This window comes from Altererythrobacter epoxidivorans (assembly GCF_001281485.1).
GTDB lineage: Bacteria > Pseudomonadota > Alphaproteobacteria > Sphingomonadales > Sphingomonadaceae > Erythrobacter > Erythrobacter epoxidivorans.
The window spans coordinates 2,077,501-2,191,661 of the sequence record NZ_CP012669.1 but is presented as its reverse complement, the minus strand read 5'-3'; the positions used below and the strand labels follow the sequence as shown (position 1 = coordinate 2,191,661).

The 114,161-nt window shown below is 61.2% G+C and carries 98 protein-coding genes and 2 tRNA genes (2 of these 100 only partly in view); 53 read left to right on the top strand and 47 right to left on the bottom strand.

The features are described 5' to 3' along the window. The 4 genes in view from AMC99_RS10840 to AMC99_RS10825 are tightly spaced (at most 18 nt apart) and all read right to left on the bottom strand, a layout consistent with a single transcriptional unit that may run on beyond the window. Nucleotides 1-566, bottom strand: partial view of a phytoene desaturase family protein gene (locus AMC99_RS10840; protein ID WP_061926452.1) — the start only. It extends 1,036 nt beyond the left edge of the window; the window shows 566 of its 1,602 coding nt (coding positions 1-566); the start codon lies at nt 564-566; its stop codon lies off the left edge, out of view. Next, on the bottom strand, nt 563-1,735 hold the full coding sequence (locus AMC99_RS10835; RefSeq protein WP_061926450.1) for an aromatic ring-hydroxylating oxygenase subunit alpha: 1,173 nt from the start codon (nt 1,733-1,735) through the stop codon (nt 563-565). Before AMC99_RS10835 ends, AMC99_RS10840 begins: the two co-directional genes overlap by 4 nt. 18 nt (nt 1,736-1,753) lie before the next feature. Next, complete coding sequence (locus AMC99_RS10830) at nt 1,754-3,082, bottom strand: amino acid permease (RefSeq protein WP_338021442.1); 1,329 nt, start codon at nt 3,080-3,082, stop codon at nt 1,754-1,756. A gap of 3 nt (nt 3,083-3,085) precedes the next feature. Further along, the gene (locus AMC99_RS10825) at nt 3,086-3,766 is read right to left on the bottom strand and encodes a queuosine precursor transporter (RefSeq protein WP_061926448.1); all 681 of its coding nucleotides are present in this window, start codon (nt 3,764-3,766) and stop codon (nt 3,086-3,088) included. 142 nt (nt 3,767-3,908) lie between these two features. On the opposite strand from AMC99_RS10825, the gene AMC99_RS10820 reads away from it, so the two are divergent. The 3 genes from AMC99_RS10820 (at nt 3,909) to AMC99_RS10810 (ending at nt 9,862) form a co-directional block, all read left to right on the top strand. After that, the gene (locus tag AMC99_RS10820; protein WP_061926446.1) at nt 3,909-5,216 is read left to right on the top strand and encodes a NupC/NupG family nucleoside CNT transporter; all 1,308 of its coding nucleotides are present in this window, start codon (nt 3,909-3,911) and stop codon (nt 5,214-5,216) included. A 13-nt stretch (nt 5,217-5,229) separates the two neighbouring features. Then, nucleotides 5,230-6,171, top strand: coding sequence for an isopenicillin N synthase family dioxygenase (locus tag AMC99_RS10815; RefSeq protein WP_061926444.1), 942 nt, complete (start codon nt 5,230-5,232; stop codon nt 6,169-6,171). Nucleotides 6,172-6,424: 253 nt separating this feature from the next. Next, the gene (locus tag AMC99_RS10810; protein ID WP_061926443.1) at nt 6,425-9,862 is read left to right on the top strand and encodes a TonB-dependent receptor; all 3,438 of its coding nucleotides are present in this window, start codon (nt 6,425-6,427) and stop codon (nt 9,860-9,862) included. A 75-nt stretch (nt 9,863-9,937) separates the two neighbouring features. Here AMC99_RS10810 and AMC99_RS10805 read toward each other — a convergent pair whose 3' ends face one another. Beyond that, nucleotides 9,938-12,739, bottom strand: coding sequence for an ATP-binding protein (locus AMC99_RS10805; RefSeq protein ID WP_061926441.1), 2,802 nt, complete (start codon nt 12,737-12,739; stop codon nt 9,938-9,940). A 66-nt stretch (nt 12,740-12,805) separates the two neighbouring features. Here AMC99_RS10805 and AMC99_RS10800 point away from each other — a divergent pair, with 66 nt between their 5' ends. Together AMC99_RS10800 and AMC99_RS10795 are read left to right on the top strand one after the other, a co-directional pair. Then, nucleotides 12,806-13,543 (top strand): energy transducer TonB, encoded by a 738-nt coding sequence (locus AMC99_RS10800; protein WP_061926439.1) that lies wholly within the window; start codon nt 12,806-12,808, stop codon nt 13,541-13,543. 47 nt (nt 13,544-13,590) lie between these two features. Further along, nucleotides 13,591-14,625, top strand: coding sequence for a mannose-1-phosphate guanylyltransferase (locus AMC99_RS10795; RefSeq protein ID WP_061926437.1), 1,035 nt, complete (start codon nt 13,591-13,593; stop codon nt 14,623-14,625). A 4-nt stretch (nt 14,626-14,629) separates the two neighbouring features. Here the strand turns inward: AMC99_RS10795 and AMC99_RS10790 are convergent, their stop codons facing one another. From AMC99_RS10790 to AMC99_RS10770, 5 genes are all read right to left on the bottom strand, one after another. Continuing rightward, entirely contained in the window at nt 14,630-17,188 is a 2,559-nt protein-coding gene (locus tag AMC99_RS10790) for an HWE histidine kinase domain-containing protein (protein ID WP_061926435.1), read from the bottom strand. Further along, nucleotides 17,188-17,679 carry a biliverdin-producing heme oxygenase gene (locus AMC99_RS10785; RefSeq protein ID WP_061926433.1) on the bottom strand — a complete coding sequence of 164 codons (492 nt, stop codon included), beginning with the start codon at nt 17,677-17,679 and terminating at the stop codon, nt 17,188-17,190. Before AMC99_RS10785 ends, AMC99_RS10790 begins: the two co-directional genes overlap by 1 nt. A gap of 263 nt (nt 17,680-17,942) precedes the next feature. Continuing rightward, a complete protein-coding gene (locus tag AMC99_RS10780; protein WP_061926431.1) occupies nt 17,943-18,245 on the bottom strand; it encodes a polyhydroxyalkanoic acid system family protein in 303 nt (100 codons plus the stop codon). Then, nucleotides 18,242-18,994, bottom strand: coding sequence for a hypothetical protein (locus AMC99_RS10775; RefSeq protein ID WP_061926429.1), 753 nt, complete (start codon nt 18,992-18,994; stop codon nt 18,242-18,244). The genes AMC99_RS10780 and AMC99_RS10775 overlap by 4 nt, the downstream gene beginning before the upstream one ends. Continuing rightward, a complete protein-coding gene (locus AMC99_RS10770; protein ID WP_061926427.1) occupies nt 18,994-20,214 on the bottom strand; it encodes a toxic anion resistance protein in 1,221 nt (406 codons plus the stop codon). The genes AMC99_RS10775 and AMC99_RS10770 overlap by 1 nt, the downstream gene beginning before the upstream one ends. A gap of 177 nt (nt 20,215-20,391) precedes the next feature. Here AMC99_RS10770 and AMC99_RS10765 point away from each other — a divergent pair, with 177 nt between their 5' ends. Continuing rightward, a complete protein-coding gene (locus tag AMC99_RS10765) occupies nt 20,392-21,942 on the top strand; it encodes a TIGR00341 family protein (RefSeq protein WP_061926426.1) in 1,551 nt (516 codons plus the stop codon). Nucleotides 21,943-21,951: 9 nt separating this feature from the next. Here AMC99_RS10765 and AMC99_RS10760 read toward each other — a convergent pair whose 3' ends face one another. Beyond that, nucleotides 21,952-23,706, bottom strand: coding sequence for a fatty acyl-AMP ligase (locus AMC99_RS10760; RefSeq protein ID WP_061926424.1), 1,755 nt, complete (start codon nt 23,704-23,706; stop codon nt 21,952-21,954). 172 nt (nt 23,707-23,878) lie between these two features. Here AMC99_RS10760 and AMC99_RS10755 point away from each other — a divergent pair, with 172 nt between their 5' ends. From AMC99_RS10755 to AMC99_RS10740, 4 genes are read left to right on the top strand one after another with little or no spacing between them, the layout of a single operon-like run. After that, on the top strand, nt 23,879-24,412 hold the full coding sequence (locus AMC99_RS10755; RefSeq protein ID WP_232301392.1) for a regulatory protein RecX: 534 nt from the start codon (nt 23,879-23,881) through the stop codon (nt 24,410-24,412). 17 nt (nt 24,413-24,429) lie between these two features. Next, the gene (locus AMC99_RS10750) at nt 24,430-24,921 is read left to right on the top strand and encodes a DUF192 domain-containing protein (protein WP_061927944.1); all 492 of its coding nucleotides are present in this window, start codon (nt 24,430-24,432) and stop codon (nt 24,919-24,921) included. Between the two features lie 50 nt (nt 24,922-24,971). Next, on the top strand, nt 24,972-25,370 hold the full coding sequence (locus tag AMC99_RS10745) for an NADH:ubiquinone oxidoreductase subunit NDUFA12 (RefSeq protein WP_061926420.1): 399 nt from the start codon (nt 24,972-24,974) through the stop codon (nt 25,368-25,370). Between the two features lie 2 nt (nt 25,371-25,372). Continuing rightward, nucleotides 25,373-25,873, top strand: coding sequence for a DUF2155 domain-containing protein (locus AMC99_RS10740; protein ID WP_061927942.1), 501 nt, complete (start codon nt 25,373-25,375; stop codon nt 25,871-25,873). On the opposite strand, the gene aat is transcribed toward AMC99_RS10740, so the two are convergent. Continuing rightward, a complete protein-coding gene (gene aat, locus AMC99_RS10735; RefSeq protein ID WP_061927940.1) occupies nt 25,822-26,517 on the bottom strand; it encodes a leucyl/phenylalanyl-tRNA--protein transferase in 696 nt (231 codons plus the stop codon). The genes AMC99_RS10740 and aat overlap by 52 nt on opposite strands. A gap of 108 nt (nt 26,518-26,625) precedes the next feature. Between aat and AMC99_RS10730 the strand changes: the two genes are divergently transcribed. The 4 genes from AMC99_RS10730 to AMC99_RS14170 all read left to right on the top strand — a co-directional run bounded on the left by AMC99_RS10730 (nt 26,626) and on the right by AMC99_RS14170 (nt 28,882). Further along, nucleotides 26,626-26,701: transfer RNA gene (locus tag AMC99_RS10730), tRNA-Trp, on the top strand. Between the two features lie 39 nt (nt 26,702-26,740). Continuing rightward, the gene (locus AMC99_RS10725; protein ID WP_061926418.1) at nt 26,741-27,442 is read left to right on the top strand and encodes an FkbM family methyltransferase; all 702 of its coding nucleotides are present in this window, start codon (nt 26,741-26,743) and stop codon (nt 27,440-27,442) included. Between the two features lie 65 nt (nt 27,443-27,507). Continuing rightward, nucleotides 27,508-28,674 (top strand): glycosyltransferase family 87 protein, encoded by a 1,167-nt coding sequence (locus tag AMC99_RS10720; protein ID WP_061926416.1) that lies wholly within the window; start codon nt 27,508-27,510, stop codon nt 28,672-28,674. A gap of 58 nt (nt 28,675-28,732) precedes the next feature. Further along, nucleotides 28,733-28,882: a hypothetical protein gene (locus tag AMC99_RS14170; RefSeq protein ID WP_198143520.1), complete on the top strand. Its 150-nt coding sequence runs from the start codon at nt 28,733-28,735 to the stop codon at nt 28,880-28,882. Between the two features lie 91 nt (nt 28,883-28,973). Here the strand turns inward: AMC99_RS14170 and AMC99_RS10715 are convergent, their stop codons facing one another. After that, nucleotides 28,974-30,497, bottom strand: coding sequence for an alanine/glycine:cation symporter family protein (locus AMC99_RS10715; protein WP_061926414.1), 1,524 nt, complete (start codon nt 30,495-30,497; stop codon nt 28,974-28,976). A gap of 289 nt (nt 30,498-30,786) precedes the next feature. Between AMC99_RS10715 and secE the strand changes: the two genes are divergently transcribed. Both secE and nusG read left to right on the top strand, forming a co-directional pair. Further along, entirely contained in the window at nt 30,787-30,996 is a 210-nt protein-coding gene (gene secE / locus AMC99_RS10710) for a preprotein translocase subunit SecE (protein ID WP_061926412.1), read from the top strand. Between the two features lie 67 nt (nt 30,997-31,063). Further along, entirely contained in the window at nt 31,064-31,600 is a 537-nt protein-coding gene (gene nusG, locus AMC99_RS10705; RefSeq protein ID WP_061926410.1) for a transcription termination/antitermination protein NusG, read from the top strand. Between the two features lie 201 nt (nt 31,601-31,801). On the opposite strand, the gene AMC99_RS10700 is transcribed toward nusG, so the two are convergent. The 5 genes from AMC99_RS10700 to AMC99_RS10680 are packed head-to-tail and all read right to left on the bottom strand — an operon-like array spanning nt 31,802 to nt 36,408. After that, entirely contained in the window at nt 31,802-32,851 is a 1,050-nt protein-coding gene (locus tag AMC99_RS10700) for an MBOAT family O-acyltransferase (protein ID WP_061926408.1), read from the bottom strand. Continuing rightward, nucleotides 32,848-33,894, bottom strand: a complete 1,047-nt coding sequence (locus tag AMC99_RS10695) for an SGNH/GDSL hydrolase family protein (protein WP_061926406.1) — start codon at nt 33,892-33,894, stop codon at nt 32,848-32,850. Before AMC99_RS10695 ends, AMC99_RS10700 begins: the two co-directional genes overlap by 4 nt. Continuing rightward, complete coding sequence (locus AMC99_RS10690; RefSeq protein ID WP_061926404.1) at nt 33,891-35,330, bottom strand: AMP-binding protein; 1,440 nt, start codon at nt 35,328-35,330, stop codon at nt 33,891-33,893. Before AMC99_RS10690 ends, AMC99_RS10695 begins: the two co-directional genes overlap by 4 nt. Nucleotides 35,331-35,332: 2 nt before the next feature. Further along, nucleotides 35,333-35,587, bottom strand: a complete 255-nt coding sequence (locus AMC99_RS14165) for a hypothetical protein (RefSeq protein ID WP_061926402.1) — start codon at nt 35,585-35,587, stop codon at nt 35,333-35,335. Then, a complete protein-coding gene (locus AMC99_RS10680) occupies nt 35,584-36,408 on the bottom strand; it encodes a sulfotransferase family protein (RefSeq protein WP_061926400.1) in 825 nt (274 codons plus the stop codon). The genes AMC99_RS14165 and AMC99_RS10680 overlap by 4 nt, the downstream gene beginning before the upstream one ends. Nucleotides 36,409-36,691: 283 nt before the next feature. On the opposite strand from AMC99_RS10680, the gene AMC99_RS10675 reads away from it, so the two are divergent. Next, on the top strand, nt 36,692-37,105 hold the full coding sequence (locus AMC99_RS10675; protein WP_157058307.1) for a DUF2946 family protein: 414 nt from the start codon (nt 36,692-36,694) through the stop codon (nt 37,103-37,105). An 85-nt stretch (nt 37,106-37,190) separates the two neighbouring features. Beyond that, the gene (locus AMC99_RS10670) at nt 37,191-39,305 is read left to right on the top strand and encodes a TonB-dependent receptor (protein WP_061926395.1); all 2,115 of its coding nucleotides are present in this window, start codon (nt 37,191-37,193) and stop codon (nt 39,303-39,305) included. A 105-nt stretch (nt 39,306-39,410) separates the two neighbouring features. On the opposite strand, the gene AMC99_RS10665 is transcribed toward AMC99_RS10670, so the two are convergent. Further along, nucleotides 39,411-40,169, bottom strand: a complete 759-nt coding sequence (locus tag AMC99_RS10665; RefSeq protein ID WP_061926393.1) for a tetratricopeptide repeat protein — start codon at nt 40,167-40,169, stop codon at nt 39,411-39,413. Nucleotides 40,170-40,599: 430 nt separating this feature from the next. Here AMC99_RS10665 and rplK point away from each other — a divergent pair, with 430 nt between their 5' ends. Further along, nucleotides 40,600-41,031, top strand: coding sequence for a 50S ribosomal protein L11 (gene rplK, locus AMC99_RS10660; protein WP_061926391.1), 432 nt, complete (start codon nt 40,600-40,602; stop codon nt 41,029-41,031). 4 nt (nt 41,032-41,035) lie between these two features. Further along, on the top strand, nt 41,036-41,728 hold the full coding sequence (gene rplA, locus AMC99_RS10655; RefSeq protein WP_061926389.1) for a 50S ribosomal protein L1: 693 nt from the start codon (nt 41,036-41,038) through the stop codon (nt 41,726-41,728). 98 nt (nt 41,729-41,826) lie between these two features. Here the strand turns inward: rplA and AMC99_RS10650 are convergent, their stop codons facing one another. The 4 genes from AMC99_RS10650 to AMC99_RS10635 all read right to left on the bottom strand — a co-directional run bounded on the left by AMC99_RS10650 (nt 41,827) and on the right by AMC99_RS10635 (nt 46,082). Next, the gene (locus tag AMC99_RS10650) at nt 41,827-42,684 is read right to left on the bottom strand and encodes a GNAT family N-acetyltransferase (RefSeq protein WP_232301390.1); all 858 of its coding nucleotides are present in this window, start codon (nt 42,682-42,684) and stop codon (nt 41,827-41,829) included. Between the two features lie 53 nt (nt 42,685-42,737). Further along, nucleotides 42,738-43,712 carry a polysaccharide deacetylase family protein gene (locus AMC99_RS10645; RefSeq protein ID WP_061926385.1) on the bottom strand — a complete coding sequence of 325 codons (975 nt, stop codon included), beginning with the start codon at nt 43,710-43,712 and terminating at the stop codon, nt 42,738-42,740. Nucleotides 43,713-43,782: 70 nt separating this feature from the next. Then, nucleotides 43,783-44,541 carry a competence/damage-inducible protein A gene (locus AMC99_RS10640; RefSeq protein WP_061926383.1) on the bottom strand — a complete coding sequence of 253 codons (759 nt, stop codon included), beginning with the start codon at nt 44,539-44,541 and terminating at the stop codon, nt 43,783-43,785. Between the two features lie 32 nt (nt 44,542-44,573). Then, a complete protein-coding gene (locus tag AMC99_RS10635; protein WP_061926381.1) occupies nt 44,574-46,082 on the bottom strand; it encodes a flavin-containing monooxygenase in 1,509 nt (502 codons plus the stop codon). A gap of 271 nt (nt 46,083-46,353) precedes the next feature. Between AMC99_RS10635 and AMC99_RS10630 the strand changes: the two genes are divergently transcribed. Then, nucleotides 46,354-48,984, top strand: a complete 2,631-nt coding sequence (locus AMC99_RS10630) for a TonB-dependent receptor (RefSeq protein ID WP_061926379.1) — start codon at nt 46,354-46,356, stop codon at nt 48,982-48,984. 117 nt (nt 48,985-49,101) lie between these two features. Here the strand turns inward: AMC99_RS10630 and AMC99_RS10625 are convergent, their stop codons facing one another. Next, on the bottom strand, nt 49,102-50,265 hold the full coding sequence (locus tag AMC99_RS10625) for an acyl-CoA dehydrogenase family protein (RefSeq protein ID WP_061926377.1): 1,164 nt from the start codon (nt 50,263-50,265) through the stop codon (nt 49,102-49,104). 48 nt (nt 50,266-50,313) lie between these two features. After that, entirely contained in the window at nt 50,314-51,075 is a 762-nt protein-coding gene (locus AMC99_RS10620) for a crotonase/enoyl-CoA hydratase family protein (RefSeq protein WP_061926375.1), read from the bottom strand. Nucleotides 51,076-51,193: 118 nt separating this feature from the next. On the opposite strand from AMC99_RS10620, the gene AMC99_RS10615 reads away from it, so the two are divergent. The 5 genes from AMC99_RS10615 (at nt 51,194) to AMC99_RS10595 (ending at nt 56,667) form a co-directional block, all read left to right on the top strand. Then, the gene (locus AMC99_RS10615) at nt 51,194-52,456 is read left to right on the top strand and encodes an acetyl-CoA C-acetyltransferase (RefSeq protein WP_061926374.1); all 1,263 of its coding nucleotides are present in this window, start codon (nt 51,194-51,196) and stop codon (nt 52,454-52,456) included. A gap of 5 nt (nt 52,457-52,461) precedes the next feature. Further along, nucleotides 52,462-53,997 carry an acetyl-CoA acetyltransferase gene (locus tag AMC99_RS10610; RefSeq protein WP_061926372.1) on the top strand — a complete coding sequence of 512 codons (1,536 nt, stop codon included), beginning with the start codon at nt 52,462-52,464 and terminating at the stop codon, nt 53,995-53,997. 108 nt (nt 53,998-54,105) lie between these two features. Beyond that, nucleotides 54,106-55,209, top strand: coding sequence for a 4-hydroxyphenylpyruvate dioxygenase (hppD, locus tag AMC99_RS10605; RefSeq protein WP_061926370.1), 1,104 nt, complete (start codon nt 54,106-54,108; stop codon nt 55,207-55,209). Then, nucleotides 55,206-55,781: a VOC family protein gene (locus AMC99_RS10600; RefSeq protein ID WP_061926368.1), complete on the top strand. Its 576-nt coding sequence runs from the start codon at nt 55,206-55,208 to the stop codon at nt 55,779-55,781. The genes hppD and AMC99_RS10600 overlap by 4 nt, the downstream gene beginning before the upstream one ends. A gap of 88 nt (nt 55,782-55,869) precedes the next feature. Beyond that, complete coding sequence (locus AMC99_RS10595) at nt 55,870-56,667, top strand: type I phosphomannose isomerase catalytic subunit (protein WP_198143519.1); 798 nt, start codon at nt 55,870-55,872, stop codon at nt 56,665-56,667. Between the two features lie 21 nt (nt 56,668-56,688). Here the strand turns inward: AMC99_RS10595 and AMC99_RS10590 are convergent, their stop codons facing one another. Together AMC99_RS10590 and AMC99_RS10585 are read right to left on the bottom strand one after the other, a co-directional pair. After that, a complete protein-coding gene (locus AMC99_RS10590) occupies nt 56,689-57,669 on the bottom strand; it encodes a copper resistance protein B (protein ID WP_061926366.1) in 981 nt (326 codons plus the stop codon). After that, nucleotides 57,666-59,435 carry a copper resistance system multicopper oxidase gene (locus AMC99_RS10585; protein ID WP_232301389.1) on the bottom strand — a complete coding sequence of 590 codons (1,770 nt, stop codon included), beginning with the start codon at nt 59,433-59,435 and terminating at the stop codon, nt 57,666-57,668. Before AMC99_RS10585 ends, AMC99_RS10590 begins: the two co-directional genes overlap by 4 nt. A gap of 76 nt (nt 59,436-59,511) precedes the next feature. On the opposite strand from AMC99_RS10585, the gene AMC99_RS10580 reads away from it, so the two are divergent. The 8 genes from AMC99_RS10580 (at nt 59,512) to AMC99_RS10545 (ending at nt 73,430) form a co-directional block, all read left to right on the top strand. Beyond that, complete coding sequence (locus AMC99_RS10580; protein WP_061926363.1) at nt 59,512-59,790, top strand: metal-sensitive transcriptional regulator; 279 nt, start codon at nt 59,512-59,514, stop codon at nt 59,788-59,790. After that, complete coding sequence (locus AMC99_RS10575; RefSeq protein WP_061926361.1) at nt 59,787-60,554, top strand: MauE/DoxX family redox-associated membrane protein; 768 nt, start codon at nt 59,787-59,789, stop codon at nt 60,552-60,554. The genes AMC99_RS10580 and AMC99_RS10575 overlap by 4 nt, the downstream gene beginning before the upstream one ends. A gap of 43 nt (nt 60,555-60,597) precedes the next feature. Beyond that, on the top strand, nt 60,598-61,161 hold the full coding sequence (locus tag AMC99_RS10570) for a DUF305 domain-containing protein (RefSeq protein WP_061926359.1): 564 nt from the start codon (nt 60,598-60,600) through the stop codon (nt 61,159-61,161). A gap of 359 nt (nt 61,162-61,520) precedes the next feature. Beyond that, entirely contained in the window at nt 61,521-61,778 is a 258-nt protein-coding gene (locus AMC99_RS10565) for a helix-turn-helix transcriptional regulator (protein WP_061926357.1), read from the top strand. Further along, a complete protein-coding gene (locus AMC99_RS10560) occupies nt 61,778-63,046 on the top strand; it encodes a type II toxin-antitoxin system HipA family toxin (protein ID WP_061926355.1) in 1,269 nt (422 codons plus the stop codon). The genes AMC99_RS10565 and AMC99_RS10560 overlap by 1 nt, the downstream gene beginning before the upstream one ends. Before the next feature lie 182 nt (nt 63,047-63,228). Next, nucleotides 63,229-65,031 carry a DUF262 domain-containing protein gene (locus AMC99_RS10555; RefSeq protein WP_047822156.1) on the top strand — a complete coding sequence of 601 codons (1,803 nt, stop codon included), beginning with the start codon at nt 63,229-63,231 and terminating at the stop codon, nt 65,029-65,031. 9 nt (nt 65,032-65,040) lie between these two features. Further along, on the top strand, nt 65,041-67,908 hold the full coding sequence (locus AMC99_RS10550; RefSeq protein ID WP_047822153.1) for a class I SAM-dependent DNA methyltransferase: 2,868 nt from the start codon (nt 65,041-65,043) through the stop codon (nt 67,906-67,908). Further along, the gene (locus tag AMC99_RS10545) at nt 67,908-73,430 is read left to right on the top strand and encodes a DUF3320 domain-containing protein (RefSeq protein WP_083440146.1); all 5,523 of its coding nucleotides are present in this window, start codon (nt 67,908-67,910) and stop codon (nt 73,428-73,430) included. The genes AMC99_RS10550 and AMC99_RS10545 overlap by 1 nt, the downstream gene beginning before the upstream one ends. Before the next feature lie 373 nt (nt 73,431-73,803). Here the strand turns inward: AMC99_RS10545 and AMC99_RS14010 are convergent, their stop codons facing one another. Then, nucleotides 73,804-74,067 carry a hypothetical protein gene (locus AMC99_RS14010; RefSeq protein WP_157058305.1) on the bottom strand — a complete coding sequence of 88 codons (264 nt, stop codon included), beginning with the start codon at nt 74,065-74,067 and terminating at the stop codon, nt 73,804-73,806. Nucleotides 74,068-74,124: 57 nt separating this feature from the next. Between AMC99_RS14010 and mobF the strand changes: the two genes are divergently transcribed. The 3 genes from mobF (at nt 74,125) to AMC99_RS13895 (ending at nt 78,700) form a co-directional block, all read left to right on the top strand. Continuing rightward, the gene (mobF, locus tag AMC99_RS10535; protein ID WP_061926351.1) at nt 74,125-77,064 is read left to right on the top strand and encodes a MobF family relaxase; all 2,940 of its coding nucleotides are present in this window, start codon (nt 74,125-74,127) and stop codon (nt 77,062-77,064) included. 239 nt (nt 77,065-77,303) lie between these two features. Next, entirely contained in the window at nt 77,304-78,209 is a 906-nt protein-coding gene (locus AMC99_RS10530) for an alpha/beta fold hydrolase (RefSeq protein ID WP_038283498.1), read from the top strand. Continuing rightward, complete coding sequence (locus AMC99_RS13895; protein ID WP_083440145.1) at nt 78,206-78,700, top strand: hotdog fold thioesterase; 495 nt, start codon at nt 78,206-78,208, stop codon at nt 78,698-78,700. The genes AMC99_RS10530 and AMC99_RS13895 overlap by 4 nt, the downstream gene beginning before the upstream one ends. Here the strand turns inward: AMC99_RS13895 and AMC99_RS10525 are convergent. The 3 genes from AMC99_RS10525 to AMC99_RS10515 all read right to left on the bottom strand — a co-directional run bounded on the left by AMC99_RS10525 (nt 78,630) and on the right by AMC99_RS10515 (nt 82,796). Continuing rightward, nucleotides 78,630-80,090, bottom strand: coding sequence for an efflux transporter outer membrane subunit (locus AMC99_RS10525; RefSeq protein ID WP_083440144.1), 1,461 nt, complete (start codon nt 80,088-80,090; stop codon nt 78,630-78,632). The genes AMC99_RS13895 and AMC99_RS10525 overlap by 71 nt on opposite strands. A gap of 10 nt (nt 80,091-80,100) precedes the next feature. Then, nucleotides 80,101-81,564, bottom strand: a complete 1,464-nt coding sequence (locus AMC99_RS10520) for an MDR family MFS transporter (protein WP_224199356.1) — start codon at nt 81,562-81,564, stop codon at nt 80,101-80,103. Between the two features lie 104 nt (nt 81,565-81,668). Further along, on the bottom strand, nt 81,669-82,796 hold the full coding sequence (locus tag AMC99_RS10515; RefSeq protein WP_061926347.1) for an HlyD family secretion protein: 1,128 nt from the start codon (nt 82,794-82,796) through the stop codon (nt 81,669-81,671). 125 nt (nt 82,797-82,921) lie between these two features. Here AMC99_RS10515 and AMC99_RS10510 point away from each other — a divergent pair, with 125 nt between their 5' ends. Together AMC99_RS10510 and AMC99_RS10505 are read left to right on the top strand one after the other, a co-directional pair. Next, on the top strand, nt 82,922-83,413 hold the full coding sequence (locus AMC99_RS10510) for a MarR family winged helix-turn-helix transcriptional regulator (RefSeq protein ID WP_066581776.1): 492 nt from the start codon (nt 82,922-82,924) through the stop codon (nt 83,411-83,413). A 4-nt stretch (nt 83,414-83,417) separates the two neighbouring features. Continuing rightward, nucleotides 83,418-85,004 carry an ABC1 kinase family protein gene (locus AMC99_RS10505; protein ID WP_061926343.1) on the top strand — a complete coding sequence of 529 codons (1,587 nt, stop codon included), beginning with the start codon at nt 83,418-83,420 and terminating at the stop codon, nt 85,002-85,004. A 242-nt stretch (nt 85,005-85,246) separates the two neighbouring features. Here the strand turns inward: AMC99_RS10505 and AMC99_RS10500 are convergent, their stop codons facing one another. Both AMC99_RS10500 and AMC99_RS10495 read right to left on the bottom strand, forming a co-directional pair. Next, entirely contained in the window at nt 85,247-86,395 is a 1,149-nt protein-coding gene (locus AMC99_RS10500) for a tyrosine-type recombinase/integrase (protein WP_061926341.1), read from the bottom strand. Between the two features lie 166 nt (nt 86,396-86,561). Then, nucleotides 86,562-86,653: transfer RNA gene (locus AMC99_RS10495), tRNA-Ser, on the bottom strand. A 236-nt stretch (nt 86,654-86,889) separates the two neighbouring features. On the opposite strand from AMC99_RS10495, the gene AMC99_RS10490 reads away from it, so the two are divergent. The 4 genes from AMC99_RS10490 (at nt 86,890) to AMC99_RS10475 (ending at nt 90,746) form a co-directional block, all read left to right on the top strand. Then, on the top strand, nt 86,890-87,681 hold the full coding sequence (locus AMC99_RS10490; protein ID WP_061926339.1) for a DUF1134 domain-containing protein: 792 nt from the start codon (nt 86,890-86,892) through the stop codon (nt 87,679-87,681). Between the two features lie 103 nt (nt 87,682-87,784). After that, entirely contained in the window at nt 87,785-88,960 is a 1,176-nt protein-coding gene (locus tag AMC99_RS10485) for an amino acid aminotransferase (protein ID WP_061926337.1), read from the top strand. A 10-nt stretch (nt 88,961-88,970) separates the two neighbouring features. Then, nucleotides 88,971-89,513 carry a GNAT family N-acetyltransferase gene (locus AMC99_RS10480; protein WP_061926335.1) on the top strand — a complete coding sequence of 181 codons (543 nt, stop codon included), beginning with the start codon at nt 88,971-88,973 and terminating at the stop codon, nt 89,511-89,513. Nucleotides 89,514-89,843: 330 nt separating this feature from the next. Next, nucleotides 89,844-90,746, top strand: a complete 903-nt coding sequence (locus AMC99_RS10475) for an OmpA family protein (RefSeq protein ID WP_061926333.1) — start codon at nt 89,844-89,846, stop codon at nt 90,744-90,746. A gap of 71 nt (nt 90,747-90,817) precedes the next feature. Here the strand turns inward: AMC99_RS10475 and AMC99_RS10470 are convergent, their stop codons facing one another. From AMC99_RS10470 to AMC99_RS10435, 8 genes are all read right to left on the bottom strand, one after another. Then, nucleotides 90,818-92,953 (bottom strand): hypothetical protein, encoded by a 2,136-nt coding sequence (locus AMC99_RS10470; RefSeq protein ID WP_061926331.1) that lies wholly within the window; start codon nt 92,951-92,953, stop codon nt 90,818-90,820. Nucleotides 92,954-93,080: 127 nt separating this feature from the next. Further along, nucleotides 93,081-93,698 carry a riboflavin synthase gene (locus AMC99_RS10465; RefSeq protein WP_061926329.1) on the bottom strand — a complete coding sequence of 206 codons (618 nt, stop codon included), beginning with the start codon at nt 93,696-93,698 and terminating at the stop codon, nt 93,081-93,083. Further along, nucleotides 93,699-94,655, bottom strand: coding sequence for a bifunctional diaminohydroxyphosphoribosylaminopyrimidine deaminase/5-amino-6-(5-phosphoribosylamino)uracil reductase RibD (gene ribD, locus AMC99_RS10460; RefSeq protein ID WP_083440230.1), 957 nt, complete (start codon nt 94,653-94,655; stop codon nt 93,699-93,701). A gap of 10 nt (nt 94,656-94,665) precedes the next feature. Continuing rightward, entirely contained in the window at nt 94,666-95,109 is a 444-nt protein-coding gene (locus AMC99_RS10455; RefSeq protein WP_061927936.1) for a hypothetical protein, read from the bottom strand. Between the two features lie 65 nt (nt 95,110-95,174). Then, the gene (locus AMC99_RS10450) at nt 95,175-95,729 is read right to left on the bottom strand and encodes a DUF4402 domain-containing protein (RefSeq protein WP_061926324.1); all 555 of its coding nucleotides are present in this window, start codon (nt 95,727-95,729) and stop codon (nt 95,175-95,177) included. Between the two features lie 54 nt (nt 95,730-95,783). Then, the gene (locus AMC99_RS10445; protein WP_061927934.1) at nt 95,784-96,506 is read right to left on the bottom strand and encodes a M48 family metallopeptidase; all 723 of its coding nucleotides are present in this window, start codon (nt 96,504-96,506) and stop codon (nt 95,784-95,786) included. Beyond that, a complete protein-coding gene (locus tag AMC99_RS10440) occupies nt 96,503-96,943 on the bottom strand; it encodes a YcgN family cysteine cluster protein (RefSeq protein WP_061926322.1) in 441 nt (146 codons plus the stop codon). The genes AMC99_RS10445 and AMC99_RS10440 overlap by 4 nt, the downstream gene beginning before the upstream one ends. Then, the gene (locus tag AMC99_RS10435) at nt 96,931-97,554 is read right to left on the bottom strand and encodes an SCO family protein (protein ID WP_232301386.1); all 624 of its coding nucleotides are present in this window, start codon (nt 97,552-97,554) and stop codon (nt 96,931-96,933) included. Before AMC99_RS10435 ends, AMC99_RS10440 begins: the two co-directional genes overlap by 13 nt. Nucleotides 97,555-97,624: 70 nt before the next feature. On the opposite strand from AMC99_RS10435, the gene AMC99_RS10430 reads away from it, so the two are divergent. Genes AMC99_RS10430 through ssb form a run of 5 tightly spaced genes read left to right on the top strand, consistent with a single transcriptional unit; the run spans nt 97,625 to nt 101,618 of the window. Then, nucleotides 97,625-98,245, top strand: coding sequence for an ankyrin repeat domain-containing protein (locus AMC99_RS10430; RefSeq protein ID WP_061926320.1), 621 nt, complete (start codon nt 97,625-97,627; stop codon nt 98,243-98,245). A 2-nt stretch (nt 98,246-98,247) separates the two neighbouring features. Continuing rightward, on the top strand, nt 98,248-98,919 hold the full coding sequence (locus tag AMC99_RS10425; protein ID WP_061926318.1) for a COQ9 family protein: 672 nt from the start codon (nt 98,248-98,250) through the stop codon (nt 98,917-98,919). Between the two features lie 60 nt (nt 98,920-98,979). Further along, the gene (locus AMC99_RS10420) at nt 98,980-99,231 is read left to right on the top strand and encodes a FeoA family protein (protein WP_061926316.1); all 252 of its coding nucleotides are present in this window, start codon (nt 98,980-98,982) and stop codon (nt 99,229-99,231) included. After that, nucleotides 99,228-101,084 (top strand): ferrous iron transporter B, encoded by a 1,857-nt coding sequence (feoB, locus tag AMC99_RS10415; RefSeq protein ID WP_061926314.1) that lies wholly within the window; start codon nt 99,228-99,230, stop codon nt 101,082-101,084. The genes AMC99_RS10420 and feoB overlap by 4 nt, the downstream gene beginning before the upstream one ends. 15 nt (nt 101,085-101,099) lie before the next feature. Further along, nucleotides 101,100-101,618, top strand: coding sequence for a single-stranded DNA-binding protein (gene ssb, locus AMC99_RS10410; protein WP_061926312.1), 519 nt, complete (start codon nt 101,100-101,102; stop codon nt 101,616-101,618). A 53-nt stretch (nt 101,619-101,671) separates the two neighbouring features. Here ssb and AMC99_RS10405 read toward each other — a convergent pair whose 3' ends face one another. Further along, nucleotides 101,672-102,211, bottom strand: coding sequence for a YceD family protein (locus AMC99_RS10405; RefSeq protein WP_061926310.1), 540 nt, complete (start codon nt 102,209-102,211; stop codon nt 101,672-101,674). Further along, nucleotides 102,208-102,723 (bottom strand): ubiquinol-cytochrome C chaperone family protein, encoded by a 516-nt coding sequence (locus AMC99_RS10400; RefSeq protein ID WP_061926308.1) that lies wholly within the window; start codon nt 102,721-102,723, stop codon nt 102,208-102,210. Before AMC99_RS10400 ends, AMC99_RS10405 begins: the two co-directional genes overlap by 4 nt. Before the next feature lie 224 nt (nt 102,724-102,947). Here AMC99_RS10400 and AMC99_RS10395 point away from each other — a divergent pair, with 224 nt between their 5' ends. The 4 genes from AMC99_RS10395 (at nt 102,948) to AMC99_RS10380 (ending at nt 105,732) form a co-directional block, all read left to right on the top strand. Beyond that, nucleotides 102,948-103,370 carry an outer membrane protein assembly factor BamE gene (locus tag AMC99_RS10395; RefSeq protein WP_232301385.1) on the top strand — a complete coding sequence of 141 codons (423 nt, stop codon included), beginning with the start codon at nt 102,948-102,950 and terminating at the stop codon, nt 103,368-103,370. Nucleotides 103,371-103,441: 71 nt separating this feature from the next. Next, nucleotides 103,442-104,014, top strand: a complete 573-nt coding sequence (gene hslV / locus AMC99_RS10390; protein WP_061926303.1) for an ATP-dependent protease subunit HslV — start codon at nt 103,442-103,444, stop codon at nt 104,012-104,014. 15 nt (nt 104,015-104,029) lie between these two features. After that, nucleotides 104,030-105,331 carry an ATP-dependent protease ATPase subunit HslU gene (hslU, locus tag AMC99_RS10385; RefSeq protein ID WP_061926301.1) on the top strand — a complete coding sequence of 434 codons (1,302 nt, stop codon included), beginning with the start codon at nt 104,030-104,032 and terminating at the stop codon, nt 105,329-105,331. Further along, a complete protein-coding gene (locus tag AMC99_RS10380; protein ID WP_061926299.1) occupies nt 105,328-105,732 on the top strand; it encodes an ACT domain-containing protein in 405 nt (134 codons plus the stop codon). The genes hslU and AMC99_RS10380 overlap by 4 nt, the downstream gene beginning before the upstream one ends. Here AMC99_RS10380 and AMC99_RS10375 read toward each other — a convergent pair. After that, nucleotides 105,723-107,216, bottom strand: a complete 1,494-nt coding sequence (locus AMC99_RS10375; RefSeq protein WP_061926297.1) for a SulP family inorganic anion transporter — start codon at nt 107,214-107,216, stop codon at nt 105,723-105,725. The two genes, AMC99_RS10380 and AMC99_RS10375, sit on opposite strands and share 10 nt — an antisense overlap. Nucleotides 107,217-107,433: 217 nt before the next feature. Here AMC99_RS10375 and AMC99_RS10370 point away from each other — a divergent pair, with 217 nt between their 5' ends. Continuing rightward, nucleotides 107,434-110,289: a M16 family metallopeptidase gene (locus tag AMC99_RS10370; RefSeq protein ID WP_061926295.1), complete on the top strand. Its 2,856-nt coding sequence runs from the start codon at nt 107,434-107,436 to the stop codon at nt 110,287-110,289. 21 nt (nt 110,290-110,310) lie between these two features. On the opposite strand, the gene AMC99_RS10365 is transcribed toward AMC99_RS10370, so the two are convergent. The 3 genes from AMC99_RS10365 to AMC99_RS10355 all read right to left on the bottom strand — a co-directional run. Continuing rightward, on the bottom strand, nt 110,311-112,140 hold the full coding sequence (locus AMC99_RS10365; protein ID WP_061926293.1) for an ABCB family ABC transporter ATP-binding protein/permease: 1,830 nt from the start codon (nt 112,138-112,140) through the stop codon (nt 110,311-110,313). A gap of 48 nt (nt 112,141-112,188) precedes the next feature. After that, on the bottom strand, nt 112,189-113,142 hold the full coding sequence (locus tag AMC99_RS10360) for a retroviral-like aspartic protease family protein (RefSeq protein ID WP_061926291.1): 954 nt from the start codon (nt 113,140-113,142) through the stop codon (nt 112,189-112,191). 124 nt (nt 113,143-113,266) lie between these two features. Then, nucleotides 113,267-114,161, bottom strand: the 3' portion of a protein-coding gene (locus AMC99_RS10355; RefSeq protein WP_232301383.1) for a lipopolysaccharide biosynthesis protein. The gene runs 497 nt beyond the window's last position; only the last 895 of its 1,392 coding nucleotides appear in the window; the start codon falls outside the window, past its right edge — the gene reads right to left on this strand; its stop codon occupies nt 113,267-113,269.

Below are 114,161 nucleotides of genomic sequence, written 5' to 3'. Positions count from 1 at the left end.
TGGCCGAGGAAGCTGGTGGCAGACTTGGTGAAGAGGTCGAGGATGTCGCGCTTCGCCTCCAGGCTCAGCTTGGCCATGCCCCAGCCTTGCGATGCGCCCGCCAGCAGCGTGCGCAGGCCCTCGCCGACATTGGGTGGTGACTTAAGCGCAAGATCGCGCAGAACCTCCGCGACGCCTTCCAGCGCGTCGTAATAGGCCGGCAGCGCTTCGGCATCGGCGTTCGAGAACTTGCGGAACTCAGCCTGAGTGCGCTCGAGTCCGCCACCTAGCTTGAGGTACCCGCCATCTTCCTGCGGCAGGAAATTGGAAATCGGGCGTTCGATCACGCGATAGCCATGATCATGCAGCCGCATATCGCGAATGACCTTGGGCTGCAGCAGGCTGACCGTGTAGCTCGCCACCGAGTTGCGGAATCCGGGATGGAATTCCTCGGTCACAGCAGCGCCGCCCACGACATCGCGCCGCTCGACTATGCGGACTTTGAGGCCTGCCTGCGCGAGGTAGAAGGCGCAGACGAGCCCGTTGTGTCCTGCGCCGATGATCACGGCGTCGTATTGCTTGGTCATTTACGGCTCCAGCCGGAAGGGGGTTGGTGTTCGAGGCGGGCCTCGGGAATGATTTCACGCATCCGCTTGCAGAAATGCTTGAGACAGACTTCCGTGTCGCTCAATGGCCCCATCGAGAAGCTGCGCGAACCCATGCCTTCCTGCACACGGGTGATCAGCACGGTGTCCTCGGCATTGACCTGACGGTTGATCCGCCAGTTGAGATAGCGCGCGGCGCGCATCTCGCGGCGGTCATCGGGCAGGACGTAGCTGATCTCTCGGATGATGCAGCTGGTCGGGCCGGTCGGTAGCCACTGCATGAAGTCGACCTGATCGGGATAGATGTCGAAGGCGACATTGGGCCACAACTTGAAGTAGAGCCAGTGGCGCTGGCTTGCCTCGGGCAGGTGCGGCACGGAAGGCAGCAATTTCTGGTACATCCGTTCGGACCAGTTGGCGCTTTCACGGTCCACCATGTCGCCCCACATGCGGTCGACGTTGGCCTCGGCTTCGACGCCGTAGCTCTTGCCGAACAGGCGGGTGAGGCCGGGATGCGCGACGGGGATGTGTAGCCCGTCGGAGTAATTGTCGCCGACGTTCTTCCAGTTCACCTCGCGCGGGCGCAGCGTGACACGGCCCAGCGCGCCGAGTTCCTCGAAGCGATAGGGTTCGATCATGGCTTCATAGGGCGCCATCATCTGCGCCACCGAAGGTCCACCATCGTCCTCCAGCCTGACGAAGATGAAGCCGCGCCATCTCTCCATGTCGACCGGGACGAGCCCAGCGCGATCCTTGTCGAGCGTCGGGTAACTGGCGCTGTCGGGCACGCCCGTCAGCCGACCGTCGAGGTCGTAGGTCCAGGCGTGATAGGGGCAAACCAGCTTCTTCGCGCAGCCGACCGCGCCGTCGACCAGCCGCGATCCGCGATGGCGGCAGACATTGGTGAAGGCGCGCAGTACGTCGTCCTTGCCGCGCACCACGATTACGCTTTCGCCGCAATAATCGAGCGTGTGCCAGTCGCCTAGGGCGGGAATGTCGCTTTCGTGGCAGACGACCTGCCAGCTCGGGCGAAAGACGCGATCCAGTTCGAGGCGGTGGAATTCCTCGTCGTGATAGGTCCAGGCGGGCAGGCTCCACCCGTCGAGCGTGTCGGAGGCGCCATCGTTTGCCGGTTCGATCTTCGTTGCCATGACGTGTGTTTAGCAGTGCTATTCCGCGCTGGCGACCGGACCGCGCGATGCCTTTTGCCTCGCCCACCAATAGAGCGGATATCCGGCCAGCATCAGCACCAGGCTCCAACCGCTGGCCTCGATCCCTGCACCCCACAAAGTCCATACCGCATAGATGGCGCCGACGAGGGCAAAGGGGCGAACGATCTTCAGACGCCAGGCGGCAAGTGCGACCACCAGATAAAGCCACAGCGCGGCGCTGGTGGACAGCAGCAACACGAATTCGAAAATGCCCTGCATGCTCCGGCTGGCGTTGAGCGCCAGGCAGACGGTTGCAATCAGGCTCGATGCGATCAGCGCCCTCACCGGAGTGCCGCGACTGTCTGTCCTTCCATACCATGCGGGCAGGGTCCCGCGCTCCGCCATGGCGCGGGGAAGTTCTCCCTGCATCAGCACCCATCCGTTGAGCGCGCCGACGCAGCTGATGATGGCGAACAGGGAAACCAGCGCTGCCGGACCGGCGGCCCAGAATTCCTCCACGAACAAGGCCAGCGGCGCAGGTGATTGCGCGACGATGTCCTGCGGCAGCATCAGGGCGACGGCAGAACAGACGAGGAGGTAGAGCAAGCCTGTAAGAGCGGTACCCCACATGGTCGCGCGCGGGACATTGACGTCCGGGTTTTCGACGCGGGCTGCGGCCACGCTCGCACATTCGAAGCCGAGCAGGGCAAACAGGGTGAAGGCGGCTGCGGCGCGCAGGTCTACCCCGTTAAGCTCTGCCATTTCGAAGGCCCGGACTTCGCCCCTTCCGTCACCAAGGACGATGGCGGCGATCACGACGATGGCTATCAACGGTATGACCTTGAGCAGGACGGTCACGATCTGGAAATTGCCAGCCGCCCGCACGCCGCGCAGGTTTATCAGCGTCATCGCCCAAAGCAGGACGATCGCGCTCAGCGCCGGCATGAATGCCGTTTCGCCGATCGCGGGCACAAAGGCGGAGGTATAGCTGACGGCGGCGACCGCGATAGAGACATTGGCGGTCCAGACCGACACCCAATAGGCCCAGTTGACAAAGAAAGCTGGGAGGTCGCCGAAAGCTGCCGTGACGAAGCCTGCCGGGTCGCGTGCTTCCGGCTTCGCCTTGGTCAGGGCCGCGAATACCCAAGCCAGCACCAGCGTGCCGGCGGTGACCACAACCCATGCAAGAACCGCGTTCCAGCCATAGGGGGCAAGGCTGGCCGGAAGCAGGAACACGCCCGAACCGATCATGTTGCCCATCACCAGCGCGATGGCGCCGATCAGCCCGAGCTTGCGCTTGTCCGCGCCGGCGATGCCCCTTGGGCCTGCGGTTTCAGGCCCAGCCAATTCTCAGTCGCCGTCCAGCTTCTTCGCGAGGGCGACGCCGCCGGTAATGAGGAAGGGCACCAGTACGATGCTGAGAACGACCTTGGCCAATACCTGGCCGATCATCAGGTTGGTGATGTCGAATTCGCCATAGAAGGCGAGGGTGATGAAGATCACCGAATCGATGGCCTGGCTGATGGCAGAGGCGATGGCACCGCGCACCATCAGTCCCAGCGTATTGGCTTCTCCGCTGCCGCGCAGCTTCGAAAAGATCCAGACATTGAGCAGCAGCGAGGTGATGTAGGCGGCAGGGCCGGCCATCCACACGCGCCATGTCGAACGATGCACCTGTTCGAAGGCGGCAAGGTCATCGGGACGGAAATCGATCATCTCGACAGAGGCCGGCAGGCCCAGCACCAACTGCATCAGCAATGCCGAAATGCCCAGCGGGATGAAGCCCCACCACACGATCGTATTGGCGGTTTTCTGCCCGTAAAGCTGCGCTACCGTGCTCGAGATCACGACCAGGACGAGGTAGGGAAAAATGCCCGCCTCGACCGAAAGTTCGGTCGGCACGAGCTGGACCTGCTTGAACGCGAGGACTCCTGCGAGCACCGTCATGCCGCCATAAAGCATCAGGTAAACGAACAGGCCGCGCGGGGTGGCTGCTGCGGCGAGTGCGTTCGAATTGCCGGGTTCGGTCATGCGGAATTTCGTCCTTGAAGGCTGAATGAGCTGTGCACGGACATGCAGCCCGATCTCCATGAAAATTGACTAACGGGATTGTGCGCGCAAGAGAACGGATAATTTCATCCGCAACTTGTCTGCCTTTGGGCGAAAGGGTCCCATGCCGCCAATCCTTATCAACATCGCCGGTATCGCGGTGATCCTGCTGATCGCCTTCCTCCTTTCGACCGGCAAGAGGCGGATCAAGCTTCGCATCGTGGGTGCGGCATTCCTGTTGCAGGCGCTGATGGCGTTCCTCGTCCTGGCGACAAGCTGGGGCAGGGCGGTGATCCAGGGAATGTCGAATGGCGTGGCGGCACTCCTTTCATATGCCGATGCAGGGACCGCGTTCCTGTTTGGTGCCGACAACCCGCTGCAGAACACGTTTGCGCTCGGTGCGCTGCCGGTAATCGTGTTCTTCGCCTCGCTCGTCTCGATCCTCTATTATCTCGGCATCATGCAACGCGTGGTCCGCTGGGTCGGCGGGGCGATCGCCTTCGTCACTGGCATCAGCAAGGTCGAAAGCCTAGGTGCGGCGGCCAATATCTTCGTCGGCCAGTCGGAAAGCCCACTGGTCGTCAGGCCATATCTCGCTGCGCTCGCGCCCAGCCGCCTGTTCACGCTGATGAGCGTTGGCATGGCCGGTGTCGCAGGCACGATCCTCGCGGCTTATGCCGGGCTGCTCGGCAATGAATACCTGCCCTTCCTGCTTGCTGCTGCCTTCATGTCGGCACCGGGCGGCATCCTGATGGCAAAGATCATCATGCCAGACGAGGAAGAGGATAACCCGGCAGCGGAAGGCGAGATTGCCTTGCCCAGGGCGCGCATCAGCGGCGACGGGCCGGCCGCGCTCACCGAAGGCGACCGCCCGCACGAAGTCGAGGTTGCCGAAACCTTCGAGGAAGGGACCAAGCCTGCCAACGTGATCGAAGCTGCGGCTCAGGGCGCACAGACCGGCGTGAAGCTGGCCGTTGCAGTCGGCGCCATGGTGCTCGCTTTCGTAGCGCTCGTCGCGCTTGCCAACGGTTTGCTTGGCTGGGCGGGCGGCTTGTTCGGCTATGCCGATCTCAGCTTCCAGCAGATGCTCGGCTGGGTTTTTGCCCCGGTCATGTTCCTGATCGGCATTCCGTGGGAGGAAGCAGGCGCAGCCGGCGGCCTGTTCGGAACCAAGATCGTGCTCAACGAATTCGTCGCTTTCATCGAACTGGGCGCGCTCGAAACGCTGACCGATCGCAGCCGTGCCATCGTTACCTTTGCGCTGTGCGGTTTCGCCAATTTCTCCTCCATCGCGATCCAGATGGCGGTCACCGGCGGGCTTGCGCCAAATCAAAGACCTGTGATCGCAAAGCTCGGTATCCGCGCGCTCGCTGCCGGCAGCCTCGCCAATTTGATGAGCGCGGCTCTGGCGGGACTCTTCCTACCGTATTAAGGGCGCACCCATTATGACCGACTCATCAAACGATATCGCGGTGGTCTCACTCGACCAGCCGCTCGAAAACATTGCCGACGATCTTGGCCGCAGCTTCTCCGAATATGGCTTTGCCGTCATTCGTGACCACGGCATCCCGCAGGAACTGATCGACCGGGCTGAAGCCAAGTCGAAGGAATTCTTCGCCCTGCCGACCGAAGCCAAGATGAAGTACAAGATCGAAGGCGGCGGCGGTGCCCGGGGCTACACGCCTTTCGGCGTCGAAAAGGCCAAGGATGCAGAGATCTTCGACCTCAAGGAGTTCTGGCACATCGGGCGTTCGCTGCCCGCAGGGCACGAGCTTGCCGAATTCATGGCGCCGAACATCTGGCCGGAAGAAGTCGACGGTTTCCGCGATACTTTCAGCGAACTGTATTCGGCGTTCGAGACCGCTGGCGGGCGCGTGCTCGAAGCGATCGCGATCCACCTTGGCCGCGACCCGAAATTCTTCGTCCCGACAGTCGAGGACGGCAATTCGGTTATGCGACTGTTGCACTATCCGCCCCTGCCCGAAGATGCGCCCGACGGTGCAATCCGCGCTGCGGCGCATGGTGACATCAACACCATTACCCTGCTGCTTGGCGCTGAAGAGGCCGGCCTCGAACTGCTTACCAAGGAAGGCACCTGGAAGGCTGTCGACGTGCCGGAAGGCGCGCTGGTCATCAATGTCGGCGACATGCTCGACCGCCTGACCAATTCGAAGCTGCGTTCGACCACACACCGCGTGGTCAACCCGAAGGGCGAGGCCGTGCGCCGCGCGCGTTTCTCGATGCCGTTCTTCCTCCATTTCCGCCCGGACTACGTCATCGAGACGCTTCCCGAGTGTATTGAGGAAGGCCACGAGTCGGAGGCTCCGGCCCCGATTTCGAGCCACGAATTCCTTCTCCAGCGCCTACGGGAAATCAATCTCGCCTGATTGGCGGCGATCGGCGCCCGCTCGGGCGGATTCGCCAATCTATGTTGCAGTGCGGCAACACCCCTTTGAAACCCTACGGAATCCGAGGGTTTGAGGGGGGTGTCGCCCGCTCGCAACGGGGGCGTTGCGGAATTACCGCCGATCCTTTCACAGAATTGACACAAAACGGTCTTTTTAGCGCAGCGATGGCCCTTTATCGGGCCGCCATCGCAAGTTTTCTCCCGCGCAAAATCCATTCAGGGGCTAACCAACCATGAAACTCAAGTATCTCTTGGCTGCCAGCGTCGTTTCGCTGTCGGCGGCTGCGACTTTCGTAGCGCCCGCCGCGGCGCAGCAGATTACCTCGGGCGTTTCCGGCCAGGTAACCGACGAAGCCGGTGCACCGATCTCCGGCGCGACCGTTACCGTCACCGACACCCGTACCGGCGCGACCCGCACGGTCACCGCCAGCAACGACGGCCAGTTCCGCATCGACACGCTGACCTCGGGCGGCCCCTACACCGTGACCGCTTCGGCTCCGGGCTTTGAAGGCCAGAGCATCGAAGACCAGTTCATCAGCGTCCAGGGCACCACTCAGTACACCTTCGCGCTCAGCTCGGCTGCAGTCGGCAGCGAAAACGTCATCGTCGTCAGCGCATCGCGCGTGAACGTGACGCAGCTGGCCGTCGGTCCGGGCAGCGGCTTCAGCGAAGTGGTTCTCGAAACCGCTCCTTCGTTCGACCGCGACGTTCGCGACATCATCCGTATCGACCCGCGCGTAACGCTCGACCCCGACACCAGCTCGGGCCAGAACCGCATTTCGTGCCTTGGTGGTAACGACCGTTCGAACGCATTCACCGTCGACGCCATCAGCCAGGGCGACCTTTACGGCCTGAACGGCAACGGCTTCGCATCGCGCAGCTCGACCCCGATCCCGTATGCGGCGATCCGTGAAACCTCGGTTGAATTCGCTCCGTTCGATGTCGAATACGGCCAGTTCACCGGCTGTGCGATCAACGTGATCACCCGCTCGGGCAGCAATGAATTCCACGGCAGCGCCTTCTACGAATATTCGGACGACGGCCTTCGCGGTGGCGACGTTGCAGACGTTCGCACCACTCCGGTCGAGCCGCAGAAGAACTGGGGCGCATCGCTCGGTGGCCCGATCATCAAGGACCGCCTGTTCTTCTTCGGCGCATACTCGCACCAGGAAAGCGGCGAAGCATTCGACTTCGGCCCGCAGGGTGGCGGTTTCGCCAACGAAACGCCCGGCATCACCGTTGCCGACTTCGAGCGTTTCTCGAGCATCCTGTCGACCAAGTACGGCATCGAAACCGGCCCGCTGGTTTACAACCTTCCGTACGAAAACGACCGTTACTTCGGTCGCCTCGACTTCCAGATCAACGACGATCACCGCCTCGAAGCGACCTACCAGCGTCTCGACGAAAGCACTGTGAAGCGTGACGGTATCTTCACGTCGATCACTTCGCCGACGCTGACCGGTCTCAACAACTTCTACAATTCGGGCACCAAGTCGGAATACTACTCGGCTCGCCTGTACTCGGATTGGTCGGACCAGTTCTCGACCGAACTGCGTTACGCTCACTCGCAGATCGACGATATTCAGGATCCCGTCGGTGGCGGTGAAGCACAGTCGGGCAACCCGATCCCGCAGATCAACGTCGGTATCGAGCAGAACGGCATCCGTGGTTCGTTCCAGGCTGGCCCGGGCACCTTCCGCATGGCCAACCAGCTGAACACGACGGTCGATTACGCAACCGCGATCGCCCGCATCAAGGCAGGCGACCACACCTTCAAGATCGGCACGACGTGGAACCAGGTTGAAATCTTCAACCTCTTCGTTCCGGGTTCGAGCGGCACGCTCAACTTCGCTTCGCTCGACGATCTCGAAGCAGGCATCCTGACCAACGGCAGCAGCACCTCGGGCTTCTTCGGCAGCAACCTGGTGAACAACCGTGTCGTTGGCGCTGTCGGCGCAGCTTCGGCAACCGGCGACGTGAACGACGCAGCTGCTCAGTTCAAGCGCACCACCTGGAGCTTCTTCGCCCAGGACGACTGGCAGATGACCGACCGCCTCAGCGCGATCATCGGCGTCCGTGTCGACATGTACGACGGCGATCGTCCGGGCTTCAACCCGCTGTTCGCAGACCGTTACAACGAGCGTTCGAACTCGATCAGCTTCAGCAACCTTCCGGTGTCGTTCCTGCCGCGCGCAGCCTTCACCTACGAAGCTGACGATTTCGGTCCGTTCAGCCGTCCGACCGTTCGCCTCGGCGCCGGCATCTTCTCGGGCGGTGACCCGCTGGTCTGGTTCGGCAACGCCTTCCAGAACAACGGCATCACCTACGCAGAAGGTCGCCTGAACTCGTCGACCTGTTCGGGTCTCTCTTCGCCGTACAACGTCCTTCAGGGCGGTACCTTCACCGGCGTTCCTGACTGTGTCTTCCAGGCCGGTCAGAACATCGCCGCACAGGGTCGCGGCGACACGCAGTCGATCGATCCGGACATCAAGACGCCGAGCGTCGTGCGTTTCAACGCCGGCTTCGAAAGCGGTCTTGACCTGGCAAGCAGCGGCTTCTTCAGCGACTGGAACCTGAAGACCGACTTCATCTACAGCCATTTCCGTGATCCGTTCACCGTTGCCGACCTGTCGCAGGTCATCGACTATCGTGAAGGCCTCAACGGCTACACCATCGATGGTCGTCCGATCTACGCAGCGATCGACCCGACGAACGCCGGTTGTACCGCTGTATTCCAGGGCAACAATCCGGGCCCGATCTTCTCGAACGTGAACGACCCGTGCTTTGCCACGAGCCGTGACGACGAGCTGGTCCTGACCAATGCTGGCAGCTTCAACAGCTGGACGGCTTCGTTCCTTCTGTCGAAGAGCGCATATCGCGGCATCTTCACCGAAGGCGGCCGGATCGACTTCTCGCTGGGCTATGCTTACACCGATGCCCAGGACCGTCGTGCGATGACCAGCTCGACTGCAGGTTCGAACTACGACCGTACGCTCGCATTCGACCTTCAGAACCCTGCTGCTGCGGACTCGATCTACTCGAACACCCACAACATCACGGCTCGCGTGTCGCTGGCGGAAGAATTCTTCGCCGATCACAAGACGCGTCTGACGGCAACCTTCACCGCACGTTCGGGCCGTCACTACGGTCTGGCCTTCGCCGGTGGCGGTGTGTTCAACGACTCGTCGTCGGGTTCGGACAACGCTGTTGTCTACCTCCCGACCGGTGTCAGCGACCCGAACATCTCGCCGCTGTCCGACATGGGTGCGGTTCAGGACCTGGCCGATTTCGCAGCCGGTCTCGACTGTGCGAAGGACTACATCGGACAGAGCATCGCTCGTAACACCTGTGAAAACGACTGGTACTACGACCTCGATCTCAAGCTGTCGCAGGACCTGCCCGGACCGGGTAGCTTCTTCGGCCTCGACGACTCGATCCAGGTCTACGGCATGATCGACAACTTCCTGAACTTGCTCGACAAGGACTGGAACGTGCTTCGTTCGCGCCAGTATGCCGGTCAGCAGCCGGTTGCCGACATCGACGGTGTCGACAGCGAAGGCCGCTACATCATCACCGACTTCATCGGTGAAGAGAACTTCGAAGCCGACAACCAGCTGTACATCCCCGCTTCGGTGTGGCGCATCAAGCTGGGCGTGAGCTACAAGTTCTAATCCAAGCGGATTTGACGAAAATGAGCGGCGGGGCCTTCGGGCTCCGCCGTTTCTTTTTGTGCAGGCGGGATTTTCTCAGGCAGCCTCGAGCAGGTCGCGGGCCAGTTCTTCCCTGACTTCGGGATCGACCTCGCTGCGCAGGGCACGCTCGAACGCCGCGGCGCATTCGCCCAGCCTGTCTTCGCCAAACATCCCTGCGGTTCCGGCCAGCTTGTGGACCAGCCGTGCCAGATCCTCACCATCGACACCGGTCAGGCTGCCGCTGCGCAGCGCCTGCGCGACGGCATCGATCGCTTCGCGGCGGCGTTCCTGCCATGTCGCGAGGATCTTGTCCGAATGCCTGCGCGGCACGGCACGCGGCAGATCGTCAGGTAAAACTGTGGCCGCTGACCTGTCGTCCTCCACGATTGTCGTGGGCAACCAGCGCTGCAAAGTTGCAACCAGTTCCGCGAACACCAGCGGCTTTGCCAGGTGCCCCTGCATCCCAGAATCCCGCGCTGCTGCAATGTCTTCCGGGAAGGCGTTTGCCGTGAGCGCTATTATGGGAAGGGTCGCAGGGCCGATGCCTTCCGCGCGAATGGCGCGCGTCGCGGAGTACCCGTCGCAATCGGGCATCTGAACATCCATCAGCACTAGGGCAAAGGGTTCGCCCCTCGCATGGGCGTCCAGCACCATCGAAATGGCCGCATTGCCGTCATGCGCGACATTCACCTGCTGATCGCACCGCTCGAGCATTTCGGTAACCAGCAGACGGTTCACGTCGTGGTCCTCGACCAATAGAATCCGGGCCTTTTCCGGCAAGTCCGTGCTCTCCGGTTCTCCCTTTGGCACGCTGTCGATGGCGGGTGCGGCCGTTTCGACCAGCGGGAGGCAGATGGTGAATTCCGTGCCGATCCCTTCCCTCGATGTCACTCCAAGGCTTCCGCCGAGCAATTCCGCGAGCTGTCGGCTGATCGAAAGGCCAAGCCCCGTCCCGCCGTATTTCCGGTCAGTGTTGCTGTCGCCCTGTTCGAACGGGGTGAAAATATCCTCCAGCCGGTCTTCCGGGATGCCGATGCCGGTGTCCCGGACCGAAATTTCGAGCCGCCCGTCGCCGGTCTCTATGGAAACCTGGATCGAACCCTGCATGGTGAACTTGATCGCATTGCCGATCAGGTTGAGCACGATCTGGCGCAGGCGAAGCGCATCGGTGACGCTCCAGCATTCGTCCGAACCGGCGTCTACTTCGAGCTCAAGTCCCTTGCCCTCGGCAGCAGCCATTTGCAGCGCCACGCACTCATCGATCAACCGGACGATATCGACTGGCGACTGCTCGATCACGATCTGGCCTGCCTCGATCTTCGACAAGTCGAGAATGTCGTTGAGCAGCAGCATCATCGAACGGCCCGACTGCACGATCAGCTCGGCATGCCGCCTCTGCTTTCCCTCCAGCGGCTCCTGCAGGAGCAGTTCGGCAAATCCGAGCACGCCGTTCATGGGCGTGCGTATCTCGTGGCTCATATTGGCGAGGAATTGCGATTTTGCATGCGCGGCGTCTTCCGCGTGCCTGCGGGCCCGAACAAGCTGCAGTTCCAGCTCGACCCGGGCAGTCACATCGCGGGCCGATACCACGATACCCTCGGCTTCGCCGGTCGCGGGTGCGCGCGCGATGGCGCAATCGGCCTCGATATAGACCGGTTTTCCATGCGGATCGTCGAGCAGGCGGCGATAGGTGAAGCGTTGCTTTTCCGCTTCACCGGACAGCAGCCTCTCTTCCGCTTCGCTTATCCTGTCGATGGCATCGGGATGCGCGCGATCGCTCGCACGCGTTCCCCGAAACGCCGCGGCCGGTTCGCCCAGCACCTCGCCGACTGACGGAGACGCATAGGTGCAGACCCCGTCGAGATCGAACCGCAGAACGGCGTCGGTGATGTTGTCTGCGAGCAGGGCAAGTTCGCGGCGGCTCTGTTCGATCTCCTGTATGAGGCGATTGCGCCCCGACAGGATTGCCGCGACCGGAAGTCCCATCAGGAAGGCTGCGGCAATGAAGCCTTGCAGCACGACGATTTCCGCGCTGTCGGAATGCTGGATCAGGTTGATCGGTCCTAGCTCCAGCGAAGTGAAGACCGTCGCGATGCTCGCGACCTTGGTCACCGAAAAAGCAGTCCCCAACGCGCCGAGCCGGAACGCATGGGAAAGCACGACCAGGCCGGTCAGGAACAGCAAGGGAAATTCGGTCTGCGCAAAAACCGCTACCGTCATGGTCGTGCCGGCAATGGTCAGGATCGACCATTCGATCGCCTCGCGGCGGGAGGGCCAGCGTCGTCGCCGCCAAGAATCGACGATGATGAGTGACGCGGGCGCGATTATGATCATGCCGAGGCCGTCGGTGACCGCCCATTTCAGCCACAAGACTAGGGAGGCGGGGCCATCGCCGCCAAGAATTGCCATTGCGAGGGTGGCCGAGGCGAAGGGGGCGGCAATCGCAGCCGCGCCCACGAAGCGCGACAACTGGCCGATATCCTCCATGTCAGGCCGCATCCCGCAGAAGCGTCGCGACAGGTGAACCGCGATCAGGATCTCGGCAAGGTTGCAGGCGGCAAGGCCGATAGCGTGCCAGGCATCGTCGCCTGCAAAAACGTTCGCAAGGACATTCCCGGCAAACAGCGATCCCAGGAACAGCCACTCGCGGGCGAGGCGCACCCTGAGCATGAACACCACCGCCAGTGCATTGGGTATCCATACCGCAGCGATGCGACCGTCCCCGCGGGTGAGCTCAATGCTGGCAAAGGCGACGATCCCGAACGCCAATGCAGCGGCCAAACCGATCGATACCTCCCGCTGCAATCCTGGACCTGCAATGGCGGCACGGGTATCCGGCAAGTTTATGCTGTTCATCCTGAATCCCTTCCGACAAGGTTATAGAGAGCCGGCAAGGTTTGCGGGCGGCAGCTGGAGCGCAGGGTGAATTCGGACAAACAGTCAGTTGCCTCAACGGGCTTCGTCAACCGCAAGCGCAAGCCTCGTGTCGGGACGATCTTGCTGATCGTCGCGCTGCATATTCTCGGGCTCTACGGCTTGGCCAAGGCATTCGCGCCGGACATGACCGCCACGGTCGAACGCACCGTCGTGAGCGCATTCACCGTCACGGTCACGGCTCCCGAAGAAGAAACGCCGGTGACCGAGCCCGAACCGGACGAGGGAGCACAGGGCGATCCGGGGCTGAAGGCTACGCCCAAGCCTGTGACCGCACCAACCTCGCCGATCAAGACCAGGGAAACCCCGGCTCCCCGTGCCTCTTCGACCGGGGCGGCCAATACTTCAGGCGCAAGGGACCAAGGGGATGGCACCGGGGCAGACGGTTCGGGACTGGGCACAGGCAGCGGCCGCGACGGTGGCGGCACGGGCGGCGTCGCTGCGACCAAGCCGCAGCATGTTTCGGGCAGGATCAACAACGCGCGCGATTATCCGGTACCGCCCGGTGGCCGGGACGCGCGGCGAGGTACGGAGGTGATCGTGCGGGTGATCGTCGGGGTCAACGGGCGGGCATCGAACTGCTCCGTTTACAAACCGAGTCCCGATCCGGAGGCCGATCGTATCACCTGCCAGCTGGTCGTTGACCGGTTGGGCTTCAAACCGGCGCAAGATGCACAAGGCAATCCGGTTGCAGCACCATTCTACTGGCGGCAACGCTGGTTCTGAGGGGACGTAACCTCGTGGCAAGGCCTTGAGTTTAAGGAGGGAGCGTCATGAACACTATGCGCATTCATCCGGTCATCCTCTGCGGGGGCAGCGGCACGCGTCTCTGGCCGAAAAGCCGCAAGGCCCGTCCCAAGCCCTTCATTCCGCTGATCGGCGACAAGACGCTGTTCCAGGCGGCACTTTCGCGGGTGAAGGGTGACGAATTTGCGCCAGCGACGATCGTCGCTGGGCCGCAGCACGTCGATCTCATTGAAGCCCAGGCGCGTGGACATGATCTGCAGATCGTTGTCGAGCCTTGCGCGCGCAACACCGCACCGGCCATTGCGCTTGCGGCGGCCAGGCTCGATCCCGGCGACGTCATGCTGGTGTGTCCGAGCGATCATTTCATCGCCGACGAAGATGCCTTTCGCGATGCCGCACGCGCTGCCTTCCAGCTAGCCCGCGAGGACAAGCTGGTCGCTTTCGGGATTACCGCGGATCGACCGGAAACAGGATATGGTTACATCCGCCGGGGCAAGCCGCTGTCGGGTGGCTATTCGGTCGCGGAATTCGTCGAGAAGCCCGATGCCGGGCGAGCGATGCAATTCCTCGCCAGTGGCGAGTACGCATGGAATGGCGGCATCTTCGTTTTTCGTGCCTGCGCGGTATTGAGCGAGTTGCGACGCCAACGGCCGGACATGGCCGAACTGGTTGCAGCGGCCGTTGCAAACGGTTCGGAAAGCGGCACCCTGTTCCATCCCGATGCCGAAAGCTTTGCCGGGATCGCCGGTGAATCGATCGACTATGCGGTAATGGAAGGCGCGAAGGACGCCGCCGTCGTGCCTGTGTCGATGGGCTGGTCGGACATCGGCAGCTGGGCCGCCTTGCACGATGCGCTGGAAACCGACGAAGATGGAAACAGTGTGGAAGGGCCCGCACAATTGCTAGATTGTGAGAATGTCCTGTCGATCAGCGACGGACCTCGCATCTCCGCTGTCGGAGTAAAAGACCTGTGCATTGTCGTCGATGGCGACGAAGTCCTGGTGACTTCGCGCGATGGTGCGCAACTGGTCGGGAAACTGGACGGCGCGGCCAATCAGTAAGCGGTCAGCCCCGGCCGCCGATAACCTTCTCGATTTCCGCCTTGCCATAGGGCTTGATGATCACGCCCTTGTTCGAATCGTGGCTCGTGTCGAGCGTCTGCTCGCCGTAACCGGTCGCTAGGACGTGCGGGATGTTCAATTCGCGCAGTTTTTCCTGAACCGGTTCGCTGGTCTCTGCGCCGAGGTTGAAGTCCACGATGGCAAAATCCGGACGGTGCTTCTCGATCTCGTCCAGTGCCGCTGCGACGCTCGCCGCCACCTCGACATTGGGGACCCCGAGCTGTTTCAGGCATTCCTGTGTGTCGAGCGCGATGATTATCGAATCCTCGACGATCAGCACACGCTGGGGGAGCGAACCGGTCGGGGTGGGAGCCGAAACCTGGCGGGTCTCGCCATTGAGTGCCTTCTCGCCGACCATTTGTTCGTCCATGTCGAACACATATTGTGCCGGGACGAGGAAATCCGCCTGCAGGCCATCGGGCTCGTAGCGGACCGTCGCCTCACCCTTCAGGTCGAACGGGATCGAACGTTCAATGATGGTCGATCCGAATCCGCGGCGGGTCGGTTCCTTGACCTCGGGTCCGCCAATTTCGCGCCATTCTATGTGCAGGTCGCCTTCGTGGTCGCGGCGAAGATTGACCTGCAAGTGCCCGCGACGATCGCACAGGCTGCCGTATTTTGCCGAATTCGTGACCAGCTCGTGCATCACCAGCGCCAACACCGTGTAGGCCTCCGGCGCGATCAACACGTCTTCGCCCTGGATCAGCAGGCGCTCCGCCTTCTCCTGGAGATAGGCTTCTACTTCGGCCTCGATCAATGCGCTTAGCGGGGCCGGCGACCAGTTCTGGCGGGTGATATTGTCATGTGCGCTCGCCAGTGCGCTGATGCGCCCGCCGATGATCTGGCTGTAGTCCTCTATGTTGGCGGCATCGTGCTGAGATTGCGCGACGAGGCTGCGGATCAGATTGAGGATATTGCGGACGCGGTGGTTGAGCTCTGCGATCAACAGCTCTTGCTGTTCCTGCGCCCGGCTGCGATCGCGAACCGCGGCGTCGGTCAGGCGCAAGACCACCTCGATCAGCGTGTTGCGCAGGCTTTCCGCGATTTGCAGTTCGTCCGGCGTCCAGGGTGAACTCCGGCCGCTGACGGTCTCTTCCCATTGGGCAAAGCTCTTGCGCGGCGAAAGGCGGATTCCGTTTTCGGTTTCCTCAACCACCTTTTCCGGATTGCCTGCCCAGCGAACAGTCTGCGCTTCTTCCTTGCGCCACAGGACGAGGTAGTCGCGCGGACTGCGAGAGATCGGCACGATCAACGCCCCTGCCGCCCGTTCGACGAAGGGTTTCGCCGATTTGAGCTGGTCGGCCAGCGCGCTGGTGGCGATGACCTTGCTCGTCGGGGCGCCGTTCAAGGCGGGGATGAGAGCCTTGAATTCTTCTGCATCGGGCGCCGAGCCCTGGCTGCGATAGGTGCCGTCAAGATAGATCGACATGCCGTCATGTACGATCACGTCCTTCAGGATGCTGACAAGCTGAGGCAGGCTGTCGGCAAGCGAATTGCCTCCGGCGAGCTGCATCATCAGCTGGTCGTGCATCCGCCGCCCGCGTTCGAGCAGGCCCTCTTTCGCCGATTGCAGGCTCCGTTCGAGGGTAAGCGAGAAAAGCTGCGAGAAAAGCTCTGCCACGGTGCGAAGCGGGAAGGGCAGGACCCGTGCGGAATAATGGTGGCACGCGAACAGGCCCCAGAGCTTGCCGCCGATGACGATCGAAATCGACAGGGATGCGCCTACGCCCATGTTCTGCAGATATTCGATGTGGATCGGCGACACTGCGCGGAGCATGCTCATGCTCAGGTCGACGGGTTCTCCGAGTACAGATTCCTGCGGCTCGATCGGCACAGGTGCAGCGTTGATGTCGCTGATGATGCGGAACCGGTTGCGCAGGTAAAGCTCGCGCGCCTGTTCGGGAATATCGGTGCGCGGATAACGCAGTCCGTGAAAGCTTTCGAGGTGTTCTTCCCTCGCTTCGGACACGACCTCGCCGCTGCCATCGGGATGGAATTTGTAGACCATGACCCGGTCGAAGCCGAGCAGGTCCTTGATCAGGCCGGCGGCACGGTCACACAGCGCATCGACGTTGTCGATCCGGTCGAGCGTGCGGATGAGCGGCCGGAGATGGTCGAGGTGGTGGCTCGAATCCTGTTCCTGGTGCCGTTCGAATTCAATGATCACCAGCGGCCCCGCCTGGTGGACGGCGAGGTCGAACAGGGCTCCGTCGCGGAGCAGGCGCGAGGCGAACATGCGCTCGACCTGGTCGATTTCCTGCAGGCGCCTTACTGTATCGCGCAACCTTTCGACAGCTGGCTGGATGAAGACGTCGGACAGCGGAGCACCGGGCTCGACCGCCGCACCTGTGCCGAGGATTTCGGCTACGTTGGCGGAGGCATGGGCGATGTTCCAGTCGCCATTGACGGCGATCATGGCGCCGAAGGGCTGGATATAGCCAAGCTGGTGGATCGGCTCGCGATCGCACTCAGTCAGATCATATTTTCTGGGACCCAGCGACATCACACCTGCTCGCAGACGAAAGTTTCGGCGACCGCGATGAAGTGGTCGAACACGCTCATAGCCGCTGTTTCGGCGGCAGCAAGCCTTGCACGCTCGCAAGGACTATCGAGTATCGGCCGGATCCGTTTCCAGAAGTCCGTCATCCTGTCATCCGACAGGAAATCCGCTGGCCATTCACCAGCGCTGGCAGCGCTGACTTCGCGAAGGATCGCCTTGTTTCCAAGCGATGATCCGGCAATTGCCCAGGCAAGGCCGATCTGGTCTGCCCCTGCCGGAAGCTCGAAATTCAGCCGTGCCTCGATCGGGCGGCAGCCAAGCGTCGCAAGGTCCCGTTCTATGAGACCGGATTGCGGCGGTGGCCCCATATCGCCCGCACCATTTTCGTCGATCCATCGTTCGATCGGCTGACGGGCAGCGTGCTGGATCTGGAGAAAACTCCGGTATCCTTCGCGAGAGGACCAATCCGCGTTACGCATGATCGCGTCCAGCATGTCATGCCTCTCGCGCGTGGACGCACGAAGAGATAGCCGCAAGCTCTCGACATGGCATTCAACGGCGATTCTGTTTGCTCCCGATCACTCTCACCTCCGGAACCGGAGGGCCCCCATAGGGTCTAAAATTACCAATTGTGACGATGGTTCCACAAAGATCGAACGCCATTGCCTCCCCAGTCGAAATCGCCTTCGACTGAGGGGCATTTGCAACAACATATGTTAAAAGTAAAGGTCGGCTGCAGCCACTTTACGCTGCGTTTTCAGCTCTTTGTTAGCATCTTCTGGCCGCTCGACCGGATCGCTCCCTCGATCATAGGGCGGACGAAGGAGAGTGCCGGTGGCAGCGCGATCTGGAAGACGAGTTCGCTGTCGAAAACCTCGATGTCGCCGGTGATCGACTGGCCCATTGCATTGACGCTCAATCGCATGAGGTCATCGCCCTGCCACTCGGTATCGACGCTCGCCATTCCGCCTGGAATATGATCGGCGATTTCGTGGCTGCGTTCTTTGAGGCGGCGACGGACCTCGTCCTTGCCGAGGTCATGGGGAAGGGCGATCCTCATCGGGTGTGGTTCTCCAGCTCTTCCGCGGTGCCGAAGCGGTAATCGAGATAGCGGCTTTTCACGGCAAGATCGTCGAGCGCGCCTTCCGCCAGACGCCGGGTTACGCGGTCAACCTCGCCGCTGATCTTTCCGAGGCTTTCGGTCAACCTCTCGTCGGCGGTCTTTCCCGCGTGCTTCTCGCCGCGCAGGTGCGCCGGGATACGGCGGTAATTTTCGATCGTTTCGGGGATGTATTCGCCTACCAGTTCGCGGACTTCGTTCACCGCGGGATTGTTCGCATCGATGGTTTCGAGCTGCAGGCCAAGCGCATCGAGCTGGACGCCCAGCTGGTCCACGACCTGGACCGCTGGCGCGGGCAGGGCCGGTCGTTGCATCTCGAGCCACAGCTCGGTGCGGCCGACCATCTGCCGTGCATCACCCTTCTTGAGGTCTTCGCGCTTCGGCACTTTCATCTTCGGGTATTTGGAAAAGACCCCGACGGCGACGATGGCCGCCAGCACGGTAAGCATCACGCCGGCAAAGCCGATGCCGTCGATGATCAGGCCGGCGACGACAGCCGTCGCCCAGATTGCACCAAACGCGACGAGGATGCGCGTCACCTTCTTCTTCCAGTGGCTGGCCTTCAGATCGGCCGAGCCGCGCCCGATGGATTTCCCGACCCGGCGATGAGTTCCGCCTTCCCGTTGAACTTGGAGGGACCGTCCTGCAGCCTCGATAATCTGTTGCGATGCGGGGGTCGTGTCGCTCATCAGCGATCCAGTGCCAGCAGCGAAGGTTCGGAAGCGATCTTGGCCTGGGCCTGCGCCTGTCCTTCGGCACGGGCGATATAGCCTTTCGACTTCTCGACCTCGCTCGACAGTACATCGACCGTCTGTTTCATGCTCTGGAGCGCACGGACCTTGAAGTTGTCGACCTCGTCCATCGTATCATAGATATTCTGGAAAGCGCGCTGCAGCGTCTCGAGCGGGATGGTGCTCGATGCGGCCTGCTCGTGGATCTGGCCGGTCTGTTGGCGCAGCATGGTGCTGGTCGAATCGATGATGTTCGATGTCGTCTCGTTGAGCGAGGTGATCTGCTTCAGCACCAGGCGCTGGTTCGTCATCGCCTGCGCCACCGTTACCGCGGTGCGCAGGGCACCGACCGTGGTGGTGCTGGCGCGGTCGACACCCTTCACCAGTTCGACATTGTTCTTCTTGACCAGGTCGAGCGCGAGATAGCCCTGCACGCTGACCGCCATCTGGGTGAGCAGGTCCTGCGTTCGCTGGCGGACGTAGAACAGCGCGCTTTCACGCAGCGCCTTGGCCTTTGCCGGATCGCTGGCATCGAGTTCGTCAGCCTTGTCTTCGAGCCGCTGGTCGAGCGTCTTGGCGATGTGGATCATCTGTTCCAGCTCGCCCATGGCTTCCCACAGCTTCTGGCGCTCGACGTCGATCGCGGCATTGTCTTCGTGCAGTTCACGCTTGCCCGAAGCGAGGCGGTCGAGGATCGCCTGGATGTGCCCCTGTGCGCTGGTGTAGCTGTCGAAATAGCGCTGCAGCTTGTTGCCGAAGGGGATGATGCCGAACAGCTTGCGACCGCGCACCTTGCCCTTACGGCCGGGATCGAGGTCTTCGACCGTGCGGCGAAGTTCGGCGAGGTCGGCACCGACGCTGTTGTCGCTGTCCATCGCGCGGACGGGGCGGTCGAGGAAGCGGTTGGACATCGCGGCAGCGGCGCGGATCTGTTCCTGCCCCATGCGCGTGATCTGGTCGACCTTCTCGCCGAATTCGGGCGAATTGGCGTCTTGCGCAACGAGGTCGGCAACGAAGCCGTCCACCTTCTCGTCGAGCTTGCTGCGCTTTTCCGCATCGACCGGGACCAGGCCCGATGCCTTTTCCGGGGCAACCGTGGGCACGGGATCGGGCGGGGTCAGATCGAAATCGGTCGCCGTTTTCGTCGCCGTCTGGTTCGCATTTGCTTCGGTGCTCATAGCTGCCCTTCGTACTTCTGTTCCGTGGCGGTCTCCGCCTGACAATACTGTATTAGTATGCTAAGACAGGGACTTCAAGAAATTGTGACGAATATCGCGTGATGCGTCCATGCTTTCGTTTGGCGCGCGGGCGCTCTATCACCATGCGACACGGGTAATTTTTCGGTGGGACGACAATTGGCAGACAGCATCGACAGCAAGGCTGACGACACCAGCAATCCGGTGGCGGCAACGCTTTTCAATATCAGGACATGGTGGCGGACCGAGGTGATCGGGACCGTCGACCAGCAGGCGGTGATCGAAAAGCGCCGCGAAGATGCGCTGTTGTCCGAACGCTACCTGTTCATGACCGCCATGTCGGGTGGCATCGCGATCCTCGGCCTGCTGCTTTCCTCGCCTGCCGTCGTCATCGGCGCCATGTTGCTGTCGCCTCTGATGGGGCCGATCATCGGGTTGGGTTTCGCGCTCGCGATCGGTGACTACAACTGGCTCAGGAAATCGGCGCGCAGCCTCGCATGGGGCACCGCGATGGCGGTTTTCCTTTGCGCCCTTGTCGTATTCCTCTCGCCGATCCAGACGGTGACGCCCGAGATCGCCGCCCGGACGCGGCCCAACCTGTTCGACCTGCTGGTCGCCTTCTTCTCCGCGCTAGCCGGTGCCTATGCCATGATCCGTGGACGCGAAGGCACTATCGTCGGCGTGGCCATCGCTACCGCATTGATGCCGCCGCTCGCCGTGGTCGGCTTCGGCCTTGCCACACTCAACTGGACGGTCTTTTCCGGCGCGCTGCTGCTCTATGTCACCAACCTGCTGACGATCGCGCTGACGGCATGGGGGATGGTGCGGCTCTACGGCTTCCGTTCGACGCTGACTGAACGGCAAAGCCAATTCCAGAACTTCGTGGTTATTGCCGTCTTCATCGCTCTCGCAGTGCCGCTGGCGCTCTCCCTGCGCCAGATCGGCTGGGAATATAGCGCGCAGCGCGTCGTGAAAAGCGAGCTGCAGGATGCCTTCGATGCCAAGTCCCGCGTGAGCCAGGTCGACATCAACTTCGCTGCGCGCCCGATCACGATCGACGCAACCGTGTTGACGCCGGAACTACGGCTGGATGCAGAAGAACAGGTGAAGCAGGCACTGTCGCGCAGGCTCGACCGGGATATCCAGCTGGTCCTGACGCAGTATCAGGTCGGAACCAGCGCTACCGCCGCCGAACGCGCCCAGATCGCTGCTGCGCGGGCCAAGGAAGAGGCCGCCGCCCAGCGCCGCGCCGAAGACCTCGCAAACCGGCTTGCGCTCGTGGCTGGTGTGAAGGATGCCGATGTGACGATCGACCGCTTGCGCCGCCGCGCCGTGGTGCGGGCCAAGGTGCTGGATGGTGCCAGCCTGACCGCCTATCGCACGCTGGAAGAGCGGATTGCCGCGACAGAGCCCGACTGGGTCATCGAAGTGATCCCGCCGCTCCGACCGCTGCCGCCGATTGCCTTCGAACGCAAGCAGTCCGAAGAGGAAGACGGCAGCACGATGAGAACCACTGCTGCAGGCACACGTGACCTGCAAACCCTGGTCTGGGCGGCCGAGCGCACCGGCATGCCTGTCGTGGTTTCAGGCCCGCGTGAGCTGGTCGATATCGTCCGCCGGGATCTGGAAGCCGAAGGTGTCAGCGCGACCGACGGTACGATCACCCAGAATGGGATCGTGGTATCGCCGCGCTGGAACGACCTCGACTGATATTGGGGATCAGGCCGCTTCGAGCAGATCGATCGGCTTGATTTCACCCGCCAGATACTGCCGCTTCGCCTTGGCGCGGCTCAGCTTGCCCGAGCTGGTGCGCGGCAGCGTGCGCGGCGGAACCAGTTCGACCACGCAGCTCATGCCGGTAACCGAACGCACCTTGTCGGCGATCTGGTCGCGCAGGCGCACCCGCTCTTCGGGATCGGAAACGCGGCAATGCACCAGTACGGCGGGAGCTTCTTCGCCGTTCTCGGTTTCGACCGAGAAGGCAGCGATATCGCCGTGGTTGAAACCGGGAAGCTGCTCCACGGCCCACTCGATGTCCTGCGGCCAGTGGTTCTTGCCGTTGATGATGATCATGTCCTTCGCCCGGCCGACGATGAACAGGTAGCCATCGGCCATGTAACCCATGTCGCCGGTGTCGAGCCAGACGTCGCCGTTCTCCTTGGCGACGAGGCATTCCTCGGTCGCTTCCTCGTTGCGGAAGTAAGAGTGCATGACGCTTTCACCGCGGCACCAGACCTTGCCGATCTGATGATCGCCCTTGGCCTGGCCGTTTTCACCGCGGATCTCGATTTCCATGCCGGGCAGCGCCTTGCCGCAATTGACGATGGCGCGATAGCGGGCCGGTCGCGACAGGTCGCGGGGGGTGCCCGACAGGCGCTCTTCCTCGACCAGTTCGACGCGGATACCCTCTCCCGGAGGCATGACGGTGACCGCCAGCGTCGCTTCGGCAAGGCCGTAGCTGGGAGTGAAAGCCTGCGCCTTGAAGCCTGCTTCGGCAAAGGCGTTGACGAAGCTCTGCATGACGTCGGGACGGATCATGTCCGCGCCATTGCCGGCGGTGCGCCAGCGCGACAGGTCGAAGCGGTCGCCGACATGGCTCTGGCTCGAGATGCGGCGGGCGCAGATGTCGTAACCGAAGGTCGGCGAATAGGAGAGCGTGTTGCCCTGGTTGCGGCTGATGAGGTCGAGCCATGCCAGCGGACGGCGGGCGAAATGCTCGGTCTTGATGTAGTCGCAGCTTGCCTGGTTGGCGATCGGCGACAGGAAGCAGCCGACCAGTCCCATGTCGTGATACCATGGCAGCCAGCTGACGACGCGGTCGTTCTCGCCCAGGTCGGTCGCGGTCGCATGGCCGAACAGGTTGTGCAGCAGCGCGCGGTGCGTGACGGCAACGCCGGTCGGGAAACGGGTCGAACCGGAAGAATACTGGAGATAGCAGATGTCGTCGGGGTTCGCCTGAGGCAGGTCGCATTCGGGTGCTTCGCGCTGGGCGAAATCTTCCCAAGCCTCTCCCGCGCAGCCCTGCTTGTCGGCAGCGGCCTTCGCCATCTCGGCAATCTCGCCAGGATAGATCAGCATCTTCGGGTCAGAGCTTTGCAGCTGGACCGAAAGCTGGTCGATATAGCTTTCCTTGCCCCCGAAAGTAGTCGGCAGCGGCAGCGGAACCGGCCATGCACCGACATAGGTGCAGGCGCAGAACAGCGCTGCGAAATCGGGTCCGGTTTCCGCGATCAGTGCGATCCGGTCGCCCTTGCCGATACCGGCAGCGACCATGCGGCGCGCCATCGTCAGGGCGTCTTCGCGCATCTCGGAGAAGGGATAAACCCGCTCCAAAGTCCCGCGCATATCGTGAAAATTGAGGCCCTTTTCGCTTCTGGCAGCGTAATCGATGGCCTCGTTGAACGTCGCGAAGTCAGCCCTGCGGCGTGGCAGGGGGCAGTCGTTCGGCGTCGGCGTCAGTGCGGCGTCGGTCATAATTCTTAAGCGATACCCGTGAGTTGCGATGCGTATTGCTGCACCTTCTCATCCCCCAAAAAACAGGAAAGAAGCTCCCCGCATGCGTTCGATCTTTCCCATTCGATAAGGAGTGTGGCACCATTATGGCAGAATGGTTTCAGATGAAACAGCCCCCCGGCGTCGAAAACGTATGCCGAAGCCGCTCGACGAGACGCGGCTGAAGGACCTTGCGCTGGCCTATGTCGCCCGTTTTGCGACCACCGGGGCCAAGCTGGAAGCCTATCTCGCGCGTAAATTGCGCGAGCGCGGATCGGTGGAGGGTGAGCCTGTTCCCGATGTGCGCCGCATCGTCGAACGCATGATCGAACTGCGATACGTGGACGACGAAGTCTATGCCAAGGCGAAGGCAGGCAGCCTGCTGCGGAAGGGATATGGCGGACGGCGCGTCGAGCAGGCGTTGCGGGAGGCAGGGGTCGATGAGGACCTGCGCGAAGAAATGCGTCCAGCCGAGTCATCTGCGCGGCAGGCCGCCTATGCGCTTGCCAGCCGCCGCCGCTTCGGACCGTTCGCGACAGAATTGCCCGAGCGGGATAAACGCGAAAAGCAGATTGCGGCAATGATCCGCGCAGGCCATGGGTTCGACACTGCGCGGCAGATCATCGAGGCGGAAACGGTCGAGGCTGTCGAGCAATGGGTCGAAGAGGCAGAGGACGAATACGAATGAAAACATGGATGTGCGCCATGGCAGCAGCAGCAATGCTGGCAGCCTGTTCGCCGCAGGGGCAATCGGCATCGAGCCCTGCCCCGGTAGCAGGCACGCAGGCGGCGATTCCTGACCGTCATCCCCTGTCCCGCCTCCCGCTAACCATGCTGACCGTCGAAAGCGGCAAGAAAACGCATCGGTTCGTGGTCGAAGTCGCCAACACGCCCGAGGCTCAGGCCCGCGGACTGATGTTCCGCACCGAGCTTGGCGATGACGAAGGGATGGTCTTTCCTTCCGAACCGATCGCGGCGCGCAGTTTCTGGATGCGCAACACGCCGATCCCGCTCGACATCATCTTCGTCGGGGTCGACGGGCGGATCAGCAATATCGAAGCCAACACGGTCCCCTATTCGCTCGATCCGGTATCTTCCGTCGGCCTCGCGAGCGCGGTCCTCGAACTGCGCGGCGGACGGGCGGCAGAGCTCGGCATCGCGGCGGGCGACAAAGTGACATGGGATGCGGTCGAATAGCACCTGTTGATGCTTGGCGAGGCAATTCAAATCCGCTAGGCGCGCTGGCCATGGGAATCCTTTCGAAAATCTTCACCTGGTGGGATGGCGCGACCATCGGCACGATGCTGTGGAGTTCGCGTAATGGCGAACACGTCGGCACCGATGCGCAGGGCAACAAGTATTATCGCTCGAAGAAGCGGGTAGAAGGCAAGCGCGAACGTCGCTGGGTCATCTACGAAGGTGCCAATGACGCAAGCCGCGTTCCTTCGGAATGGCACGGCTGGCTGCACGGTGCAGGCGATGACGTACCCGAAAGCAATCTGCCCCCGGCCAGGATCTGGGAAGCGGACTACACGCCCAACGCAACCGGCACCGCGACAGCCTATCGCCCGCAGGGCGCGCTCGAAATGGGCGGCAAACGTGCGGCTGCGGTCGGCGATTACGAGGCATGGAGCCCGGAAGGCTGAGCATGCGTCGCGCCAGGATCGCGGCGGCCCTGCCACTGTTGGCGTGCGGCGCACTCGTGCTGTCCGCATGTTCGGACGATCCGCCTGCGCCCAAGCCGGTCGAAACCGAAGTCCCCGATGAGCTGAAGGGTTCTGCGCCGGTCGCGGCCGACCTCACCGATTCCGCTTCCGCAACGCAGATGGAAGAACGCGTTGCGACGATCGGGCTGCTGAACAAGCGCAACAACCTTTCGCAGGACTTCGAGATGAAGCCGGGCGATGCTCGCCGTGTTGGCGATGTAGTGATTCGCCTTTCGGCCTGCGAGAAGACCGCGCCATGGGAAATGCCGCAGGAAGTCGGCGCCTTCGTTCAGGTTTCGGTGAAAGATCGCGGATCGAACGATTTCCGCCGCATCTTTTCGGGATGGCTGTTCAAGAATTCGCCGAGCCTGAATGTCGTCGAACACCCCATCTATGATGTCTGGGTGAAAGACTGCGCGATGACTTTCCCGGGCGAGGAATAGGCAGAGCCTTCCTCAAGTACCTGGGCCATCGCCTGCGCCAGCGTCATCGTCGTTTCGCCTTCGGCACCAGCCAGCAATTCGAGATATTTCGCCTGAGGCAACTCGGTCGCGCCCATCGAGGCGAGGTGATCGGTCATAAACTGGCAGTCGAGCAGCACGTAGCCGGCGCGTTTCATCAGCGCGACGAGCCATGCCAGCGCAACCTTGCTCGAATCGGTGCGGCGGCTGAACATGCTTTCCCCGCAGAACACCATGTCGAAACTGACACCGTAAAGCCCGCCGACCAGCTCTTCGCCGTCCCAGCACTCGATTGAGTGTGCGTGCCCGGCCTCGTGCAGGTGTGAATAGCTTTCGTGGATACGCTCGCTGATCCAGCTTTCGGGATGCCCGGGTCGCGGCGCGGCGCATGCGCGCATGACATCTCCAAAAGCAGTGTCGAGCGTTATGCGGAACCGGTCCTTGCGTACTACCTTGGCGAGGCTGCGCGACATGCGGAAACCATCGAGCGGCAGGATCGCACGTTCGCGTGGCTCGACCCAGAAAATCTCCGGATCGTCGCGGCTGTCGGACATGGGGAAGATCCCGCTGCGATAGGCGAGCAGGAGGACTTCGACAGGAATTGCGGGCAGGCGGGGCGAATGCATCGCGCCTTCCATAGCAGGCGGAAGAGGGAAATCGCCACGAGAGATGCGCAAAGCGATTATCGCATGTTGCCTTGCCGCGATCTTGCCTATAGAGGGCGGCGGCGCTGCAGGGGTGTAGCTCAGCTGGTAGAGCATCGGTCTCCAAAACCGAGGGCCACGGGTTCGAATCCTGTCACCCCTGCCATTTTTTTGTTCTTGGTCGCAGCCACAAAAAATTTCGCGCATGTCGCTTTCTTTCAGCAGCCTTGCACGCCGCGTGTCCGGCAGGATTGCCGCATGGCGCGCCAATGACGCCGAAACGCGGCGCCTGTGGCAGGAACGCGAATTGCGCGGCCGGTCATCCGAAGCGGATTTCGAGGGCGAACTGGCGCTGCTCGACCGCAATTCGATCTGCATCGACCTCGGCGCCAATGTCGGTGACGTGACAGAGCGCCTGGCGGCTGTCGCGGGCCATGTACATGCTTTCGAACCGGACCCCTGGGCGTTCGATCAACTCGAACGACGGGCACGGTCGTGGGACAATGTCACCCTGCATCGCAAGGCGATGGGCGCTGCGGCTGGAACGGCTACATTCTTCCGCGATCCGAAATTCGACGAGGCACCCGGCATGCGCTCGCAAGGCACGTCGGCCTTCCACTCGATCCTGTGGCGGGGGAAGGGCGAACCCTTGGAAGTGGAAGTTGTCGGTATCGAGGCCTTCCTGAGCAGCCTCGATCGCGACGTCGCGCTGATAAAGATGGATATCGAGGGCGGCGAAGTCGCAATTCTGGAGGCACTGCTGGGCAGCCCGTCGGCGGAACGCATAGGCGCGATCTTTGCCGAAACCCACGAATGCCAGATCCGCGAACTGCGGCGGACGATTGCCGATTTGCGCCGGCGAGCCACGCAGATCGCTGCGCCGCGTCTTTACCTCGACTGGCACTGAGCCGCGTTAACCCGCGCAAAGAAAGCCGATTCACACGCGAATCACATGCTGCTAAGCGTCGCGGCATGGGGGAAAAGCTCGATTTCATTCGCCAGGCCGACTGGCTCGGCAAGGAGCGGGTCCGCTCCTACAGCCTGATCCTGCTGCTCGGATCGCTGGCAATGATGGTCAACAGTTTCATCAAGGCGATGGGCGAGGGGGGCAGCGATTTCCTGGCTTTTTGGAGCGCGGGCAAGGTTGCCCTCGCCGGCCGGTTTGCCGACGTGTTCGACCCCGAATTGTTGAAGCCGGTGCAGGAAGCGACCGGTTTTGATGGCGTTTTCGCTTTCGTCAATCCGCCGCCGTTCCTGTTCGCGGTCATGCCTGTCGGCGGCCTGCCTTACCCGCTGGCGTGGATCGCCTGGGTGGCGGGAACCTTCGCGATATGGGCTGCCGTGTGCTGGAAGATTTGGCCGAAATACTGGCCGCTGATCCTCGCCTATCCCGGTGCGCTGATCGCTGCCGGCCATGCTCAGAACGGGTTGCTTACAGGCGCGCTGCTGGTCGGCGGCGTTGCATTCGCGCAGCGGAGGCCATGGCTGGGCGGGGTATTGATCGGGGCACTGGTGATCAAGCCGCACCTGGCGCTGCTGATGCCATTCTGGCTCGCCGCTGGCCGGCAATGGGGTGCCTTTTTCGCTGCCGGAGTGTCGTCGGTGGGCCTGCTATTGGTATCATGGCTCGCCTTCGGGACCGAGACGATGCTCGCCTATACCGAAAGCTGGGCGGTCAGCGCGCAGATCATGCAGAACGACGATCCCGGCTTCTACCTGCGGATGGCGACGCTGTACGGGCAGTTGAGGATTTACGCGGGGCACGAGGTCGCTCTTGCCGTCAACGCCGTGCTCGCGCTGGCGATGATCGTGATGGTGTGGCGGTCGTGGTCGCGCTTTGGCGGAGACATGGCTGCAACAGGTGCGTTGGCTGTGGCAGCGACCCCGCTCGCCTCGCCCTACCTGTTCAATTACGACCTGCCGTTCCTGATCCTGCCGACGCTTTGGCTCGCCATGGAAGCGCGGCGGAGCGGTTTCAGGCCGTGGGACAAATTGTTGCTGCTGGCGCTTTACGTCTCTCCTTTCGCGACGCGCGCCGCCTCCCTTCCGTTGGCGCTGAACCTGATGCCTGCTTTCAGCGCGCTCATGGTGTGGATGATCTGGCAGCGCGGGCGGAAGAATCCTGCGGGAACCACTTAGGCAGGTCGTTCATTATCAGCGGTGGACGGAGGGCACTTTTGGCGTTGGAGAATTAGCGATGTCGAGCCTGTCCTACCGCAGTAGCCGCCCCGATGGTTGGGTCCAGCCACGCCCCCATGTCGACGCCAGCCTGCGTCGCATGAAGCACGGGCCGATCCAGCCGATGGAGCAGCCGGGATTTTTCGCGAGGCTTCTGGGCGGTCGCTGAACGAACGCACTGACCGACAGATAGAACAAGGGCCGGAGCGCTGATGCGACCCGGCCCTTTCTATTGTCCGCAGTGGAAGTGCGCGAGGTAATCAGTACTCCTCGGGCTCTTCCGGCGTATCTTCGAAGTGGTCCTTGCCTGCGGTGCGGTCACCCTTGGCAAGTTTGAAGACGACGCCCGAAAGAAGGGCCAGCGCCAGCAGGTTGGGCAGGGCCATTGCAGCGTTGGAAATGTCGCCAAGGCGCCAAACAAGTTCCGAAGGCTGCGCAGCGCCGAGGAAGATCACCACGCACCACAACACGCGCCATGCCATGTGCAGCTTCTTCTCGCCCGAACGGTTGGAGCCCTTCATCCGGTCGTAGAGGAAGGTGATCGCCCGCTCGCCGTAATAGGACCACGTCAGCAGCGTGGTGAAGACGAACAGGATCAGCGCGATCGAAGCGACCAGCGTACCGATCGGCACACCGCCCAGCATCATCGGAAAAGCCGCGGCAAAGGCACCGCTGGTCATCTCGAAGCCGACCTTGTCGGACTGCCAGGCGTGCAGCACCGCTTCACCGCCGGCGGTGAAGTCGCCGCGCACGGTGAGGATCACGAGCGCCGTCATGGTGCAGATCACGATGGTGTCGATGAAGGTGCCGAGCATGGCCATGCGGCCCTGTTGTTCGGGATCGTTGGTCTGCGCCACCGCGTGGGCGATGGCGGTCGAACCCTGGCCTGCTTCGTTCGAGAACAGCCCGCGCGCGACACCGGCACGGATCGCGATGATCATGGCCGCGCCGACGAAGCCGCCGCTCGCTGCCTGCGGGTTGAACGCCCCGTGGAAGATCAGCGCGAAGGTTTCACCGAGGTCCCCGAAGTTCAGGATCAGCGCGATCACCGCCATGACGATGTAGGCCGCTGCCATGAAGGGCACGACCTTTTCCGCGACGTTACCGATCGACTTGATGCCACCGATGATGACGATGAAAACCAGCGCCGCAGTGATCAGCCCGCCGAGCCATTCGGGCATGCCGAACAGTTCGTTCATGCCGTCGGCCATTGCATTGGCCTGGATCGAGTTCCCCGTGACCAGCGCCGAGAACAACGTGCCGAGACAGAAGACCACGGCGAGCCATGTCCATTTCTTGCCAAGGCCCATCATGATGTAGGTCATCGGGCCGCCGCGCAGCACGCCGTCGCTGGTACGCTCGCGATAACGGATCGCCAGCGAACCTTCGGCAAAGGCCAGCGCCATGCCGAACAATGCCGTGATCCACATCCAGAAGATGGCGCCGGGTCCGCCGAGCGCAATGGCGGTGGCGACACCGGCCAGATTGCCCGTGCCGACCTGCCCGGACAGCGCGGTCGAAAGCGCCGCGAAGGGCGAAATCTCGCCTTCACCGGTGCTCTTGCGGCCAGCGAACAGGCCCTTGATGGCGGTGCCCAGTTTGACGATCGGATAGAATTTCAGGCCGACCATGATCCACAGGCCCATGCCCAGGAGGAAGATGGTCATGGGGGGGAAAGGGATGACCTCTTGGCCGTTCCAGGTTCCCACCCAGATGAAATCGGAAAGGTTGGTGACCGGTTCGATCATCCGTTCGCCAAGGCTTGGCGGTGTGGCATTTGCCATCGTTGGTATTCCCCTCAAACGTCCCGTATTTAGTAAAGCGGGCAAGCTAGAGAGGAGGATGCCGCATGGCCAGCGCAAAAGTTTCAACAGCAACCGGGTTGCAATGACCGGGCCCCGAAGGCTGGCGTGACGCTTGCTTTTGCCTCGGCCACGATTTAAACGCTGCGGCGTCTTCCGACATTGGAATCAGTGGCAGCCCCTCCCGGACCTTGTTCGGGGCGGCGCGGAGCCCTACCTGAAAGCCGGTGCCGCGAGGCGAAAGTAATTTTGAAGGACGAGAGTTCAGGCAATGGCCGAAGAAAAGAAGCGCAAGACGAGCCCGGCGGAATTCGTCAACCAGGTCCGTGCGGAAGCCGGCAAGGTGGTGTGGCCGACGCGCGAGGAAACCGTGCGTACGGCGATCTTCGTTTTCATCATGATGATCATCCTCTCGCTCTTCTTCCTGGGCGTCGATTCGATCTTCAATGCCCTGGTGAACTGGCTGCTTACGCTGGCCTGATCGCCGCAAAACCCGAATTTTCCGGCGCCGCAGGGCGCAAGAGACCTACAGGACACAAGGACAATCCATGGCTCGCTGGTACATCATCCACGCTTATTCCGGCTTCGAGAACAAGGTGCGCGACGCGATCATCTCCGAGGCTGAACGCCTGGGCCTGTCGGAAGCGGTAGAGGACGTTCAGGTCCCGACCGAGACCATCACCGAGGTCAAGCGCGGCAAGAAGGTCCAGGTCGAACGCAAGTTCATGCCGGGCTACGTCCTCGCAAAGCTCAAGATGACCGACGACGTGTACCACCTCGTGAAGAACACGCCCAAGGTCACCGGCTTCCTTGGCTCGGGCAACAAGCCGCAGCCGATCAGCGAAAAGGAAGCGGCGCGTTACTTCGGCGGTGTCGAAGAAGCGAAGGCTGCGCCCAAGCGCGACATTCATGTCGATTATGAAATCGGCGACCAGGTCAAGGTGCTCGACGGTCCCTTCGCCAGCTTCAACGGCGTGGTGGAAGAGCTCGATTTCGACAAGGCCAAGGTCAAGGTTTCGGTTTCGATCTTCGGTCGTGCGACCCCGGTCGAACTCGACTTCGAACAGGTCGAACTGGTCAAGTAACCTTCAGGCTTAGTGTGCACGAAAGTGCGCCCGGTCACGGCCTTGCGATCGCATCACGAACGGGCGGCGAAAGCTGCCCGTTTCCTTTGCGCGCTCAATATTCGGCGTAGGGAATTTCGACGTCGCCCGGCGAGACATAGCCCAAGAGGACGAGGCCAATGACCAGCCACATGGCGATCAGGAGGTATTCGCGCGAGTTCTTCATGCCAGCCAGCTATAGTTTGCGACGTAGGAAAGGCCGATTACCGCGGCCCATGTGACGATCCGTTCGAGCGTCTTGCCCAGATCGCTCTCGATCTTCTTGGGCCAGAAGGCGAGCAGCGACCCGTGGGCGAAGCCCCAGAGCAAGTAGCCAGCCGAAAGATTGTGCCACAGGCCCATGAAGACGAAGGCGGCAATCGTGGCGTAGCGGGCATTCATCCCGCGCATGTTCAGCGGCAGGAAGATATACTGCATGACGAAATTCGCCATCGAACGGTGCCAGCGCTGCCAGAAATCGCGGATATTGGTCGCCTGCCAGGGACGGTCGAAGTTGTAGGGCAGCGTCCGCCCGAACAGGCGCGAGCTGTATTCCGCGATCAGACTCTGGCCATAGAAGCCGGTGAACAGCACCAAGAAGAACAGCGGTGCGCCTTCGAAGCCGAGATCGACCGTGCGCGGCGATCCGCTGATCTCGCGCGCGACCTTCATCAGGAACGGATTGATCAGCACGACCGTCACGATGCCGGTCAGCAGGAAGCGGAAGTTCTGAGCGGTCAGGATCGGGCGCTCATCGGCTTCGGCCTGCTTGCGCAGTTCCATCCCGGAAAACACAGGACCCACGATCAGCGCGGGCAAGTAATAGGCGGCAGCCCAGATCCACTTCAGTTCGCTGCGCTCGAAACCCGATCGCAGGGCCAGCAATTGCTTTGCGGTCATGAAGATGCGGATCGTCGAGAACGATATTGCCAGCGTCTCGACAGAGATCAGCAGGATATCGGGATGCAGTTCCACGAACAGCAGGTTCAGCAGCAGGATGTAGGGCAGGTATTGCCTGAGGTCGCTGGTGCGGTCCTTCTTCTCCAGCCACAGCACCAGCAGGCTGGCCTCTGCAGCGGTGAAGGCAATCCAGAGCAGCGAGATCGGCGCATAGAGCGCCAGGAAAGCAATGCCGAACAGCGACAGGATCAGCGCCGGACGGCGTTGCCCGGCAAGCCCGAACACAAGCCATGCGGCGACCAGAAACAGCAGGTGCGTAAGCGGATTGATCACTTGATGCGCCCCTTCAGTTCGCCGGCCATGTACTCGGTGATGATCTGCGCACCTTCGAAATTGAGGTGGATCGGATCGCGGTAGATTTCCTCGATCCGCCCCTGCTGCTCAGGCGTCAGGCGCGAACGAATGTCGATTACTTCCCCGCCCAGGGCCTTGCCGAAGTCGGCGAAATCCTGCGCGTCGGCAGCGCTCCGGCCCATGCTCGGATATCCGACCATCACGACCTCGCTACCCGCAGCCCTGATATCGGCGAGCAGCTTGCGGTTCTGGTCGATCTCGAAAACGCGGCTGTCGGAGAACACATCTGCCGCCTTGCGCTGTTCGATATCGTGTTGCCATTCCTGCCGCTTGGCAGCGTCCATCACTTCGCCCGGATTATCGCCTTTCTTGAGAGGAAGGGTGCCGTAGGGCCAGTTGCCGGCAAGCTGGAACTTGGCCTCTGTGCGGCAGGCTTCCTTGGGTTCGGCCATGCGCGGAATGCTGAGCGTGGCGGTGATGCGTTCCACCTGGCGGTCGACCCACATGGCGGGGATCGTGCGGAAACCTTTTTCAGCCCAATGCGGCAGCCACGATCCCGTCGGGCTCGATCTGGCGTCCTTTTGCAGCGCGACGAGCTTGTCCCAGTCCTGGTAGGCGACGGTCGCACGCGGATGGATCGGGTGGCCGGCCGGCTGCTGCCAGTGTTCGGCCAGCACGACCATCGGCTGGTAAACCACCAGCTTCGGAGCGCCGCGATTCTCGATATATTCGTCCACGATCATGCGCAGCGTCACGATGTTCGCCTGAACCACGGCCAACTTTTCGACGGTTACGCCGCCTTCGGGCGCGATCAGTTGCTGCAGATAGGCCTGGTCGATCGAGGCCCCGGTCTGGCTATTGCCGATGACGAGAATGTCCGCGGCAGGCAGGTCGGCATTGGCAACCTCGTGGCTGCAATGGAATGCGACGTTGAGATCGTATGTTTGTTCTTCGGCACCAACCCAGATCATCGCCGCGGCGGTGCCCGCCGCAAGAAGCGGCGCGATCAGGAACTTGATCATAGCTGTTCCTTGATCGCTTTCCGGTCGATCTTGCCGTTGTCGTTGGTCGGCAGCTGGGAAAAATGCAGGAATTGCTTCGGCATCATGTAGGATGGCAGCGTGCTCGACAGGCCGGAGAAATCCGCCTCGCTATTGCCCTGGAACGCGATGACGATCACCGGATTCGCTGCATCGCCCATGACCACGGCTGCTGCCGCGTCGACCCCGGCGACTTTCTTGCAGATGCTTTCGATTTCGCCGAGTTCGACCCGGTGGCCGCGGATTTTTACCTGGCTGTCCATCCGGCCGACATAGTCGATGTTGCAGTCGCTGATACGAACGAGGTCGCCGGTGCGATAGAACCGCGTTCCGTCATCCGAGCTTACGAAGGGATCTTTGTCGATTGCGGGCTGGTACCCGTCGAAGACCTGCGGACCACCCAGCAGCAGTTCGCCGTCGCGCCCCGGCTCGACCGGGACAACTTCGCCGTTCGCGAGGAGCGCGACCCTGTTGTCACCGAACGGTGCGCCGAGCGAAACCGCACCCATCGCGTAATCGCTTTCGGACAGCTTGTGGGCGGTAAAGGCGATGGTGGCTTCCGTCGGACCGTATAGGTTCCAGATCTCGCCGCCGTCCTCGACCAGTGCAGACATGGCCTCGGCATATCCGCCGGGAAGCGCCTCGCCGCAGAACATCGCTTTCTTCACGCGCGCATCGGTCGGCATGGCAGCCTGACCGCGCGAGGCAGCAATCGCGAGAAGGGGGACGGAGAACCAGATATCGATGGCGTTCGATGCGATGAAGCGGTGGGGCATCATCAAATCCATGTCCTTGGCCGGAACCAGCGTTCCGCCCGACATCATGCTGACGAAGATGTCATGCATCGAAAGATCGAAGCTGAGATCGAAGAATTGCGTCGCCCGCCAGTGATCCTCGATCCCGACGGTTTCGATGATGTTGGTGACGTAATGCGACAGGTTCGAATGGACGATCGGAACGCCCTTGGGTTCGCCCGTGCTGCCCGAAGTGAACAGCTGGTACACGACATCGCCATCGGCTGGCTGGGCAGGTTTCCTGTCGGCACCATCGACCATCAGGTCGATCGGCCGCGACGGAATGTCGAACTGCGCAGCGATGTCGGCATGTGCCGGATCGAACAGGCACTCGACCGCGCCGGAACGGTCGATGATCTTCTTCAGACGCTCGACCGGGAAAGTGGGATTGCAGGGCACGAACGTCCTGCCGAAGCGAAAGCAGGCAAGCACCGCGACATAGGCTTCGAATGACCGGTTGGCGACGATCGCCACCGGGCCGTCTGCGTCGGATGCCCCGGCGATAGCTGCGGTCAGTTCGCGCAGCCGCGCATAGCTCATCGGCTGCGACCAGGCCGAATCGAATGCGGCGCGGTCACCTTCGGTTTCGAGCCGCTGCTCGATCGCATCCCACAGGCGCGTCACGTTCAGAGCACCTCGTTGAGGAAAGCGTGCATCGTCGGCACGGAGGTGAAGTGGAATGCATCGTCGTCGGCGAGGTCGACCTGGTACTTCTGCGCAACCGCGGTGAAGACCGCGATGAAGGCCAGCGAATCCCATTCAGCCGGTTCACCCATCTGGGAATCGGGCAGGACCGGGCTCGACAGGCTGCCGGTGCCGCTGACTTCGCAAAGCGTGGTGTCGATCAGGGATACGAGTTCTTCGACGCTGACGTGTTTCATATCATCATTCCGATCATTTCTTGCGCCTCGCGGGCGTAGGTTTTCTCATCATCGGTCCATTCAGCCATCGGGCCGATCTGGTATCCGGTTGATTTGCGGTTCTTGTGGTTCTCTGCGCCGGCAATGGCGGCGGGAATTCCTGCGGCATCGATGCCGAAGTGCCGGGCGATCCGGGCGAGGTAGGCCTCGGGACCGGCTTTCAATTCTTCGAATGGCAGCACGAGGACGCGCGCGCCGAAAGCGCTGCGAGCCTTCAGCAGCAGGTCGTTGGTTTCGCGCCACAGCCAGATATTGCGCTTGATGGCGGACCAGTCGTTCCACGCGGCGTCTTCCGGCGTCCCCTTGGCAGGGCGGATCCGGCCCATCTCGATGAAGCGTTCGCGCGGGGACAACTGCTTGCCCGGGTCGGGCCAGCCGACCGGAAGCAGGTCTTCGCCGCTCATTGCGGTCGATGACCGGACGAAGGGCTCCAGCTCGCGAATGATCGCGACCATGCGCATTTCGGGATGCGCCTTCAGCAGGGCATCGGCGATTGTAGGGTTGTAATAGGCGACATCGACCAGCGTTTCGCATCCGGCCTGGGCCATTTTTTCGGCAATGACGGTCGGGCTGCGTTTGGCGCTGACGACGCGTTCGGCGGCTTCCGCGCTCAGATATGCCTGGCGGTTTTCGAGGTTCACCAAGGGGAGGAGTGGTTCGCTATCCTTGTCGGAACCGCGATAGCCCTCGTGACAGGCGGCCACGCCAGAAAGGCTGTCGAGCGCACGTGCGAGAAACGTCGTCGCGGTTCTGCCGGTACTTGCGATCACGTGAAACGACACTTCGAACTCCAGCTTCCGAAGTCATGCGGTGCTTGCCCGGTCGCATTGTCCTGCCGATCGCGTCGTCGCCCGGTAAAAGGCTAACGACAAGAATCAGAGTTAATGCGTATCCCGGTCCAGCATGCATACCCCCTGGTTGATGCCCGAGTTTCCTAGGAAAGATTGGTTAACAAATTCCCACCGGAGCGGGTGCGACGGTGCAATTTTGCCATGAACGGGAAGGCGTTGGGCCGTTGCGGTGCGAATTTGATCTATTCGGCTTTTCCCGCTGCCGCTTTCGGCTATGAGGCGCGCAGTGGACGGATGGCGCAACCTTACCCGGGACAACAGGCTCGCGATGCTGCTGGCACTCGTGCTGATGCTGGGCGTGCGCGCAATCGTTCCGCAAGGGTATATGCCCGATAGCGATGCCGGAGCGGCCACCCTCTCGGTGAAGGTCTGCAATGCGACCGGCGCCGACCTGCGGATCAAAATCCCGCTGAAGGACAGTGAAACGCGGCAATCTGACGATGCGTCGGGCGAACGGCATTGCGACTTTGCCTCGCTGGCCCAGGCCGCTCTCGGCACGGATGCTGGCATCTGGGTTCCCGAACCGCCGGTCTTCACCGTAAATCCGGATGCCGCAGTCGACGCACCGGCAATTGCGCCTATCGAGCGCTTGCGGCCGCCCTTGCGCGCGCCGCCTCTCACTGCCTGACAAGCCACCCTTAATTTATCCGTCGCCTGGCGTGGTGTGACCCGAGTGTCCGCCCGCGCAGCGACACTTGTCAGCGGAATTTCCCATGTCTTTCGAATTGAAGTTCAAGGCAGCCCTTCTTGCAGGCTGCACCATTGCAATGTCATCCACCGTCTCTGCGCAGGAGACGGGCACAACGGACCGTGCCGACGCGGTCCTGACCGATACCATCGTGGTCAGTGCCACCCGATACCGTAGCGAGCAGGTCGACAGGCTCGACCCGCCAGCAGAGATCGCGCTGCCTGCCGATGCTGCTGCGATTGCCGCTCGTGCACCGGGCGGCGCGCTGGTCGGCAACGGCCCGATTTCCGGCCAGCTATCATATCGCGGCCTTTCGGGAGAGCGCGTGGTCGGCAAGGTCAACGGTCAGCGCTTTGCCAGCGGCGGTCCCAATGCGATGGACCCGCCGATGCACTATGCTCCATCGGTCCTGCTCGAACGGATCGAGCTCGCCCGCGGGGTCGCGCCCGTATCGGAAGGGCCGGGGCTCGCCGGTGCGATCAATGCCGTGCTGGTCGAAACGGGCTTTGGCAAGGGCAGCGATTTCGAGGCGCATGGCCATGTCGCGGCCCAGTACCGCAGCGTAGACGACAGCTATGCCGCAGGCGGCACTATCGGCATCGCCAATGAGCGCTGGCGATTGGGCGTGATCGCCAGCCGCGAAGAGGGCGATGACTACGAGATCCCGGGCGCCCGTGCGGGGGGCACAGGCTACGAGCGGACGCAATATGGCTTGCATGCAGGGTTTCGCACCGGTCCGGGCGAATTGTTCGTCGAATATCGCCGCAACGAAACCGACCCGACGGGCAATCCGCCCTTCGCGATGGACATCATCTATTTCAACACCGATTTCGTGCAGGGCGGCTTTCGCGGAGAGATCGCCGACGATCTCGGCCTGGAAGTGCGGCTGGGACAGGTCTCGGTCCGTCACCTGATGGACAACCAGACGCTGCGCAATCCTCCCGCGCCCAATGCCCGGGCGACCTTCGCCGATGCGGACACCATGACGGGCGAGGTCAAGCTGCGGATCGGCCAGGATAACCGCAACCTCACGATCGGCGGCGATCTCGAATTTACCGACAAGCAGGTGCGGATCACCAATCCCGCCAATGCAGCCTTCTTCCTCGATGCGCAGCCGGGGCTGGTGTCGGAGCGGCTGGGTGCCTTTGCCGAGTGGCGCGGCGGCATAGGGGTTGCCGAGTTCCAGATCGGCGCGAGGGTCGACCGCTACGACCAGTCTGCCGGCATTCCGCAACTCGGCGCAGCGGTGCCGATGGGGCCACGCGGTCTCGCCAATGCCTTCATCGCCAGCGACCGCAGCCTTTCCGACACGGTGGCCGATGTCGTCGTTCGCGCCTGGATGCCGATGGGCGCGCTGACGCCGCGACTGACCTTGGCCCGCAAGACCCGCGTACCGAGCCTGCTCGAACGCTTCGCATGGCTTCCGACCGAGGCGAGCTATGGTCTTGCCGACGGCAATATCTACGTCGGCAACCGGGACCTGCGCCCGGAGACTGCATGGATCGCCGAGTTGGGCGTCGATTACGAGAGCGATGCGGTCATGCTGCGCCCCACGATATTCTATCGCCGCGTCGACGATTACATCCAGGGGACGCCGTTCGATGCGACTGTCGGCGTGGTCGATAGCCCGGTCGAGATGGTGGCGGCGATGAACGGCGATCCGACCCCGCTGATGTTCCGCAATACCGATGCCGAGCTTTACGGAGTGGACCTCGATTTCCGGCTACGACCGGTCGGCAGGATCGAGATCGCCGGTACGGCAAGCTGGGTGCGTGCGAAGCGGCGCGACGTGGACGACAACCTCTACCGCGTGGCTCCGCCCAACCTGACGGTTTCGGCTGCGTGGCGCGGCGACCGCCTGACCTTCGGCACCGAACTGACCGCAGTGGCGAAGCAGGACAAGGTTTCGGCCACCAATGGCGAGTTGCCGAGCGATGGTTATGCCGTTGTCGGACTGTTCGGCCAGTATGCGCTTGGCCACAATCTTGCGCTGGGGGCAGGGGTCGAGAACCTGTTCGACACTTGGTACCAGCCGCACCTTGCCGGGGTGAACCGTGTCGGCGCTTCCGACGTAGCTTTGGGAGAAAAGCTGCCCGGCGCGGGCCGCGGGGTATGGGTCAGGCTGACAGCCGGGTTCTAGCTTGCATCCGCAATCCTAGCCTGCCGCGCTACGCCAGTGACCAAAGGCGCCGCGCGGCAGGTCGTTTCGGATAAACCCGGAAGGGGCCGGACCGGCAGTCCTGGCTTAGAGGCAGGGTCCCTCTTTGCGCTTGTTGTCGAAGCCGTAATACCAGTACCGCTGGCCCCGGCTGCCGTCGCTCTTGGTGCAAGAGGTATAGCCCGACCGGCTGGTGTCCCGCGCATTGCTGCGACTGCCGGACTGTTTCACATACATGTCCTCGGTGATGGTCGTGTCGACCTTTGCTGGTTTCGGGGCGCTGCTCGGCGGCAAGGCTGCAGCGCGCTTGTACAAATCCTGGCGGGCTTCGTACTTGCCCCGAGCATCGGCGATGATCTTGTCGCCGTCGCAACTCTCGAACTGACTGCCCTTGGAAAGCTCGCAGTCCTTGTCGAAGGCCCACTTCGCGTCTGCAAAATCGACCGGACCATTCCACCCGTACGTCGCCATCATGGCGTATCTTGAACAGCCGGACTTGTTGCCAAGGTTGCAGGCCTTGCGCATCAGTGCGCGAAACTTCGCCTTGTCGGGATTGCGGTTAGGCCCATGTTCCCAGCCCTCCGCCGCTTGGAGGCAGGCCGTTGCATGGTCTGCGGCGCAGGCGCGCTCGAAATAGCGCAATTGCTCCGACAGTCTGTTCGGGAACATGTAGGCGAGCAGCCCGCGCTGGTAACATGCCTCTGCGTTTCCGCCCTCGCACGCTTTCGCGTGCTGCGCAGCCTTTGCTATCCGTGGGTCATCTTGCGCTGAGGCGATCGACATCGGAGCCGCGATCATCGCGCCCAAGCCGACCATGATTGCAAGACGAAGTTTCCGGATTTTCATTGGCATCCCTCGCGCGTTTCGACTGATCCAGTCCCCTTGGTGGCTATGCGAAGAGCAAATCTCCGGCAATAACAAACAGTTCAAATTGCCGCGTTTTCCTACAGCGTTACCGGATCGTAGGCAGGCGAAGTGACCCTTGCTCCTCTCGCTCTGCCTCTCGCGTCAGAAGAAATTCGCGCATTCCAGGGCGAGCTTTTCTGCGAACAGGACTGTGTTCCATGTGTTCCATCCAATAGGATTTGCCCTCGGTGCTGCAGGCTCGAATCGCTTGCATTTGGCGCACAGGACGCTATGTGCGCGCCTTCCCAATCACCGATCGGGAAATCCGCGCGGGAGGTTCGCTCCAACCCAGTTGGGCGGGCCGCTTGACCGCTTACCATGAGCCACGGTTCGAAAGAGGCGTGGCGAAAGTGAGAAAAGGAGGCCAACGATGGCCAAGAAAATCGACGGCTATATCAAGCTGCAGGTGCCTGCCGGCACCGCCAATCCCTCGCCGCCTATCGGCCCTGCACTGGGTCAGCGCGGCGTGAACATCATGGAATTCTGCAAGGCCTTCAATGCTGCGACCGACAGCCTTGAAAAGGGCATGCCGATTCCGACCACGATCACGGTCTATGCCGACCGTTCGTTCAGCTTCGTCACCAAGAGCCCGCCAGCGAGCTTCCTGATCAAGAAGGCTGCAAAGCTGAAGTCGGGTTCGAAGGAACCAGGCAAGGTTTCGGCCGGAACGATCAAGCGTTCGGCCCTTGCTGAAATCGCCCAGACCAAGATGGCCGACCTGAACGCAAACGATATCGAACAGGCAACCAAGATCATCGAAGGCTCCGCGCGTTCGATGGGTCTCGACGTGGTGGAGGGCTAAGAACATGGCCAAGCAGACCAAGAAGCAGCAGACCGTTGCCAAGCTGGACAGCGAAAAGCTGTACACTGTCGACGAAGCCCTGACCGTACTGCGCGAGCACAAGGCGAAGTTCGACGAGACCGTCGAAGTCGCCATGAACCTCGGCGTCGATCCGCGTCACGCAGACCAGATGGTCCGTGGCATGGTTTCGCTGCCGTCGGGCACGGGCAAGGACGTCAAGGTTGCCGTCTTCGCCAAGGGCGACAACGCCGAGAAGGCTCTCGCCGCCGGTGCCGACAAGGTCGGTGCAGAAGACCTCATGGAAGACATGCAGGCCGGCAATCTCGACTACGACCGCGTGATCGCGACCCCCGACATGATGGGTGTCGTCGGCCGTCTCGGTAAGGTTCTGGGTCCGAAGGGCCTGATGCCGAACCCGAAGCTCGGCACCGTCACGCCGAACGTGGAACAGGCCGTCAAGGACGCCAAGGGCGGCCAGGTCGAATTCCGCGTCGAGAAGATGGGCATCATCCACTCGGGCATCGGCAAGCTGTCGTTCAAGGACGAAGACCTGAAGGCGAACTTCAAGGCTCTGACCGACGCGATCGTCAAGGCGAAGCCTTCGGGCGCCAAGGGCAAGTACGTCCGCAAGGTCACCGTGACCTCGTCGATGGGCCCGGGCCTCAAGGTCGACCTGTCGGAAGTCGAAGGCGCGTAAGCCGCGCTCAAGTAGCGGAAGCGGTAGCGCAAGCAAGATACCGCTTTCCTACTTTGGTGAGATTTGAAAGGGGCCGGGGGGAAACCTCCGGCCCTTTCTCATGCCCGCAGCGCTTTTCTCAAAAGCGCCTCGGCCCCGGTCCTAGCGGCGATGGCCTTCGCCCCGACGATAGCGGCATCGAAGCCGCCGCGGGCACCCATGAGCGCACGATTGGCAAGCGTTTTCCGGAGCAGGAGGAAGCTTGCGCAATCGATGCTGCCGGTGCCGAACATTGCCTTGTGCGCGCCTTCGCCCTCGGTGAAATCGAACCAGCGATAACGATCCTCGGCAAACAGGCGCTCCAGCGCCTCCATCTGCAGCACAGTGCCGGGCGACAGCCGTGCCCACTCCGGATGATAGCCGAGCCAGGCATAGACCAGCGTCTCGCCCTCGACCGGCAAGGCGAGATAGGCGAGCGCCTCATCGCCCTTGCCCAGCAGGTAGCAGCGCAGGCGATCCTGTTCTGCCAGCGTGAAAAGCTCCGCATGCGCCTCGGGTGCTTCAGGAAGTCCGGCATCGAGCAACCTGGCCTGGTATGTCATCGCCGACAGGGGCAGGGCCTGCTCGAGAAACCGGGCGACCTCACCGGGTGTCCGGTATTCCCGCAGCTCGTACGCACCGCCGCATTCTTCGGCGAGCTTGCGCTGTTTCCGCCTGAGCGTGGAGCGCGTCTTGCCCGAAAACTGCGCCATGTAGTCATCTAAGCTACCCGACATGTCGATGTAGTGCCGAGCGTAATCCTGCCGTCCGCCGATGGCATGATCGGGGAACCTTCCCGCTATGTCATCCAACTGGCCAGCAGGTGCAGACAGAACCCGGTATCCGTCGCCAGCTTCGGCATCGTCAGGTGCTGGCGGCACTCGTCCGCTCAAAAGGTCATCGAGACAGAAAGACCATGTCGCAAGCCTGCGCGGCACGCTCAGCAAGCGGCGCGAACCTATCGTAAAATCAATCGAAGCTGCAGCCCCGCTCACAGCGCACCATAGAGCGTGTTCGAAACCAGCTGTTCGGCGACGCGCAGCCCGGTGCGGATCGGATCGGCGGGCAGGGGCTCTGCCTGGAGAGCCTGCGGAGCGATTGCAGGCGGATCGTCACGGTAATTGCCTGTGCGCACTCGGCGCATGCTCTTAAGGTCGCGGCACAGTCCGTCGAAACGGCGACGCACGATCTTGTTCGCAGCCAGGGTTCGGCGATTGAACAGCTCGAAGCTGTGCGAGACGAAGGTGAACTGCTGTTGCCCTGCGTCGCGAGCGTGGCGCACGGCGGCCCTCATCTCCCTTAGCGAGAGGGCAGTGAGCTGGGCATGGCGCAATCCGCCGCCAACGGCGCCGATACTGCCGATCGGCACCTCGATCACGTTGCAATGTGCGATCGGCACAAGATCGTCTTGTGTGAGCGAGATCTTGCAATCGCCATCGGGTATCGCGGGGCAGAAGCTGGTGTCGTAGGCAATCCCGATCTCTGCCAGCGCACGCAAGGTATCGTCATTGGCGCCGTAATTGCCGGCACGAAATGCCACCGGCATGGGGGCACCGGCGGCAACAAGGGTATCGCGCGCATATTCGAGGATCCGGCATTGGTCCTCGAAAGCGAAATCTGCGATGTTGGTGCCTGTCCTGCCGCCGAATGGATTGTCGGCACCGGCGATCTCGAGCCATTCGGTGTGGCAGTGCAGCTGGACGTCCTGCCCGGCCTCCAGGATTGGCGCGACGACATCCTCGATCGCGGCGACGCCCCAGACCAGCGCCGGCATCGGATCGACGAAGAACACGGCTTTCTGTCCGTATTCTTCCAGCAGCCTGAGCTTGTGGGGGATGCCGATCGGCCCTTCCGGCGAGATGCAGGCGATCGAGCGCGCGTAGTTCTCCGCGCGGTCGGAAAGGCGCGTGCCTTCGACCAGCCCCGAAGAATATTCGGTGTCGATAGTCAGATAGACGGTCATCATCGCGCCTGAGGCTATAGCGCGATAAGGTTAAGGCACCGTTTTGCTTGAATTTTCGCCGTGTGGCAGCGGGTTAGATGCCGCCAGGCGTGAAATCTAGGCCTTCTTCGCCGAGAGCCTCGCACAGCGTGTCGACGCAGCTATTCAGCGCATCCCGATCGGTCGAACGGATGACGAAGTTCGCTCCCACCCGCCCTTCGCGGAAGAAAGGATAGCTGCCGATCTGGCAGTTCTCATGCGCCTTTTCGACTTCGCGCAGGATCTCCGAAACCTCGCTTTCGGGCGTCCAGCAGCCGATGGTTTCGGACAGCAGCGGAGCGCCGCCTTCGAGCGTCCCTGTCAGGGCGTCGAGCATGCCCGCAGTGATGTGCGGCACGCCTGCCATCAGGTGCATGTTGCCGATCTTGATACCGGGCGCGCCCGACATGCGATTGGGGATGAGCTCGGCCCCCTCGGGCACGCGCGCCATGCGAAGCCGTGCCTCGGTCAGTTCCTTGTCGATGCTCTTGTAATACCGTTCGAGCATCGCCTTCGCTTCGGGATGGACGATCACCGGAACGCCCAGTGCTTCGGCAACGGCATCGACGGTGATGTCGTCATGCGTCGGGCCGATGCCGCCGGTGGTGAAGAGGTAGTCGTTTGCCTCTCGCAGCGCGTTTACCGCTTCGACGATCCGCGCGATGACGTCGGGAACGACGCGGACCTCGGCAAGGCGAATGCCCTGCACCTGCAGCCAGGTCGCGATTTGCGCGATGTTCTTGTCATGCGTGCGGCCGGAAAGAATCTCGTCACCGATAATGACGAGCCCGGCGGTATAGATACGATCGCTCATGCCCGGTCTTTATGCAAACTTGCCAGCCTGCGCTACTCCGCAGCTTCGAGTTGTTCGTCCCGCTGCACGGCATTGGCCCCGACCTTGGTGAAGGTCAGCAGGCCATCTTCGACCGGGCCGTCCTTCAGCATCTTACGGTCGAAGACATATTCCTGGTTGAGCCGCCACGGATAGGCCTTTGCGCTCTTCGGCATGATATGCATGGCGCGCTGGATATAGCCGGACGAGAAATCGAAGATGTTGTCGTCTTCGATCTTCGCTTCTTCCTCTGCGGTCAGCACCGGCGTGGCGAGGTCAGTCCCCGTCGCCTCCATGTGGTTCAGCACGCGGCAGATGTAGTCCGAATTGATATCGGCCCTGAGCGTCCAGCTGGCGTTGAGATAGCCGAACACCACCGCAAGGTTGGGCAGGTTCGAGAACATGCAGCCCTTGTAGTAATAACGCTGGCTGAAATCGACCGGCTCTCCTGCGACGCTGATCGCGATCTTGCCGGCAACGGCCAGCTTCAACCCGGTGGCGGTCACGATGATGTCTGCCGGCAGGAGTTCGCCCGATTTGAGGCGGACGCCTTCTTTCTCGAACCGCTCGATATTCCCTGTCACGATGTCGGCCTTGCCCGCCTTCATCGCGTCGAACAGGTCGTTGTCCGGCACGAGACACAGGCGCTGGTCCCATGGGTCATAGGGCGGGGTGAAGGCTTCGCGATCGAAATCCTTTCCCAGCGCCTTCTCGATCCGCTTGTGCAGGCCTTCCTTCACCTTCTCCGGCTTGTTCCGAGCCATCTTGAAGCTGAAATCCTGCATCTTGATGTTCTTGAACCGGGTGATCGCATAGGCGGTCTTCTCCGGCAGGATCTTGCGCAGGAAGTTCGCCACCGCGTCCTTCGCCGGGCGCGAGAACATCCAGGTCGGCGTGCGCTGAAGCATGGTGACCTTGGCCGCCTTGTCCGCCATCGAAGGGACGATGGTGACTGCGGTAGCTCCCGAACCGATCACGACGACGTTCTTGCCGCTGTAGTCCATGTCTTCAGGCCAGAACTGGGGATGGACGACCTTCCCTTCGAATTTGCTGAAATCGAACCCGGCATCATAGGGATCGTCGTAGTCGTAATAGCCCGAACCGAGATAGAGGAAGTTGGCGGTCATCAGCTTGCGCTCTCCATCTTCGCTTTCGACGGTGACGTGCCAGCGCGCTTCGTCGGGGCGGAAGTCCGCCGAAACGACCTTCTGGCCGAAATGGATGTGTCGGCGGATGTCGCGCTCGTCCGCGATCCGGTTCAGGTAGTCGAGGATAGAAGGGCCGTCGGCGATCGACTTCTCATGTCTCCAGGGTTCGAAGTCGAAACCCAGCGTATGCATGTCGCTGTCGGAACGGATGCCGGGATAGCGGAACAGGTCCCAGGTCCCGCCGATCTGGTCACGGCGCTCGACGATGGCGAAGCTGCGACCGGGCGATTTCATCCGCATATGGGCTGCCATGCCGATGCCGCTAATTCCGGCTCCGACGATCAACATGTCAAAATCAGGGGGTGTCGCCAGCATTCTACTCTCCATCTCCAGAGGGTGAAGAAAGCACAGCATGAGGGGCAAAGCGAGTCATCATTGCAATTTGAAACCCAATATCCCGCGAAGGCTGCGGTTCATCGCACCCTTTGATGTTGCCTATATGACGCTACGGCATCCTGCCCCCGAGAAGCGCGATGTGACTTTTTTGCACCGTGCCGGTTCAAAGCTTCGGTTTTCCTCTTGTTAGATGTGCTAAGCCACTGATAGTCTCGCCGCACAAAAATAACATTATTGTGGAGAGGATATCATGAATCGTAAGCTCGCTTATGCGGCTGGGTTGCTCGTCGGTACTTCCCTGGCCACCCCGGCTTTTGCGCAGGATGAGGACCAGGCGTCGGCCCGGACCCCGGCTGCCGACAATGTCATTATCGTTACGGCAACGCGCCGCGCCTCCGACGTCCAGGATATTCCGATCGCCGTGACCGCGGTGACGCCGCAGGAACTGAACCGTCAGGGCGTCAACAACATCCAGACATTGTCCACGGTCGCACCGAGCTTCAACATCCAGTCCTCGCAGACGGAATCGCAAGGTACCTCGATCCGTATCCGCGGCATCGGCACCACCGGTAACAACATCGGCCTCGAAAGCGCGGTCGGTGTCTTCATCGACGGCGTCTATCAGTCTCGCCCGGGTGTCGCACTCGGCGAACTGGTCGACGTGCAGCAGGTCGAAATCCTCCGCGGCCCGCAGGGCACGCTCTTCGGTCGCAATACCACAGCGGGTGCAGTCGTGGTCCGCAACAATCCGCCGGATCTCAACGAATTCGGCGGCTTCGTCGAAGCGACCTACGGCAATTACAACTTTATCAACGTGAAGGGTGCGGTGAACGCCCCTGTCGGCGAAACCTTCGGTGTTCGCCTGACCGGTGCATATCGCAAGCGGGACGGCTTCCTGATCGATGCCAGCGGCAACGATGTGAACGACAAGGACCGCTACATGCTGCGCGGCCAGGCCCTGTGGGAGCCTTCGCCCGACATGAGCCTGCGCATCATCGCCGACTACCAGAAGGCGGATGAACTGTGCTGCGACGCGATCACACTGTCGCCCGGCGCAGGTTACACGCAGTCATACATCGATGCTGCCTATCCGAACGGCTTCGTCGCGCCATTCCTTCCGGCAACGGACGGCAATGTCACGCTGAACCGCATCGACAAGAGCGATCTTTACGGCAACTCCGAAAAGTTCGTGAACGGCAACAAGCAGTGGGGCATCTCGGGTGAACTGACCTACGACTTCGGTCCGGCCGAATTCACTGCCCTGGTCGCCTATCGCGACTTCCATGCAAAGAGCATTCAGGACGACTTCCAGGGAGTTCAGGTCTATTCGGTCGCCGGTGTCACGGAAGACGTGCTTCCGCCGACGTTCGACGACATCAAGACCTTCACTGCGGAAGCCCGCCTGCAGGGTACTGCCGGCATGCTCGACTGGCTGGTCGGCGCTTACTACGCCGATGAAAAGATCGTCGAAGAAGCCAGCCTGACGCTCGGCCCGGACTTCCAGGCCTATGTCGGCCAGGCGAACTTCGGCCCGGTCCTGGGCGCGCTTGCCCCGGCCTATCTGGGATATGTCGCCCAGGCGGGTGCCTACCTCAACTCGGTGCTTGCCGGCACGCCCAATCCGGCGATCTTCGCGACGCCGATCAGTGCCGACAACGCATACGGTTACAACCGGTATGAACAGAAGGGCGAAAGCTGGTCGGTCTTCACCCACAACATCATCAACGTGACGGATAATTTCAGCGTGACGCTGGGCGCACGTTACGTCGATGACAGCAAGGATGGCAGCTACGACCAGCTCGACGCCAGCAACCCGGCCTGCCTTGCCGGCCTGACGCTGGCGGGGACACCGCAGGCAGATGCCTATGCGGCGCTCGAACCGGTGGTCGGTGCCCAGCTGGCAGGGGTGCTTTCGCTTCCCGCGCTCAACGGCCCGGCAGCGTTCATCAACTGCTTCCCGTTCGCTGCACCGGCGCTCGGCGTCAGCTTCCTGCCTAAGGAATTCGACCTCAACTTCAGCGATGACGAATTCATCTATACCGGCCAGATCGGTTGGGAACCGAACCCCGACCTGCTGACCTATGCCAGCTTCACGCATGGCTACAAGGCAGGCGGCTTCAACCTCGACTCGACTGCTGCTGCCAGCGGCGGCGATCCGCGGTTCCAGTCGGAAGAAATCGACTCTTACGAAATCGGTGTGAAGTCGACGATCTTGGATGGCCGCGGCCGTGCCAACTTCGCCTTCTTCTACAACGAGCTGTCGAACTTCCAGGTCTTGGAATTCACCGGCACGCAGTTCCAGACCTTCAACGTCGATGATGTGACGGCGAAGGGCGTCGAAGCCGAACTGTTCTCGCAGTGGAACCCGTATGTCAGCAACTCGCTGTCGGTGACCTACACCGATGCGAAATACGGCAGCGACTGCGATCGCCGCTATGTCGAGGCAGGTGGTCCCAACCCCGCCATCGAACTGTGTGACACTTCGCTCACTAATGCTCCCAAGTGGGTCGGTGTCTTCGGCATGACCTACGATGGTCCGATCTCGTCGGGCACCAATTGGGAAATGTTGGCGAACGTCAACGTGCGTTACGAAAGCGACCGTCGCACAAGCACCAAGGGCCTGCTTTCGGAAAACGGTGTGCTCACCGGTCCGGTCGCGTTCGACGTCCAGGAAGCCAATGTGAAGGTCAACGCCCGTCTCGGCTTCAAGACGCCGGACGATTCGCTGTCGATCGAGTTCTGGGGACGTAACATCTTCAACGAGATCACTCGCGGCGTCACCTTCAACACGCCGCTTACGGGCAGCGGGATCGGAACCGGTCGCAGCGCCTTCATCGACGATCCGCGCACCTATGGCGTGACAGTTCGCTCGCGCTTCTAAGCAGCGATCGCAAAAGAAGAGGGGCGGCTCGCCGGTTGGCGGGCCGCCCCTTTCTTGTGTCGCTCTAGAGCGATCTGAAGGCCGGCCGGGTGCCCCTGCGGAACACCCATCCTGCCGTTACATCGAGCGGGAAATGACCATTTTCATGACTTCGTTCGACCCGCCGAAGATCCGCGTGATGCGGCTGTCGCGGTACATCCGGGCGATCGGATAATCATTGATGTAGCCGGCGCCGCCGTGGAACTGCAGGCACTTGTCGACGACTTCGCCCTGCAATTCGGTGACCCAGTACTTGGCCATGCAGGCGGTTGCGACGTCGAGTTCGCCCTTCAGGTGACGGGCGATGCAGTCGTTGACGAACACCCGCGCTGCAGTACCGCGTGCCTTCAGGTCGGCCAGCACGAACTGCGTGTTCTGGAAGTCCCAGATGGTCTGACCGAAGGCCTTGCGGCTCTTCACGTAGTCGAGCGTCGTTTCCAGTGCCTTCTCGATGCCGGTCATTGCGCCCATGGCGATGATCAGGCGTTCCTGCGGCAGTTCGCCCATCAACTGGTAGAAGCCCTTGCCCTCTACGCCGCCGAGGACGTTCTCGGACGGTACGAACACGTCGTCGAAGAACAGTTCGGAGGTGTCGGCAGCATCAAGCCCGATCTTGTCGAGCTTCTTGCCGCGCTGGAAACCTTCGGCGCCGTCGGTTTCGAGCAGCATCAGGGAAATACCCTTGGCGCGCTCGTTCGGGTCGGTCTTGGCGACAACGATGATGAAGTCGGCCGTCTGCCCGTTCGAGATGTAGGTCTTGGCCCCGTTGATACGATAGCCGTTGCCGTCCTTCAGCGCTGTCGTCGTGATCGACTGGAGGTCTGACCCGACACCCGGTTCGGTCATTGCGATGGCGCTGACCAGCTCGCCCGAAACCAGCTTCGGAAGATATTTCTTCTTCTGCTCCTCGGTACCGTGACGGACGACGTAAGGCAGGATGACCGTATTGTGCAGGCTGGCGGCAAAACCTTCGACGCCATGTTTTGCCTGCTGGTCGATCACGACCATCTCGTGGCGGAAATCGCCGCCATGGCCGCCGTATTCCTCCGGCACCGACACGCCGAGCAGCCCGGCCTGGCCCGCTTCACGCCAGAAGTCGCGTTCGACCTGGCCTTCTTCACGCCATTTGAGGACGCGCTTTTCCGGTGCGTGCTGCTGGTAGAATTTTCCCACGGCGTCGGCGAAGATCGAAATCTCCTCGTCGTCCATGAATTCGGGCTGGGGTACGTCGATTGCGGCCATGGCCTGTCTTTCCTCTCTCCAATTCCGTTCGGTTGATTGCGCCGGGTCTTACTTTCCCTTCCAGTTCGGCGCGCGTTTTTCGGCAAAGGCTGCCGCGCCTTCGCGGGCATCTTCGCTCATGAATACCTGCGGCAGCAGCTTGGCCTGCTTGTCCCACATCTCTTCCGAGCTCCAGTCGGCCGATTCGACAACGATCTGCTTCGAGACGCGGACTGCGATCGGGCCGTTGGCCGTGATGCGTCCGGCGAGTTCGATCGCTGCGTCGAGCGCCGATCCGTCGACGACGCGGTTGATCAGGCCGAGTTCGTAGGCGCGCGCTGTGTCGATGAAGTCGCCGGTCAGTGCGAGTTCCATCGCGATCTTCGGCGGGATCAGGTGCGGCAGCTTCATCAGGCCGCCGGCGGCGGCAGCCAGTCCGCGCTTCGCTTCGGGAATGCCGAACTTCGAATCCTTGTTGGCAACGATCAGGTCGCACGAAATCATCAGTTCCATGCCACCTGCCAGGGCATAGCCTTCGACTGCGGCGATCAGCGGTTTGACCGGGCCTTTCTGCGTGATGCCACCGAAACCGCGGCCTTCGACGCTGGGCGATTCGCCGCGCAGGAAACCCTTGAGGTCCATGCCCGAACAGAAGGTTCCGCCAGCCCCGGTCAGGATTCCGACGCGCAGGTCATCTTCCGAATCGAGCCGGTCGATGGCGGCGGCGATTCCCTCGGCTGCGGCCTTGTTCATCGCGTTCTTCGCCTCGGGGCGGTTGATGGTGATGATCAGTATGCCATCGCGGACTTCCGTCAGGACATCGTCGCTCATGCGGTCACTCTCCTCTCAAAATTGTCATTTCGTTTTGAAACTGAATTCTTGTGCGAGTGGTGCAGGCGGTTTACGGTTACGTCAACTGCAATAACGAACACGGAAGAGGAATCACTACATGGCCGAAGCCTATATCATCGATGCCGTCAGGACCCCGCGCGGCGTTGGCAAGCCCGGCAAGGGCGCGCTGTCGCACCTGCATCCGCAGCATCTGGCGGCCACTGTTCTTTCGGCGCTCAAGGATCGCAACGATCTCGACACCTCGTCCGTGGACGACATCATCTGGTCGACCAGCAGCCAGAACGGGAAGCAGGGCGGCGACCTCGGCCGGATGTCCGCACTTGCAGCAGGCTATGACATTTCGGCGAGCGGGACGACGCTCGACCGGTTCTGCGGCGGCGGCATCACCTCGGTGAATCTCGCGTCGGCAACCGTCATGTCGGGCATGGAAGATTGCGTCATCGCCGGCGGTACCGAGATGATGAGCTACACCACGGCCTATGCGGCAGAACAGGCGAATGCCGGACTTCCGCCACGTCTGATGGGTGCGGGTAACGAAGCGCTCGACGTGCTTCACCCGCAAAGCCACCAGGGCGTGTGCGGCGATGCCATCGCTTCGATGGAAGGTATCAGCCGCGAAGATCTCGATGCCCTGGCGCTGGTCAGCCAGCAGCGTGCAAAGCGTGCGATCGACGAAGGGCGCTTCGAAAAATCCGTTGTGACCGTGTACAACGAGGACGGCTCCGTCGCGCTCGATCACGAGGAATTTCCCCGCCCCGAAACGACTGCCGAAGGGCTTGCTGCGCTGAATCCGAGCTTCGGCAAGCTGGCGGATTTCGATATCGGTGGCACTACCTTCCGCAAGCAGATCAATCGCAAGTATCCCGATCTCGAGATCCAGCATTTCCATCACGCCGGGAACAGCTCGGGCGTGGTCGATGGTGCTGCGGCACTCCTGATTACATCGGGAGACTATGCCAAGGAGCATGGCCTCAAGCCGCGCGGCCGGATCGTTGCCTATGCCAACCAGGGCGATTGCCCGACGCTTATGCTCAACGCCCCGGTCCCTGCAGCGAAGAAAGTGCTCGAGAAGGCGGGGATGACCAAGGACGACATCGACGTCTGGGAAATCAACGAAGCGTTTTCGGTGGTGGCGGAGAAGTTCATTCGCGACCTCGACCTCGACCGCGAGAAGGTCAACATCAATGGCGGCGCGATGGCGCTTGGCCACCCCATCGGTGCAACCGGTTCGATCCTGATCGGTACCGCGCTCGATGAACTGGAGCGTTCGGGCGGTCGCTACGGCCTCGTCACCATGTGCGCTGCAGGCGGGATGGCACCTGCCATCATCATCGAGCGTGTCGATGGTTTTGTCGACTGATCGGGATGGCCATCGCTGACAACACGCCCGTCATCATCGGTGTCGGGCAGTATTCGGAACGTGTGGGAGAGCCGCAGTACGAGGCGCTCTCCTACATGGATCTGGGCGGCCGGGCCCTGGCTGCTGCCGTTGCCAACGCAGCTGGCTCTGGCAGTGTGGCGGGCGCAATCGACACGCTCGTGGCCATTCGCCAGTTCGAAATGTCGCGGCCCGGACGCGACCGGCCGTTTGGCGGGGCGGACAATGTCCCGCTGGCGCTGGCGACGCGGGTTGGGGCGAACCCTTCGCGAAATATCCTCAGCACGACCGGTGGCCATGCCAACCAGCAGCTGCTCGGCGAATTTGCGGCCGACATCGTCGCTGGCAAGATCGAATGTGCGGCCATTGTCGGGTCCGAGGCAATTTCCACTTCGCTGGCGCTGGCGGCAAAGGGCGAAGCGCCCGACTGGTCCGAAGAAGTCGGCGGCGAATTCGAAGATCGCGGCTATGGGGTCGACGGTCTGCTCGAGCCTGAACTGATGGCGCATGGCGCCACCGGCGCGATCCCGCTCTATGCCCTGTGCGAGAATGCCCGCAGGGCTCGGCTGGGCAAGGGCCTCGAAGATTACCGCCACGATATCGGTGAGCTATTCGCTCCCTTCACAAAAGTCGCGGCGGCCAATCCCCATTCGGCGGCGCCGGTTGAAAGAAGCGCGGACGAACTCGCTACGGTGACAGAACGCAACCGTATCGTGGCAGAACCCTATACGCGCATGACTGTCGCGCGCGACCAGGTGAACCAGGCCGCAGCAATCATTGTTGCGTCTGCCGGGAAGGCGCGCGAACTCGGTGTGCCGGAAGACAAGTGGGTCCACATCCATGCGATCACGGCCAAGGTCGAGCTCGAGCTTTCGCAGCGGCCAGACCTCAGCCGCAGCCCGGCATCGACGCACTCGCTCGACAAGGCGCTGGATGTTGCGGGCAAGCAGATGGACGAGATGGCCTATCTCGACTTCTATTCCTGTTTCGCGATCCCGGTTTACAATGCCATCGATCATTTCGGCATTGCGATCGACGACCCGCGCGGCCTGACACTGACAGGCGGCCTGCCGTTCTTCGGCGGGGCAGGTAATAATTATTCGGCCCACGCCATCTGCGAGGCGGTGGAGCGGGTCCGCGCAGATCGCGGTTCCTATGCGCTTGTCGGCGCGAATGGCGGCTGGATGAGCAAGTATTCGACCGGCGTCTATTCGACCGAACCGGCCGACTGGTCGGGCAAGGACCGCTATGTGACGCTGGCAAAGGCCGACGATGCGATCCCGCGTGCAGAAGCTCCTTCGGACGAAGTGACGGTCGAAACCTACACCATCAATCATTCGAAGAGCGGCCAGGACGCGATCTTCATCGGTCGCAACGAGCGGGGCGAGCGTTTGAGCGGCAATGCCGACATGGCCGACGAACTCACGCGGTCGCTGTTCGAGAGCGGCGAACCTTTCGGCGCGAAACTGTCGATCGCGAAGGACGATCGCGGTCGCAACATCGGGCGGCTGGCGGCGGCATAGTCCGCCGGCCCGCGGGGCCTTCCTGATTGGCAGCAGCTTTTGACAAGAGCCGCGTTTTGCCCTATTTAGTTACAAACGAAACTAAATTGATTCTGAACAGGACTGACCATGCCCGATCTCTTCGACAACCCCGCCGGTCTCGACGGCTTTGAATTCGTTGAATTCTGTGCCCCTGAAAAGGGCCAGCTCGAACCCGTGTTCGAAGCGATGGGCTTCACCCATGTGGCCTCGCACCGCAGCAAGGATGTCCATTTGTGGCGCCAGGGCGGCATCAACCTGATCGCCAATTACGAGCCGAAGAGCGCCGCCTGGTACTTCGCCCGTGAACATGGCGCGTCGGCTTGCGGCATGGCCTTCCGGGTCCGCGACGCGCACAAGGCGTGGGAACATTTGATGGAACAGGGCGCAGAGCCGGTTCACGTCACCACCGGTCCGATGGAACTGAAGCTGCCGGCCATTCGCGGCATCGGCGGCGCGATCCTCTATCTCGTCGATCGCTATCCGGACGAGAATGGCGAGGGCCTGTCGATCTACGACATCGATTTCGATTATCTCCCGGGTGTCGAGAAATACCCCGAAGGCGCCGGCTTCAAGCTGATCGATCACCTGACGCACAACGTCTATGGCGGCCGCATGAAGTTCTGGGCGGATTATTACGAGAAGCTCTTCAACTTCCAGGAAATCCGGTATTTCGACATCAAGGGCGAATACACTGGCCTGACGTCGAAGGCACTGACCGCGCCCGATGGCAAGATCCGCATCCCGCTCAACGAAGAGGGCGAGGGCGGCAAGGGCCAGATCGAAGAATTCCTGCGCGAGTTCAACGGCGAAGGCATCCAGCACATCGCGCTGATCTGCGACGACCTCCTCACCTGTTGGGACAATCTCAAGCAGCTGGGCGTGCCGTTCATGACCGCCCCGCCGGAAACCTATTACGAAATGCTGTCCGAGCGCCTGCCCGGACATGGCGAAGACGAAAGCGCGCTCAAGATGCGCGGCATCCTGCTCGACGGCACCACCGAAGGCGGATCGCCGCGCCTGCTGCTGCAGATCTTTGCCGAGGCGCAGGTCGGGCCGGTGTTCTTCGAATTCATCCAGCGCAAGGGCGATGACGGCTTCGGTGAAGGCAACTTCAAGGCGCTGTTCGAGAGCATGGAGCGCGACCAGATTCGCCGCGGCGTGCTCGAAGTGGAAAAGGAACCTGCCGAATGAGCGAGGTCGCCAACCATCCCGTGAAGCTGGGCGGCGTCCACCACGCAGCCTACCGCTGCAAGGACGCGAAAGAGACCGTCGAATGGTACGGCAAGGTGCTCGGCATGGATTACACCACCGCCTTTGCGGAAGACCATGTGCCATCGACCGGGGAATACGATCCCTACATGCACGTCTTCCTCGATGCAGGTAACGGCAACATCCTCGCCTTCTTCGAACTGCCCAACCAGCAGGACATGGGCCGCGATGAGAACACGCCTGCATGGGTCCAGCATCTCGCCTTCCGCGTCGGATCGGAAGAAGAGCTGGTTGCGGCAAAGGAGCATATCGAAAGCCTCGGCATCGATGTTCTCGGCCCCACGCACCACGGCATCTTCAAATCGATCTATTTCTTCGATCCCAACGGCCACCGTGTCGAGCTTGCCGCCGACATCGGCACTGACGAGCAATATGCAGAGCTGAAGCGCGTTGCCCCGCTGATGCTCGAGGAATGGAGCGAAACCAAGAAGGCTCCGCGTCACGCAGACTGGCTGCACGAAATCGCCCGCAAGGAGCATGGCCAGCAGGCCTGATCCCCGGCACATCATGTGCTTGCCTTGGCTTTAACCAATCCGTGCTAATGCAGCAGAGTTGCAGAAGCGCCGATTGGGAGATGCGAGGGTGAGCCTCGAGATTTTGCCGCGTCATTTCGTCGAGAAACCGTGGGGCCAGACCGGCTTGCCCGCGCATTTCGGCGGGCGCAGCGAAAGCGTAGGCGAGATCTGGTTCGACCGCGCCGGTGAGAGTTTGCCGTTGCTCTGCAAATGGCTGTTCACCAGCGAAAAGCTGTCGGTACAAGTCCATCCCGACAATACGCAGGCCGCCGCACGCGGGCTTCAATCCGGCAAGGAAGAATGCTGGATCGTCACCGCTGCCGAGCCGGGTGCACGGCTGGGGATCGGCCTGACCAGAAGCCTGTCTGACAATGAACTGCGCGAAGCCTCGCTTTCGGGCGAGATCGAGACCCTGCTCGACTGGAAGCCGGTCAAGCCGGGGGACTGGTTCTATATTCCCGCAGGCACGATCCACGCGATCGGCTCCGGCGTGCAGCTCGTCGAAATCCAGCAGAACGCCGATATCACCTATCGCCTCTATGATTATGGACGGCCGCGCGAACTCCATCTCGACGAAGGCGTGGCAGTCTCCCGGGCCGAAATTTACGACGGCCCTCACGGCACGATGTCGGGTGTCGCGGGCTTGCACCGCCTGTTCGAAGGCCCCTTTTTCGACATTCACTATCTCAACGGAACCGCCGACCTGTCTGCGTTTGGCGACGCCAATGGCTATTTCGTGCCGTTGCGCGGCAGTTATCGCAGCTCGGCTGGTTCGATCGAGGTCGGTGACACAGCCTACGGGTCTGTCGCCGAGGTCTCTGGCGGAAGCGACGGCGACCTGCTCCTCATCGCCACTGCGCGCTAGAGGGCGGCGCCTTCGGCAGGATCAGAACCAGAAGCGAAGGCCGGCAAGGAAGTTGATCCCGTCCGGATCGTTGCCGCGGGCCCGCGCAATATCTGCAGTCTCTCCCAGCGCCGCTTCGTATTCTACCCCGACATAGGGCGCGAACTCGCGTTCAATTTCATATCTCAAGCGCGCCCCGATGGCAGCTTTCGTCACGCCAGCCCCGGTCTTTCTTTCAGGGATATCCTGCGCTGCAAACTCGGCCTCGATCCGGGGCTGCAGGATCAGGCGCTGGGTCAGCCGCATGTCGTGTTCCGCTTCGATCCGTCCGGTCAGGTCGCCGCGATCGGACAGGAATAGCGCTGCATCGAAATGGATCATATAGGGCGCCAGGCCTGCTGCCCCGAGCGCCAGGTGTGCCCGGGTTTCAGGCTCCACATCTAGGCGCACACCTGCTTGCAGGTCGATGAAAGGGCCGATGGCATGGCCCCACAGTGCCTGGATCTCGGCATCTTCGACGCTACCTGAAAACTCTCCTTCGCCTTCCGACTTCAGGACGAATTTATCGGTCGCCGTGCCGTACCACCCGGTGGCATCCCAGACATAGCCATCGGACCCGTCAGTTATGCGCGCCTCCAGGCGTTCGACCAGCAAGGTGCCGGTCGTCATGTCGCCATGCGCCGAATGGTTGTAGGCGCGGGCAGCCGCCATTTCCTGCGGGTCGAAAAACAGTTCGGCGGCGTGCTGCGGACCTTCGAATGCGCGCGGGGGCGGCGGTCCCGAGGGGAGCTCTTTCGCCGCGTGCGACCCGTGATCCATCATTGCTGGCTTCGCCGAGGGCATCTCCTCCATCGTCGGCTTTTCTGCAGGACGATGATCGGCGTGCGCGTCCTTGTCGGCAGCAGGATCCATCGCGCGCGAGGAATGGTCCATCATTTCGCCATGCGAGTGGTCTTGCGCCGAAACCGGGGCGCAAAGCATCGCGGCACTTGCCAGCGCGAGAGTGGGAATGAGGCGGTTCATGCCGCTTCCTCCTGGAAGGGGCGGACTGTGACGGTCTGCATCATACCTGCATGCATGTGATAGAGCAGGTGGCAGTGAAATGCCCAGTCGCCGGGCTCATTGGCGGTCAGGTCGAAGGTCGCAGTGCCTCCGGGCTGTACCACCACGGTATGCTTCAGCGGCTGGTTCATCATTCCCGCGCCGTTGACCAGTTCGAAGAAATGGCCGTGAAGGTGGATCGGATGCGCCATCATCGTGTCGTTGACCAGTTTCACCCGCACCCTTTCGTCATATCCGAAACGGATGGGATCATCGGTTACGGCGCTGAACTGCTTGCCATCGAACGACCACATGTAACGTTCCATGTTGCCAGTCAGATGGATCTCCATTTGGCGCTCTGGCATGCGATGCGGATTGGCGTGCCTTGCCTTGAGGTCGGTATATCGCAGGACGCGGTGCGACACCTTGTCGAGGCCCAGTCCTGGAAAATCCATGCGGTCCATCGGCATCGGGCTGACCATGTCGATGCCGGGTCCGACCTTTACATCGTCAGGAAGTTTCGAAGTGTCGCGCATGTTGTGCGACATGGAAGAGCCGGTTTCGGGCATTGCATGATCCACGCCGGAAATTTCGCCAGTGCCACCCATGCCCGCATGATCGCCGTGGCCCATCGTCCCGCCATGCGATCCCATACCCATGTCGGCCATTGTCAGAGTGACCGGTTCCCTGAGAGGCGGCGGGGTCGCGATATGGCCCGCGTGCGAGGTCAGGCTGGCAATCCCCATGCCCGACCGGTCCATCGCCTCTGCCACGATGGCGTGGCTCCCGTCTCCGGGTTCGACGATGACGTCGTATGTTTCGGCGACACCGATCTGGAATTCGTCGACATCGACAGGATCGACCTCCTGGCCGTCGGCAGCGATGACCTTCATCGACACGCCGGGAATGCGCAGGTTGAAGAACGTCATCGCCGATCCGTTGATGATCCGCAGGCGAATTTTCTCGCCCGGCCGGAACAGAAATTCGAGATTGTCGGCCGGTCCGTGTCCATTGACCAGGTAGGTGTAGGTCACGCCCGTGACGTCGGAGATGTCGCGCGGGTTCATCCGCATCCCGCCCCACATCAGCTTGTCTTCGGCGCTCATCGACCCGTCGCCAATCGTCTGCATCTGGCGGTTGAAGTAGTGTTCGCCGACCGCGAGCTTGCGCGCGATCTGGTGCGGGTGAAGCGGAGTGAACTCGCTCAGTAGGACCACATAGTCGCGGTCGTAGCGTTCGTCCGGCTCTGCCGGATCAATCACGATCGGCCCGTAATGCCCCGCTTGCTCCTGCAGGCCGGAATGGCTGTGCCACCAGTAGGTGCCGCTCTGGCGGATTGGAAAGCGATAGGTGAAGGTCTGGCCTGGCTTGATCCCGGGAAAGCTGACACCTGGAACGCCGTCGAACTGGAACGGCAAGAGGATGCCATGCCAGTGGATCGAGCTGTCTTCGTCAAGATTGTTGGTGACGTTGATCACCACGTCCTGCCCTTCGCGCAGCCTGATCAGCGGGCCGGGGACCGTTCCGTTGACGGCATAGGCGTGGCCGCTGCGGCCTCCGGTCGAGAAGTGACGATCGCCGATCGCGAGGTCGATCGTGTCGCCCGACAACGTGCCGAACCCCTTGTGTGCATGTTCGAGCGAACGGCCCCTGGACCACGCCGGCATGGCAACGCCGGCGGCGACCGAGACACCGGCAAGGGAATTGAGGAAGTTTCGGCGCGAGACGGCAAGCATGGCGGAACTCATCTTCGGGATCGGGGGTTGATCATGTGATGGCATGACACCTATATACCCCCCTAGGGTATTTCAAGCGAGAATCAACATGCCGGGATCCAGTCACAAATCGGGCGCGCTCAACCGCCTTCGCAGGATCGAAGGGCAGGTGCGCGGCATCGCCCGGATGATCGAGGAAGACCGTTACTGCATCGACGTGCTCACGCAGATCCAGGCGGTGAAAGCCGCCTTGGGGCGGGCAGAGACCGAGGTCCTGCGCAGCCATGCCGCCTGCTGCGTCGCGGAAGCCATCGCGAGCGGTGACGAAACCGAGCAGCGCGAAAAGTTCGACGAGCTGCTGGAACTTTACGAGAAGGCGAAACGATGAACGGCAAGACGAAAACAGCGACCGTCTTTCGCATGGTCATGCCAGACCATACCTGTCCCTACGGCATAAAGACCATCGACCTGCTCAAGCGGCAGGGATTCGAGATCCACGACAATCACCTGACCACCCGCGAACAGACCGATGCCTTCAAGGCAGAGCATGGCGTCGAGACCACTCCGCAGACCTTTATCGACGGCAAGAGGATCGGCGGGTTCGACGCGCTGCGCGAATATTTCGGCAAGGCACCTGCGACGAAGGGCGAGGGTGAAACCAGCTACGAACCGGTCATCGCCATATTCGCAACCACCTTCCTGCTGGCGATGGCGCTCAGCTGGTTCAGCTTCCAGAGCCTCCTGACAATCCAGACGGCGGAATGGTTCGTCAGCTTCTCGATGGTGTTCCTCGCCCTGCAAAAACTGCAGGACGTGCGCAGCTTCTCGACCATGTTCCTGAACTACGACCTGCTCGCCCGGCGATGGGTGCCCTATGGCCTGATTTACCCCTTTGGCGAGGCGCTGGCCGGATTGCTGATGTCGGCAAAGGCATTGCCGATCATATCCGTGCCGATCTCTCTCTTCATCGGAACGATCGGCGCGGTGAGTGTGTTCAAGGCGGTATATATCGACAAGCGCGAACTCAAATGTGCCTGTGTCGGGGGCAACAGCAACGTCCCGCTCGGCTTTGTCTCGCTGACGGAAAACCTGTTCATGATAGCTATGGGCTTGTGGATGGGGGCGAGCGCCATGGGATGGATCGCGTTCTAAATCGCCCCACACGGCCGGGTTCGCCCTCAGACAGGAGCAGATCATGGCTGACCAGCACCAGGGACACGAGGGAAACTACAAACGCTTCATGGCGATGGTCGGAACGTCGACCGTCATCATGCTCGGCCTCATGTATCTCAATACCTATGCACTCGATCACGTGTTCTGGAGCGAAACCCGCTTCTGGATGATGTTCGTGATGGGTGCGGTGATGGCCGTCGTCATGCTCGTCTTCATGTGGGGCATGTACAAGAACACGGCGAAGAACTGGATCATCATCGGCGTATCGGCCGTGACTTTCGCGCTCGCCCTTTTCCTCGTGCGTAGCCAGGTGACAGTGGATGACAGCGACTACATGTCTGCGATGATCCCCCACCATTCGATCGCCATCATGACCAGTGAAAGGGCGGGGATCGAGGACGTGCGCGTGCGCAAGCTTGCCAATGACATCATCCGCGCCCAGCGCAAGGAGATCGACGAAATGAGGTGGCTGCTCGAGGATATCGACAAGAACGGTGTCGCTGCGACCAAGGCAGAGGCCGAAGCGCGCCCGATTCCCGAATTCGAAGGCAAGGTGAACCCGGGGACGCCGACCCCAGCGAAATAGCTGCGCGGGTCAGGGTCGGAGCCGGGTGTCAGAGCTGGATTTTATCGGGAAGAATATGGCGGAGACGGAGGTGGCAAGTGGGTTGATGCAATCACTTGTGGTTTAACGGAAATGTGAAGCGCTTCGAGGGCTCGCTACCACAATTGCTACCCCGCCTTCCTGAACTGCAATTTTCAGATCTGGCTTTGAGCAATTCGGGGGCTCAGAATCACGAAATTTTGGAGAAGCAGAATATTACCCGCACGGGAAAACTACCCTATCAAAACGTCTCTCCAAAGACGAAATATCCCGTTCGGGAAAATTCCCTTGCAATTGACCGGAAATTGGCATAGATTTCCCGCTCGGGAAAGGTAACGTACATGCTCGATGTTGCCACTATCGGCCAGATCATTCGCGATGAACGCAAGGAGCTTGGACTACGCCAGGACGAGCTGGCCGCCGCAAGCGGGGTGGGCCTGCGCTTTTTGGTCGAGCTGGAGCGAGGAAAGCCCACCGTCCAAATGGGCAAGGTGCTTGATGTGCTCGCGGCCCTTGGATGCGAACTACAGATCAAGCGGCCCGACGGAATCGTGACCGCCGGTCGAATGGATGAGCCTAAGAAGGACGAGGTGGAGTGATGCTGCCGGTCTTGGACACGCTGGTTGTCTGGTGGGGCGAGCGTCAGGCGGGCGAACTGTCCATCGACAAGGGTGGTGCGATGCACTTCGTCTATTTGCCGGAATGGCTCGCTGACGACAAGGCACCGGCACTTTCCCACGCAATGCCTAAGCAGGAAGGGCCATTTGGGGACCATGCCTGCAAGGCGGTCTTTGGCGGTCTGCTTCCCGAAGAAGGTCAGCGCACCGCTATCGCCCGGGCACTTGGGGTTTCGCCTGACAATCCATTTCGTCTGCTCGAGGCCTTGGGCGGAGATGTTGCGGGTACTCTGGCCTTCCTGCCCGAGGGGGAAGAGCTGTTCCAAGCCTACTCCACGACCGCTCCAGAACCACTCCTAGAGGGCGAGCTAGCGGAACTATTCGACCGTTTGCCTTCCGTGCCCATGCTGGCAGGCGAGGGCGGCGCAAGGCTGAGCCTTGCAGGGGCTCAGAGTAAACTGCCCGTGGTGCTCACCGCAGAAGGAGGCATCGCGATCCCTCGTCCGGGCGAACCCTCTACCCATTTAATAAAGCCCGAACCGGACCGCTTTCCCTACCTGGCTGCGAATGAGGCCTTCTGCCTCGCTTTGGCACGCGCCGTGGGTATCGATGCAGCCCATGCAGAGTGGCGCACTGCTGCGGGGAAACCGTTCCTGCTGGTTGAACGCTATGATCGCATCTCGGTTGAAGGAAAAACACACCGACTGCACCAGGAAGACTTCGCCCAAGCACTTGGCGTACCCTCGAACCGAAAATACGCGGCAGAGGGTGGACCGACCTTTCGGGACAGCTTTGCGCTGTTGCGTAGCGCTGCCACTCGACCCGCGCGCGAAGTGCTGAAACTTGCCGACGCGGCAATCTTCAACCTCATCATCGGCAACGCCGACGCTCACGCGAAGAATTACAGCCTGCTAAGACTTGAGAACGGCGAAGTGGCGCTTGCCCCGCTTTACGATGTCGTCGCCACACACATGTGGAAGCAACTCTCGCCAAAGCTCGCGATGCGATTTGGCCGCGCCGCGACCGTGGAGGAATTCGACATCGGGAACGTCGCGCGCTTCGCGGAAGAGGCCGGGCTGGGTGCGCCTTTCATCCGTCGCCGGTTGGCTGACCTTACTGAAGCGGTGAGGGCGGAGATTGAGAAGGGTGTTCAGGTGCCCGGCAATCCGGCTGAGGAAATGGTCGCGCCGGTCGCAGAGGCATTATCGGCTCGTGCCAGCATCGTTGCCTTGAAGCTCTTAGAGACATGAGGGTGCAGATCGGTGGTGCAAGAATGACGTTTCAATAGACCAAACGGAGTGATCGAGACAGATTTCGTCCATTACGTTCTTGCTAAATAATTCTCTATAAAGTCAATTCATCGCCAATCGGTTGGCAGGGGGCAATCTTGACGACGTCATTTCAGACCAATCCATACAAGCTCAGCGACCTCATGCGCGAATGCCATGAGGGCAAGCTTCAGCTGCCAGATTTTCAGCGTGGATGGGTTTGGGACCAAGATCGCATCACCGACCTTTTGGCTTCGATTTCTGAGGGCTTCCCAGTGGGTGCGCTTATGACCTTGGATGCGACTGGCGAAGTGTCGTTTGCGGTTCGCCCCGTTGAGGGCGCGCCCTCTCCCTCCAAGGATATCGAGGCTTACCTGCTTGATGGCCAGCAGCGCATGACCTCGCTCTACCAGTCGACTTACACAACCGTTCCAGTCTCAACTCAGACTGTGAAGAAGCGACCGATCAAGCTGCATTTCTACTTCGATATTCGCGCAGCGCTCGATCCCGATGTCCCGCGCAGCGAAGCCATTGTGCCGGTCCCCGAAGACCGGATCATCCGCGAGAACTTTGGCCGGGACATCAAGCTCGATCTTTCAACCGAGGAGAACGAGTTCGAACACCTGCATTTCCCGATCGACCGAATGTTTGAGGCGCATATTTGGAATCAGGCCGCAACAGCTTGGATCTACAAGGATCTCGCCCAGCGCGCGGAGCATCTCAAACTGGTCAACGACTTCATGCAGGAGGTCGTCAACAATTTTACCCAGTATCAGGTGCCGGTTATCAAACTGGGCAAGGACACGAGCAGGGCAGCTGTCTGCCTCGTTTTCGAAAAGGTGAACACAGGCGGAAAGCCGCTCGACGCATTCGAGCTTGTGACCGCGATGTATGCGGCAGATGAATTCCACCTGCGCGACGATTGGAAGGAACGCCGTAAGCGACTGGTCTCAAGCCAACCAGTGCTAGACAAGATCGAACCCGTCGAATTTCTGCAGGCGATCTCGTTGCTATATACCAAGGAGGTACGGGAAGCGGCGGCCGCAGCGGGCAAGGAGCCGCCGGCAATCAGCGCAACGCGCAACAGCCTGCTTCAGGTTCCATTGTCGGCATACCAGAAGTTCGCGCCGAAGGTTGAAGCGGGTTACATCGCGGCAGCCAAGTTTCTCCATTCGCTGAAGATCTTCAAGGCGCGGGATCTTCCCTATCAGACCCAACTTGTCCCGCTTGCGGCGATTTTGGCAGAGCTTGGGAATGCCTGGGAAAACGACGCAGTCCGGCAGAAGCTGGCCCGCTGGTACTGGTCCGGAGTGTTTGGGGAGCTGTATGGTTCGGCGGTTGAAAGCCGCTTCGCGCTCGACATTCGCGACTTCAAGCCTTGGCTGTCGGGCGGCGCAGAGCCTCAGACTGTTCAGCGAGCCAGCTTTGAGGAGCGCAGGTTGCGGACCCTTCGCTCAAGGCTTTCGGCAGCCTACAAGGGTGTTCATGCTCTGCTGATGAAATGCGGGGCGGAGGACTTCAAGTCAGGCCAGCCCTATGACCAGGCTGTGTTCTTCGATGAGAATGTCGACATCCATCACATCTTCCCGCAAGCGTGGTGCAAGAGTGTCGGGATTGGGCCGGAGATCTACAACAGCATCGTCAACAAGACGCCGATTGCGTCTGGCACCAACAGGATGCTCGGCGGTGTTGCCCCTTCCTCCTATCTGGGCAGGTTGACCAAGGGTAATGACAACAATCCGGCGATTGCCCCCGATCGCCTGACCGCGATCCTCCAGAGCCACGAGATCGAGGAAAGCTATCTGCATGCCGACGACTTCGAGGGGTTCATGGATGATCGGCGCCAGAGGCTGTTGACCATCATCGAAAACGCGATGGGCAAGGAGGCTTTGAAAGAGGCCGAGGTTCCATCCGACCATGACGAAGAGGATTACTACGCGGAAGAAGAGCTAGAGGCTGCGGAGTAACCACTACCCATGACCCCTGCAGAATTTATCCAGAAATGGCGCGCCGTTGACCTGAAAGAGCGTACGGCTTCCCAGTCGCACTTTAACGACATTTGCCGCCTGCTCGACATCGAAGACCCGATCACCGCCGACCCCAAGGGCGAATGGTTCACCTTTGAAAAGGGCGCTTCCAAAACCGGCGGGGGCGAGGGCTGGGCAGATGTCTGGCGCAAGGAATGCTTCGCCTGGGAATACAAGGGCAAGAAGAAGGACCTCGACCGCGCATTCGCCCAATTGCAGCAATATGCCATCGCGCTCGACAATCCGCCGCTGCTGATCGTCAGTGACATGGACCGCTTCCGCATCCACACCAACTGGACGAACACGGTGCAGGAGGTCCACGAATTCGCGCTGGATGATCTGCTCGATGGCGCCACCCGCGATCTCCTGCGCAATTGCTTCCTCGATCCTGAACGGCTGAAGCCAGCAAAGACGCGCCAGATGCTGACCGAAGAGGCGGCAGAGGAATTCTCCCAGCTTGCCCAACGTCTGCGCGCGCGCGGACATGAGGCCCATGCCGTCGCCCACTTTGTCAATCGGCTCGTCTTCTGCATGTTCGCCGAGGACGTTGGCCTGCTGCCCGACCACATGTTCACTGCCATGCTCAAGGCCAGCGTCGGGAAGCCGGATAGCTTCGCAACCAACGCAGCCATCCTGTTCGGGGCAATGAAGACCGGCGGACTGGTCGGCTTCACTAGAGTCGAATGGTTCAATGGGGGCCTGTTCGATGAAGACAGCGCCTTGCCCCTCGAACGCGCCGATATCGACAACCTGATTGCCGCCGCCGCTCTGGACTGGTCGGAGATTGATCCGTCAATCCTCGGCACGTTGTTTGAGCGTGGGCTGGACCCTGACAAGCGCAGCCAGTTGGGTGCGCATTACACCGATCGCGACAAGATCATGCAGATTGTCGAGCCGGTCATCATTCGCCCGCTAATGGCGGAATGGGATGTGGTTCGGGCAAAGATCGAGGAAGCGTTGGCCAAGGCCGAAAAAGCCACTGGCGGCGCGAGGACGCGGGCAGAGACCGAGGCCAAGCGCCATCAGGCTGAGTGGCACGAACGGCTCCGAAATTTCCGCGTCCTTGATCCCGCCTGCGGATCGGGCAATTTTCTCTATCTCTCTTTGCTGGCGCTCAAGGATATCGAGCATCGCACGAACCTTGAGGCCGAAGCGCTCTCACCGGCGCTTGCTGCACGCTTTCCCTCAAGCGGGCCGGAAAACGTCATGGGAATTGAAATCAATCCCTACGCTGCAGAACTAGCACGAGTCTCGGTCTGGATTGGAGAAATCCAGTGGATGCGCCGCAATGGGTTTGAGGCCGCCAAAAACCCGATCCTTCGCAGCCTTGGGAACATCGAGTGCAGAGATGCGATCTTGGCACCCGATGGGGCGGAAACACAATGGCCGGATGCAAATGCAATTGTCGGCAATCCACCTTTCCTAGGCGCAAAGCTTATGAAGCGTCTGCTGGGCGTGAAAGAGACGGAAGAAATTCGGGCTGCATTTGAAGGGCGATTGCCCGGTTTCACCGACCTTGCCTGTTACTGGTTTGAGAAGGCGAGAGAGAAAATTTCCGAAGGGCGCTGTGAGCGAGCGGGCTTGGTTGCCACGAACTCCATCCGAAAGAATACGAACCTTCCAGTCATGAAGCGCATTCTAAATGACTCGCGGATTTTCGAGGCGTGGAGCGAAGAGAAATGGACCATCGATGGCGCGGCAGTCGACGTATCGCTCGTTTGTTTTGGTGACAGTGGGCAGGCAGCCTATCTCAACGGCCAGGAGGTCGATTCAATCAACCCGGATTTGACCACTGGACTAAATCTAACATTGGCGCGTGCGGTACCCGAGAACAGGAATGGTGCCTATCTTGGGATCCAGAAGAGTGGTCCTTTCGACGTTCCGGGAGGGATGGCGAGAGTATGGTTGGCTGAGCCTACAAACCCCAATGGTTTGCCTAACAGCGAGATATTGAAGCCATACTGGAACGGAGATGATGTAACCGGGCGTCCAAGGGATTTTTGGCTCATCGATCTACCGCTCGGCCTTAGCGAAGCAGACGCATCCGCATTCGCGAGCCCGTTCGAACACATCCGAACAACCAATGACGAGGACGGAAAGACAATTGCAGAGCTTCGCGCGGAGCTTGGCGATCGGGCGGGCCCACGATGGTGGGAACCCCATTGGCCACGTCCAGAAATGCGGGCAAAGATCCATGCGGTTGATCGATATCTCGTCACGCCAGAAACTGCTCAGTATCGGATCTTCGTATGGCTCCAACTGCCGATACTGCCAGACAAGAACTTGATCGTAATCCCGCGTGATGACGATACGACCTTTGGTATTTTGCAGTGCCGGTTCCATGAGCTCTGGGCGCTGCGGAAGGGTTCTGACCTCCAAGACCGTCCAAGGTATACTCATACCTCGGTATTCGCGACCTTCCCTTTCCCGGTAGGACTTACGCCCGATGTCCCGACCGCCGATTATGCCGATGATCCGCGAGCGCAAGCCATCGCAACAGCCGCGTCCCGGCTCAATGAAATGCGCGAGAACTGGCTCAATCCGCCAGACTTGGTCGAGCGCGTCCCCGAAGTGGTTGAAGGCTATCCCGACCGCATCCTGCCAAAGGACGAGGCCGCCGCGAGAGAGCTGAAGAAGCGCACCCTCACCAACCTCTACAATGCCCGCCCCGCATGGCTGGACCACGCCCACCGCGCGCTCGATGAAGCGGTTGCCGAAGCCTACGGCTGGGGCGACGACTACCGCGCCGGTTTGCTGACCGACGACGAGATTCTGGCGCGCCTGTTCCGGCTCAATCAGGAAAGGGCGAACGGCTGATGCACGCTCCAGTCGCACCCGAAATCAATCGCCTGATTGACCTGATCGACTACGTCGAAGCCACCGAGCGCGACAAGCTGAAGACCGTGCTGGATTATCAGGACCACAAGGCCTTCCGGAAAACCGGCGCTGAGCTTCAAGGGTTGCCCGGCGTCGCGCTCGACGTGGGCCGTGATGACGATCCGATATGGTTGCGTGTCGACCGGTTGCCAAAGAAGGCGCCGCCAGCCCCGGAGGACGCTGAGCTATCGGTCTGGTTGACCTATCGCGACGATCCAAAAAGCGAGCCGCGACTAAAGAGCGAAGTCGCAGGAGCCGTCCTTGTTGAGGCTGGCTTGATCGCGGCCGAAGATGCTCCCGAGCATGTTTCGTTCGAGCACTTTGCCGAGCGCGAGGAGGTCGAACTCCTTTTCGAGTATTGGCTGAAAAATGCCTGGGCGAGTTGGGTCGAGACCGAGACGCCTCGCCGCGCGACAATCGCGCTCTATAATGCGCTGTTCATGCTGCGCCAGCAACTCGAAGGCGTTAGCGATATCCCGCTTGAGCTTACGTGCGGCATCGGCTTCGCTACGCTGTTTCGTGACGGCAAGCGATTGCGGTACCCCTTGCTGACTGTAGCGCAGGAAATCAGCCTGAATGAGTTGACCCATGCAATTGAGGTGAGGCCTCGCATGGAAGCCGATCCTGGCCTCGAACTGGATGCTCTGGACAAGATGGGGCTGGGTGCGCTCGATCAATGGCGCTCTGCCACCGAGAAGTTTCTTGACGAACTGGAGGAAGAGAGCCTGTCTCCATTCGCCTCGGAGACGTTTGCGCCGCCGCTTCGCCAAGCCGCTGCCTTGCTCGACCCTGACGCTGTGTACCTTCCCGATCAGGATCCACCGCAGTCCGGGATCATCCCTTCGGTCGAACCACAGTTCCGCATTGGCGATGCCTTTGCATTCTTCCAGCGAGAGCGTCGTGCCACGCAGTTGATGGAAGATTTGCGCCGGTTCCGCTCACTTCTTGAAGACGGGGAAGAGGCGCCGGAGCTGCCGAGCGCAGTGGCCTCCCTGCTTGTTGAGCCCGCCGATGCGGTGAGCGAAGAGGAATACCCCGAGTTTCGCGGCATCTCCAGCATTCCCGGTGTAACGACCTCGACAGGTGAAGGGAAGGATCTGTTCTTTCCTTTGCCTTTCAACCGAGAACAGGTCGAAGTGGTGCAGCGCCTGGAAGTGCGCCCTGGTGTAGTTGTTCAAGGGCCGCCGGGGACTGGCAAGACACACACCATTGCAAATATCATTAGCCACTACCTTGCCCTCGGTAAGCGCGTCCTGGTCACATCGCAAAAGGCGCCCGCACTGAAGGTTTTGCGAGACAAACTACCGGAAGCGGTGCGTCCGCTCGCGGTGAGCCTGCTCGAAAGCGATCGGGACGGTCTCAAACAGTTTCAGGAATCCGTCGATATCATCGCCGAAAAGCTCCAACGCCTGCGGCGCCACGAGTTGCAGGACGAGATCGATGATCTCGACGAGCAGATTGACAGGCTGCACCGGCAACTGGCGCTGATCGATACAGAGGTCGACAAGATTGGTCGCGCGGCAATTTCGCCAATCACGCTGGATGGCGACACTTACGAACCAATTCGCGCCGCCCGGCTGGTCGCAGCCTCGCCGGAACTAACAGCTTGGATGCCGGATGATCTCGATGTGTCTTCATCCTGCGATCCAGCGTTTTCCGATTCCGACATCGCCGAACTCAGGACGGCTCGGAGGGTCGTAGGCGACGACCTCGTCTATATAAACGCGCGTCTTCCGGACCTTGAACGCCTTCCCACAGTTGAAGCGCTCCTAAATGCGCACAAGGATCTGTCGAAAGCTGAGCAGATCCGGGAAAGGATTAGCAGGGGTGAACTTCCGGCTTTGCGCGAAGATCGAGACGACACTGTTTCGCGTCTGCGGGACCTCACGGCCAAATTGAAGTCGCTGTCTGCCGAAGAGCAACGGGTGGCAGGAGCGCCCTATCCTTGGACCAATGAGTTGCTTCAATGCATTGGAGAGGCCGAGCCAGACAACCGACTGAGTGCCTTCGAAAGCTTACGTGAAGAGGCTTTACGGCTCGGCACCGAGTATCAATATTTCCTGACCAGGCCGGTATTCGTACCGGAGGAAGCGCTGATCGATCCCAAGTTCCTTGCTGCCATCGAAAGGGAGGCCGACGGCAAACCTGCATTGGGTCTTGTTAGCGGGATTTTCGCGGCAAAACTCAAAGCTCAATTGGGTGAAGTCACCGTGCTCGGTGAGCATGCCTCAGGTGCCGAAGCATGGAGCGACGTGCAGCGATTTGTGGCTGCACGAGCCTCAGTTCGGCGTTTTCAGGCGGCTTGGAGCAACGTGGTGGCCGGCGGAATTGGCGATCAGCTAGAGGGGCAAGAGTTAGGCTTGGCGCAACTCGCAAGGCGCCAGTTCGATCACATAGACGCTGCCAATGCATTGATCGCAAGCCGCCAAGAAATCCGGTCTATCGTCGATGCCATTTTTGTCTCGTTTTCAGCCCTGCGGGATGGAGATCAGCAAGCAATCAGCCATCTGCTCGATGCCGTTGACGCACACCTCTTACGATATCGATTGGCCGACGCTGAGAGCTTGCGCACTTCGCTCCGTTCAGAGTTGGATTCTTGTGAATACGAAGTCAGCACGGAGCTTCGAGCCCTAGCGGTAACGCGTTTGGGAAGCCCGGAAGTCTCAATCGATACCCTTTCTGAAGCGTGGACCTCTCTCATAACGCGCCTGCGAGAGATCAAAGCGAAATGCGACGCTTTTGAAAAGATTGCTGCGGTGACAGATCTCATCGAGATGTCTGGCGCCCGACGATGGGCGCGGCGTCTAAGGTCAAATCCGGTCAATGGTGTCGAAGATGAGCTCTTGCCTGGCGATTGGGAGAACCGGTGGCGTCTCCGCCGCTTAGAGCGCTGGCTGGATGCCAACGACAAGCATCATCGGCTCAGGGAACTTGGCTATGATCGCAATGAGAAGGAGACACTGCTCAAGCGAGCATACGAACGTTCGATAGAGCTGCGCACATGGCTTGAGCTTAGCAAGAAGGCTAGCGACGGGGTCAAGGCGGCACTCGCCGCTTATGCCGATGCCGTTCGAAGGATCGGGCGGGGCACCGGGAAACGTGCAGGCCGATACCGACGCCAAGCACGTGAGGCATCTGATCGCGCAAAAGGTGCTTTGCCATGCTGGATCATGCCGCACTACCGGGTTTCAGAATCGCTTCCCGCAGACTTGGGGCTGTTCGATCTCGTTATTGTTGACGAAGCATCTCAGTCGACGGTGGCGGCACTGCCAGCTCTTCTCCGAGCCAAGACCATCCTCATTGTTGGCGACGATAAGCAGGTGAGTCCCGACCTTGTAGGGCGCGATCAAGCGAGAGCGGATGAACTAGCGGTTCGACATCTTTCAGGGCAAGTTCCTGACTACCGTGCTTCTCTTCGCGAAGAGCAATCGTTGTATGATCTGGGTAAGGTTGTTTTCGCCGGTGGGGCGATCATGCTCACCGAACATTTCCGTTGTGTCGCGCCCATCATCGAATTTTCTAAGGCGCAGTTCTACAATCACCGCCTGAACCCGCTTCGGCTACCCACTGCCTCGGAACGGCTTGATCCTCCGCTAATCGACGTTCGGATCGAGGACGGCTATCGTCAGGGAGACATAAATCCTCCTGAAGCAGCCTACATCGTCGAAGAGATCGAGAGAATCACGTCCGATCCTATGATGGCAAAGAGGACGATCGGCGTAACAACCCTGTTAGGTCAAAAACAGGCAGCTCACATTTATAGCCTCATTGAGCAAAAACTGGGACCTGAGGTGATTGAGCAGCATCACCTCCGCGTTGGTGACCCAACCGCATTCCAAGGCGATGAACGAGACATCATGTTCATTTCCCTTGTGGCACAGACTGGCGACAGCGCGTTGTCCGGAGTGCGATTTGAGCAACGCTTCAATGTCGCCCTCTCGAGGGCATGTGACCGGACCTATCTGGTGCGCTCAATTGATGTGGAGGCCTTGCGCCATTCCGATCAGCTAAGGCGCGCGCTGCTGGATCATTTCCGTATGCCGTTTCCCTCTGATGGTCAGGAGGCCAAGGATCGGCGAGAAAAATGTGAGTCCGATTTTGAGCGCGAGATGTATGATTTGTTGGTCGAGAGAGGGTACAGGGTCGACACCCAAGTCAAGGTAGGGGACTTTAGGATCGACCTCGTCGTCGAGGGCGAGAATGACCGGCGTGTCGCCATTGAATGCGACGGCGATAGATATCACGGCCCTGATCGCTGGGCCGCCGACATGAACCGGCAGCGTATTTTGGAAAGAGCTGGTTGGACGGTCTGGAGATGCTTCGCATCTCGTTTCGTCAGGGACCAAGGACAAGTCCTGGAGGAACTGGTCGGATTCTTATCCGAGCGTGGCATTCAGCCAGTTGGCGGTTTCGACGAGTGGACAAGTCGACATGTTGAGCAACGTACCTGGCGTACTACTGACGCAGCTGGAGGTGACGACGCAGAGCAAACTTTCGCGCCTGATGAAACCGCTGACACTAGTGACGGTAACCAGGCCACCACGAATGATGAAGCTGCTCAGCATTCGCCTGCTGAGGACGAGGATCGCAACTCGACCAGGGTCACTGAAGGCCAAGTTCAGGCGGAGATTTTGCAGTTGATGTCGGATGGACAGGTCTGGAGCAACGCCCAGCTGAAGCGGACGTTGCCTGACCACCTTCCACTGTCACCTGCAGACCGCGAAACTGCTGCATTCAGGCCGCACGAAGAGAAATGGGAGGAGCTTGTTAATAACGCACTTTCTCCATCGCGCGGCAACTCGCTCCATTCGCGCGGGTTGGTGGAAAGCCGAGGAAGGGGGCTTCACCAGCTTGCCACCTCGCCTGGTCAAGATGAGCCGCAGACCTCGAATGATCGGTCCGTGGAATCGCCTGGAGCGGTTTATCGTTTGCCCCTTCACGAGGTGGGGCAAGAGTACCAGTTTTCCGAGTTGTCAGTGCCCGAAGGCGATGGCGATCAGATTTATGAAGATGGCTATCAACGACGGCTGGAATCAATCGTCGGGGAAGTCATCGAACTCGAAGGACCTGTCTACCTAGACTTAGTTGTCGAGCGGGTCGCCCGCGCGCACGGGAAGCAAAAGGCGGGAAGGATAATTCAGGAGAGGGTCGTTGCTGCGGTACCAGCCGAATGCCGACGGTCGCACGATGGGGATCGCCTTGTCCTTTTTTCCAAGCATTCGAGCCCGGAGACCATCGTACCCCTAAGGCCCTCAAGATCCGACTGGAGATCGCACCGGGATATCCCATTGATTGAGTTGGCGAGTTTGGCGCTACCCGGAATCCGTTCGAAGAAATCAGACGAAGATATTCTCGCGCATTTCTCCAAAGCGTTCAAATTGGCTCGGCTCCGACAGCCGACGAGGCTCAGATTCGAAGAGGCAATTGCGATTGCGAGATCGGCAGTAGAGGCTGAGGTATGATTGTTTCAGGCATACGACGCTCCTGCGCCGCGCGGGCGCGGAAATCCTTCGGAAATGCGTTCGAAAATCCTTCAGAATGCACTGCCGAAATGACTGGTCACGTGGGGCCGTTACGGGAAATTTGATGGCACACCGTACCCGGAGATCCGGTGTTTGGGATGCGAGGATTTCTGCGGGTTTCGCAGCCATTTGACCATCTGTCGCCAAGTATTGTCATCTGATGTCACTTCTCGATCCGCAACTCACATGTGAGTTGCTCGGATCTAAGCTATTAATTTGAAATCGAAAATTAGCGTTTTCCTACAGGGTGGTCGCTGCCGTAGACTGATGTCAGTCGAGAGGGGTCATTGGGCCGAGGAGGGGCGGCCAAACGTCAGGTGACGCCGTGCGGTTTGCCCTTCAATGCTATGTCGACGAAGACCTTCACGCCCTTGTAAAAGCCGCTGCTGATGCAGCGCATATGAGCGTCAGCCAATGGCTGAAGCTCACCGTCATCGAGGCGCTCGAGCAGCCCCAGGACGAGGCGTTCCGCGATCAGGTTCTGGCCGATCTGCTCTTCACCAAGATCGCCCTCGATGGCTGGCTCCGAACCCACAAGGATAAGGAGCTGCGGGACCGGGTTGTGGTCGCTTACCAACGACGCATTCGCGAATATCGCGAGCGCAAAGCCGCGAAGCGCGAGGGGCGCTGAGCGATGCTTTCGGTTGCCAATGTGCGCTCGGCTGGCGGTGCGGCCAACTACTTCGCCAACGACAATTACTACACCAAGGCAGACGCTGATCGGTCCGGAATCTGGGTCGGCAAAGGTGCGGAGCTGCTGGGTCTTTCAGGCGCGGTCGATGGCAAGGCGTTCGAGGCAATACTGCGCGGGGAACTGCCCACTGGCGAACGGATCGGGCACCAGGGACAGTACCATCGGGCGGGGACCGATCTGACCTTTTCACTGCCAAAGAGCTGGTCGCTTCTGGCACTCGTCGGCAAGGATCAGCGGATCATTGACGCGTACCGTTCGGCGGTCGTCGAAACCCTCCAATGGGCGGAGAAAAATGCGGCCCAGTTTCGCACCGAGAAGGGTGGCAAAGAACGGCTGCATGCAAGCGACAACCTGACTGTCGCGCTGTTCCAGCACGACACCAACCGCAATCAGGAACCGAACCTGCACTTTCATGCCGTCGTCGCCAATATGACGCAGGACAAGGATGGCAAGTGGAGGGCGCTCCGCAATGACAAGCTGTGGCAGCACAATACCTTGCTCAACGCCATGACGATGGCGCGCTTCCGGATCGAGGTAGAGAAGCTTGGCTACCGGATCGGCGCATTCGGAAAGCACGGCAACTTCGAAGCCAAGGGCATCGACCGTGATGCGGTGATGGCCTTCTCGACGCGGCGGCAGGAGGTGCTCGAAGCCCGACGCGGCGGCGGGCTTGAGGCGGGCGTCGTGGCGACGCTGGCGACACGGCAGGCCAAACAAAGCGATGTGGATCGCGGTGCCTTGATGGCTCAATGGGAGGGGCAGGCCTGGGATCAGGGGCTCGACCTTGAAGGCATGGTGCGCGACGCCAAGCTGCGTTCGCACGAGCTGGCTGTTGCGGCTGCCAAGCGGGCAAATGATCGCCCCACTTTACTTGAACGGGGCAAGGCAATGATCGCCAGCGTCGCCGAGCGAATGGGCATCAAGGAGGGCGATCCGCTCATCCCTAAGCGGATCCATCTGAAAGGCCGGGAAAAAATTGCGACGGCTCACGCGGTTGCATCGGCGGTGCGGCATTTGTCCGAACGAGAATCCGCCTTTACGGCAACTGATCTTGCCAAAGCTGCGCTCGATTTCGGCTTGCCGACAACGATGAAGTCAGTCGAAAAGCGCATCGGTCAACTTGCGCAACAAGGTGCGCTGCTGCGTGGGCGTGGCACGCAGAAGGGGTGGCTGACCACATCCAATGCATTGGCGCTGGAGACCCGCATGTTGGCCGAGATCGAGAAGGGAAAAGGCGCAGTTCGTCCGATCCTCAACGCGGACACTGCCGGGCCATATCTGCAAGCGTCGGCAGCCATCAACTACGGCATGAAATTGAATACCGGTCAGGAAGCAGCAGGCCGGTTGATCCTGTCTTCGACCAATCGCGTGGTAGCCGTCCAAGGTGTGGCAGGGGCCGGCAAATCAACCGTGCTGCGGCCACTAAATCAGCTTCTGGAAGAACACGGCAAAAGGGTGGTCGGCTTGGGTGTTCAGAATACTCTGGTCCGCATGCTGGAAAAGGATACCGGCATTCCGTCGATGACATTGCACCGTTTTCTCGGGCAGAATCGTAAGCTGCTTGATGGCTCGGCAGGTAAAGCCGAGATAGCCGCTGCGCGCGAGGAATTTCGCGACACTGTTCTTGTTCTCGATGAAGCCTCAATGGTCTCTACCCGCGAACAGGACCGCCTGATCCGGCTTGCCAATCTGCTCAAGCTTGATCGCCTCGTCCTCATGGGCGACGAAAAGCAGCTGGGGGCTGTCGAAGCGGGGAAGCCCTTCGCTCTGGCGCAGCGCGCTGGGACCGAAACGGCGCGCATGGATCACAATCTTCGTGCGCGCTCAGATACATTGAAGAGGGCGCAGCAGGCGGCCCAGTCAGGCAAAACCAGCGATGCACTCGAACATCTCAAGGATCATATCGTCGAGGTCCAGGAAGACAGTGCAATCGTTGCGGCGGAACGTTGGCTGTCCCTTCCGCCTGCCGAGCGCGAACGCACGTCGATCTTTGCGGCAGGTCGTCGTCTGCGCTCTGAGATAAATGCCGCGGTTCAAACCGGGCTCGCCGCCAATGGCGAAATCGGACCGGCGAGCGCACGGCTTACAGTTCTGTCCCGTGTGAACGCGACCCGCGAGGAATTGCGCTACGCGCGCAACTATCAACCGGGAATGGTGCTTGAAGTGGCAAGCCGCCAATCGCGGCATGATCTCGGACGAGGAAGCCATGAGGTCGCCGCCGTCGATACCGAAAAGGGTGTTGTTACGCTTCGCGATGAGCGAGGGCACTTGCGCCGCTTCGTGCCAGCGAAATTGTCGTCGAAGGGCAGCGACCAAACATTGCAGCTGTTCGAGAAGAAGGATCTCGATCTCTATACCGGGGACGCCATCCGTTGGACGGCGAGCGACCATAAACGCGGATTGATAAATGCCGACAGGGCAATAGTGACCGCGATCAACCAGGACGGCGTGACGGTCACGAGCTCCAGCGGCATGGAGCATAAACTGAAGCCGAACGACCCGATGCTGAAGCGGATCGACCTCGCCTATGCGCTCAACGCCCATATGGCGCAGGGCCTCACAGCAGATAAGGGCATTGCCGTGCTCGACAGCCGCGAGCGGCGCCTGCTCTCGCAGAGCAACTTCCTTGTCACGATCACACGTCTGCGAGACGAGCTCACGCTGATTGTCGACAACCGGGACAAGGTTGGGCGAGGGATTGCGACCAATCTGGGCGAGAAGACATCAGCCGCTGAAATCACCGAGCGACTTGGCCTAGCGGCAGCCAAGGGACAGCGCGCGGGTCAGATCCAAGCGGCCAACCAGGAACCGAAGGTCGAACGAGATAAGGAACCTGAGCTGACCAAGGAGCGGATCAAGCCGTTCGAGATTGGCTTGTAGCGAAAGGGCATGAAATGGGCCGGAAGCGGAAAGGCAGCTTTTATATCTTTGAGCGGATTAAGCGGACAGCGACTGCTGACCGAATCGCAAGCCGGTGCATTAGAGAATGGTCTGGAGAAACCCCTCTTGGCATAGACTTTTGCCGTCGTTGAAACGCCCCTGCAGGACAGCCAACACGGAGCCGAGAGCCACAAACTAAATCGGTTTACTATTTAGCGCGCCTTTCCTACCATCCGGAGATGGCGAGAGAAACCTTTACGATTGAGGGCGCAGGCGCGATTTCTCTTACAGCCGAGGCTGAGGGGGATGCCTACGCTAAACCCGTCCTTCTTGCGCACGGCGGCGGGCAGACACGGCGCGCGTGGAGAAGGGTGGTCAGCGAGCTGGCTCAAGCCGGCTTTCGCGCAATCGCCTTCGACATGCGCGGTCACGGAGACAGCGATTGGTCGCCATGCGGAGCTTATGAAATGCGCGACTTCGCGGCGGATCTGGTCGCTGCAGCGTCGCGCCTGGACCAGAAGCCAGCGCTGGTCGGCGCTTCACTGGGCGGGCTCGCTGGACTGATTGCCGCAGGGGAGCTTGCTCCAGGTAGCTTTGCTTCACTCACATTGGTCGACATTGCCCCGCGCATGGAGCCCAGCGGTGTGATGCGCGTGGTTGGTTTCATGGAAGAGCATGTCGATAGCGGCTTCGCCTCACCAGAGGAGGCGGCCGACGTGATCGCTCGCTACATGCCGCATCGTCCCAAGCGGGGCGCGAGCGATGGTCTGAAAAACTATCTGCGGCAGAAGTCGGATGGGCGCTTCTATTGGCACTGGGACCCAGTGTTTATCCGTAATATAATGGCGGCCAGACAAGGCGACCCAGACAACCAGGAACGTCAATCGGCAATGCTGAGCCAAGCTGCGGCGAAACTCACGCTTCCGCTTCACCTCATCCGAGGCGCCTCTAGCGATCTTGTTTCCGAAGAGGCCGTTTTGCATCTGCGGCAACTCGCCCCCCATGCAGAATACACGGACATCGCCGATGCCACGCATATGGTCGTGGGCGATGCGAACGACGCCTTTTCCGCCGCTATCGTCGATTTCCTAGGGCGCCATCACTCATCCGATACGACTCACCCACATGGGACGAGGGAGCTATGATCGATCGAGAGCGCTTGCAGGAAATGCTGCATATCGCGCCGTTTCACCGATGGCTTGGGCTGGAGATTGCGACATGCTCCGACCAAGGAATCGCGATCACCATGCCATGGCGCGAAGAGATCGTGTCGAACCCTATGATTGGGTCGGCGCATGGAGGGATCCTGGCTTCACTGGTCGACCTCACCGGGCTTTATACTCTGCTTGCCGGGGGCGTCGCGGCGAGAGCGACGGCCGATCTGCATGTCGATTACCACCGTCCTGCAACCTCAGGACCTCTCACTGCTCACGGACAGATCGTGAAGGTCGGGCGACAGATTTCGGTGGCGGAAACCCGGGTTCTCGAGCCCGACGAAAAGTTGGTCGCCAGCGGCAGGGGCGCCTACTTCTCGTCAACCGGATCACTTGATCAGCGCGGCGGGACTATTGATCTCGAACAGGCTCTTGCCACCCAAGGCCCAGCGACTTCTGCAGCGCGATCCACGCCAGCGTAAGGGCACCTTTTGCCCGGACGAGGTCTGCTGAGGCCTGCTGCTGTTCTCGCAGGGCCCGGTTGAGGTCAGCCTTCGAGATCGCTCCTGCGGCAAAACGTTGGCGGTTCAGGTCCGCCGCGCCGTCAGCCTGCTTCTTGATTTGCATACTGGCAGCGAGCGCCACACGCTGCTGGCCGAAGCGAGCCAAGGCACGTTCGGCGTCTTGCAGTGCCAGAAGCACCGTCTGCTGGTAATTGGCGACTGCTTCGTTGCGCGCCGCCCCGGCTTGGTCGATCGCAGCGTCTACCCTGCCGAAATCCAGAAAATTCCACTGGAGGCGCGGGATCGCGAGTGCGGAGAAATCGCCGACATCGACAACGTCGTCCAACGAGGATCCGCCGAGGCCCAGGATCCCCGTGAAGGACAATTTCGGGAACCGCGCCGCCTCGGCCACCCCGATCCGCGCCGTCGACGCGGCAAGAGACCGTTCGGCCGCCCTTATGTCAGGCCGACGCGCCACCAGGCTTGCCGGATCGCCGATCGCGACCTGCTCTGGCGGCATGGGAATGGAATGCGCAGTCGTGAGCGCTGCATCAACTGATCCCGGCACCTGTCCGGTCAGTATAGCGAGTGCATCAGACAGGACTGCGATATCCGCTTCAGCTTCGGCAAGTTGTGACTTGAGCATCTCCAGTTCGGCATTCGCGGTGCCTACCGGGAAAAGCGGCAATGCACCGCGCTGATAGCGTTGGTATGTCAGCGCCAGGATCTCTTCCTGCAACGAAGTCTGCGCCTCAAATTGCTCTGCGCGGAATTGGGCCTCCCGCAAATTGACGTAGGTGCTGGCCACTTGGGCAGTCAACTGGACCTTTGCGTCCTCTGCATTGGCCACCGTTGCAGCAGCTTGGGCATTGCTGGCTTCAATGCGCCTGCGCGAGCCACCGGCGAACTCCAGCTCCCAGTTGGCGTTAAGGCCCACATTGAAAAAGCTGAGCGAGTCATCGATTTCTGCGTCGGAATTGGTTTGCTCTGACGGGGGGGGCGCCCCGCCTTGAATGTCGAGACCAGGAAGCCGGCCCTGCACGGTGCTGGCCTGTGCCCCAAGCGATGGCATTCGACCCGCACGGTCTTGCCTGATGGATTCCCGTGCCTGGGCAATGCGCGCCTGCGCTGCGGCGAGCGAAGGGTTGCCGGACAGCGCAGCCTCCACCAGCCGCGTCAACTCGGGATCGCCGAGCAGCAGCCACCATTGAGCGACAACCGGATCAGATGCGCTCACATCACTGCCAGCGCGCACAAAGCGAGTGCCCGTGTCTGCTGACACAACTTCCGGGGGGCCTGCATAATCGGGCCCTGCCGTGCATCCAGCTAGCAAGGCGATAGTGATAATCGGAGGTAGCAAGTGGCGCATAATCTCGGGCTCAGTGCATCGAAAGGGAGACATTTTCCGGAAGCGGCTTGAGGAACAGAACAAGCGGGACCGTCGCGAGTGTGAGAAGTCCCATCACCAGAAAGACATCATTGTAGGTCATGATGAACGCTTCGCGCTGGAGAGTGCCGCCGAGTGCCGCCATCGCCCGTTCCATATCGCCCAAGCTTCGCGCCAGTCCGTCGAGATAGGTCTGCAGCGAAACGCTGTTCGCATTCAGCGTTTCTTCCATGCGCCTCGTATGGTGCCAAATTCGCTGGTCCTGGAACGAAGCGAGGGCCGAGAGGGCGAATGATCCGCCAAGATTGCGGGCCGCGTTGAAAATGCCCGAGGCATCGCCCGCGTCTTCCTTGGCCACCGACGCAACCGTTGCCTGATTCAGGAACATCATCGCAAGTATCATTCCGGCCCCGCGGATAAGCTGACTTTCAGTGAAGACAGCGCCGCCGGATTCGGCGGTCAGACTCGTGCTGACAAAGCAGCTGATCGCCATCAGCAGCATTCCGGTGCCGACGGCAATGCGGATGTCCACCTTGCGGATCATCAGGGGCAGAACCGGCATCAGGAGAAAGGCCGGGACACCCATCCAGAAGATGACCAGTCCCGTCTGAAAAGCATTATAGTCAGAGATGATCGCCAGAAACTGCGGAATGACATAGGTCGAACCATACATCACCATGCCCAGGGCGAGCGCCATGATCGCGACGCTGGCGAACTGTCGATTGAACAGGAGCTGCAACTTCAAGACTGGCTTGCGTGCCTTCACCTGTCCGTAAATCAAACAGGCAAAGCCGATAATGGTCACCACCGTTAGCCAGCGAATGAGTGAGGACTCGAACCATTCCTCACGGTGCCCTTCCTCGAGTACAACAGTCAGACCGCCCAGTCCGAGGATCAGCCCGAGAATGCCAGCCCAATCGGCGTCCGTGAGATATTCCCATTTGGGCTTTTCGTGAGGCAGCCCGATAAACAGCAAGAGCAGCAGGATTGCGCAGACTGGCACATTGACGAAAAAGGCATAGTGCCAGCTCAGGTTCTCGGTCAGCCAGCCGCCGATCAATGGCCCCATCACGGGGCCAAGAACCACAGTCATGCCGAACAGGGCCATTCCGATTGGCTGTTGGTGCGGCGGTAATCGTTTAGCCACAATAGTCATTGCGGTCGGAATGAGGACTCCGCCCGTGAATCCCTGACCCGTTCGGCCGATGATCATGGTCGTAAGGTCGGTTGCAATCCCGCATAGCACCGAAAATGCGGTGAACGCGCTAACCGCGATGATGAGGAGGGTTCGCAGACCGAACAGCCGTTCGAGCCAAGCGCTCAGCGGAATGACGACGATTTCAGCAACGAGAAATGACGTAGCAATCCAGGTGCCTTCGGCGCCTGTGGCACCGATCTCGCCCTGAATGACGGGGAGTGCGGAATTGACGATTGATATGTCCAGCGTCGCGAGCATGGCGCCAAGCGCGCCCGCGGCCACAGCGACCCAGGCAGTCACGTCTGCGTTCTTTCGGCCCCCGGCCGGCCCGATCGAAGTGTCCTGCGCTGCCAGTATCTCGGTCATTGAGTCCGACTCGAGATCTCTTCCAATTCGCCGGCAGCATTCCGGGTGTCGACCGTAGCCACTACCGACATGCCGGGAACGAGCAGACGCCGCACTTCAGGGGGAGCATCGATACCGATGCGGACGGGTATCCGTTGAACGATCTTGGTAAAGTTGCCGGTGGCATTTTCGGGGGGGAGGATGGAAAATTCCGCGCCCGTTCCCGGCGATATGCTGACCACTCGTCCCGCGATCTCAAGGTCGGGTAGGGCGTCAACTTCGAGCCTGACGCTTTGGCCGGCCCGGATCAGGCCGACCTGCGTTTCCTTGAAGTTTGCCGTCACGTAGATCGCCCTCACCGGAACCACCGTCATCAAACGTTGACCCGGTTGCACGAACTGGCCCACCCTCACCGAGAGATCGCCGACGCGTCCGGCCTTGCTGGCGCGCAGCAAGGTCGATTCAACCGTAAGGTCGGCTGTTTCCAGCTGAGCGCGAGCAGCGTCCGCCTGCGCCTGGGTCTGGTTGATCTGCTCGAACAGGGTCCCTCGGCGCGCGGTCGCGGCAGCCACCGCCGCCTGCGCGGCGACGAGTTCGGCCCGCGCTTGCCGCGCCTGCGCCTCATACTGGTCTAGCTTTTCCCGCGGTTCGGCTCCTGTCGCGGCAAGGGGCCGATATCGCGCCACCTGGTCGTTCGCGAGGTCCAGTGCTGCGCGCGCGGCGGCGAGTTGGCCCCGCGCCTGGCGAATGGCTGCATCCTGTTCGGCTACCTGAGAACGGATTGTGTCGGCACCGGCCAGGGTCGCAGCGATCTGTGCGCGCGCCTGTTGCGCTTGCGCCTGATAATCCCGCAGATCCAGTTGTACGAGGGCTCCGCCGCGAGCAACCTGCTCGTTCTCCCCCACGAAGACCTCTTCGACGTATCCCGCTACCTTGGAAGAGATAACGACGCTGTCGGCAGCGACATAGGCGTTATCGGTCGTCTGCATGTACTGTCCGTAGGTTACGTGCCGGTAGTACCACCAGATCCCGCCAAGCAGCACGGCAAGACCAACGATGATTAGCACGATGCGCAAGCCACGCCGCGATTGCGGTTTCGTTGGGGTTGTGCCCTCCTGCTCCGGTTGGTTGGAGTTATCGGTCATCTGACTCTTTCGGCAGCCTCAGTAAAAGGTGAACGCGTCTCGCGCCCTATGAGCCGTGAGTCAGATAGTAAAGGCATTTAGCAGTTTGCATTTGGGCATCCGAGGCTATCCGACTACACAGCGCTATGGATGAAAAACCAGATACCATGTCACGGTCTCAGCGTCGGCAGAAGGTCATCACCGATGATGACCGCATTCTCTATCTTATGGACGAGATCAGTCGCGGCGCGCGCAGAGTGTACGATGCGAGGGTCGCCAGGATCGGTCTCAATCAGACACAGTGGAGGATCATCGGACAACTTCTTCGCGATCCTGCCCTTACGCAGGCTGAAATCGCCAAGAAACTGGAACTGGAATCGGCGACCATCGGCCAGGCGGTTGCAGGTCTTTGCGCACGCGGGCTGATGAAAAGGCTTCGAGCTGAGACGGATCGGCGAGCGTGGCAGCTCATCCTCACGGAGCAGCTTGACGATCTGCTGCCCGAACTGAGAGGCTCCGCGGATAGGCTTCATGGTCTGCTTTGGCGCGACATTGCCGCCGACGAGAAGCAAACGTTGCAGCAGATTCTTGCAAGGGTATCGGAAAATCTGGACCAACTCCGGGCCGAGGCTGAGTAAAATCATGGCATCGCCCCCGGAAAAGCCTATCAGCAGCATCGCTCGCGCCGCGGAGATCGGCCAAATCCTAATGAGGCACGGCGCGAAGAATCTCGCCGGAGCCCTCGGATTTATTCCCTCTTCGAGCAATGTCATCGATCCTCGCGAATTTCGTCCGGCTGCAGTTGTGGCGTTCCTCCGTGACATCGGGCCAGTCGGCATAAAGCTGGGGCAACTCCTCGCCACCCGAAGCGATCTGTTTACCGAACACTGGATCACGGCATTCTCAACCCTGCACGATCAGGTGTCGTCAGTGCCCTTCGCAGATATCGAGCCCGTACTTGCTTCAAGCTGGGGTGAGGACTGGCGGAGCGACTTTGCGCAGTTCGACGAAAAGCCTTTGGCCTCTGCCTCCATAGCGCAAACCTATTCCGCCAGACTGCGGGACGGAAGCGAGGTCATCGTGAAGGTTCGGCGGCCAGGCACTGCCGCTCGGATGGAGGCTGATGTGCGCCTCCTTATACGCCTTGCCGGGATCGTGGAAGCACGGTCGCCGGATATCGCGCGTTACCGGCCAGTCGAGTTTCTGCGGACCTTCGGCCGCAATCTTGCCTGGGAGATGGACCTCGCTGCGGAATCCCGAGCCTGCGAGCGGATCGGCGCATATCTCGATACCATCGGCGTCAGGACCCCGGCCATCCATTGGGAACTGACCGGGCTGCGGGTGAACGTTCAGGAACGCCTGTACGGCAGGCCCGCGTCTTCGCTGGGCAGCCCATCGGGCGACCCGCGGGTGGCGGCTTTCGCTAAAAGCTATGCCAACGCTGTCCTGCGGATGATCATTCTAAACGGCGAATTTCACGGCGACCCCCATCCCGGCAATGTTTTCCTGATCGGCGAGCAGGATGTCGGCTTCATCGACTTCGGATCGGTCGGGACGCTCACCAAGGCCAGGCGCGACGAGATCGTCCGCCTCGTGCTTGCGATTGCTGGTGAGGAAACCAGCGATGTCGCGGATGTCCTGCTCGCATGGGCGGGGGAGCCGAAGGTGGATCGCGATGCGCTCGCGGTGGATCTGGATCAGTTGATTGGAGAGTTCAGGGGGACCGTGCTATCTGGCATCGAGTTCTCGCAGATTTTTTCCCGCGTTTTCGATCTGTTGCGGGATTATCGACTGGTTCTGCCACCTGATCTGGCCATTCTTCTGCGTACCTTGTTGACTGCAGAGGGCTTCGTCCGATCGCTGGCACCGGACTACAACATCGCCGAAGAGACCCGGCCGATCATGACGGAGCTTCTCGCCGAGCGGTTCTCGCTCGGCAGCGCTCGGTCGGGTTTGAAGAGACTTCGCGGTCAGCTGCTGGGTTTGTCGGCGTCCTTGCCCGACATACTTGCCACTGCGAACTCGATCGCAAAGTCAGGATATGTGCCGGTTCAGCTCGATCCGCTCAGTATCGAGCAGCTCGCTGGACTTCGCAATGAGCGTCAGTCCTTGAAAGGCCCTCTAGCTGCCGCATTGATCATAGCTAGCGCGTTGCTTGTCGATCAATCCTGGCTTCTGGCTGGCGGCGCGCTTGTGATTGCTGGGGTGGTGCTCATCCGAAAGTCATAATGAAGGAGCAACTTAATTCGTGCACGGTCACGATACGGCAAAGCCGAACTTAACGAGGATTTCATGCGCCTCACTTCAGCGACCAAGACGCATCGCGAAGAAAATTTTTCGACCTATTGCGATTGAAGGCTTATTTTCCTCAATCAGACGAAACTTTGGAACAGCAGCTTTCAGGTTTGTCCTCGCCTGACTTTATGGCTGCTATTAGGGCGCAAAGCCGTCGTGCCCACGAGAGCGCTTCTTTATCTTCCGACGCAGAAGTCTGACCATTCGCGCATCAGCTCACGCCGCTTGTCCAAATAGTTGGTACGGCGATAGGCCGCTTCCACTTTGTTGCTGACCGAGTGCGCTAGCGCCGCTTCCGCCACTTCGCCGGGGTAGCTTGTCTTCTCGGCGGCCCAATCTCGGAACGCAGATCGAAAGCCGTGCACCGTGAAGGCTAGCTTCGCGTAACGCAGGATCTTGAGCAGCGTCATGTCGGACATCGGGCGCAAGACATTGCGACCCGGGAAGACCAGATTGCTGCATTCAGCGTAGTAAGGTCTGGCACGTTCGAGCACGTCGATTGCCGCATCGGTCAGCGGGACCACATGTTCCTTGCCGACCTTCATACGCTCCGCTGGGACAGTCCAGAGTTTTGCGTCCAGATTGATCTCCGCCCATTTAGCACCCCGCACTTCGCCCGATCGAGAGGCAGTCAGGATCAGGAACTCAAGCCCGAGCCGTGCGACACTCGTTCGCTTGTGCAGATGCTTCAAGAAAGTTGGGACATCCTCATAGGGCATCGCAGCGAAATGGCCGTCCTGCTTGGGCTGCCGTGGCAGCGCACGACTCAGCGAGCGCATCGGCGCTTCGGTCGCGCGCATTCCGTTTGCATAGGCCCAATCGAGCACAACGCCGATCCGTTGCTTTACGCGGCGAGCTGTCTCTGGCTTTTCCAGCCAGATGTCGAGGAGCACTTCTCGGATGAGTGGGCCCTCGATGTCATTTACGAGCCGGTCGCCGAGCTTGGGAAAAGCATAGGTTTCGAGTGTATTGATCCACTGATCCTGATGCTTCCCGTTTTTCCAGGCCGCCTTTTGCTCGGAGTGGACCTTCTCGGCAGCGGCCTTGAACGTGAGGATTTCGATTTTCTGGCGCTTGCGCTCTTCGATCGGATCAATGCCTCGCTGAATATCGCGGCGCATGTCGATCGCGAGTTCGCGGGCTTCAGCCAATGTAACTAAGTCTAGTGGCCCTAGGCCGATGTCCCTTCGGCGCCCGTTTATGGTCGCGCGCAGCACCCAATACCCCTTTTTTGGGGCGGTGAGCAGCAGCGATAGGCCATCGCCATCCATGTAGCGGCCCGGTTTAGTGAGAGCTCGAATCTGAGCAGCGGAAAGTTTTCCCATAGCCATCCATCCTGGTTCTCTTCCCACATCTGCTCCCACAATAGTGGGTAGAAAGTGTGGGAAGGGTTAGAACAAAATAAGAACTAGAGATTCCGATGCAAGTCCGAAAAACCTCAGAATTCTGCGGCTTTCAGGGACTTTCTGGGATATCTAGGGATGGTATAGGTGGCGGAGACGGAGGGATTCGAACCCTCGATACCCCGATAGAGGTATGGCTCCTTAGCAGGGAGCTGGTTTCAGCCACTCACCCACGTCTCCGCACTGCGCAGACGGGTCATCCCTCGGCTGCGAGACGCGCGCTATAATCGCGGGAAGTTAAGGCATCAACCCAAACCGTCAAAAAAGCGCGCAAGTCGCGAATCTGCTCGCTTCGCAGGCTGTGGGACTCGGTTCGCCGCATTTTCGATTCGGTTCACCGCCGCGCAATTGTGGTTCGCCCAGCTTGCGATTCTTCTGAAAGGTGCAGGGGTCCGTATCGGACCGGGAGAATTACGATGATCGGCCGGTTTGCCAGTTTTAAAACCACATTCGTTGCAGCCATTGGCGCGCTATCGCTCGCTTCGGTACCGCTTGCCGCACAGGAAGTCGAAAGCTTCGACCCCGATGCCGCCTTCACCGGTGCCATCGATGGCGACCTTGCTCCGGCAAACGATGCCGCGCCTGACGGGCAGAGCGTCCAGGCCGATGTCGACACCAGCGTGACATACAGCCAGACGCCGCCCGCCGATGCTCCCAGCGCTCCCCAGTGGAGCGACCCGGCGACGGCTGGCGCAGATGCAACCGTCGACGCAAGTGCCGAATCGAGCACTTATGGCGAGGACGACCTGATCGGCGCGGCCGAGGGCGTGTTCGGCAAGGGTGCCGAGGGCCTGGCGCGCATGATCGAAAAAATGCTGAAGGACCAGGGCGAGCCGAATGCCTACATCGTCGGGCGTGAAGCAAGCGGTGCCTTCATCGTCGGTGCCCGCTATGGTTCGGGCACGCTGCATCACAAGGTCGAAGGCGAGCGCAAGGTGTACTGGACCGGCCCGTCGATCGGCTTCGACGCCGGTGCCAATGCCGGCAACACCTTTGTCCTCGTGTACAATCTCTACGACAGCGAGGAGCTGTACGAGCGTTATCCGGCAGGCGAGGGTCAGGCCTATGTCATCGGCGGCCTCACCGCCAGCTACCTGCGCAAGGGCGACGTTGTGCTGATCCCGATCCGCATGGGCGCAGGTCTCAGGCTCGGCGTCAATGCAGGCTACATGAAGTTCAGCAAGAAGCAGCGCTGGTTGCCCTTCTGAAGGGCTGAAACCACGCCCGCATAGCCGGGCAAGACAGTTTATCAGGGCCGCAAGGGTATTTCCTGTTGCGGCCCTTACTTTGTCTGGGCAATGGAACGGCGTCATGCTCGAAAGACTCACCTCCCAGCCGCCCGACGCGCTCCTTGCGCTGATCAAGATGTATGCCGCCGACGAACGGCCGGACAAGGTCGACCTCGGGGTCGGCGTCTATCGAACGGGGCAGGGTGACACGCCGGTATTTGCAGCGGTCAAGCGAGCCGAGCAGAAGCTGGTCGATGAGCAGGATTCGAAGAGCTATCTCGGGCCCGAAGGCGACATGGGCTTCGTAGAAGCGCTCATGCCCTATATCTTCGGCAGCGATGCGACCATGGGCGGCCGCGTTCAGGGAATGCAGACGCCCGGTGGTACCGGGGCGGTCCGCCTCGCCGTTGCGCTGGCGCAGCGTGCCGGTATCGAGCGTATCCACATGGGCACGCCGAGCTGGCCGAACCACGCACAGATCCTGAGCGACATCGCGCTCGAGATGGTGCCGTTCTCGCATTCGAAGGCCGACGGCAGCGCCGACATCGAATCCCTGCTTGCAGCGATCAAGGGCGCGCAGCCCAATGACGCGGTGCTGCTGCATGGATCCTGCCATAACCCGACCGGGATCGATTACACGCCGGAAGAATGGGCTGCGATTGCCGATGCCTTTGCCCAGACGGGCGTCTTCCCGATCATCGACCTTGCCTACCAGGGCCTGGGCCACGGCATGGAAGAAGATGTCGTGGGCCTGCACAAGGTCCTGGCCGCCGTTCCGGAAGCTTTCGTCGCCTATAGCTGCGACAAGAACTTCGGCCTCTATCGTGACCGCGTCGGCGCTTTCTATGCGATGACGCGTACGCCCGATGACCTGGCAACCGTATTCTCCAACGCCAATGCGCTTGCCAGGGCCAGCTGGTCGATGCCGCCGGATCACGGCGGTGCGGTTGTCCGGCTGGTGCTGTGCGACCCCGAACTGACCGCTGTGTGGCAGGACGAGCTGACGCAGATGCGCGATCGCATGCGGCAGGTCCGTGCGCGCCTTGCCGAAGCGGGTGTGGCTGGCAGCGTGGACCTGCGCCCGCTTGCCGACCAGAATGGCCTTTTCGCCATGCTCTCCGTCACTCCCGACCAGGTGAAGCAGCTGCGCGAAGAGCACGCGATCTACATGGCCGGTTCCGGACGGATCAACATCGCCGGGCTTCACATGGGCAATATCGACAAGTTCATTGCTGCCCTGACCGCCGTTACCGGCTGAAGACCTGAGGATGGATCGGCAGCCTGTCCTCGAAGGAGAGCGCCTGCTGCTGAGGCCGCTCGAGCCTGCCGATTGGGACGCGCTCTACGCGATCGCATCGGATCCGCAGGTGTGGGAACAGCACCCCATGCACGATCGCTGGCGCGAGGACGTATTCCTCGCCTTCTTCGACGATGCGCTGGCCAAGGGCGGGGCGCTCGCCGTGATCGACAAGTCGAGCGATGCGATCATCGGTTCCTCGCGCTTCCAGCAATACGAGCCCGAGGACGGCGGTTCGGTAGAAATCGGCTGGACCTTCCTCGCCCCGCGATACTGGGGCAAGGGCATCAATCACGAGATGAAGCGGTTGATGCTCGCGCACGCTTTCGAGTTTGTCGAGCGGGTCGATTTCCGCGTCGGCGAGACCAACTGGCGTTCACGCCAGGCGCTGGAGAATATCGGGGCCGAGCGTACGCGCCGCACCGAACTGAGCCGGTATGATGGCAAGCGGGTGATCCATATCGTCTATGAAATCACCCGCGACAGCTTCGCCTCGGGGCCTCTTGCGGGCTAGAGTTTGGCGCTTTCGGCTGCCCGAATCTGGCCGTATTTCCGAAAAATTGACCTCCGAAATGGCGTAAATCCGCCATTGCGAAAAACGGTTCATCGCAACTCGCGCCCGAAACACCCCCGTAATCGGGGGTATGCGATCAGGTGTTAATCTGACAGAAAGGGCGCCCTCAACACTGCGCGAAATCCTCAATGCCCGGACGTGTCTGATTGCGTTCCACAAGGGCAAGATAAGAAGAATTGGATTTCCGATAGCCGGGTCCGCCGATGTTGGCGGGCTTCACTGGGTCGCAGTATTTCAGGGTCGGCCGTCGAATTTCGAAGGAGTGAAATTATGAAAGTCGTATCCAAGGGGCCGAGCGCCCTCATCATGACCGCCATGCTGGCCGCTTCCGTTGCAGGCGGCGTGTCGGCCCAGGAAGCCACTTCGCAGGAAGGCGAAGTCCTGACGACGGTCTATGGTTCGCCGCCGGCCGATCTCGAAGGTATGGCCGAAGGTCCCGCCGTCGAAGGCATGATCACTGCTCGCAGCGGCAACAAGGTGCAGGTCACCAGCGCGGACGGCACGAGCACCGTGTTTCTTCTGAGTGAAGGCACCAAGATCCGTTCGAGCGGCGGTTTCCTCGGCCTGAGCAAGGACAAGCTGACCGCTTCGGCGCTGCTCAACGGCCTTCCGGTCGAAGTCGATACCGTGCGCTGGGCCAATGGCCTGGTCGCGACCGACATCGCGCTGAAGTCGAAGGACCTCAAGACCGCTGCGATGATCAGCAACGGCACCAACCAGCGCTTCGTCGCCAACGAAACTGCGATCAACGCCAACGCTGCTGCTACCGAAGCGCTGCGTGGCCGCATGGGTGACATCGACAAGTACAACATCAAGGGCACGACCAACGTCTATTTCGACACCGGCAAGTGGAACCTGCAGGGTTCGGCCGAAAGCGAGCTGTGCGCAGCTGCTGCCGAAGCGGAAAGCATGGACAACGCCCTGCTGCTGGTGGTCGGTTACACCGACTCCGTGGGTGACGAGGACTACAACCAGGTCCTGAGCGAACGCCGCGCAGGAAAGGTCGTGAACTACCTGCAGCAGAAGTGCGGCTGGAAGCCGTGGCGCATGCTGACCCCGACCGGCATGGCCGAATCGGATCCGCTGGCGGACAATTCGACCGCCGAAGGCCGTCGCCAGAACCGCCGCGTTTCGGTCAACATCCTCGTCAGCAAGGCTGTCGACGAGGGCTGATCAGGCTCAAAAGCTGAAACGTCGAAGGGCGAGCCGCGAGGCTCGCCCTTTTTCGTCTTGTCCGCGACTGTTCAGTCGGGCGTCGTGCGGGCCGGCGCGCGCGTTGGGGAGACCCGCTGCGGCTGCACCTCGGGCGTGGCGCGCGCTGGCGGATTGGCGCGCGCTGGCGGATTGGTGCGCGCTGGCGGATTGGTGCGTGCCGGGCGAGTGGTCGCGTTGGCCCTAGGGGCCGGCCGCCAGTGATCTGCCCTCAGCTTGTACTGGTGGCCGCAGGTCGTGCCCGCGTGGCAGGTGAAATCGACCCCGTTGGGCGGCAGCTGCACCTTCAGCTGTGGGAACCACACCGGCCAGTCCCAATGATGGGACCAGACAGCGATATCGACATAGACCCGTCCAACGAGACCCGGCGTCATCTGGAAGCCGAGATTGTAGACCGGATCGCTCACCGAAAAGCGGCTGTAGTGATTGTCGTTCACCGCGACCGAATAGGCCTTGCCGCTCTGGTTCATCGGAGTGAGCTTGTTGGCGACATGGTCGCTTAGGCTGAATTGAAGCCCTTCGGAGAAAAGCTCCATCTTGATCGCCGGGTGCACCTTGGCCCCGACCGGCCCGAACTGTGCGCGGCCGAGGAGCAGATCGACCTGGTCGATGGTCCGCGTCACTGGAGGCGTCGTCTGTCCGGGTGCAGGCGGTGTGAACTGACCGTTCCTGAAGGGATCGGGCAGGCGGTCGGTCAGGTCGACGCCGACATCGACCCCGATATTGCCCTGCCAATTGCCCGTCAGCTTGTAGACGACACCGGCATAGGCCTGCGCTTCTGCCACCAGTTCCTGTCCATCGAAGCGCTGCGCACTGGGAAGGCCCGCCGCTGCATATTGCTGCGTATTGGCGTTGATCGGTTTGAATTCCGGAATGAAGTAGGCCTTTTCCTGCCTGTTCTGGTGGCTGTACCTCCACGTGCCATCCATCTGCAGGGGCAGTCGCAAACCGAAGCCGTAGCCGAAGCCGGCATAGGGTTCGACGTAGTAGGTGCGCTTGCATCCGAGCAGGCACCAGGCAACCGTGATCGAAACACGTCGGCGCCATTCATGGCTGCGCCCGAGCGTAAAACCCGTCAGGTAAATCTCGCGGTCGATCGCGATATCCTGCGTGATGTCGAGAGCCGGGTTGGCCTGGAAATCGGTCATGCCCTGCGGACGTGTTGGTACCGTGCGCAGGTCCGTCGGCCGCGACGGTGCCGGCGGCGAGGATTCCGCTTCTACCCCGCCTGCGGCGAGCACGCGCGCATCGATTGCATCGCGGTCGATGGCAGCTTTCACCAGCTCGAAATCGGCACGCGGCGGACGCACCGCCTTGCCGAAGGTCGGCTGGGCCTTGATCCGCAGGTCCTGCGCTTCAAGGTTGGGGACGAACATCACCTCTTCGATGGCAACTTCGGCGCGGCCAAGCATTTCCGCCTGGAGCTGCTCGTCGGATAGTGCAGCAAGGCGATTAGCCTCTGCTTCACCTACCTGGGCGACGATCTGTGCGCGTCCCGGTCCCGACAATGACTGGCGCAGCTGCGCAATATCGGAATCGATTTCGGCCTGCTGTTCGGCAACGGCTCTGTCCGATGCCGCGATAGCCCGGCTGCGGGCCGCAGGATCGGCGACATAGCGAGCCTGGTCGGCGCTATCGGCAAATCCTGCCTTGCGCTGGCTGTCAGTCTTGCGGGTGAAGCATTCGACACCCTTCGATTCCACCGTCCTACGCTTGCCGGGGTCGGTGCATGCGCCCGGCTGCAACTGGTATGCGAGGAACTGGCGCACCACGATCCCTTCGGGGATTTCCGCGACCTCGAAAGTGTCGGCCTGCACGGTTGCCAATTGCGGCGCCGTTCGCAGGCGTTGCGCGACATTGATGGGTGACGCGGGATTCTGCAGCACGGGGCGCATGTCGGCAGTTCCCTGCTTCAGCTGGACGATCGGCTGGGCACGAACCGACTGGATCGTCATCCTCTTCTGCACCGGTCGCTGGCGGAGCAGGGCTTCGGTGCTGCGTGCTTTCAGGATCGTGGAATCGGCCGGTGCCTGAACCTGGAGCTCTGCCGGACGCTCAAGCTCCGTGCTTTGCACCTGCGACCTGCTCAGGGTCGCCTGCTGCGCGCTTGCCGTGGTGGCAATCGCAATGAGTGATACGAATCCGGCGATTGGTATTCGACGAAACATAGGTCCCTCCCATGACTGTCCCGCCATGCCGCAACGCAACTGCGGATGGCACAGCGATGCGCGACCTATTTTCGTTGTGAGGGGAGGCTAGCCCACGCTGCGCGCAGGAACAAGCTGCGCGGTTAACCTAACCGGCGAGCGACTGCATTCGCTTGAGATAGCGCGCAAGCACGTCGATCTCGAGGTTAACACTGTCGCCTTCCTGCAGCGAGCCGAGCGTCGTGACTTCGCCTGTGTGGGGAATGATGTTCAGCGCGAATCGGACATCGCCATTGGCTTCGTCATGGACCTCGTTGACGGTCAGCGACACGCCATCGACCGTGATCGAGCCTTTTTCGGCGACATAGGGCGCGATGGCCTTGCCGGCGAGGATTTCGAACCTGTCCGACCCGCCGACATCGCGCCGCAGGGCGATGCGTCCGACCGCATCGACATGGCCGGTCACGATGTGGCCGCCCAGTTCATCGCCCATGCGCAGGGCGGGTTCGAGATTCAGCCTGCGCCCTTCGCGCCATTGGTCCTGGGCCGTACGGCTGACGGTTTCGGCGGAGATATCGACCGCGAACCACGCGTCACCTTCCTGGCCGCCGCGATCTACGACCGTCAGGCAGACGCCCGAGCAGGCGATGGAGGCACCGATGTCGATGCCTGCCGGATCCCACGGGCACGAGATGACTGCACGCAGGTCGCCGCGATCCTCCACGCTGGTGACGCTGCCGATTGCTGTGACGATACCAGTGAACACTCAGTCATTCTCCTCGCGAATGCGCTGATAGGCGGCGAATTCGTCGCTGCCAAGCTGGCGGCGATCGGTCATGCGCCAGCGGCCATGCGCTTCGGGCAGGCTGCCGAGGCCAATATCGCTAATGGCGTGCAGACCTTCGCCGATGACGATTGGCGCGCGGTAAATTTCGATGCGATCGACAAGGTCGGCTGCAAGGAAGCTGGCAGCAGCGCCCGCTCCCCCTTCGACGTAGAGGTACTGAACGCCTTCGAGGCGTGAAATCTGCGCAGGATCATTGAAGACAGTAACACCGTCGGGGGCCACCCCCCGGCTCAGCAGCACGCGTTTGGGGCTGCGTTCTGCGAGGCCGGGCAGGCGAACGTCGAGCCGGGGCTTGTCGCTGCGCCAGGTGCCTCCGCCGACGAGGATCGCGTCCTGTCGGGCGCGCCGGGCATGGACATGGGCGCGGGCTGCCTCTCCGGTGATCCACTGGCTTTCGCCATCAGCGCGGGCGATGCACCCGTCCAGCGACATGGCGAGTTTGAGCGTGACGAACGGGCGCCCTTCGCGCTTCGTCATGAGATATCCGGCAAGGCTGCCTCGCGATGCATCGTCGTCCAGCAGGTCGACTTTAATTCCGGCCTGTCTGAGCCGTTCGACCCCGTCGCCCGCAGTGCGCGGATCGGGATCGTGCTGGCCAATCACGACACGCTCCAGCCCTGCTTCGGAAGTGATATCCGCGCAGGCCGGTCCGCGTTCCGACCGGTGCGCGCACGGTTCCAGAGTCACATAAAGCGTCGCCCCGCTCGCAGCCGAACCCGCCTCGCCAAGGGCATGCGCTTCTGCATGTGGCCTGCCGCCCGGCTGGGTCCAGCCACGGGCAATGACATGTCCGTTTTTGACCAACAGCGCGCCGACCGCCGGATTGGGCCGGCTCAGCGGGCGAGCGCGTGCCGCCAGCCTTGCCGCGGCAGCCATCCAGCGCAGGTCATCGCTCGGTGTCGGCAACCGTCGCTTCCGGGTTTTCGGCAGCGGATCGTGCGGCCTCCTCGCGCGCACGGTCGGCTTCGATCTTGGCTTCCATGGCGTCGACATCCATACCGCTTGCACGGCCAAGTTCGCGGTACATTTCGCGCTTCTGCGCCTCGATCTCTTCCAGACGGGCGCGAAGTTCGTCCTTGCGCTGCTGGTTTGCCTCGTTCGAAGCTGCAATTTCTGCGTCGGTACGATCTGCCGCGAAGCTGGTAATGTAGGTCACGTTGGGCCGTTCAGGCGGAGCATAAACCGTTTCCGATGTCGCCCAGTACAGCACGGCACCGATCGGGATGATCGACGCGATCAGGATCGGCCAGCGATAGGGATTGGGCCGGGTAAACTCGGACCAGAAATCGGCCAGGCCGGGGCCGGGATTGAAACGGGATTTCGAAAGCATGCCCTTGAAATAGGGTGCTGCGCGCAAAAGTGCCAGAGAAACGGTCTGCGGCGCGCCGCAGGACGTCAGTTATACTGGACGCTGATTGGTATCCGCCCGCGCAGGACCCCGCCCAATGCAGTGGCAGTATCGGTGTAGAGCGTGCCCGAAAACTCGAACACGAGCTGGCCGTTCACATCGAGCACCGGCAGTGCAGAGAGGCTGGTCACGATGTCGCGCAGTTCGGCCTGCCCGCCTGCGGGATCGGCCATTGTGATCGTGGTCGGCATGACGATCTGCAGCGCCCGGTTGGGCGATCCGGTGACGACAGCCCGTCCGGTCACGGCAAAACCGCCGAGGTCGTCGAGACCCCCGAACATGATCTTGTCGCCAGTGCTGAGGTCGAGGACCGCGTGGCCCACGCCATCACCGACGAGGACGAGCCTGCCGAAGTCGATATTGGTCTGGACGGTCAGGACGACCGGCTCGGTCGTGCAATTGGGATTGTTGATCTGGACGTTCGTGTTGAGTTCGCAAGGGGGAGGTTGACCCTTGTTTTTCCCACGCTGCGCCAGCGCCTGGTCCGCAGGTAGCGGAAGGGCGAGAAGCGCGATCGCCAGAAGGATGGCCGCACGGAACATGACCTGAATCTAGAGAAACAGGGTAAACGAAGTGTTACGTATCGTGCCGGATGCCTATCCGAAGCTCGCGTAAAGCCCGCGGCCGTTCTGTTTCAGCCAGGCGTCGGCTGCAGCAATGTCGTCTTCGAACAGGTCGCCGAGCATCGCGTGGAATGCGGCACTGTGGTCGAAATGAACCAGATGGGTCACTTCATGCGCCACGACCGAACGCCGCACCATGTCGGGTGCCTGCACCAGCCGCCAGTTGAGCCGGATCCGTTGCCGGTCCGAACAACTGCCCCAGCGCCGCTGGGCGCGTGACAGGCCGACGGCCACCGGCTCAAGATCGGCCCGCGAGCAATAAAATGCGACATCATCCTCGAACAGGCGCAGCGCCTCCTGCTCCAGCCATCGCCTCAGCCGCGTTTCGAGCGAATGCTCCGGACCGCCCAGCGTGACCTCGTTTTCGTTGAGCGCGGGCAGGCGCGGCAGGTCCCGGTCCCAGGCGATCCGCAGCGTCCTGCCGCGATAGGTGAGCATGCCATCGGGGGCTGGCGCGGCGCGGGGGGGGAGCTTGGCGAACTGGCTCGCCAGCCAGTCACGGCGCGCATGGGCAAAGGCGATCGCTTCGGAACCGCGTGCCCATTTCGGCAGGGTGATCCTGACTTCGCTGCCGTCGGGCGCGAGCCGCATCGTCAACCGGCGCGCACGCGGGTGGCGGCGCAAGGTGATCGGCACGGTTTCGCCATCGAGCTCGATCTCCGGCTCGATCATCTCGCGGCGGAGCCAGTCTATCACCAGTCCCACTCCACGATGTGATGTTCGAGCGGCCCTGCATCGTATTCGCTGATCACCCTGCCAGCGACCGAAACCCCGGCGCGCACCACGGCCTCCGGATCGCCGGACAGCAAATGGTGCCACTCATACAGCGGCTTTCCCTCTGCGCGCAGGCGATAGGCGCAGGTCTTAGGCAGCCATGGCACATCGTCCATGATGCGATAGGTCAACCGCAGGCAATCGGGCACGAAGACCTTGCGATTGCGATAATCGGTGCAGCGTCCGGTCGAACAGTCGAGCAGCTTGCAGGCGACATTGGTGTCGGCAATTTCGCCGGTATCGGCATCTTCGATCTTGTGCAGGCAGCAGCGTCCGCAGCCGTCGCACAAGGCTTCCCATTCCGCCCGGTTGAGCTCCTTGAGCGGCAGCTCCCAGAAGCGGTCTCTCAGTTCACCCATTTCGCCAGTTCTTCGGCGACCGCATCGGGCCCCTGGTCGGTCGGCAGCGTCGCCAGCGGTTCGCCCTTGGGCCCGAACAGATAGACGATGGCGGAATGGTTCACGAGATAGCCGCCGCCCGGCGTATCCTCTCCGCGCGAATAGAATACGCGGAATGTGTCTGCAGCAGCCTTCACCTGCTCCGGCGTTCCGGTCAGACCGATCATGCGGTCCGAAAAGGCCGAGGCGAACTGGCCGACAGCCTCGGGCGTATCGCGTTCCGGGTCGACCGATACGAAGATCGGCTGGACCTTTGCAGCGAGCTGCGGCTCGTCCTCGGCGAATTTTTCCAGCCCCTTGATGGCGCGACTGACATCGGTCGGACAGATGTCCGGGCAGAAGGTGAAGCCGAAGTAGATCATCCGGTACTGGCCGTCGAAATCGGACCAGCGCGTCAGCTTGCCGTCCTGGTTCACAAGCTCGAATTCACCGCCGATATCTGCACCTGCAAGCGGCGGTTCCATCGCCGGCGTATCGGCCGTCTGGCCGCAGGCAGACAGGGCAAGGCTCGCTGCGGCAAGCGGCATCAGGAAACAAAAACGGAAGGGGATGGGCATGGCGTGGCGGTTCATGGTCTGCTAACGGAGCGGGTTCAATGTTCTATGCAATGATTTCTGACAGGGTTTGCGAAAGGATGACAGCATGACGCGTGTCGTTATGCGCAGGATTTGGGTGGCGTTGGCGCTCGCGACAAGTGTCGTAGCCATGCCGGCCGGGGCGCAGATGTTTTCCGACAGTTACGAGTTCCTCAAAGCGGTGAAGGATCGCGATGGCGACCTCGTCACGAAGAAGCTCAGCGAACCCGGTAATACGCTGATCAATGCCCGCGACGTTACCGACGGCAAGACGGCGCTTCACGTCGTCATCGAACGCCGCGACCTCGTCTGGGTCCAGTTCCTGCTGGGCAAGGATGCCAATCCGAACATCAAGGACAAGACCGGCACCACGCCGCTGCAGGTGGCGATCAGGACCGGGTTCACCGATGGCGCAGAAGCGCTGCTGAAGGCTGGCGCCGACATCAACGTGACCGACAGCACGGGCGAAACGCCTCTGATCGCTGCGGTCCACCGCCGCGATACCGCCCAGATCAGGATGCTGCTGGAAAATGGCGCGAACCCCGATCGCAGCGACAATTCAGGGCGGACCGCGCGCGATTACGCCAATCTGGCGATCAGCAACAAGGCGATGCTCGACGAGTTCGAGCGGGCCGACGCCAGCAAGTCCGACAAGAATGCGGCCGGCAATTACGGGCCGTCGTTCTGAATATGGTCGATGGGGCACCCGACTATGCCGACATGACGCTGGACGAGCTGCGGCTCGCCTTGGCGCCGGAGGTTGCAGCTTCTGCCATTTTCGATGGCTGGACAGAGGCCGCCTTGGTGACGGCTGCCGAAATGGCCGGCGCCAATCCCGATGTGGCCAAGCTGGCCTATCCCGGCGGCGCGATGGACATGATCGAAGCGTGGATCGACAATATCGATCTTGCGATGGTCGCCGCTTTTCCGCCGGATCGCATTGCCACCATGAAAATCCGCGAGCGCATTCGCTCGCTCGTCGCATTCCGGCTTGAAGCCGTGACGGGTCTGGAAGAAGCCCTGCGCCGGGCAACCGCGATCATGGCCATGCCGCAGAATGCGCGCCGCGCCGTAAAGACCGGGTGGCGCAGCGCCGATCACATGTGGCGGCTCGCAGGCGACACTGCGACCGATTACAATCATTATACGAAACGCGCGATTCTGGGCTCTATCTACGCAGCCACGCTGTCAGTGTTTGTCGAAGATCAAAGCGAGGGCAAGCAGGATACCTATGCTTTCCTCGACCGGCGAATCGACGGGGTCATGCGTTTCGAGAAGGCCAAGGCGAAATGGCTGAACCCGCAGCGCGAGACTTTCAGCGTGACCCGGTTCCTCGGCCGGCTGCGCTATCCCTCCCGCTAACGCAATCGGGTTATTGATAATCAGTTGCAATTAGGGCTGCGGCATGGCAGCGCAATCCGCATGACGCTCGACCATCTGCCCCGCGGCAAAAGCGCCATCATTACCTCTGTCCGGTGGGACGACCTCGCGCCCGAGGAAGGGCGCAGGTTGCGCGCGCTGGGTATCGATGAAGGCACCAGCATTTCGATCGCCCATCGCGGCGTGTTTGCCGGTGCCGATCCGATTGCAGTCACGATCGGCCGCATGACCGTCGCCATGCGGCGGGTCCATGCGATGGCCATGACGATCGAGGTGGAAGGCTCCGCAGTATGACCGGTTTGAAAAAGGTCGCGCTGGTCGGCAATCCCAATGCCGGCAAGAGCGCGCTGTTCAATGCGCTGACGGGCGCGCGGCAGAAGATCGCGAACTATCCCGGCGTAACCGTCGAACGAAAGGCAGGGCGCGTCACTTCCGCTTCGGGCCAGCCGTTCGAGCTGCTGGACCTGCCGGGCAGCTACAGCCTGTCGGAAACGACCAGCCCCGATGAAGAAGTCACCCGCAAGGTTGTCTTGGGAGAACTCGAGGGCGAGGGCGCTCCCGACATTATCGTGCTGGTACTCGATGCCGCCAATCTGCAGCAGCACCTCGTTTTCGCGCAGGAAGTCATCCAGCTTGGCAAGCCGACGGTCGTCGCGCTCAACATGGTCGACCTCGCCAAGCGCGACGGCCTGGTCCTCGATGCCGACGCACTGTCGCACGCTCTGGGCGTGCCGGTCGTGGAAACGGTCGCCGTCAGGCGCCGTGGCCTCGAAGGGCTGCTGGCAAGCATTTCCAGCTTCGATTCGAATGACCACACGTTCGATGACGAGCGGCTTTCATCGCATCTGACACTGCCCGAACGGCGGCTGGCGGCAAAGAACATCGCCAAGGCGGCGATCCTTTCCGAAAGCGGCACGCATCGCTTGCATACCGGCCTCGACCGGGTGCTGCTGCACCCGTGGATCGGGCCGGTGATCCTGTTCGGATTGCTGTTCGTCGTGTTCCAGGCCGTGTTTGCATGGGCCGATCCCTTCATCGGGCTGATCGAGCAGGCGACCGAAGTCGTGGCAGGCGTTGCCGTGGCGAACATGCCTGAAAGCTTCGTACGCGATTTCCTGACAGAAGGGGTCATCGCCGGGGTCGGATCGGTGATCGTCTTCCTGCCGCAGATCCTTATCCTCTTCCTGTTCATCCTGGTGATGGAGGCGACCGGATACATGGCGCGCGCCGCTTTCCTGATGGACCGGCTGATGGCGATGGTCGGCCTCTCGGGCCGCAGCTTCATCCCCCTTTTGTCGAGCTTTGCCTGCGCCATTCCGGGGATCATGGCGACGCGCAGCATCGCCGATCCACGCGATCGCCTGACAACCATTCTGATCGCTCCGCTGATGACCTGTTCTGCGCGCCTGCCGGTCTATGCCGTCATCATCGCCGCGGTCATCCCGGCGACCAGCGTCGGACCGGGTATCGGGCTGCAGGGCCTGGTGCTGTTCGCGCTCTATATCGCCGGGATCCTCGGCGCGATGATTGTCGCGCTTGTGCTGCGCCGGACCGTGACGAAGGGTGCCGCTTCGGGCTTCATCATGGAGCTGCCGCGCTACCAGATGCCGCACCTCGGGGATCTCCTGATCGGCCTGTGGCAGCGGGCATGGGTGTTCCTGCGCCGCGCGGGCACGATCATTTTCTCGGTAACGGTCGTGTTGTGGCTGCTGCTGACCTTCCCCAAGGCCGAGCCGGGCGAGAACCAGCTCGACGCCTCTTTTGCAGGGCAGGTTGCAAGCGTGATGGAACCGGCATTCAAGCCGATCGGCTTCAACCGCGAAATGTCGCTTGCGCTGATCCCGGCAATGGCGGCGCGCGAAGTCGCAGTTGCTTCGCTCGCCACTACTTACGCCGTCGATTCGGATGACGAGGCGGAAACCGAAAATGCATTGCGCGACCAGATCGCTGCGCGGTGGAGCCTTCCGGCGGCGCTGGCCTTCCTCGCCTGGTTCGTCTTTGCCCCGCAGTGCCTTTCGACCATTGCAGTCGCCCGGCGAGAGACAAACGGGTGGAAATGGCCCAGCTTCATGTTGGCTTACCTGTTCGCGCTGGCTTATGTGTTCGCCGGAATCACCTACTGGAGTGCAGTCGCGCTCGGATTATAGCGAAGGAAGTTTTGGATGGCCGGGTCTCTCAACAAGGTAATGCTTATCGGTAACCTGGGAGCCGATCCGGAAATCCGCACTTTCCAGAACGGCGGCAAGGTCGCCAACCTGCGCATCGCGACCAGCGAAACCTGGAAGGATCGCAATACCGGCGAACGCCAGGAACGTACCGAATGGCACACCGTCGCCATCTTTTCGGAAGGTCTGGTCGGCGTCGTCGAGCGTTTCCTCAAGAAAGGCTCGAAGGTTTACATCGAAGGCCAGCTGCAGACCCGCAAGTGGCAGGACCAGTCGGGCAATGACCGCTATTCGACAGAGGTTGTCATCCGCGGCCTCAACGGCACGCTGACGATGCTCGACGGAGCCAGCGGCGGCGGCGGTGGCGGTGGCCAGCGCGGCGGCGGTTATGGCGGTGGTTCGGGTGGCGGCAACGGCGGTTCGGGCGGTGGCTGGAACCAGGGCGGTGGCGGCTCGGGGGGCAGCCAGGGCGGCGGCTCGAACTACGACGATCTGGACGACGACATCCCGTTCTGATCGGGACATCTCGGGTCTGATCTGGAGCGGCCTGTGTGCCGCTCTGTACCCTTTCAGTCCTTCTTGAGTGCTGCGAGCGCTTCGGCCAGCGGGCCGCTCGGCGCCTGTTCCTCATCGCTCGTAATGCCAGCTTTTCTGCGGGCTTCGTCGGCACCCGGCCCTTCGGCATAGGGGTCGATCGCGAGGCCAAGCGACTGTGCGACCGCTTCGCCGAGATCGAAACTGTCGCCCGAATATTCGATCTCGTCGCAATCGTCGGGGCTCAGCTCGATCTCGATCTCATCGTCCTCTTCGACAGGGGCGGCAAGACTGCCTTCCTCGACGAATCGGAACATCAGCGGCTCATCGACCTCAACCGCAAAATCCTCTCCGGAAATGGCGCAATTCTGCGTGATTCTAGCCGATAAGCGACCTGTCGCAACGATCGCCTTGCTCTCCTTGTCGAGAGTGATCTCGGCGTGAAGCTTTTCGATCGAAGTGATGCCGAAACGCCGGGCGAGCGCCTCGCGTTCTGCCTCGCTGGCATCGATGATGACCGGTGCACCCGGAAGCTGGCGGACCTTGATCGGGCGTGCGATTTCGCTTTTCGTCATGCCGGGATCTCCGCTGCAATGAGCGTCTCGTCATCGATTTTCGCGAGGCTTCCGGCAAGCGCGAGAAGCCGTTGTGCCACGCACTCAGCTGAACCAGTCTCGGTGAAATTCGTATTACGTTCGACCGCAGCAGCTAGCCTTTCTGCATCGCCTGCCTGCAGCGCTGAGCGATAGGCACCGAGCCTGCCGCCGAGCACGCTCATCAGCTTGCCCATGCGCTTGCCCACGACCACATCGTTCGTGCCAAGTTCGCGCAGCTGACCTTCCATATCCTCGACAAACAATTCGGCCAAAAGGGCGCTCTCGGCGCGCAGGTCACTGGCTTCGACGCGCACCATCACCACCGAAAGGACTGAGGTGATCATGTCGAAACGGCCTGCGACGCTATCGGTAACGCCGCAATCGGCATACCATTCGGGCTGGCGCGCAATCTCGATGATCCGGTGCCACAGCGGGCGAAGCCTCTCCCTTGGATCGGGTTCTGTTCCCAGCAGCTTCGACAAAAACGACATCGTACAACTTTCCCAGCAGGCGGCGTTCAGCCGCAATTCAATCGACCCTATCAATGGGTCTATGCCCAATGGCGACAATTCGCGGCGTTGCAAGCTGCGCTTGGCCGCCGTAAGGCACTTTGCGATATAGGAACGGTTGGGGTGCAGGCAACGCGCTCATGCCGGATTACGAAAAGGTTTGCAGATCGATGGATAGGGCGAAAGCTTTCAAGTTGGGCTTGGTAATGGCGGTGGGCGTTGGCTTGGCTGGCTGCTCCTCCATCCGGGAACAGCGCGGCTATCGGGTCGATCCCGTTCTCCAGACCTCGATCCAGCCCGGTGTCGACAATCAGCAGTCGGTTGCCGGCACGCTCGGTCGCCCGAGCTATGTCAGCGAATATGGCGATCAGACCTGGTATTACATTACCAGCGTGACCGCACGGAAGCCCTTCGTGCGGCCCAGCATCCAGAGCCATTCCGTCCTCGCCGTCTCTTTCGATGAAGCTGGCAATGTCGCGGCAGCAGACATCACCGGCATAAACAACGTGGCGCGGATCAGCCCGGATGGCGCTGAAACGCCGACCCTGGGCAGGGAGCGCGGCTTCCTCGAAGACCTGTTCGGCAACATCGGCCAGGTCGGTTCGGCCGGAATGGGTGCACCTCAGTAAATCTCCTGCTGCGAGACTGAACTCCGGCACGCCAGCTTGACCGCAGGCGTGCGCACCCCATATCCCGCTTCATGAGCGAGGAAAAAGCGAGCCACGGCCTGATCCAGTGGCACGGCACGACCATCATCGGCGTCAAGAAGAACGGCAAGACCGTGATTGCGGGCGATGGCCAGGTTTCCATGGGCAATACGGTCATGAAACCGAACGCCCGCAAGGTCCGCCGGATCGGCGAGGGCGGCAAGGTAGTCGCCGGTTTTGCCGGGGCCACGGCTGACGCTTTCACCCTGTTCGAACGCCTCGAAAAGAAGCTCGAACAATACAGCGGTCAATTGCTGCGCGCAGCGGTCGAACTGGCCAAGGACTGGCGCACGGACAAATACCTCCGAAATCTCGAAGCCCTGATGATCGTGGCCGACAGCGAAAGCCTGCTGGTCCTGACGGGCAATGGCGACGTGCTCGAACCCGAAGCCAAGAACGATTCGATTATCGCCGCGATCGGTTCGGGCGGAAACTACGCGCTCGCCGCAGGCCGGGCGCTCGCCGCATACGAGGAAGATGCCGACACCATCGCCAGAAAGGCGATGGAGGTTGCGGCCGATATCTGCGTTTTCACCAACGGCAATGTCACTCTCGAAACAGTCTAAGATCTACCGGAAAACATGACCGACAACCTCACACCCAAGGCAATCGTCGCCGCGCTCGACGAACATATTATCGGCCAGAAGGACGCGAAGCGCGCCGTCGCCGTGGCGCTGCGCAACCGCTGGCGGCGCCAGCGGCTCGGGCCGGACCTTCGCGACGAAGTGACGCCCAAGAACATCCTGATGATCGGGCCCACGGGCTGCGGCAAGACCGAGATCAGCCGCCGTCTCGCGAAGCTGGCCGAAGCTCCGTTCGTCAAGGTCGAGGCAACCAAGTTCACAGAAGTCGGCTACGTTGGCCGGGACGTCGAACAGATCGCACGCGACCTTGCCGAGGAAGCCATCCGTCTCGAGAAGGAACGCCGCCGCGAGGCTGTTCGCGAGGCAGCGTCGGAAGCCGCGATGGAACGGCTGCTCAATGCGTTGGTGGGCGACAATGCCAGCGAAGCGACGCGGCAGGCCTTCCGGGACCGGATCGTCGAGAATGCGATGAACGATACCGAGGTCGAAATCGACGTGCAGGAAGCGCCCTCGATGCCCTTCGACATGGGCAATATGGGAGGCAATGTCGGTATGATCGACCTGTCGGACATGTTCGGCAAGGCGATGGGCAAGAAGCCCAGCAAGCGCCGCAAGCTTAAGGTTCCAGAGGCCTGGGACAAGCTGGTCGACGAAGAAGCCGAAAAACGCATGGACCAGGACGACGTTGCCCGGGTCGCGCTCCAGAATGCAGAGACCAACGGGATCGTATTCCTCGACGAAATCGACAAGATCGCGGTTTCGGACGTGCGCGGCGGCAGCGTCAGCCGCGAAGGCGTGCAGCGCGACTTGCTGCCGCTGATCGAAGGCACCACCGTCAGCACCAAATACGGACCGATGAAAACCGACCACGTGCTTTTCATCGCATCGGGTGCGTTTCATGTGGCCAAGCCATCGGACATGCTCCCCGAATTGCAGGGCCGCCTGCCGATCCGGGTGGAACTGCGTGCCCTGACCGAAGAAGACTTCGTGCGTATCCTCACCGAAACGCGCGCAAACCTTGTGCAGCAGTACAAGGCGCTGATCGGTACCGAGAAGGTCGAACTCGACATTACCGAGGACGCGGTCGCGGAAATCGCCAGGATCGCTGCGCAGGTTAACGAGAGCGTCGAGAATATCGGTGCTCGCCGACTGCAGACCGTGATGGAAAAACTGCTCGAGGAAATCAGCTTTGATGCAGAGGATCACGTCGGCGAGACGGTCACGATCGATGCCGGATACGTGCGCGACAAACTGGCCGTGCTCGCTGGCAATAGCGATCTGAGCAAGTACATCCTGTGACACAGCCTGTTTCGGACCGGGGCGAGATGCTGGCGCAGATGTCGCCGCAGCTCGACCCGGTGCGATACTGCTTCGTCGTGATTTCACCGGACATAGCGCCGCAGGCGCTGGGCGCAGCGATCGCCACGTTCCGCGAGGACGAGGGCGTAACCGCCATCGTTCCCGAGAGCGTGGCGCGCGAGCTGGGTGATGACGGGCCGTCGATGGCGCGCATCACGCTGATGGTGCATTCCTCGCTCGAAGGCGTGGGGCTGACCGCTGCCGTGTCAGGCGCGCTCGCGGATGCAGGGATCGCCTGCAATATGGTCGCGGCCTTTCACCATGACCATGCCTTCGTGCCTGCCGCGCGTGGCGAAGATGCGCTCGCCATCCTCGAAAGGCTATCTGCAGATCAGGGGTGAGGCGCTAACCCGATTTCGACACCGGTCTTGTCGGTCAGCGCGAATTTGTCGACGAGATCGCTGCTCGCGCGGTTGAGGCCGACGACCTGCACGCTGCGACCGTGACGGCGCATCCGCTCCACGACCTTGTCCAGTGCGCCCACCGCGCTGATGTCCCAGAAATGCGCTTTCGAAACGTCGATGATGACGTGGTCGGCGGGATCGGGCATCGCGCCTTCAGGGCCGAGCGCCGCTTCGAAGCGTTCGACGCTGGCGTAGAAGATCTGGCCCTTGGCGCGGTACACCGCCTTATCGCCCTGACGCTCGCGCACGACCTCGAACATGGTCATCACCTTGTGGGTGAAGAACACGCCCGACAGGATCACGCCTGCCAGAACGCCGAGGGCGAGGTTGTGCGTCGCGACCACGACCACGACGGTGGTGACCATGACGACGCTCGACTGCCACGGGTGCTTGCCGATGTTGGGAATCGAGTTCCACGAGAACGTCCCGATGCTGACCATGATCATGATCGCCACCAGTGCCGGCATCGGCACCTGGCCTACGAGGTCGCCAAGTACGGCGAGCAGGATCAGCAGGGCGAAACCTGCGGTAAAGGTGGACAGGCGTCCGCGCCCGCCGCTCGTCACATTGATGACCGACTGGCCGATCATCGCGCAGCCGCCCATGCCGCCGAAGAACGCCGCTACGATATTGGCGACGCCCTGACCCGCGCTCTCGCGGCGCTTGTTCGAACCTGTATGCGTCATGTCGTCGACGATCTGCGCGGTCAGTAGCGATTCGAGCAGGCCGACTGCCGCCATGGTGGCGGAATAGGGGGCGATGATGAGCAACGTTTCCCAAGTCAGCGGCACGTCAGGCAGCATGAAATAGGGCAGGCCTTCGGGCAGTTCGCCCATGTCGCTTACCGTGTTGACCGGTGCATTGATGTACATGCTCAGCGCGGTCAGGACGACGATTGCGACGAGTGGGCTGGGGACAGCTGTCGTCACCTTCGGGAAGAGATAGATGATCGCCAGCGCGGCTGCGACCATCGCATAAGTTTCCCAGCCAACGTTCGTCAGCTGCGGCAGCTGCGCCATGAAGATGAGGATCGCGAGCGCGTTGACGAAGCCCGTGATGACCGAACGACTGACGAACTGCATCAGCAGGTCGAGCCGGAGCAGCGCGGCGATGCCCTGGAAAATGCCCATCAGGATGGTTGCGGCGAACAAATATTCGACCCCGTGATCGCGCACCAGCGGCACGACGACGACCGCAACTGCAGCCGTCGCTGCACTGATCATGCCCGGACGGCCGCCGGTGAAGGCAATGACCATGGCGATCGCTACCGAGGCATAGAGGCCCACGCGTGGGTCCACGCCTGCAATGATCGAGAAGCCGATTGCCTCCGGGATCAGGGCGAGCGCGACGACGAGGCCGGCCAGCATGTCTGCACGGATGTTGGAGAACCAGTCGCGTTTTATCGCGCCGAGGTTGGGCATGTTTCTGTCCAGATATCTAAGGAAGGGCGCTTGCTCGCGCCAGGAATGGCTGCGCGCTACTTAGCTCTTGTGCAGTGCAACACAACCCCTCGCGACCTTAGCGTTGGTCGATCACCGTCGGCGCTTTGAATATATATGTCCCGAACGCGGTTGAGGTTTGACGCCGCAGAGGCTCTACTCCTGGCTCGATTTTCGATTTCGAGGGGACGCAATTCCAATGTTCAAGTCATTCCTGATGGCGGGCGCGGGCGCTTTCGCCCTGACGCTGCCGATGCCGGCCTTGGCAAATCACCACAAGGCAGGCGAAAGCACCGACGCAGCAACGCTTTCAGCGCCAGAGATCGAGTTCACTGAATGGACGCTCGACAATGGCCTGCGGGTGATCGCGATCGAGGATGACACCACCGCCACCGTTTCTACTTCGTTATGGTACGGCGTCGGCGGCAAGCACGATCCCGAGGGTCGGAGCGGCTTTGCCCACCTCTTCGAGCACATCCTAAGCCGCAAGACCGAGAACATGTATTACAACATGATCAACGGGCTGACGGCGGATGTGGGCGGAACGCGCAATGCCTCCACCGGCGGTGACCGCACGAATTACTACGAGATCGTCCCCGCCGAATATCTCGAAGCAATGCTGTGGACCCACCGCGAACGGATGGCGAAGCCTGTCATCGACCAGGAAGTGTTCGACCGCGAACGCGAGGTTGTGAAGGAAGAACTGCGTCAGCGCGTCTATGCGCCGCCTTATGGCCGCCTGCGCTTCGTGATCGCGGAAAACGGTTACGACGTGCTCCCCTATCGCCGTTCGGTGATCGGTTCGCTCGACGACCTGAACTCGGCGCAGCTCGACGATGCCCGCGCCTTTCACCAGGCCTATTACGGGCCCGATACGGCAACGCTGATCGTGGCGGGCAATTTCGACATGGAAGAGCTGCGCGCCATGGTCGCCAAATATTTTGGCGACATTCCGCGCCGCGCCAATCCCGTTTCGCTCGAAATCGGACTCGAAGAGCCGGTGCGCACCGAACCGCGCAGCATCGTGGCAACGGCACCCAATGTCCCGCTGCCTGTAACCGGTACGATCTGGAAAGCACCCTCGAGCAACAGCGAGGATGCGCCCGCTCTCGACGTATTGTCGGCCATAATGTCGCGGGGAGAGAACAGCCGCCTGCATGAGGCGCTGGTGCGCAGCGGCAAGGCGGTCGATGCCAGCTTCTCTTATTCGGAAGACGCCGATGGCGGTTATGTCGCCGCCTATGTCATTACCAATCCGCAGGCCGACGTGGACGAGGTCGAGAAGGTGCTCGCAGGCGAGATCGACCGGCTTCGCACTTCGCCTGTGTCCGAGGCCGAACTGACCGAAGCGAAGAACGAATTTTTTGGCAGCGCCCTGCGCCGCCGTGAAACGGCCAATGGCCGGGCCTTCGAACTGGGTGAACTGCTGGTGGCGACCGGCGATCCGCGTGCTGCGGACAAGCGGCTGGCGGCGATGGCCAAGGTGACCGCGCAAGACGTCCAGCGCGTCGCGCAAATGTGGCTCGACACCCAATCGCGCGTCGATTTCCGTTATGTGTCGGGCGAAGACGATCCGTCTTCCTACGCCAATCCGGTTCCTCTGCCGACCTATCGCACCCTGCCGGCTGCAACAGGTGAGCCGCGCAAGGTCCTGCCCGAAGGCGAACGCGAAGCGCCCCCGGGGCCGGGCGAGCGGCCGCAGGTGGCCCAGTCCGCCATTGTGAATGCGACCCTCGAAAACGGGATCGAAGTCGTGGCGACACAGACCACCGACGTCCCGATTGCGACGATGACTGTCCTTTTCCCCGGCGGTGCTTCCACCGATCTCAGGGCCAAGGCAGGTGTGGCGCAATTCGCTGCACAGCTCGCTGACAAGGGGACCAGCAACCGAAGCGCGCAGGAAATCGCAGCCAAGCTCGAAAGCCTCGGCGCAAGCTTCGGCGCGAGCGCATCGACCGACGGAACCTATCTGAGCCTTACGGCCCCTGCTGCGAATTTTGCGGCAGCCGGCGAGGTGTTGGCCGAAATCGTTACGTCTGCATCCTATCCATCCGAAGAGTTCGACCGCGAGCGCAAGCGCGCCATCGACGGGCTTGCCATCGAGATGAAGGACCCGGGCGATATCGCCGGCAAGCTTGTTCGCCTGTCGCTCTATGGTGATGCGCCCTATGGCTCGCTTCCAGGCGGCACGATTGACAGCCTTGCCCAGACCACGCGCGAGGACCTGATCGATCACCGCCAGAAGTGGTGGCACCCGTCCCGTGCCAAGATCATCGTTTCTGGAGGTCTTGCGACCGACGAGGCGACTGCGCTCGCGGACAAGCTGCTGGGATCCTGGAAGGGTAGCGGCAATCCACCGGCGCTGGTCCTCGACCCGGCAGGCGAGGCTCAGCCGGTCCGCACCATCGTGGTCGATATTCCGGATGCTGGCCAGGCTGCCGTTTATGTCGCGACCCGTGCCGTGCCCCGCTCGGACAAGGCCTATTACGCTCTCGATCTCGCAAACTCGGTCTTGGGCGGCGGTTCCAATGGCCGGTTGTTCGAAGAGGTCAGGACCAAGCGTTCGCTGAGCTACGGCTCCTATTCCTCAGTGCCCGACAGGGCCGACGATTCGTTCCTAATCGCCACCGCGCAGACGAAGAACGAAACGGCGGATGAAGTCGCGCAGATCATCCTTGGCGAACTGGGCAAGCTGGGCACCGAACCCTTGACCGAAGATCTGCTGGCGAAGCGCCGGCTCTATCTTGCAGGCAATTATGCCCGCGCTCTCGAGAACAGCTCCGGCTTCAACTCGATTGTCGCAGGATTGATGATGCAGGGTATCGAGCCTGCAGAAGCAGCCCGGTACGCCGAACGCCTCGCTTCCGTGAGCGCGGAAGACGCGTCGGATGCAGCGCGGCGATATGCCGACCCGGCAAAGGCGACGCTCATCATCGTCGGCGATGCAAAGCAGTTCATCGACGATGTGAAGGCCATGCGCGAAAATGTCGAAGTCATCCCGATCGACGATCTCGATCTTTCGCGGACCGACTTGCGCAAGGCAGCAGCCGAGTAAATATGATTGGCGTGGGCGCGGCTATTGGGCCGCGTCCCGCTCGTCTTCCCGTTCGGCTGCCTGACGCGCCCACATGTCAGCGTAGAGATCGCCTTTTGCGAGCAAGGCCTGGTGGTTTCCCTGCTCCGCGAGCTTGCCGTTTTCCATCACCAGTATGTTGTCGGCATCGGCAATTGTCGAAAGCCTGTGGGCGATCGCGATACTGGTGCGCCGGGCCGATACGCGGCGAAGGGTGGCGAGGATTTCCTGTTCGGTCCGGCTGTCGAGTGCGCTCGTCGCTTCGTCGAGCAGCAGGATGGGGGGGTTCTTCACCAGCGTCCGGGCGATGGCGACCCGCTGCTTCTCCCCGCCCGAGAGCTTGAGCCCGCGTTCACCGACCTCTGTATCGAAGCCATTCGGCAGTTTTTCGATGAAGGGCAGGATTGCAGCACCAAGGGCGGCCTGCCTGACGTCGTCCTCTGTCGAGCCGTGGGCGCCATATCCGATGTTATAACCGATGGTGTCGTTGAACAGCACGCTGTCCTGTGGAACGATGCCGATGGCAGCCCGCAGGCTTTGCTGGGTGACCTCGCGGATATCCTGCCCGTCAATCAGTATGCGCCCGCTCCACGGGTCGTAAAAGCGGAAAAGCAGCCGCGCGATCGTGCTCTTGCCCGCACCAGACGGTCCGACGATCGCCGTGTGCGAGCCTGCCGGAACCTCGAAGCTCAATCCGTGAAGGATGGTGCGATCGGGCTCGTAGCCGAACACGACATTGTCGAAAACGATGGAAGGTTGGCGGATCATCAGCGCCGGGGCACCCGGCCGGTCGGTCACTTCAACCTCTGTATCAATCAGCTTGAACATTTCGCCCATGTCGATCAGCCCCTGCCGGATCGAACGATAGACGAAGCCCAGCATGTCGAGTGGGCGGAACAACTGGGTGAGATAAGCCTGTACAGCGACCAGGTCGCCGACTGTCAGCACGCCCTTCGACCATTGCCAGACGGAAAAACCGAGGGCGAAAAGCATCAGGCCATTCATCACGAACGCCTGCGCGATATTCAGCAGACCGAGCGAGTTCTCGCTCTTGACGGCAGCCTCTGCATAGGCGCGGGCTGCACCGGCGTAGCGTTCTTCCTCGCGTGCCTCGGCACCGAAATATTTGACGGTCTCGTAATTAAGCAGCGAGTCGACCGCTCGCGAAAGCGCGGTGCCGTCGAGCTCGTTCATCCGGCGGCGAAGGGCGGTACGCCATTCGGTGATCCAGCGCGTCACCATTATATAGATTGCGACGGTGATGGCCGTGGCAACGACCATCTCCACGCCAAACATCGTGTAGAAGATTACGCCGAGTGCGGTCAGCTCGACCACGGTCGGTGCGATGTTGAACAGCAGGAAATAGAGCATCGTGTCGATGCTCTTGGTCCCGCGCTCGATCGTTTTCGTGACCTCGCCCGTACGGCGGGAGAGATGGAAGCGCAGCGAAAGCCGGTGCAATCGGGCAAAGACATCTTCTGCCAGCTTGCGGGTTGCGTCCTGCCCGACACGCTCGAAAACGATATTGCGGATGTTGTCGAAGCCAACGCCCATGAACCGCCCGATCGCGTAGGCTGCCGCGAATCCCAGCGCGACCCAGAGGACATCGTCACCAATGTCACCGCCTTGCCCCGACATGGTGTCGACCACGCGCTTCAACGCAAGCGGAGTAAGGAGGATGACGGCCTTGGCGCAAAGGACCAGCAGCATCGCGCCAACTATGCGCGCGCGTAGGTCGGGTCGGTCCTTCGGCCAGAGGTAAGGCAGGAACCGCCGCAGCGTGTGCCAGCCATCGGCCTCCAGTGGGCGGTTTTCTCCGGTATCAGGCGGCATCAGGCGCCCGATGTGGGCGCTATGCCGCGATCAAGCAAGGCGCCTAGCTTAAAGCCCGGTATTATATCGCCGTGAACGCCAGTCGGTTTCGAGGCCGCGGGGCAGGTCGAACAGCACTTCGTTCGAAGAGAAGTCGATAGCCACTCGCCTGAACATCCTGAGATGCTGCATGCCGAGCCAGAGAACCGGCTTGTCGTCGAGACCCATTGCCTCGAAGGCAGGCGTATCGATGAAAGTCACCGGCACGTTGGTGAGCGCGATGCGCTGCAAGACCAGACGCTTCACGAGAGAAGCCTCTCCTTCTGCAGAGACACCATGCACGTCCTGCGTGATGACGTCTTGCCTTTGCCGCATGCGCAGCTTTTCCTTCAAAGCCATGTTGCCGAGACTGGCCTGGGCACCTGTGTCGATGACGACTGTCGTGCGCACACCATCAAGAACGGCGTCGGAAATGATCAGCTGCTTGTCATGGCGGCGACCGCTTACGATGATCTCGTAACCGCGATTGGAATTCTTGAGAGTGCTGGTGTCGACGACCTCGATCATGTCCTTGCGGAAATCGATGATGACCCGCAGGTCCTGCAGGCTGTCGAGCCCGATGATGCCGTCTGCACCCACATGCTCACGCTCCAGCACCGGAGCAGCAAGGTTGTAGATCTTGCGGCTGCCCATCTGCAGTTCGTCGATCTCGACCAATTCCACTGGCCGAGTGCTGGCCATGCCGATCAGCCTCGCAGTGCCGAGCGGGGGGAATTGCAGCTGCTCGCTGATCTCCCTTGTAACGACGGTAGCCTGTGCGCCGGTGTCGATCATGAAATCGTAGGGACCGGCCCCTGCAATGCTCACAGGCACGGTAAGGCGTGAATGCGCATCCCGATCGAGTGCCAAGGTTTCGGATTGGACATCGCTCGGTTCCGGAGCGATCGGCTGGGCTTCACGCTTGTCGGAAGCGGTTCCGACGAGGGCCGCTGCCAAGAGCGGCGAGAACCATAGTTGGTGCATCCTCTTATTCCCCTATTGGGGCAGCCCGCCCAGCCCAACGGGCCGCTGTTATGTAGGACGCAGACTATACCATCGGTTGACCGTCTCTCCAAACGGACAATCACGTGCCCGCACGCATGGCCCGTCAGGGTTGGGCGCTCTGGCGATTGAGCAGCATGTCGAGAGTCTCGCGGACGAGGCGCGGCCAGAAGAACCACAGGGTCGCTATATATGTCAGTGCGCCGACCACTGCATTCCAGGCGAGCTCGAGCGGGGGCAGGTCGAAGTGGGTCAGGTTTTGCACCAATGTCACGCTTATCGCCATTACGATGCAGGACAGGGCAATGGGGGTCAGCTGCTTCGCCAGGTCCAGCGGCTTCACTCCGATACGGGGGAGGGTGAGCGACAAGGTAATGGTCAACAGCAAGGGCGCTGCCACCCACCACGCATGGACCAGGCCCATGGCACCATTTGCCGAACCCCAGAGAAAGAGTGCCGGCATAATGAAGGCGCCGGTGATGCTGGTCCCAAGATAGACCTTGGGCCGCCCCATCGCATTCGTCGTGGGGGAGCAGATCAGGTGCAGCGCGAAGAACGGCATCGCCAGCGCCAGGCCATGGACGATGGGAATCATCTCCGCCCACTTTTCGCCGAAGAGCGAAAGGATCGCGGATTCGGCGGTCAGCGACAGTCCTATATATATAGGTGCGACCACCATCAGCACGGTGCGGGCGGTGCGGACGAAATAGGGGCCGAGCGAACGTCCGGCTCGGCTCAGTTCGGAATAGGCCGCCATTGCCACTTCGTTGATCGGCGGCAGGAAGCGGCCGGTAACGATCAGGGTCAGGAACAGCGATTCGGAATAGAGGCCGAGATCGTGGGTCGACATGGTGCGGCCCGCAATGACGATGTCGCTCTGGCTCTGGATGATCCAGAACAGCTGGCACAGCGTCAGCGTCCCGCCGAAAGTCACGAGATCGCCGGCACCGCGCGGGTCGAATACGGGGCGCACCAGAAGCCGCGCCGCAACCGACAGGCCA

What these genes read in the sequence shown, in the direction of transcription:
- AMC99_RS10835 (WP_061926450.1), bottom strand. Translation starts at nt 1,735, where the DNA reads ATGGCAACGAAGATCGAACCGGCAAACGATGGCGCCTCCGACACGCTC.
- AMC99_RS10825 (WP_061926448.1), bottom strand. Translation starts at nt 3,766, where the DNA reads ATGACCGAACCCGGCAATTCGAACGCACTCGCCGCAGCAGCCACCCCG.
- AMC99_RS10820 (WP_061926446.1), top strand. Translation starts at nt 3,909, where the DNA reads ATGCCGCCAATCCTTATCAACATCGCCGGTATCGCGGTGATCCTGCTG.
- AMC99_RS10815 (WP_061926444.1), top strand. Translation starts at nt 5,230, where the DNA reads ATGACCGACTCATCAAACGATATCGCGGTGGTCTCACTCGACCAGCCG.
- AMC99_RS10810 (WP_061926443.1), top strand. Translation starts at nt 6,425, where the DNA reads ATGAAACTCAAGTATCTCTTGGCTGCCAGCGTCGTTTCGCTGTCGGCG.
- AMC99_RS10805 (WP_061926441.1), bottom strand. Translation starts at nt 12,739, where the DNA reads ATGAACAGCATAAACTTGCCGGATACCCGTGCCGCCATTGCAGGTCCA.
- AMC99_RS10795 (WP_061926437.1), top strand. Translation starts at nt 13,591, where the DNA reads ATGAACACTATGCGCATTCATCCGGTCATCCTCTGCGGGGGCAGCGGC.
- AMC99_RS10790 (WP_061926435.1), bottom strand. Translation starts at nt 17,188, where the DNA reads ATGTCGCTGGGTCCCAGAAAATATGATCTGACTGAGTGCGATCGCGAG.
- AMC99_RS10785 (WP_061926433.1), bottom strand. Translation starts at nt 17,679, where the DNA reads ATGCTGGACGCGATCATGCGTAACGCGGATTGGTCCTCTCGCGAAGGA.
- AMC99_RS10780 (WP_061926431.1), bottom strand. Translation starts at nt 18,245, where the DNA reads ATGAGGATCGCCCTTCCCCATGACCTCGGCAAGGACGAGGTCCGTCGC.
- AMC99_RS10775 (WP_061926429.1), bottom strand. Translation starts at nt 18,994, where the DNA reads ATGAGCGACACGACCCCCGCATCGCAACAGATTATCGAGGCTGCAGGA.
- AMC99_RS10770 (WP_061926427.1), bottom strand. Translation starts at nt 20,214, where the DNA reads ATGAGCACCGAAGCAAATGCGAACCAGACGGCGACGAAAACGGCGACC.
- AMC99_RS10760 (WP_061926424.1), bottom strand. Translation starts at nt 23,706, where the DNA reads ATGACCGACGCCGCACTGACGCCGACGCCGAACGACTGCCCCCTGCCA.
- AMC99_RS10755 (WP_232301392.1), top strand. Translation starts at nt 23,879, where the DNA reads ATGCCGAAGCCGCTCGACGAGACGCGGCTGAAGGACCTTGCGCTGGCC.
- AMC99_RS10750 (WP_061927944.1), top strand. Translation starts at nt 24,430, where the DNA reads ATGGCAGCAGCAGCAATGCTGGCAGCCTGTTCGCCGCAGGGGCAATCG.
- AMC99_RS10745 (WP_061926420.1), top strand. Translation starts at nt 24,972, where the DNA reads ATGGGAATCCTTTCGAAAATCTTCACCTGGTGGGATGGCGCGACCATC.
- AMC99_RS10740 (WP_061927942.1), top strand. Translation starts at nt 25,373, where the DNA reads ATGCGTCGCGCCAGGATCGCGGCGGCCCTGCCACTGTTGGCGTGCGGC.
- aat (WP_061927940.1), bottom strand. Translation starts at nt 26,517, where the DNA reads ATGCATTCGCCCCGCCTGCCCGCAATTCCTGTCGAAGTCCTCCTGCTC.
- AMC99_RS10725 (WP_061926418.1), top strand. Translation starts at nt 26,741, where the DNA reads ATGTCGCTTTCTTTCAGCAGCCTTGCACGCCGCGTGTCCGGCAGGATT.
- AMC99_RS10720 (WP_061926416.1), top strand. Translation starts at nt 27,508, where the DNA reads ATGGGGGAAAAGCTCGATTTCATTCGCCAGGCCGACTGGCTCGGCAAG.
- AMC99_RS14170 (WP_198143520.1), top strand. Translation starts at nt 28,733, where the DNA reads ATGTCGAGCCTGTCCTACCGCAGTAGCCGCCCCGATGGTTGGGTCCAG.
- AMC99_RS10715 (WP_061926414.1), bottom strand. Translation starts at nt 30,497, where the DNA reads ATGGCAAATGCCACACCGCCAAGCCTTGGCGAACGGATGATCGAACCG.
- secE (WP_061926412.1), top strand. Translation starts at nt 30,787, where the DNA reads ATGGCCGAAGAAAAGAAGCGCAAGACGAGCCCGGCGGAATTCGTCAAC.
- nusG (WP_061926410.1), top strand. Translation starts at nt 31,064, where the DNA reads ATGGCTCGCTGGTACATCATCCACGCTTATTCCGGCTTCGAGAACAAG.
- AMC99_RS10695 (WP_061926406.1), bottom strand. Translation starts at nt 33,894, where the DNA reads ATGATCAAGTTCCTGATCGCGCCGCTTCTTGCGGCGGGCACCGCCGCG.
- AMC99_RS14165 (WP_061926402.1), bottom strand. Translation starts at nt 35,587, where the DNA reads ATGAAACACGTCAGCGTCGAAGAACTCGTATCCCTGATCGACACCACG.
- AMC99_RS10675 (WP_157058307.1), top strand. Translation starts at nt 36,692, where the DNA reads ATGAGGCGCGCAGTGGACGGATGGCGCAACCTTACCCGGGACAACAGG.
- AMC99_RS10670 (WP_061926395.1), top strand. Translation starts at nt 37,191, where the DNA reads ATGTCTTTCGAATTGAAGTTCAAGGCAGCCCTTCTTGCAGGCTGCACC.
- AMC99_RS10665 (WP_061926393.1), bottom strand. Translation starts at nt 40,169, where the DNA reads ATGAAAATCCGGAAACTTCGTCTTGCAATCATGGTCGGCTTGGGCGCG.
- rplK (WP_061926391.1), top strand. Translation starts at nt 40,600, where the DNA reads ATGGCCAAGAAAATCGACGGCTATATCAAGCTGCAGGTGCCTGCCGGC.
- rplA (WP_061926389.1), top strand. Translation starts at nt 41,036, where the DNA reads ATGGCCAAGCAGACCAAGAAGCAGCAGACCGTTGCCAAGCTGGACAGC.
- AMC99_RS10645 (WP_061926385.1), bottom strand. Translation starts at nt 43,712, where the DNA reads ATGATGACCGTCTATCTGACTATCGACACCGAATATTCTTCGGGGCTG.
- AMC99_RS10640 (WP_061926383.1), bottom strand. Translation starts at nt 44,541, where the DNA reads ATGAGCGATCGTATCTATACCGCCGGGCTCGTCATTATCGGTGACGAG.
- AMC99_RS10635 (WP_061926381.1), bottom strand. Translation starts at nt 46,082, where the DNA reads ATGCTGGCGACACCCCCTGATTTTGACATGTTGATCGTCGGAGCCGGA.
- AMC99_RS10630 (WP_061926379.1), top strand. Translation starts at nt 46,354, where the DNA reads ATGAATCGTAAGCTCGCTTATGCGGCTGGGTTGCTCGTCGGTACTTCC.
- AMC99_RS10625 (WP_061926377.1), bottom strand. Translation starts at nt 50,265, where the DNA reads ATGGCCGCAATCGACGTACCCCAGCCCGAATTCATGGACGACGAGGAG.
- AMC99_RS10620 (WP_061926375.1), bottom strand. Translation starts at nt 51,075, where the DNA reads ATGAGCGACGATGTCCTGACGGAAGTCCGCGATGGCATACTGATCATC.
- AMC99_RS10615 (WP_061926374.1), top strand. Translation starts at nt 51,194, where the DNA reads ATGGCCGAAGCCTATATCATCGATGCCGTCAGGACCCCGCGCGGCGTT.
- AMC99_RS10610 (WP_061926372.1), top strand. Translation starts at nt 52,462, where the DNA reads ATGGCCATCGCTGACAACACGCCCGTCATCATCGGTGTCGGGCAGTAT.
- hppD (WP_061926370.1), top strand. Translation starts at nt 54,106, where the DNA reads ATGCCCGATCTCTTCGACAACCCCGCCGGTCTCGACGGCTTTGAATTC.
- AMC99_RS10600 (WP_061926368.1), top strand. Translation starts at nt 55,206, where the DNA reads ATGAGCGAGGTCGCCAACCATCCCGTGAAGCTGGGCGGCGTCCACCAC.
- AMC99_RS10590 (WP_061926366.1), bottom strand. Translation starts at nt 57,669, where the DNA reads ATGAACCGCCTCATTCCCACTCTCGCGCTGGCAAGTGCCGCGATGCTT.
- AMC99_RS10585 (WP_232301389.1), bottom strand. Translation starts at nt 59,435, where the DNA reads ATGAGTTCCGCCATGCTTGCCGTCTCGCGCCGAAACTTCCTCAATTCC.
- AMC99_RS10580 (WP_061926363.1), top strand. Translation starts at nt 59,512, where the DNA reads ATGCCGGGATCCAGTCACAAATCGGGCGCGCTCAACCGCCTTCGCAGG.
- AMC99_RS10575 (WP_061926361.1), top strand. Translation starts at nt 59,787, where the DNA reads ATGAACGGCAAGACGAAAACAGCGACCGTCTTTCGCATGGTCATGCCA.
- AMC99_RS10570 (WP_061926359.1), top strand. Translation starts at nt 60,598, where the DNA reads ATGGCTGACCAGCACCAGGGACACGAGGGAAACTACAAACGCTTCATG.
- AMC99_RS10565 (WP_061926357.1), top strand. Translation starts at nt 61,521, where the DNA reads ATGCTCGATGTTGCCACTATCGGCCAGATCATTCGCGATGAACGCAAG.
- AMC99_RS10560 (WP_061926355.1), top strand. Translation starts at nt 61,778, where the DNA reads ATGCTGCCGGTCTTGGACACGCTGGTTGTCTGGTGGGGCGAGCGTCAG.
- AMC99_RS10555 (WP_047822156.1), top strand. Translation starts at nt 63,229, where the DNA reads ATGCGCGAATGCCATGAGGGCAAGCTTCAGCTGCCAGATTTTCAGCGT.
- AMC99_RS10550 (WP_047822153.1), top strand. Translation starts at nt 65,041, where the DNA reads ATGACCCCTGCAGAATTTATCCAGAAATGGCGCGCCGTTGACCTGAAA.
- AMC99_RS10545 (WP_083440146.1), top strand. Translation starts at nt 67,908, where the DNA reads ATGCACGCTCCAGTCGCACCCGAAATCAATCGCCTGATTGACCTGATC.
- mobF (WP_061926351.1), top strand. Translation starts at nt 74,125, where the DNA reads ATGCTTTCGGTTGCCAATGTGCGCTCGGCTGGCGGTGCGGCCAACTAC.
- AMC99_RS10530 (WP_038283498.1), top strand. Translation starts at nt 77,304, where the DNA reads ATGGCGAGAGAAACCTTTACGATTGAGGGCGCAGGCGCGATTTCTCTT.
- AMC99_RS13895 (WP_083440145.1), top strand. Translation starts at nt 78,206, where the DNA reads ATGATCGATCGAGAGCGCTTGCAGGAAATGCTGCATATCGCGCCGTTT.
- AMC99_RS10525 (WP_083440144.1), bottom strand. Translation starts at nt 80,090, where the DNA reads ATGCGCCACTTGCTACCTCCGATTATCACTATCGCCTTGCTAGCTGGA.
- AMC99_RS10520 (WP_224199356.1), bottom strand. Translation starts at nt 81,564, where the DNA reads ATGCTCGCGACGCTGGACATATCAATCGTCAATTCCGCACTCCCCGTC.
- AMC99_RS10515 (WP_061926347.1), bottom strand. Translation starts at nt 82,796, where the DNA reads ATGACCGATAACTCCAACCAACCGGAGCAGGAGGGCACAACCCCAACG.
- AMC99_RS10510 (WP_066581776.1), top strand. Translation starts at nt 82,922, where the DNA reads ATGGATGAAAAACCAGATACCATGTCACGGTCTCAGCGTCGGCAGAAG.
- AMC99_RS10505 (WP_061926343.1), top strand. Translation starts at nt 83,418, where the DNA reads ATGGCATCGCCCCCGGAAAAGCCTATCAGCAGCATCGCTCGCGCCGCG.
- AMC99_RS10500 (WP_061926341.1), bottom strand. Translation starts at nt 86,395, where the DNA reads ATGGGAAAACTTTCCGCTGCTCAGATTCGAGCTCTCACTAAACCGGGC.
- AMC99_RS10490 (WP_061926339.1), top strand. Translation starts at nt 86,890, where the DNA reads ATGATCGGCCGGTTTGCCAGTTTTAAAACCACATTCGTTGCAGCCATT.
- AMC99_RS10485 (WP_061926337.1), top strand. Translation starts at nt 87,785, where the DNA reads ATGCTCGAAAGACTCACCTCCCAGCCGCCCGACGCGCTCCTTGCGCTG.
- AMC99_RS10480 (WP_061926335.1), top strand. Translation starts at nt 88,971, where the DNA reads ATGGATCGGCAGCCTGTCCTCGAAGGAGAGCGCCTGCTGCTGAGGCCG.
- AMC99_RS10475 (WP_061926333.1), top strand. Translation starts at nt 89,844, where the DNA reads ATGAAAGTCGTATCCAAGGGGCCGAGCGCCCTCATCATGACCGCCATG.
- AMC99_RS10470 (WP_061926331.1), bottom strand. Translation starts at nt 92,953, where the DNA reads ATGTTTCGTCGAATACCAATCGCCGGATTCGTATCACTCATTGCGATT.
- ribD (WP_083440230.1), bottom strand. Translation starts at nt 94,655, where the DNA reads ATGGCTGCCGCGGCAAGGCTGGCGGCACGCGCTCGCCCGCTGAGCCGG.
- AMC99_RS10455 (WP_061927936.1), bottom strand. Translation starts at nt 95,109, where the DNA reads ATGCTTTCGAAATCCCGTTTCAATCCCGGCCCCGGCCTGGCCGATTTC.
- AMC99_RS10450 (WP_061926324.1), bottom strand. Translation starts at nt 95,729, where the DNA reads ATGTTCCGTGCGGCCATCCTTCTGGCGATCGCGCTTCTCGCCCTTCCG.
- AMC99_RS10440 (WP_061926322.1), bottom strand. Translation starts at nt 96,943, where the DNA reads ATGGGTGAACTGAGAGACCGCTTCTGGGAGCTGCCGCTCAAGGAGCTC.
- AMC99_RS10435 (WP_232301386.1), bottom strand. Translation starts at nt 97,554, where the DNA reads ATGAACCGCCACGCCATGCCCATCCCCTTCCGTTTTTGTTTCCTGATG.
- AMC99_RS10430 (WP_061926320.1), top strand. Translation starts at nt 97,625, where the DNA reads ATGACGCGTGTCGTTATGCGCAGGATTTGGGTGGCGTTGGCGCTCGCG.
- AMC99_RS10425 (WP_061926318.1), top strand. Translation starts at nt 98,248, where the DNA reads ATGGTCGATGGGGCACCCGACTATGCCGACATGACGCTGGACGAGCTG.
- AMC99_RS10420 (WP_061926316.1), top strand. Translation starts at nt 98,980, where the DNA reads ATGACGCTCGACCATCTGCCCCGCGGCAAAAGCGCCATCATTACCTCT.
- feoB (WP_061926314.1), top strand. Translation starts at nt 99,228, where the DNA reads ATGACCGGTTTGAAAAAGGTCGCGCTGGTCGGCAATCCCAATGCCGGC.
- ssb (WP_061926312.1), top strand. Translation starts at nt 101,100, where the DNA reads ATGGCCGGGTCTCTCAACAAGGTAATGCTTATCGGTAACCTGGGAGCC.
- AMC99_RS10405 (WP_061926310.1), bottom strand. Translation starts at nt 102,211, where the DNA reads ATGACGAAAAGCGAAATCGCACGCCCGATCAAGGTCCGCCAGCTTCCG.
- AMC99_RS10400 (WP_061926308.1), bottom strand. Translation starts at nt 102,723, where the DNA reads ATGTCGTTTTTGTCGAAGCTGCTGGGAACAGAACCCGATCCAAGGGAG.
- AMC99_RS10395 (WP_232301385.1), top strand. Translation starts at nt 102,948, where the DNA reads ATGGCGGTGGGCGTTGGCTTGGCTGGCTGCTCCTCCATCCGGGAACAG.
- hslV (WP_061926303.1), top strand. Translation starts at nt 103,442, where the DNA reads ATGAGCGAGGAAAAAGCGAGCCACGGCCTGATCCAGTGGCACGGCACG.
- hslU (WP_061926301.1), top strand. Translation starts at nt 104,030, where the DNA reads ATGACCGACAACCTCACACCCAAGGCAATCGTCGCCGCGCTCGACGAA.
- AMC99_RS10375 (WP_061926297.1), bottom strand. Translation starts at nt 107,216, where the DNA reads ATGCCCAACCTCGGCGCGATAAAACGCGACTGGTTCTCCAACATCCGT.
- AMC99_RS10370 (WP_061926295.1), top strand. Translation starts at nt 107,434, where the DNA reads ATGTTCAAGTCATTCCTGATGGCGGGCGCGGGCGCTTTCGCCCTGACG.
- AMC99_RS10365 (WP_061926293.1), bottom strand. Translation starts at nt 112,140, where the DNA reads ATGCCGCCTGATACCGGAGAAAACCGCCCACTGGAGGCCGATGGCTGG.
- AMC99_RS10360 (WP_061926291.1), bottom strand. Translation starts at nt 113,142, where the DNA reads ATGCACCAACTATGGTTCTCGCCGCTCTTGGCAGCGGCCCTCGTCGGA.